Origin of the sequence: Streptomyces mobaraensis NBRC 13819 = DSM 40847, from assembly GCF_017916255.1 — a bacterium.
Lineage (GTDB): Bacteria > Actinomycetota > Actinomycetes > Streptomycetales > Streptomycetaceae > Streptomyces > Streptomyces mobaraensis.
Window position 1 is genome coordinate 7,388,384 of the sequence record NZ_CP072827.1, and the last position, 115,343, is coordinate 7,503,726.

Genomic DNA, 115,343 nt, shown 5'->3' on the forward strand with positions numbered 1-115,343 from the left:
GGCCGTGTGCGCGGCGCGGACCAGGCGGGTCAGGTCGCGGGCGAGCCGCCACGCCGTGCCGGCCGGCAGCCGTCCTCCGTTCCGCGACGCCTCGTCCGTCGACCACCGGTGCAGGTTCTCGCCGTCGACCAGGTCCTCGGCCAGGAACACGTGGTCGCCGGCCGTGAAGAGGCCGCGGGGCGCCGGGGCGATCCCGAGCGGCGCCAGCCGGGCCAGCACCTCGGCCTCGTAGCGCAGCCAGTCGCGGGCGTCCGTCCCGCCGGGGCGGGCGCCGACGTGGGCGCGGGCCTCCTTCAGCAGGACGTCGTCACCGGTCCGCCGGTCCAGGGCGCGGTAGACGCCGCCGCGGTTGGAGTGGCGGACCGCCTCGCGGACGAGGTAGCGGCCGGCGAGGAGCACGGGGTCGCCGCGCCCGCGGGAGCCGGCCGGCCGGGCGGGCGGGTCGAAGGGCGGCCGGGCCCAGGCCGGCGGCGAGAACCACGCGTTGCGTTCGTCGGGGACCAGCGTGCCGTCCGGGGCCCGCAGCCGTCCCCGGTAGAAGCCCTCGTCGTCGAGTTCGCGGGGCGGCGCGAAACAGCCGAACCGGTAGTGCACCAGGCTGCCCGGCCGGTACCGCCGGTCGGACAGGATCGCCGGCCCGGCCAGTCCGAGTGTGGCCCGGTGCAGTTCCTCGGCGAGCGCGCGCGTCCGCCCGTCGTCGTCCGGATAGGCGGTGAGGAACTTGCCGGAGTGCTCGCGCGGCGCCCTGACGGAGGTGAGGTCGGCGGTGATCCGCGGTGACACCGCGAACTTGAACGCGCACCCGTGCGCCACCAGGATGCCCGCCGCCGCCTCCAGGACCCGGGGGGCGGACTCGACGGTCGCCGGCAGGTGCAGCTTCCAGCCCTGCCGCCGCGACCGGTGCCCCACCGGCCGCACCATGCACCACGTCTCACCGTCCCGCAGCGTCCACCCGGACCGTCCGGCCCCGAGGACCCGCAGGACGACCGCCTGATAGCTCGCCTGGAGGCGCACCGTCACACGGCGAGAGTGGCACGGCGGCCCGTCGCGGTCGAGACCCGTGCCGGGACGGTCTTGTGCGGGTGCCTCCGTCCCGCCGGCCACCACCAGCCGCCGCACGTGGGGGAGTTGGCCGAAAGCAGTCGAACGATGGTGTTTCCACGCGCTTTACGCGCACTTAAGGGGATCGGACCTTGTGGCGGAAGTGACGAAAGCGCTTCAATGCGTCCTGGTTGACCGGGAAAGCCGTACTTCGGCCGCTCGGGCAGCCCTCTGACGTCTCATCGGGAACGGAGATCCGCATGCCGCCGCTGTCGCAGCGCACGACGAAGAAGCTCCCCCTCACCGCCCTCGCCGGGATGACCCTGGCCCTGCCGGCGCTCGTCCTCGGCGGGACGGCCACCGCCTCGGCGGCCTCCAGCCCGGCCGCGGCCCCCGCCCCCGCGTCGTCCCTCCGCATACCGGCGGCGTCCGCGGCCGGGCTGGAGGACCCGCACAAGAAGGACATCGCCATGCGGCTGGTCTGCAGCGCGGAGAACTCCTCGCTCGAGTGGCGCCGCTACTTCGACTACATCGAGCCCTACGACGACGGCCGCGGCTACACCGGCGGCATCATCGGGTTCACCTCGGGCACCGGCGACATGCTCCGGCTGGTCGAGGAGTACACCACGAAGAAGCCCGGCAACCCGCTCGCGCCCTTCCTGCCCGCCCTGCGCAAGGCCAACGGGTCCGACACCCACGCCGGCCTGGGCAAGCCCTTCGAGGAGGCGTGGCACAAGGCCGCCCGGGACAAGGCGTTCCAGGACGCGCAGGAGGATCTGCGCGACCGCATGTATTTCGACCCCGCGGTCAGGCAGGCGAAGGAGGACGGGCTGCGCGCCCTCGGGCAGTTCGTCTACTACGACGCGATCGTGATGCACGGCCCCGGCGACGACAAGGACAGCTTCGGCGGTATCCGCAAGGCCGCCCTCAAGAAGGCCAAGCCGCCGGCGCGGGGTGGGGACGAGAAGGCGTACCTCGACGCGTTCCTCGACGCCCGCAAGAAGGTGATGAAGGCCGAGAAGGCGCACAGCGACACCAGCCGGATCGACACGGCCCAGCGCGTCTTCCTGAACGACGGCAACCTCGACCTGGAGCCGCCGCTCAAGTGGAAGGTGTACGGCGACTCGTACCGCATCGACGAGTAGCGCGTCCGCGGGGTTCCGCGCCCGGGCCCCGGGCGCGGAACCCCGCTCCCGCGCGCCGCCGTCGCTCAACGGCGGTAGTACAGGTGCCAGTAGTAGTCGTAGTCGTCGTGGTGCCGCTTCTCCTTCTTGCAGCGGTAATCGTGCCATTTGTGCTGTTGCTTCCCCTTCTCGCCGGCCTGTTTGCACTCGTGCTCGCTGTCGTACCAGCCGTCCGGCTTCCAGGAGGACGACAACTCCTCCGTGGTCGCCTTGTCGTCGCCCGACGCGCCGCCGGAGTCGCCGCCCGCCGCGCTGCTCGACGCGCTCGGCGGGTCGTCCGGCGGGGCGGCGAAGGCCGCTCCGGCCGTGCCGGCGAACAGCAGCCCCGCGGTGACCACCGCCGCCGGTGCGCGGAGGAATGTCCTCGACTTCACGGGATTCCCCTTCTGCTTCCGCATGTTCGTTCCCAGTTCCCGACCCTCATGGTGGGCCCGGTCCGGGCACCTCAGGAAGCCGCCGCCGCGGGCGTGTTGGGGTGGGGCCTCCCTCGCGTACCGCGCGGGCGGGCGCGAGTCCCACGCGGTGCGAGGAGGGGTGGTCCGCCATGTGGCGCCCTCCGCTTCCGCCGCCCCCGCGCGCGCCGCCGCCCGGCGGTTCACCCGTCGCGGCCGGCCCGCGCTCCGGGGTCCGCGCCGGCCACCGGAGCGGCCCACGGCGTGTGCGCCGCCGCGGCCAGCAGCAGCCGTTCGCGCGGCGGTTCCGGGCCGACCGGGCGCCAGACGAGGTCCGGGTCGCCGAGGGAGCCGGCACGCGTGCGCAGGGCGACCAGGCCGTGGTCGCCGATGAGGCGGTGCCGGAAGAGGGTGTGGCCGCCGTCCGCGTCGATCAGCGTCTCCGGCGTCCATCCGCGCGCGCCCACGTGCGCGAGGACCTCCGCCGCGTAGCCCGGCGCCCGCTCGGAGGGGAACCACAGCAGACGCTGACCCGCCAGGTCGGACCAGGTCAGCTCCGGCCGCTCGGCCAGGGAGTGCCGGGCGTGCAGCAGGACGCCGAGCGGTTCGTCGGCGAGCGTGCGCACGGCCAGGCCGGAGGTGTCGTCGGGCGCGCGCAGGATGCCGAACGCCAGGGAGCCGTCGCGCAGCAGCTCGCCCTGCCGCCCGGAGTCGGCCTGGCGATAGGCGAGCCGCAGCGGCCGGCCGCGCGTCATCACGTCCTCCGCGGCGGCGATGACGGCCTGCGCCACGCCCCGGCACACCCCGACCGCCGCCGTGTCCCGGACGGCGCGCGCGGCGGCGACGGAGGACCGGAGCTCGGCGAAGGCCCGGCCGGCGCCCTCCAGCAGCAGCCGCCCCGCCTCGGTCGGCACCATGCCGTGCGGCAGCCGCCGGAACAGCGGGGTGCCGACGCGGCGTTCCAGCCGCCGGATCTGCTGGCTGAGGCTGGGCTGCGCGATCCGCAGCCGCCGGGCCGCCTCCGTGACGGTCCCGGCCTCGGCGACCGCGGCGACGTACCGCAGGTGCCGCAGCTCGATGCCCGCCAGCCCGTCCCCGTCCGGCTCCTCCACCCCGACACCCCTCCTGATCAGCCGCTATAGGTGCGATCCTATGCCCCACCCCGGGTGATCGGTCTTGGCGCCGGACGGGGCCGGTGGCGCTTACTGGGGACATGTACGTGATCGTGTTTCGCTACCGCGCCCCGCTGGAGAGGATCGACGAACTGAAGGAGGCCCATTACACGAACCCCGACGGCGTCTTCGCCCGGGGCCTGGCACGGCTGGCCGGACCGCTGGAGCCGCGCACGGGCGGGCTGGTCCTGGCCGACGGGGAACGGTCGGAGATCGAGGCCGCCGTGGCCTCCGACCCGTTCGTCACCAGCGGCGCCGCCACCGCCGAGATCCTCCGCTTCCGGCCCGTGTGGACGGCGGAGGGCTGACGCGGAAGGGGGCCCGGCGAACGATCGCCGGACCCCCTCACCCTCGTCTCCGCGCGGGGCGGAGCGCCCGGGTCAGTGACCGCAGAACGGCGGGATGATGTTCTTGTGCGCCACCCAGCCGCGGGTGCCCTTGGCCAGGCCGCCCTTGCTCTTCGACTTCAGCTGCACATAGTCCCAGCCACCGGACTTGCGCAGGATCCGGATCGGGTCCCCGAAGTAGAGCTGGCCCTTGACCGCCCCCGACGTGCTCGCCTTGCTCCGCAGGCGGGTGCCGTCGGTGTAGATCATGGCGTTGTCCTCGTGGCACTCCTTGGCCGCCACGGTGGCGGCCCGCGGAGCGGCGGCCGGGGCGGCGGCCTGCGCCGGGGCGGCCAGGGCCCCGGCGGTGCCGATCAGGGCGGCCGTGGTGAGTGCGAGGGATATACGACGCACGGATCCTCCGGAAGTGGTACTCGTTCGATGCGGCGGACGCCGCGCGAACACCCTAAGAGGCGAGAGGGCCCGTTCCGCTTACGATCTTGTCACGTCCCTGCCACAAGTCGAACGCCCCGCGGCGGGCGGAGGCTACGGCAGGATCTCCAGCTGCACCGCGCTCACCGTGCCCCGCAGGCCGGTGGCCAGGCAGTCCGTGGGGAGTTGGCGGGACGTCGCGGTCACCGTGCGGCGGACCTGACGGCCTGTGCCACGGCCCTCCACCACCCGGCCCGACTGCTCGGTGGTCACGGTGCCCGCGACGCGGGCGACGGTGGCGCTGTCGATGACGATCCGGGAACGGGCGCCGTCGGCGTAGCGGACCGTCTCGGTGCCGCTCGCGAAGGTGACGGAGACACAGGACGCCGAGGGCGAGGACGAGGTGAAGGAGCTCGTGGCGGGAAGGGTGCGGCCGGGGGCGGTGGTGCAGGAGTAACGCACCTTCGCCTCGTTGCGCGTCGGCCGGGGCTGGAGGGTGAGCGGTGGGTCGTAGCGGCTGGTGGCGTCGCCGGTGCAGGTGACGGATCCGTCGCCGGCCGCCTCGCCGGCCCGGCTCGCCGGCGCCACCACGCATGAGGAGACCACCAGCACCAGAGAACCCAGTGCGACCGCCGTACCCCGCCCACCGAACACGCGTCCTCCCAGACGTCCCGTTCCGCTCCAGGTGTTCCACCTACCCGCGGCCGTACCCTCCGCCCCGGGCGCTCCGGTGTGCGGCACCGCGCCCGCCTGCCCCGCCGCGCCGTCGCCCGCGCCCCTCCTCCCGGCGGATGCTTGGCGTCCGGTCCGCGTCGGGTAGGTCGTGCCGGACGGACGACCGGTGTGACAACAGCAAGAGGAGACCCAGTGAGCCCTACGATCACCACCGCCGCGGCGACGGCGCGGGCGCGCGTGTTCGCCATGATGGACGCCGACGACGACCGGGTCGTCACGCGGCACGACTACCTCTCCCGCATCGACCGGACCGTACGCGCCACGGGACGCACGGAAGACGACCCGCTCGTCGTCGCGGCCCGCGCGGAGGGCGCCCGGGCATGGGGCGCGATGGACGCCGACGGCGACGGGCGGCTGACGTACGACGAGTACGAGGCGTGGGTGGACGCCGAGAAGTTCGACACCGTCTGCCGGTTCGCCCTCGGGGCGCTCTTCGACCTCGCCGACGCGGACGCGGACGGCGCCCTGGACGCACGGGAGTTCACTCTCCTGCGCACCGCGCTGAACAATCCCTCCGGCAACGCCGCCGCCGCGTTCGACGCGCTGGACACCGACCGCGACGGCCGCGTGAGCCGCGCGGCGTACCTCGCCGCGATCCGCGCCTACGTCGTCGGCGAGGACTCCCCGATGGGCGAGGTCCTGTACTAGAAATCCTGTAGGGGGCGCCGGGACGGCACGGCGGCCTACGGCCGGACGCCGCCGAACGCCCGCCGGTTGACGTGCGTCAGCGCGTGCCGGACGCGCAGCTCCGCGAGGCGCCGCAGGGCCGGGGCGCCGTAGAAGGCGCGGAGGAGGTCCGCGTCGAAGGCGTGGGCGCCGTAGAGGTACGGCCGTCCTCCCGCGCCCGCGCAGGTCTCCGGCAGCCGCCGCTGGACCCGCCGGGTCTCGGAGAGCGCGAGGCCGTCGGACCGGGGTGCCGACGCGAAGACGCCGATCCCGTGGTGGACGGACGCGGTGGTCCTGGGCGAGGTGCTCGCGGACGCCGCCGATGATGTGCCGGGCCGCCTGGCCCGGTACAACGCCGAATGCCGCGAACGGACCGCCCGCGTCCAGCTACTGGCCCGGCGGATGGGCGAGGAGCTGTACCACCCGCCGGCGAGGAGGCCCGGGCCCGCAACGCGGTGCCGCGGTCGCTCGGCGAGGACGACCTGTACGCGCGGGTGACCCGGCTGCACGGCGCCCGGGACTTCACGCTGCCGCGGGTGGGCTGAGCACGGCGGGGCTCAGCCCGCCTCGGCCGGGCCGTCGCCCGCACCGGCCCCGCCCCGGCCGTCGTCCCCGTCACCGCCACCGGCCAGGCGCAGGGCCAGGGCGCGGTCGCGGGTGTCGAGAGCGTCGACGAGGGCGGTCCGGCGGTCGAGGCGGGCGCGCAGGGTCCCGGGACCGGCGGCGGCGTCGGCGCGTTCGGCGAGCGGCAGCAGGCCCTCGTACAGCGAGCGCAGCAGGGCGCCCGGGCCGAGCGCGGCGAGGCGGGCGCGCAGCCGCCGGTCGGCCCGGGCGAAGGCGGCGGGGTCGGCGGCGACGGCCGCCTCGGCCAGCGGGACCAGCAGACGCCGCAAGTCGGCGACGTCGGCGGGGGAGGCGTGCCACAGGGCGTCCGCGACGAGCAGCGGGTCCAGGGCGTCGCGGACGCGCAGCGCCTCGTCGGGCCGCTGCCCGTCCAGGGCTTCGGTCCAGGCGTCTCGCCGGGGCCCGGCCGGGGGCGGCTGGGCGGCGAAGAGCCCGCCGCCGGGACCCGGGCGCACGGTGACCAGGCCGCGGGTCTGCAGCAGGCGCAGCGCCTCGTTGAAGGTGCCGACGGAGACCCCGCACTCCGCGCGCAGCTCCTCCTTGGTACCGAGCCGGGCGCCCGGCCGGCTGCGGGCGACGCGGTCGGCGACGCGGTCGGCGGCCGTCTCGGCGCGGGAGGGGGCGGACGGGCGTTCCCAGTCGGCGCGGCAGAGGGCGGGGAGGTCGGCGGCGTCCCGCACGGAGTGCTCGGCGGGCCCGTCCGCGGGGTGGTCGGTGGTCTGCACTGGTCTCCTCGACGCCGACTGAAATGATTATGGCGAATAGTCTCGCACCTCTTGACGCCTTTCGTAAGCCGCATGCATGATCACCATAATCATCATGATGATTTAGGAGAGGTGATGGGACAGCAGGACTTCCGTGAGGCGATGGCCGGCGTCTGCGCGCCGGTGACGATCGTGACGGCCGCCGAGCACGGGACCCCCTACGGGGTCACGGTGAGCGCCTTCGCCTCCCTGTCCCTCCGCCCCCCGATGGTGTCGGTGGCGCTGAACCGGTCGTCCGACGTGCTCCGGCGCATCCTCGCGACCGGGCGGTTCGGCGTGAACGTGCTGAGCGGCGAGCAGGACGGGCCGGCCAGGACCTTCGCCCGCCGGCTGCCCGACCGCTTCGCCGCGTCCGGCGCGCCCTGGACCTACGACCACGGCCTGCCGCGGCTCACCGACGCGCCGGGCTGGCTGGTGTGCGACCTCCGCTCGGCGGTCGAGGGCGGCGACCACCTGCTGCTCCTCGGCGACGTCACCCACGTCCGCACGTCCAAGGCCGCACCCCTCGTCTACGGCCACCGCACCTTCGGCACCCACTCCGCGTTCGCGCGCTGAATCCAGCCAGGAGACCCCTTATGACCACCACGCCTTCCCGGTCCGTACCGTCGGCCGCTTCCCCCGCCCCGACCGGCGCCGAACTCGTCGAACGGGCGGAGGCGCTGCGGCCCCTGCTGCGGGAGCACGCCCCCCGGATCGACGCGGACCGGCGGCTGACCGACGCTGTGGTCGACGAGCTCACCGAGGCCGGGCTGTTCCGGCTGACCGTGCCCCGGCGCTTCGGCGGATACGAGACCGACGTCCGCACCCTGATCGACGTGACGGCCGCGCTGGCCGAGGGCGACGGCTCCACCGGCTGGGTGGTCGCCGTCGTCAACACCTGCAACTGGCTCGCCGCCCTCTTCCCCGAGCAGGCGCAGGAGGACGTCTTCGGCGCCGACCCCGACGCCCGGGTCACCGGCGTCTTCAGCCCCACCGCCACCAGCGACAGGATCGAGGGCGGCTGGCGGGTGTCCGGCCGCTGGTACTACAACTCCGGCGCCCCGCACTCCTCCTGGGCCGTCGTCGGCATACCGCTCACCGACGCCGACGGTGCCGTCACCGACCAGGCCATGGCCCTGGTCCCGCGGTCCGAGCTGCGCTGCGAGGACACCTGGTTCGTCGCCGGGATGCGCGGCACCGCCAGCAACTGCCTGGTCGCCGAGGACGTGTTCGTGCCCGAGCACCGGGTGATGTCCGTGCCGGGCGCCATCGAGGGCGACGTCCCCGCCGACCACGGCCCCACCGGGCTCTTCCGCGTCGCGTTCGCCCCCTTCCTGGCCGTCGGCCTGACGGGCCCGCAGCTCGGCCTCGGCCGGGCCGCGCTGAAGCTGGTCACCGAGAAGGCCGCGACCAAACCGATCGCCTACACCTACTACGGCACCCAGGCGGAGTCGGTCGGCGTGCAGACCCGGGTCGCCGAGGCCGCCATGAGGATCGACACCGCCCACCTGCACGCCCACCGGGCCGCCGCGGACCTCGACACGGCCGCGGCCCGCGGCGCGCAGCTCGACCTCCTGACCAGGGCCCGGGTCCGCGCCGACTCCGGACACGCCGTCGACAACCTGATGTCCGCCCTCAACACCCTGGTCGACGTGCACGGCGCGGGATCCTTCGCGGACGCCAACGCGCTGCAGCGGATCTGGCGGGACGCGAGTGTGGCCGCCCGGCACGCGGCCTCCACCCCGGCGGTGGGCATGGAGATCTACGGCAAGCTGCTGCTCGGCGTCGAGGAGCGGATCACCCCGTTCATCTGAGTTCACCTGAATTCATCCGAGTTCATTCGATCCCGCCCGCACCCGGAGCGCCGCGCGTAGGCCACGCGGACCAGCGCGCGGCGCCCGGGCGCCGCCGTGGGGTAGCCGTGACGAGGTGAGAGCACTCATCGTCAACTGCACTCTGAAGAAATCCCCCGAGCCGTCCAACACCGAGGCGCTGGCCCAGGTCGTCGCCGGGCGGCTCACCGAACTCGGCGTCCGGACCGACCACGTGCGCGCGGTCGACCTCGACATCCGGCCCGGCGTCGGCTCCGACATGGGCGACGGCGACGCCTGGCCCGCCGTCCGGGAGAAGATCCTCGCCGCCGAGATCCTCGTCATGGCCTCCCCGACCTGGCTCGGACGTCCCTCGTCCGTCGCCCAGCGGGTCCTCGAACGGATGGACGCCATGCTGAGCGAGACCGACGACGAGGGGCGCCCGGTGGCGTACAACCGCGTCGCCGGCGTCGTCGTCACCGGCAACGAGGACGGCGCCCACCATGTCATCAGCGAGATCAGTGGCGCCCTCGTCGACATCGGGTACACCGTCCCGGGGCAGTCCTGGACGTACTGGCACCTGGGCCCCGGGCCCGGGCCCGACTACCTGGACGAGTCCAAGGGGCACGAGTGGTCGCACAAGACCGCCCGGGCCATGGCCGCCAACCTGCAGGGCGTCGCCGCGGCGCTGGCCGCCCGGCCGCTCGGCGCGCCGGGCTGAATCCGCGACCGGCCCCCCGCCCTCGGGCTCAGCCCGTCACCCCGCCCTCCGCGAACAGCAGCGCCACGTCCACCCCCGCCACCAGCACCGCCGCCGCGAACGGCGCGCCCGGGCGGCGGGCGGCGAGCGCGGACCCGGCGAGGGCGGCCGTCGCCGCCCCGGCCAGGGCCGCCGCGCCCGTGGCCGAGGGCGGGCCCGGCGGGCCCAGCACCAGGGCGGCGGTGGCCGCCACGAGGACCGCCGGCAGGATCCGCCGGACGGCGGCCCCGCCCAGCCGGTGCGGCAGCCCGCGCACACCGGTCGCGAGGTCGCCGGCGATGTCCGGGAGCGTGTCGGCCAGATGGGCGCCCGCCCCCAGCAGCGCCGCCGCCAGGACGACCCACCAGGCGGGCCACGGCCGCCCGGGCAGGCCCAGGGCGACGAACGCGGGCAGGGAGGCGAAGCCCAGGGCGTACGGGAGCCAGGACCAGACCGTCGCCTTCCACCCGAGGTCGTAGGCCCATGCCGCCGCCACCCCGGCCAGGTGCACGGCCCCGGCGAGCGGACCGACGGCCAGCGACAGCGGTACGCACAGCGCGAGCGCGGTCCACGCCGCCGCCCACACCGTGCGCGGGCGGACCGCCCCCGCCGCGACGGGCTTGCCGCGGCGGCCCAGGGCGGCGTCCCGGGCGGCGTCGAACGCGTCGTTGCACCAGCCGACGGACAGCTGACCGGCCAGCACCGCGCCCGCCACCAGGGCGGATCCGGCCGGGGAGTACCCGGCGGCCACGGCGAGCGCCGTCACCAGCACCGTGACCGCCGCCGTCGGGCCCGGGTGGCAGGACGCCGCCAGGCCCGCGACCGGCCCGCTCCCGCGCGCCCGGTCCGGGGCCCGCACCTCCGTCGCGTCCACCCCGCGATCGTAGAGCGGACCGTCCGCCCGTACGCCGGTCCCACACTCGTCCGGACGGGCGGTCCGCGCCGCCGGAAGCACGCCGGGGAAGGTACCGGGGAACACACGGGGAAGCGGACGAACGGGCGTTCCCGGGCGTCCGCCTCCGCCCCTGAACACCCGTGACACCCGTGACGCCCCCGCCCCAGGAGACGTATGACGACCCGGATCGCCGCCGTCCACGGCCTGCACGCCCCGCACCGCTACCCCCAGCAGGCCATCACCGACATGATCGCCGCAGGGTTCCAGCGCAACGGCGGCGACCGGCGGCTGCTCGAGACCCTGCACCGCAGCACCCGGGTGCGGACCCGCCACCTGGTGCTCCCCCTGGAGAGATACCCGGATCTGACCGGGTTTCAGGAGACCAACGACGTCTTCATCCGGCAGGCCACGGCGCTGGGGGCCCGGGCGGTCGACGGCGCCCTGCGCGCCGCCGGACTGCGGCCCGCCGACGTGGACCTGCTGATGTTCACCTCCGTCACCGGGCTCGCCACCCCCTCCGTCGACGCCCGCCTCGTCCAGCGGCTCGGCCTGCGCCCCGACGTCAGACGCCTCCCGGTCTTCGGCCTGGGCTGCGTCGCCGGCGCCGCGGGCATCGCCCGCCTCCACGACTACCTGCGCGGCCGGCCCGAGGACGTCGCCGTGCTGCTCTCCGTCGAACTCTGCTCGCTCACCTTCCAGGCGACCGACGCCTCGCCCGCCAACATGATCGCGAGCGGACTGTTCGGCGACGGCGCCGCCGCCGTCGTCGCCTGCGGGGGACAGCGCGTCCCGGCGGCCGAGGGCCCGGCGGTCGTCGCCACGCGCAGCCGGATGTACCCCGACACCGAGCACGCCATGGGCTGGGAGATCGGCGACTTCGGGCTCCGCGTGGTGCTCGACCCCTCCGTCCCCGACATCGTCCGCCACCACCTGGCCGACGACGTCCGCGCCTTCCTCCGCGATCACGGGCTCAAACCGGACGACGTGACGGCGTGGGTCTGCCACCCCGGCGGCCCCAAGATCCTGAACACGGTGACCGAGGTCCTCGGCCTCGCCCCCGACGCCCTCGACCTCACCTGGCGCCACCTGGCCGAGGCCGGCAACCTCTCCTCGTCCTCCGTCCTGCACGTGCTCCGCGACACCCTCGCCGAACGCCGCCCGCCGCCCGGCTCGCCGGGCCTGCTGCTGGCCATGGGCCCCGGCTTCTGCTGCGAACTCGTCCTCCTGCGCTGGTAGGCCACCGTGACCGTGCCCTGGTACGCCCTCCTCCTCGCCGCCGTCGCCGCCGAACGCGGCGCCGAACTCGTCCTCGCCCGCCGCAACGCCCGGTGGAGCCGGGAGCGCGGCGGACTGCCCGTCGACGGCGGCCACTACCCGTGGATGGTCGCCCTGCACACCGCCCTGCTGCCGGCCTGCCTCCTCGAAGTGCTCGCCGCCGGGCGGCCGTTCCGGCCCGTCCTCGGCTGGGCGATGCTCGTCGTCGTCGCCGCCGCGCAAGGGCTGCGCTGGTGGTGCGTCCGCACCCTGGGACGGCGGTGGAACACCCGCGTGATCGTCGTCCCCGGCCTCCCGGCGGTGACCGCCGGCCCCTACCGGCTGCTGCGCCACCCCAACTACGCGGCCGTCGCCGCCGAGGGCGCGGCGCTGCCCCTGGTGCACGGCGCCTGGGTCACGGCCGCCGGCTTCACACTGCTGAACGCCTGGCTGCTCGCCGTCCGCGTCCGGTGCGAGGAGGCGGCGCTCGCGCCCTCCCGCGCCCCCTCCACCGCGTGATCGACGTCCTGGTGGCGGGCGGCGGACCGGCCGGACTGGCGGCGGCCGTCCACGCGGCGCTCGCCGGCCTGGAGACGGTGGTCGTCGAACCGCGCGCCACGCCCGTGGACAAGGCGTGCGGCGAAGGCGTCATGCCCAGCGGCGTGGCCGCGCTCCGCGCGCTCGGCGTCGAGGTGGCCGGGCATCCGCTGCGCGGCATCCGGTACGTCGACGGGCCGCGCCGCGTCGAGGCGGACTTCCGCGGCGGCACCGGGCTGGGCGTCCGGCGGACCGCGCTGCACGCCGCCCTGCACCGGCGGGCCGCCGAAGCCGGCGTGCGGTTCGCGCCCGGCCGGGTGGGCGCGGTCGTCCAGGACGCGGACGGGGTGACGGCGGGGGAGTGGCGGGCGCGCTGGCTGATCGCCGCGGACGGCCTGCACTCCCCGCTCCGCCGCGCCCTGGGCCTCGACCTGCCCGCGCGTCCCGCCGCCCGCTACGGCCTCCGCCGGCACTTCCGCGTCAGGCCGTGGAGCGACCACGTCGAGGTGCACTGGTCCCGGCACGGCGAGGCGTATGTGACGCCGGTGGGGGAGGAGCTGGTGGGCGTCGCCGTCCTCAGCCGCGAACGCCGGGGCTACGACGCCCACCTGACGGCCCATCCGGCGCTGGCGTTCCTGTCGGGCGCCGCGCCCGCGAGCGCCGTGCGCGGCGCGGGTCCCCTGCTCCAGCGCACCCGCGCCCGGACGGCCGGGCGCGTCCTGCTCGTCGGCGACGCGGCCGGGTACGTCGACGCCCTGACGGGCGAGGGCGTCGCCCTGGCCCTGGCGACGGCGGAGGCCGCGGTGCGCTGCCTGGCGGCCGGCCGGCCGTCGGCGTACGAGGCGGCCTGGCGCCGGCTGACCCGGCGGCATCGCGTCCTCACCCACGCCCTGGTCCGGGCCTGCCGGCATCCGGCCGGCAGCGGCCTCGTCGTCCCCGCGGCGCGCGCCCTGCCGCGGGTGTTCGCGGGCGTGGTGCGCGCGCTCCAGTAGGGCCGGCGGACCGGCGCCGGGCCGGGCTTGGCGTTGTCGATCAAAAGAGGCATGATGGATGGATGCCTCAGGCAATTAATGGCCTGGGAACCTACCCGGAGGAGCAGAAATGTCGCACGCCGCGCCGAAGTTACCGATGTACGTGGAGGACATCCTCGACGGCATGGGTGACGACCCCGGGCGCGAGGCGCTGGTCCACGAGGGACGGCGCGTCACCGTGGGCGAGTTCCGCGCCCTCGTGCACCGCATGGCGCGGGCCCTGCGCGCCGAGGGGCTCGGCCGCGGGCACACCGTCACCCTCCTCAGCGGGAACCTGCCCGAGATCATCGCCGCCCGGTACGCGGCCAACCTGCTCGGCTGCCGGGTCAACCACCTCTACAACAAGCTCTCGGCCGAGGTGCAGGCCGGCATCGTCGCCGACGTCGAGACGCGCGCGCTCATCGTCGACCCGCGGCTGGCGGAGCGCGCCGAGGAGGTGACGCGGCTCGCCCCCGTCGAGAGCGTGCTGGCCCTCGGCCCCGCCAAGACCGGCAAGGACCTCCTGGAACTCGCCGCCGCCCAGTCCGGCGAGCCGTTCCCGAGCCAGGCCGAACCCGAGGACATCGCCTCCATCCGGCACACCGGCGGCACCACGGGCCACCCCAAGGGCATCTGCACCACCTTCGCGCAGGCCGGACGCGGCTACCGCGAGGACGAGGACCACACCCCCCGGCAGTTGGTCTGCACGACCATCGCCCACGCCGCCGGACACCTCGCGGACGGCACCCTGCGCCGGGGCGGCGTCCTCGTCCTGCTGGAGGACTTCGACCCGGCCGCCGTGCTCGCCGCGGTCGAACGCGAGCGGATCACCGACGTGTTCCTCCTCCCGCCGCTGCTCTACGCGCTCCTGGACCACCCGGACCTCGCCCGCACCGACACCTCCGGCCTGCGGTGCGTGCTGTACGGCGGCTGCCCGGCGTCGCCCGTGCGGATCGCCGACGCGGTACGCCGCCTCGGGCCCGTCCTCGTCCAGTTCTACGGACAGAGCGAGGCCGGCGGCATCAGCTTCCTGGAGCCCGAGGACCACGACCCCGCGCGGTCCGAACGGCTGCGCAGCGTCGGCAAGGTGCTGCCCGGCGTCGAGGTCGCCGTCCGCGATCCCGCGACCGGCCGGGACCTGCCGCGCGGCGCGCACGGCGAGATATGCGTGCGCTCACGGCAGGTCATGCGGGGCTACTGGAAGCGGCCGGACCTCACGGCCGAGGTGCTGAAGGACGGCTGGCTGCACACCGGTGACATCGGGTTCCTGGACGACGAGGACTTCCTGACCGTCGTCGACCGCATCAAGGACATGATCATCGTGGTGGGCGGGCACGTCTACACGACCGAGCTCGAGGACGTGCTCAACGCGCACCCCGGCGTACGGCAGAGCGCCGTCTTCGGGGTGCGGGACGCCGACGACATGGAGCGGGTGCACGCCGCCGTGGTCCCGGTCCCCGGCGCGGACGTCGGGGCGGACGCGCTGCGGGCGTTCGTCCGCGAGCGGTGCGGCGCGATGTACGAGCCGCACCGGATCGACTTCATGGCGGAACTGCCGCTGACGGACGCCGGGAAGCCGGACAAGAAGGCCCTGCGGCGGGTGGCCGAACGCCAGGCCGGCTGACGGGAGCCGGTTGCTCGGCCGGACGTGGCCGTCATCGAACACGGGGGCTCCCGTGCGGTGACGGCCACGTCGTGCCCGGCGCCGCGGCCGGATCGGGCCGGTCGGCGCCGGGCCAGGACACCCTGCCGGCCCGCGCGCGGTCGGCGAGGACGTCGCTCTCCGTCTGTCGGCCCGTCGGCTCTTCAGCGACCTCTCAGCCCGTCAGCGACGCGATGTGCTCCCGGATCACCCCGATGACCTCCGGCGCGCGGGAGTTGAGGTAGAAGTGGCCGCCGGGGAAGGTGCGGAGGGTGAACGCCGCGGACGTGCACCCGGCCCACGCCTGGGTCTCCTCGACCGTGGCCATCGGGTCGCCGTCCCCCAGCAGGGCCAGCACCGGGCAGGGCAGCGGCGGGCCGGGCCGGTGGCGGTAGGTCTCCACCGCCTCGTAGTCGGCGCGGATCACCGGCAGGAACAGGGCCCGCAGCTCCGGGTCGTGGAACATCCGCAGGTCGCTGCCGCCGAGCCGTTCCATCTCGGCCACGATGCCGTCGTCGTCGCGCAGGTGGACGTCCTCCTGCCGGACGGTCGTGGGCGCGCGCCGGCCGGAGACGACGACGGACAGCGGCGCCGCGCCCTTGTCCGTGAGCCGCCGTGCCACCTCGTAGGCGACCATGGCGCCCATGCTGTGGCCGAACAGCGTCACCGGGCGGTCGCACCACGGCAGCAACTCCTCGGCGGCCCGGTCCGCCAGCTCCTCGACGGAGCGCAGGGGCGGCACCGACCGGTGGTCCTGGCGGCCCGGGTACTGCACCGCCAGCACGTCGAGGGCGGGGGACAGGGCGGCGGAGACGCCGTGGAAGTAGCTCGCCGAGCCGCCCGCGTAGGGGAAGCACACCAGCCGGTTCGCGGCGTCCGGGGCCGGATGGAAGCGCTGGATCCACTTGCTCTTCTCGCGCACGCCGCCGACGGCCCTGCTCGACTCGCTCACGTCACTCGCTCCTCGCCTGTCCGCGTCAGGCGCCCGCTGTGGCCGCCCCGGTCCGTCCCGCGCATGATCCCATCGCGCCCGCGCCGCGGCCAACCCCTAACCGCCCGGCCGCCGTTCGCGATAGGGGGTCCACCCGACCCCTATCGCGCACGCCGGGCGGACAAAGCAAGGGGTCCCACCGCTCCGCAGAGCGGTGGGACCCGGGCCGGAAGTGCGACGGGGGATGGACTACCGGCCCCACATGGTGGTCTGTGCCGCCGCGGCCGTACACCCGGCCGCGGCGCCGTCGTCAGGCGGCGGAGGCGGCGGCCTCCACCGGCCGGAACCGGGTGGCCCGCCAGGTCGGCAGGAGCGTCGCGGCGAAGGTCACCACCGCCGCCCCGGCCACCACCGCCCAGTAGATCCACACCGGCACGGACGGCACGACGCGGTCCAACTTGGCGACGCTGTACGGGAAGAGGGTGATCGCGGCGGCGACGGAGCCGAGGACGATCCCGGTCACGGCGGTCAGCACGCTCTCCGCCGCCATCATCGTCATGACCTGCCGCCGGGTGAAGCCGGTGAGCCGCTGGAGGCCGAACTCCCGGCGGCGCCGCCCGGTGGCGGAGACCAGGGTGTTGACCACCGAGATCACCGTGTAGCCGACGATCATGCCGACCACCAGGTAGTTGATGGTGGCGAGCTGCTGCTGTCCGGCGGTCCGGCCGGCGGTGAGCGCCTCGCTGCCGGCCACCTCGACGCCCGGCTGGTCCTTGACCGCCGCGCCCAGCGCCGCGGTCACCGCGCCCGGGTCGGCCCCGGCGGCCCGCCGCACCACGATCTGCGCGGGCGTCCCGTCCGTGGTGTGCGCCGCCAGCAGCCCGGCGGGCAGCAGCAGCGAGGTCGTCAGGCCCTCCGGCCGGTAGGTGGCGACCACCTTCACCTTCACCGGGGTGCCGTCGCCGAGCCGCAGGGTGATCGTGTCGCCGACCCCGCGCCCCAGCGACTTGGCGTGCTCCACCGGCAGGGCCACGCTGTCGCCGCGCAGCGCGGCGAGCGAACCGGCGGCGGCGTTCACGGAGAGGTTCCCGTCGCCGGTGACGCCCTGGAGCGTCCACCCGTCGTCCGTCTGCTCGGAGTCCTTGGGCTCCTGGACGAAGCCGGTGCTCGTGACGTACTCCGAGGCCGCGGCGACGCCCGGGACGCCGCGGACCTTCTCCAGCGTGCCGGGGGCGAGGCCGCCGGTGCGCGAGGTCAGGACGTCGTCCGCCCGCAGGACGCCGGTGTGCGCGGCGCGGTTGGAGGCGTCCTCGATCTGCTGCATGTACAGCGTGCCGGTGGCGATGCCGGTCAGCAGGACGATGGGGGTGATGGTGGCGGCCATCCGCTGCGCGTGCGTCCGCGAGTTGAGGACCGCGAGCATGCCCGACAGCCCCGACACCGCCCGCAGCGGCACCTTCAGGACCGCGACGACGCCCTTGGCGAAGCCGGGGGCCAGCAGGGCCAGGCCGATCGCCCAGAAGATGCAGGCGGGGGCCGCGACGCCGGCCGTGGTGTCGTCCACCGGCATCGTCATCGTCGTCGCGGCCATCGCGACACCGCCGACGAGGAAGACGACCGACCAGACGATCCGGGCGCGGGTCAGCCAGCGGCCCTCCATCGCGCTCTCGGCCAGCGCCTCGGTGGCCCGGGTCCTGGCGATCTTACGGGCGGTGAGGTACGCGGCGCCCACCCCGGCCAGCAGCGAGGCGGCCACCGCCACCGCGCCCGGCAGCACGCCGAGCCGGAACTCGACGGCCCCGGAGACGATCCCGGCCGAGACCAGCTTGTCGAAGAGGAGCCGGCCGAACAGCGCGCCGGGCAGGCAGCCGAGCACGGACGCCACCAGGGAGACGGCCAGCGTCTCGCCCAGGATCATGCGGCGCAGCTGCGCCGGGGTGGTGCCGATCGCCTTCATCAGCGCCATCTCGCGGTGCCGCTGGCGGATCGTCAGCCCCAGGGTGGACGACGCCCCGAACATGGCCACCAGGACCGCCCAGCCGCCGAAGATGGAGGCCAGCATCAGCAGATTGCGTTGGCTGGCGGCGGCCTTGGGGAACTCCGCCAGGCCCCGCTGGTCACCGGTCAGCGCGACGGCCTTGCCGCCGAGCTGCTTCTCGATCCGCTCGCCGAGCGCGACCGCGTCGGTGCCGGCCGCGGGCAGGACGCCGATCGCGTCCACCGCCCGCGGGTGGCCGCTGAGCGCGCGGGCCTGGGCGTCGGTGAAGAACACGGCGGGCTGGAACGCGTCCCGGCCGCCGTCCTGCCGGACCACACCGGTGAGCCGGAACTCCCGCGGCTCGCCCTGGACCGTGACGAGGACCCGGTCGCCGAGGGAGGCACCGGCCTCCGCGGCCAGCCCGGCGTCCAGCACCACGTCGCCCGGGGCGGCCGGCGCGGCCCCCTTGGCGAGGCGGTAGGGCGCCAGCCGGGCCGACGCCCAGCCGTGGCCCAGCGGACGGTGGTCGGCGCGGGTGACGTCGTCCGACAGATCGGTCACCGGTCGGCCGTCGCGCACGACGGCGACGGGGAAGGAAATGTCGGGAACCGCCTCGCGGACCCCCGGGACGCCGGCGACCTCGCGGACCGTCCCGGCGTCCAGCCGGACCCGCTCCGCCAGGCGCGACGATGCGTACGACTGGTCACCGGCCACCACCACGGGCGCCGCGGCCAGCCGCTGGGCGGGAACCGCGTCGCGGACACCGCTCTCCATCAGCCCGCCGCAGGCCATGATGAGCGCCGCGCCGAAGAACATGGCCACGAAAGTGGCGACGAAACCACCCTTGCGGTAGCGCAGGGTGCTCAGGGCGAGGGACAGCATCAGTACGCGCCCCCCGTCGCGGTGCGCGCCTGCGGGTCGTACACGGACTCCTCGTCCGCCCAGGCACCCAGGCGCGTCATCCGCTCGGCGACCACCTCGGCGGTCGGGTTGTACAGGTCGCCCACGAACCGGCCGTCGGCCAGGAACACCACCCGGTCCGCGTACGAGGCCGCCACCGGGTCGTGCGTGACCATCACGATGGTCTGCCCGAGGGTCCGCACCGACTCGCGCATCAGCCGCAGCACCTCGCGGGCGGTACGGGTGTCCAGCGCGCCGGTCGGCTCGTCGGCGAACACCACGGCCGGACCCGTGACCAGGGCCCGCGCGATCGCCACCCGCTGCTGCTGGCCACCGGACAGCTCGGCGGGACGGTGCCCGGTCCGGGAGTCCAGGCCCACCCGGTGCACCACCTCGTCGATCTGCGCCCGGTTCGCCTTCCGGCCCGCCAGCTTCAGCGGCAGCGTGATGTTCTGCATCACCGTCAGCGCCGGCAGCAGGTTGAACGACTGGAAGATGAACCCGATCCGCTCGCGCCGCATCTTCGTCAGCGCCGTCTCGTCGTACCCGCCGAGGTCCTCACCGTCCAGCAGGACCGTGCCCGAGGTGGGCCGGTCCAGCCCCGCCGCGCAGTGCAGGAAGGTGCTCTTGCCCGAACCCGACGGCCCCATCACGGCGGTGAAGCTGCCGCGCTGGAAGGACAGGCTCACGCCGTCGAGTGCGGTCACCGCGTTGGCGCCCTCGCCGTAGACCTTGCGAACCGCGTTCAGCCGGACTGCGTCGGCGACTGCGATGGTGTCCATTCAAAGCTCCCTGTACCTGTCGCGTGGGGGACGCGATCACACCGTCAACGCTACGGACGGGCCGCCGCGCGGCCGATGGGTCTACGACCACAAAGGGGGTGGAGAAAACTCCACCCCGCCCGAAGGCCCTCCTCCCCTGACCCCGGCCCGGCCGGCGGCGATGCTGGGAGGCGCGGGCGGGCGGACCGGCCGATCGGACCGCCCGCGCGTACTGCATGATGAGGCTCGTGGGGCGGAGGGCCCCCGGGTCAGGGGAGGACGGAGCCAGGTGTGCGAGGCGTGGACCTCAAGGCCGGCGGGCGGGTTACGCGGCCCGGTGCGGACCGGGACGACGGGAGCGGTCCGGCGGCGGGCGGGGGTGGCCCGGTGGTGAGCGGTGACGGCCCTGTGGTGACGGAAGCCGTACGGACCGGGGAGGGCGGCGGCGCCGGGCGGCTGCGCTGGTGCGCGCGCGGCCTGGTGGTCGCGGTGCTCTCCCAGCTCGGCAGCGTCGCCCTGTTCACCGTCACCGTGCTGACCCTGCTCTCCCTGGTCGTCGGCGTGGGCGTGCTCGTCCTGCCGGTCGTCCTGGCCGCGGTCCGCGGGCTGGCCGGCTACCACCGGCGGACGCTCGGCGAGTGGACCGGCACCCCCATCGACACCCCCTACCGCCACCCCGTCGAAGCGGCACCCCACGACGTGGCCGCGTCCTTCCGGCAGTGCCGGCGGCTGCTGGCCGACCCGGCCACCTGGCGCGACGTGCTGTGGCTCCTCCTCGACGGGCCCGTCGGCCTGGTCCTCGGCCTGCTGCCCGCCTCCCTCGTCGCCTACGGCCTCAACGGCCTCTTCGTCACCCCGTTCCTCTGGGAACACATGGGCCCGCACTGGGGGTTCGGGGTGATCTGGCCCATCGCCGACCAGACCGACGCCTACCTCGCCATGCCCCAGGGCGCCCTGCTCGTGGCCCTCGGGCTGCTGACCGCCCGGCCGCTGGTACGGGCACACGGCGCCTTCAGCCGGCTGCTGCTCGCCCCCACCCGCGGCGCCCGCCTCGCCCTGCGCGTCGAGCGGCTCACCGAGACCCGCTCCGAGACCGTGGAATCCCAGGCGGCCGAACTCCGCCGCATCGAACGGGACCTGCACGACGGCGCCCAGGCCCGCCTGGTCTCCCTCGGCATGAAACTCGGCCTCGCCGACACCCTGCTGGACGACAACCCCGAAATGGTCCGCCAACTCCTCGCCGACGCCATGGAGTCCAGCAGCCAGGCCCTCACCGAGCTGCGCGACCTCGTCCGCGGCATCCACCCGCCCGTCCTCGCCGAACGCGGACTCGACGGCGCCGTACGGGCGTTGGCGGTCGGCATGCCGCTCCCCGTCGAGCTGGCCATCGACCTGCCCGGCCGCCCGCAGCCGCCCGTCGAGTCCGCCGCCTACTTCGTGATCGCCGAGACGCTCGCCAACGTCACCAAGCACAGCGGCGCCACCCGCGTCGACGTCCGCCTCTGGTACGCCGACGGCGCGCTCCGGGCCCGGGTCACCGACGACGGCCGCGGCGGCGCCGACCCCGAGGGCGGCAGCGGCCTGCGCGGGCTGCAACGCCGGCTCGCCGCCTTCGACGGAGTACTGGACGTCCACAGTCCGCAGGGCGGACCGACCGTGGTGACGATGGAGCTGCCGTGCGCGTTGTGATCGCCGAAGACCTGGCCCTGCTGCGGGAGGGCCTGGTACAAATACTCACCGCCCACCGATTCGAAGTGATCGAGGCGGTGGACAACGGGCCCGCCATGCTGCGCGCCCTGCTCACCCACCGCCCCGACGTGGCCATCGTCGACGTACGGCTGCCCCCGACCTTCACCGACGAGGGCCTCCAGGCCGCGGTCGAGGCCCGCAGGCAGGTCCCGGGACTGCCCATCCTGGTGCTGTCCCAGCACGTGGAACAGATGTACGCGCGCGAGCTGCTGTCCGACCAGAACGGCGGCGTCGGCTACCTCCTCAAGGACCGCGTCTTCGACGTCCGCCGCTTCATCGACATGCTCCGGCAGGTCGCGGACGGCGGCACGGTCATGGACCCCAAGGTGGTGTCGGAACTCATGGTCAAACACGAGAAGGCGACCAGCCCCGTGCAGTCCCTCACCGAACGGGAACGCGAGGTGCTCGCCCTGATGGCCGAGGGCCGCTCCAACGCGGCCGTCGCCGCCAAGCTGTTCGTGTCCGAGAAGGCCGTCAGCAAACACACCAACAGCATCTTCACCAAACTGGGACTCGCGGCCTCCGGAGACGACAACCGGCGCGTCCTGGCAGTACTCGCCTACCTCAACGCGTAGGCGCCGACCAGCGGAGCGGGAGCGACGACGTCATGCACGACACCGGAGCGGTACCGATACGAACGTCGAGGGAGACCGGGAAACCCGGGACACCGGGGAAGGCCGGACGGAAGGAGTGGACCGGACTGGCCGTCCTCATCCTCCCCGTCCTGCTGGTCTCCCTCGACATGCAGGTGCTCTCCTACGCCCTGCCCTTCATCAGCGCCGAGCTGGCGCCCAGCGGCTCCCAGCTCCTCTGGATCGTCGACATCTACCCCTTCGTCCTCGCCGGACTCCTGCTCACCATGGGCTCACTCGGCGACCGGATCGGCCGGCGGCGGCTGCTGACGCTCGGCGCCGTCGTCTTCGGACTGGCCTCGGTGACCGCCTCCCTCGCCACCGACCCCGTCCTGCTCATCGCCACGCGCGCCCTCCTCGGCCTCGGCGGCGCCACCCTGATGCCGTCCACCCTCTCCCTCATCCGCACCATGTTCACCGACGACGGGCAGCGCCGCGCCGCCATCGCCGTGTGGACCGGCGCGTTCGCCGCCGGCGCCGTCCTCGGACCGCTGCTCGGCGGCGTCCTGCTGGAACACTTCTGGTGGGGCTCCGTCTTCCTCGTCAACCTGCCCGTCATGGCGCTGCTGCTCCTTCTCGCCCCGGCGCTGCTGCCGGAGTCCCGGGCGACCGGGCCCGGCCGGTTCGACCTGCTCAGCGCCGCGCTGTCGCTGGCCGCCGTGCTGCCCGCCGTCTACGGCATCCAGAAGACCGCCGAGGACGGCCTCCACCCCGTACCGGCCGCCGCCTTCGCCGCCGGCCTGGCCGTCGGCTGGTACTTCCTGCGGCGCCAGCGGCGGCTTGACGAACCCATGCTGGACGTCCGGCTGTTCCGCGACCGGGCGTTCAGCGCCTCCGTCGCCACCAGCGTGCTCGCCATCTTCTCCCTCGTCGGTTCCGGGCTGTTCACCACCCAGTACCTCCAACTGGTGCTCGGCTACGGGCCGTTGCGTGCGGGCCTGTGGGCGCTGCCCGCGGCCGGCGCCGCCCTGGCCAGTTCGGCCCTGGCGCCCCTCCTGGCGCGGGCCGTCCGGCCCGTGGCCGTCGTCGCGGGCGGCCTGGTCGTCGCGGCCGGCGGGTACGGGGTGCTCACCCGCCTCGACGCGGATTCCGGCGTCGCGGTGATCGTCACCGGCACCGTCGTCATGGCGGCCGGCATCACCCTCGTCATGACCACCACCTCCGACCTGGTCATCGCCACCGCCCCCGCCGACCGGGCGGGTTCGGTCTCCGGGCTCTCGCAGACCGCCACGGAGTTCGGCGGCGCCTTCGGCATCGCCGTCCTCGGCAGCATCGGCACCGCCGTCTACCGGCACGACATGGCCCGCCACCTCCCGGACGGCCTCCCGCCCGGCGCGGCGACCACGGCCCGGGACACCCTCGGCGGCGCCGTCGACACGGCCGGCCGCCTCCCGGCGGACACCGGCGCCGACCTCCTGGCCGCCGCCCGCGACGCCTTCGCACACGGCCTGCGGATCGCCTCGTGGACGACGGTGGGGCTGCTGCTGGCGATGGCGGTGGTCTCGGGGTTCCTGCTGCGGCACACGGTACGGAGCGGGGGCGGCGGAGCGCCGGGGGAGGGGGCGGCTGACGAGAGGGCCGGGCAGGCCGAGGAACCGGCCGCCGCGGAGGCGGGCGGACCGGGCGGTCGGGCCGGAGACGGGCGGTGAGGCCGCGGCCGGACGGGGTCGCACCCGACGTCCCGTCCCGCGTCCGTCGGCCGGGCGGCCGTCGGCACCCGGCTTCTTGCCGGAACGGCATGATTTCTTGTCCGCCGGGAGGCGCCGGGCGAAGGTGCCGGTATGACGGAGAACGCGAAGAACCCCAGTGATGTGGATGTGGTGGTCGTCGGCGGCGGAGCCGCCGGCCTGTCCGGTGCGGTGACGCTCGCCCGGTCCCGGCGGTCCGTGGTGGTCGTCGATTCCGGCGAACCCCGCAACGGCCCCGCCTCCGGTGTGCACGGCCTGCTGTCCCGGGACGGTATCGCCCCCGGCGAACTGCTCCGGACGGGCCGGGAGGAGATCACCTCGTACGGCGGCCGGGTGATCGACGACCGGGCGGTGTCCGCCGCACGCGACGGCGACGGATTCGTGGTGGTGACGGCGGGCGGGCGCCGCTTCCGGGCCCGCCGGCTGCTGGTGGCCACCGGGCTCGTCGACCGGCTCCCCGAAATCGACGGGCTGCGGGAGCGGTGGGGGCGGGACGTGCTGCACTGCCCGTACTGCCACGGGTGGGAGGTGCGCGACCGGCCGGTCGGGGTGCTGGCCACCGGCCCGGCCGCGGTCCACCAGGCGCTGCTCTTCCGGCAGTTGTCCGACCGGGTCACCCTGTTCCGGCACACGGGCGGCGACCTGGCCGAGGACGACTGGGAGCGGCTGGCGGCCCGCGGGATCGCCGTGGTGGACGGGGAAGTCGCCGCACTGGAGGTCGAGAACGACCGCCTGGTGGGCGTACGGCTGACGTCGGGAACGCGGGTTCCGCTCGCCGCGCTGGCCGTGACCCCCCGGCTGGAGGCCCGGGACGACGTGCTCGCGGGTCTCGGACTCACGGCTGCGGAACACCCGTCGGCCATCGGGGACCAGGTAGGTGCGGATGTCACCGGACGCACCGCCGTGCCGGGGGTGTGGGTCGCGGGAAACGTGGCGGACGTGACGGACGGGGTGGTCGGGGCGGCCGCCGCAGGGGTACGGGCCGCGGCCGCCCTCAACGCCGACCTGGTCGCCGCCGACACCGACGCCGCGCTCGCCCGCCGCCGCGCCGGGCGGCCCACGGCGGCCTTCACGCCGGAGGCGGAGGCGGCCCTCTGCGGGCGGGTGCTGGGCGACCGCCGCCACGGCCTCGACGGCACGGTACCGTCCGGCGCACCCCGGCAGGGCTGACGCGCGGGCGTCGCGCGACGCCCGCGGCGCGCCGTCAGGTCGTGCGGGCCCGGAGATGGGCGCGCTCGCCCTGGCTGCCGAACAGCACCAGCAGTTCGACCGGCCGGTCGTCAGCCGGTCCCATCCAGTGCGGCACATGGGTGTCGAACTCGGCCGCCTCGCCGGGGGTGAGCACGAGGTCCCGATCACCGAGGATCAGACGCAGCCGGCCCTCCAGGACGTACAGCCACTCGTAGCCCTCGTGCGTCCGCGTCTCCGGCTCGGTCCCGGCCGGTCGTGGCGGGATGACCAGCTTGTGGGCCTGCATCCCACCGGCCCGGCGGGTCAGCGGAACGTACGTCAGGCCGGGGCGGCGGACCGGCCGCAGGTGGATGCGGGGATCCCCGGTCTGCGGGGCACCCACCAGTTCGTCCAGCGGGACGCCGTACGCGCGGGCCAGCGGGAGGACCAGTTCGAGCGTCGGCTTGCGCTCACCGCCCTCCAGACGCGACAGCGTGCTCTCCGAGATCCCCGTCGTCCGCGACAGTGCCGCCAGCGTGACCCCGCGCCGCCGCCGCAGCTCCCGCAGCCGGGGGCCGACGGCGGCGAGGGTCTCCTTCAGTTCGTCCCGTTCGTCCATGCGCACCACCTTGCCGAAACGGCATGAACGCGTGCAACCGATCGCCCGGCCGTCCGCCGGGGTTCGAAAACTTCGACAACTTCGACAACTTCGACGACTTAGAGAACTTCGACAACAGGGAGCACCTCCATGACGGACAGGAACGCCGACACCGACCGGGCCCCCGAAGAGGCCGCACGCTTCTGGGAGCGCGTCTACGCCGACCGGGCAGAGCCCGTCTGGTCGGGCCGCCCCAACCCGCTGCTCGCCGAGACCGCGCGGGCCATCGCCCCCGGAACCGCACTCGACCTGGGCAGCGGCGAGGGCGGGGACGCGGTGTGGCTGGCCTCCCGGGGCTGGACGGTCACCGCCGTCGACATCGCGCCGACCGCCCTGGCCCGTACCACCGCGCGGGCCGTCGCCGCCGGCACCGCCGTCGCACAGCGGCTGACCGTCGAACAGCACGACCTTGCCCGCACCTTCCCCGCCGGTACCTTCGACCTGATCAACGCCCAGTACCTGCAGACCCCGTTCGACCTGCCCCGGGCCCGGGTCTTCCAGCGTGCCGCGCGGGCGCTGGCCGCCGGAGGGCTTCTCCTCGTCGTCGACCACGGCTCCGTCCGGCCCTGGTCCTGGGACCCCGACCCCGACACCCGCTTCCCCGCGCCGGAAGAGATCTACGACGCGCTCGACCTGGACCCCGCCGTGTGGCGGCCCGAACGCCTCGACCGCCCCCGGCGCGAGGCCACCGGGCCGGGCGGGCAGACGGCCATGGTCACGGACACGGTGGTCGCGATCCGTCGGTTGACGGGTTGACGAATCGGAACGGAGTGCGGGGTGCCGACGACGTGTCGCGTTCCGGGCCATGGGCCACCGCGCGGGCTTGAGCGGGTGGTCCGGAGGAAGGGCTGACGCGGCCGCGGGCGGAGCCCGGGGCGGGCCTCAGTTCGACGTGTACGGGATGTACCACTTCATCCATTGGTTGGAGTCCGAGAAGGGGCTGGTGTAGACGTTGCCCTTCATATTGGAGTCCAGGGCGCGCTTGTTCTGCTTGTTGAGCAACCAGTACACGTCCTTCATCACATAGTGCTGCTCCCACCACTGCCGGGGGTCTGTCGAGTCGCAGGGTTTGGCCGTCACGAGGTCGCTTCCCGGTCCCCCGCCGGTGAGGCAGAGGTGGGTCTTGGTGCTCTCCAGCATCAGACCGCTGCCGGTGGCGTGGAAGATCCAGCGCTGGTAGGGGTTGTTCGCACCGCAGCCGTTGCTGTTTCCCCTGGTGTAGACGGCCCCCTCTTTGTCGCCGTCGAGGCAGTATCCCGTCTGCCAGTTGGCGAGCCCGCTGCTCATGCTCTGGGCGGATGCCGGGGCCTGCGTGGCCATGACGGTCACGCAGGCCGCGGCGATCAGAACGCCGACCGTTCCGGTCTTCTTTTTCACAGAGATCTTCACTGGTCACCTTTCGTGGAGAATGCACTGCCCCGCCGGGGCGGGGCCCGGCCCTGCCGGTACGGTCCGGCAGGGGCCGGTTGTTCATGGAAAGCTGGTGCTGCCTGTCCTGGCAGGCCGCGCAGGAGCGTCGTGCGGCGCGGCCGGCCGGCGGAACTCCCTACCGTCAGGGCTTGTGGAAGCGGAGGGCGAGGAAGGGGACGAGGGGCGGGACGCCGCCGGTGCCGAGACGGATCTGCGAGATGTTGGAGTACGCGCGTCCGTCGACGTACACGGGATTGCTGGTCCCGCCTCCAGTGGTTCGATGGGCGACGCGGGACAGGGCCGACCACTGGGTCTGCAGTCCGACCCCGAAGTCGCCGAGGCTGTCCGGGTAGCTACCGTCGCTTGAGTCGTATCCGTGGTTGAGGACAGCGGCGATGCGGTTTCGGATCCAGCCGAAGCGCGCGGCCTCGGCAGTGGCACCGATGATGTAGGCCAATTGGCGCCGGTAGTTGTAGCGCGAGTCGTAAGTGAAGTTGCCCAGTTCCCGCAATCTGTCCCGCATGGCGCGCGCGGTGTAGGGCATGCGACCGCGAGTCGTTTGGCCGTCCAGCTCGTTGTAGTTTCCTTCGTAGATCTGGTGGAAGAGCGGCGCAGTCGGCAGGTTTCTGGCTCTCCGAACCTGATCCGCCAGAGGAAACGCATAGGAGTCGTCTCTGAACTGGTAGTTCACACTGTTGATGGTGAAGCCGCGCAGGTACATGTCGTCCAGGCTGAAGTACAGGATGTGATGGATCCCGCGCTCGCCCCGGCCGTTGATGGTCCAGATGCTGACTTCGACGACGCGGTTCGTGCGCGTCCCTCTCGGCGTGTCAAACATGTCCTCGGTGTCAACCCCGGCCATGGGGCTGGCCGCGGCTTCACGGAGCTGATTGACGAACCGTCGGTACCGGTCCTCACGCTCTTGGCCCGCGCCTTCGGCGTCCAGGTTCGTCAGGTCCCAGGTGAGCCTGAGGTACTGCTCGGTGGTCTCGGCGTGGGCCGGCCTGGTGCCCACGGTCACCAGGGTGCAGGTGGCCAGAAGGGCCAGGAGCAATGTGCCCAGCCGTCTGCCCACGTGCCGTACGGCGCCTATCGGATGCATCGGGGTGGCCTTTCCTGAGGCGGTCGGCGCGGGCCGGCCGCTGAGGCGGGGGCTCCGCGAAGAGGAAGGTGGCGGTTCGGGAGGCGCCGGTGTTCCGGGCCTTGTCCGCGCCGCAAGCCAACCCGAGGCACCGGTGGCAGACCAGGCATTTCCACCGGCAGAAGTAGCGTCAGGCATACTTCTGCCGGATGGCTTCGCCACTTCTGCCGGTCACGTCGATCAGGGGATGCACACGGATGGACACCGGGACACCGGCCGGCGGCGACTTCGGCGCGCACCTGCACGCGCTGCGCACCGGCGCGGGCCTCAGCCAGGCGGAGCTGGCGCAGAGTGCCGGAGTCAGTGTGCGCGGGCTCTCGGACATGGAGCGAGGCCGCTCCCGCGGCCCGCAGCGCCGGACCGTGCAGGCCCTGGCCGCCGCCCTGCGCCTGGATGCCGCGGCTGCCCGGGAACTGGAGCGCCTGGCGAGCCTGGGCCGCCCCCGCCCCGCCGATGTCAAGGCCGCCCGCCCGGCCGCCGGACCCACCGGCACCGGCGATACCACCACCTCGCGGACGCCACCCGCGCGGACGGCCGCCCACCACACGCTCACCCTGCCCCGCGACCTGAGCGACTTCACCGCCCGCGGCCCGGCCCTCGACCGGCTCCGCGCCCTGGTGGAAGACCTCGATCCGGCCCGGCCGCCCATCGCGGTGGTCTGCGGACAGCCGGGCCTGGGCAAGACCGCCTTCGCCGTGCACGCCGCCCATACCCTGGCCCCGCACTTCCCCGACGGGCAGTTCGCCCTCGACCTGCGCGGCATGGACCCTCGTCCCCTCGCTCCCCGCGACGCACTCGCCCGGCTCCTGCGCGCCCTGGGAATCCCCGCGGACGCGATCCCCGCCGACACCGAGGACCGCTCCGGCCTGCTGCGCTCCGTCCTGCGCGAGCGGCGCGTCCTGCTCCTGCTCGACAACGCCGCCGGCGAGGACCAGGTCCGCCCCCTGCTGCCCGGCCAGGGCCCCACCCTCACCCTGGTCACCAGCCGCCACGCCCTGGCCGGCCTCGAAGCCGTCCACCGCACCGAACTCACCCTGCTGCGCCGCGAAGAAGCCGTCGAACTGATCGTCCGCGTCATCGGACCCGAGCGGGTCCGGCGCGAGGCCCAGGCCGCCCGCGACCTCGCGGAGTTGTGCGGGCACCTGCCGCTGGCCGTGCGCATCGCCGCCCAACGCCTCGCCGCCCGCCCCGGCGAGCGCCTGGCCAAACTCGCCGGCCGGCTCGCCGCCCACGAAGACCGCCTCGATGCCCTGCGCACCGGCTCCCTCCAGGTACGCGCCGCCTTCGCCCTGTCCTACCGGCAACTGGACGAGGCCACCCGCACCGTCTTCCGCCGCGCCGCCCTCGCCGACGGCCCCGACGTCAGCCCCGAGACCGCCGCCCTCCTGGCCGGTCTGCCCCCGCGCCGGACCGCCCGCTGCGCCCAGGACCTCACCGACGCCGGCCTCCTGCAGCCCCACCCCACCAGCGACCGCTACCGCTTCCACGACCTGCTGCACCTGTTCGCCATCGAACAGACCGCCGAAGAGGACACCCCGGCCGACATCACCGCCGCCCGCACCCGCACCGACGCCTGGATGCTGCGCCGCGCCGCCGCCGCAGCGCAGCTCTTCAACCCCGACCACCAGCCCGACACCCCCGGCGGAGACCCCGACCCGGCCACCGCGCCCGCCGGCCAGGAGCAAGCCCACGCCTGGCTGGAGGCCGAACGGGCCCAGTGGCTCGCCGCTTTCCACCGGGCCCAGGCGGCCGGCCGGCACCAGCAGGTTCTCGACACCGCCGAGGCGATGCACTGGTTCTCCGACCGCGTCCTGCACTGGGAACTGTGGGCGGAGGTCTTCGGGCGGGCCGTCGACTCGGCCCGCGCCCTGGGCAGCCGACGCGACGAAACCGTCCACCTCAACTACCTCGCCTGGGCCCACACCACCTGCCGCCACGACCACACCACCGCGCTGAGCACCGCACAGGCCGCCCTGGCCCTGGCGCGCGAGAGCGACGACCGGCTCCAGGCCGGCTGGGCCCTCAACTACGCGGCACGCGCACTCAACGGACTCGGACGGACCGACCAAGCCATCGCCCACCTCCACCAAGCCGCCGACTGCCTCAGCCACCGGAGCGACGCGCAAAGCCGCCTCGCCGAACTCTCCACGCTCAACCTCCTGGGCCAGCACTTGCGCCAGGTCGGCCGCCCGGACGAGGCCCTTGCCATCCACCGGCGCAGCGAGGCTCTGTGCCGGGCCGGCATCCCGGGGAAGCCGCACGAACTGATCAGCCTGTACCGGGCGTCGGTCCAGCGGCACATCGGCAACGACCTCGCGACGCTGCACCGCTGGGAGGAGGCCGAAGCGCCGCTGCGGCACGCGGTCGCCCGCTTCGAGGCGGCACGCATGCCCGCCTGGAGCGAACCGGTCCGCCTGGACCTCGGCATCGTCCTGCGCCACCTCCACCGCACCGGAGAGGCCCGCCGCACGCTGACCGCCGCCCACGATGCCCTCGTCGGACTCAACCACCCCCGTCAACTCGAAGCCGCCGCCCAGCTGCTCCTGCTCGACGAAGCCGGCAGAGCCGATGGCGACAGTCCGACCGCCGGGCACACAGGATCCATGAGCCGTCCCGACCTGAACGGCGACTGAGAAAGTGCGCTGAGAACAACGAAGCGGCGGCGGAAAGCGACTGGGAAGACACCTCCGCGTCACACTGAACCGCGCTGCGCGCCGCGTTCCATGAGACGTTCCATGAGACACAGCCGAGTCCGTGGCTCACGGGGTTCCTGCTTGCGCTCGTCTTGTCCTTCACGAAGGGGCCCTCGCGCGAGACGCACACGCCCGTGCCACGGCAACGCCGCCATGGTCAGGTGAGGGTGCGCGCGAGCCGGCGGACCCTGGCCCGCGAACGCCGGTGCGGGCGCCCGGCGGCCGGGAGTCCGGCAGGCACGTGCTGTCGCGAGCCGCAACGGTAAGGGCCGGCCGCCACAGGGGTGTGGCGCCCGGCCCTCGCCGCTCCCGGCTGCCCCGATCGAGCAGCCCGGACGCGTGTCAGCTCACGTCCAACTCGCCGTCCAGGATGTCGAACAACTCGTCGGCGGTGGCCGACTCCAGTTCCGCCCGGTCGTCCTCCGGCGTCTGCTCGCCGGCCGGGTGGAGGGCCGCGCCCCAGCGGGCCGCCAGCGAGCGCAGCCGTGCCGCGATCCGGGCGTGCTCGTCCGGGTCCGGCGCGGCACCGGCCATGGCCGCTTCCAGGGCGGCGAGTTCGGCCTCCAGCGACGGGCCCGCCGGGACCGTCGCGCCGACCAGCTCGGCGCGCAGGTGGCGGGCGGCGGCCAGCGGCGTCGGGTGGTCGTAGATCAGCGTGGACGGCAGCCGGACCCCGCTGGCACCGCCCAGCCGGTTGCGCAGCTCCAGGGCCGTCAGGGAGTCGAAGCCCGACTCGACGAAACCGCGCAGCGGATCGACGTCCTGGGCGCGGGCGTAGCCGAGCACCTCGGCGGTGTGGCTGCGCACCAGGTGCAGCAGGGTGCGTTCCTGCTCCTCCTCCGACAGGGCCGCCAGCCGTTCGGCGAGGGCCGTGCCCGGAGCCTCCGCCCCGGCGCCCGCGGCGGCGGGCCGTCGGGCCGGTGCGCGGACCAGCGAACGCAGCATCGCCGGCACCTCGTCGGTGCCGCCCCCGGACCGGACGCGGGCGGTGTCCAGCGCCATCGGCAGCACGGCCGCGGGACCGGCCGACAGCGCGGCGTCGAACAGGGCCAGGCCCTCGTCGGGCGACAGCGCCCGCACGCCCGAGCGCGCCATGCGCCGCAGGTCGGCCTCGGAGAGCCGGTCGCCCATGCCCGAACCCGCCTCCCACAGGCCCCAGGCCAGCGACAGCCCGGGAAGCCCCTGGGCCCGGCGGTGCAGGGCGAGCGCGTCCAGGAAGGCGTTCGCCGCCGCGTAGTTGCCCTGACCCGCCGCACCCAGCGTGCCCGCGGCCGACGAGAACAGCACGAACGCCGACAGCCCGGCGTCCGCCGTCAACCGGTGCAGGGTGAGCGCCGCGTCCACCTTCGGACGCAGCACGCTCTCGAACCGCTCGGGCGTCAGGGAGGCCAGTGTCGCGTCGTCCAGCACACCGGCGGCGTGGACGACGCCGGACAGCGGACGGTCCGCCGGAATCCGGGCGAGGACGGCCGCCAGCTCGTCCGGGTCCGCCGCGTCACAGGCCACGACATCGGCGGTCGCACCCGACTCGGCGAGTTCGGCGATCAGTTCGCCGACTCCCTCGGCCGCCGGACCCCGGCGGCTGAGCAGCAGCAGGTGGCGCACCCCGTGGGACGCCGCCAGATGCCGGGCGAGCACACGGCCCAGCCCGCCCGTGCCGCCGGTCACCAACACCGTGCCGGTGCCGTCGCCGAACGGAGCGCTCGACGCGTCCGCCTCCGTACCCCTCGCGGACACCCGGACGAGCCGGGGGAGGAGGACCGTCCCGCCGCGCACGGCGGCCTCGGGCTCACCGCTCGCCAGGACGGCCGGCAGGACGTCCTCCGACTCCGGGGCGCCGTCCACGTCCACCAGCCCCACCCGGCCCGGGTGCTCCTCGCGTACCGCGCGCACCAGACCCCAGACGGCCGAGCCCGCCAGGTCCGGCACGTCCCCGGCCGCCTCGCCGGGCCGGCCGGCCGCGACGGCACGCCGGGTGACCAGCGTGACCCGGGACCCGGCGAACCGCTCGTCCGCCAGCCAGCGCCGCAGCAGTGCCACGACCCGCCCGGCGCCGGCCCGCACGGCGGCGGACAGCCCGTCGGGAGCCTCTGGCGACGAGGTGGGATCCGCGTCGCAGCGGACGACCACATGGGCCGGGAGGACGTCCGGCAGCAGCGCCTCGGCGTCGGCCACCCACGCGTCCGCATCAGGCGTGCCGCCGCCGGGACGGACGGTCAGCACGTCCGCCGGGCCGCTACCGGGCCCGGGCCGGTCGGCGGGCGTCCAGGTGACGGTGAACAGCGGGCGCTGCCCGGCCGCCCGCAACCGCTCGCCGCTGAGCGCCCGCAGGACGAGGGACCGGATGGTGACCACCGGCGCCCCCCGCTCGTCGGTCGCGACGACGGACAGTGCGTGCTCCGCCGTCCGCCTGATCCGCACGCGCAGGCGCGTCGCACCCGTCGCGTGCAGCGACACCCCTTGCCACGCGAAGGGCAGCAGCGTGCCGGAACCGTCCTCGGACGTTTCCCCGGCACGGCCCGCGTCGATGGCGTGCAGGGCGGCATCGAGGAGCGCGGGGTGGATACCGAACGCGCCGGCGTCGCCGTGGGCTTCCTCGGGGAGCGCGACCTCGGCGCAGACGTCGTCCCCGAGCCGCCAGGCGGCCTGGAGCCCCTGGAAGACGGGACCGTAGTGGTAGCCCTGGGAAGCGAGTTCCGCGTAAGCGTCGTCCACCGGGATCGGCCGGGACCCGGCGGGCGGCCAGGTCTCCGTCTCCGCCGCCTCGGGGGCCTCGCCCGCGGGGAGCCGCCCGACGAGCGTGCCCTGGGCGTGCTGCGTCCACGACTCGTCCGTCAGGGCATCGGCGGAGTGAGGGCGCGAGTGGACGGTGACGGGCCGGGCCCCGGAACCGTCGGGCGCGCCCACCACCACCTGGAGGTCCAGCGACTGCTCCGGGAGCAGCACCAGCGGCTCCTGGAGCGTCAGTTCCTCGACGTGCGGTGTGCCGGCGTGCTCGCCGGCGCGCAGGGCCAGTTCGGTGAGCGCGGTGCCGGGTACGAGCACGGTGTCACCGATGGCGTGGTCCGCCAGCCACGGGTGCGTCCGCAGGGAGACGCGGCCGGTGAGGATGGTCTCGTCGGAACCCGCACGCTGCACGACGGCACCCAGCAGCGGGTGACCCGCCGCGGCCTGCCCCACGGCCGTCACGTCGCCCGCCTCGGGCGCGGGGTCGATCCAGTAGCGGCGGCGTTGGAAGGGGTAGGTGGGGAGGTCGACTTGGCTGGTGGGGGTCGCGGGGTGGAGGGTTTGCCAGTCGATGGGGTGGCCGTGGGTCCACAGGTGGGCGAGGGCGGTGAGGGCCTCGCGGTCCTCGGGGCGGTTGCGGCGTTGGAGGGGCACGCAGGTGGCCGTGGTGTGGTCGGCCGCCATCGCTGTGAGGACGGCGTCGGGGCCGATTTCCAGGAAGGTGGTGATGCCGTCGGTGGTGAGGGTGGTGATGGCGTCGGCGAAGCGGACGGGGCGTCGGACGTGCTCCACCCAGTACTCGACGCTCGTCAACTCCTCGGCTGTTGCTGCTAGTCCGGTGACGGTGGAGACGATGGGGATGCGGGGCTCGGTGAAGGACAGGCCCGCGACGACCGTGCGGAAGTCCTCCAGCATCGGCTCCATCAGGGGTGAGTGGAAGGCGTGCGACACCTTCAGCAGCGAGGTCTTGCGGCCCTGCTCGCGCAGCTTCTCCACGATCGCGGTGACCGTGGCCTCGGCGCCCGATACGACAACCGCGCGGGGGCCGTTGACGGCGGCGATGGCCGCGTCCTGGGCGTCACCCAGCAGGGTGAGGGCTTCGGTCTCGGTGGCCTGGAGAGCAGCCATCACACCGCCCTCGGGGAGGGCTTGCATCAGCCGGCCGCGTGCGGCCACCAGCGCGCACGCGTCCGCCAACGACAGCACCCCGGCGACATGCGCTGCCGCGATCTCTCCGATGGAGTGCCCGGCCAGCATCTCCGGCCGCACACCCCAGGACTCCACCAGGCGGAACAACGCCGTCTCAACAGCGAACAGGGCAGGCTGGGCGTACTCGGTGCGGTTCAGCAGTTCGCCGTCCTGACCGAAGAGGACGTCCTTCAACGGCTGGTCGAGATGGGCGCACACCTCGTCGAGTGCCTTGGCGAACACCGGGAACGTCTCGTACAGTTCCCGGCCCATCCCGAGCCGTTGTGCGCCCTGCCCGGTGAACAGGAAGGCGGTTCTGCCGGTGGTGCGGGCCGTGCCCTGGGTGAGGCCGGGGGCGGACGTGCCGTCGGTGAGGGCGGTCAGGGCGGTGACGAGTTCGGTGCGGGTGCGGCCGGTGACGACGGCGCGGTGGTCGAAGTGGGCCCGGGTGGTGGCCAGGGCGAGGCCGATCGGCGCAAGGCCGTCGTCGTCCGGGAGTACGTCCAGCAGCCGACGGGCCTGGGCGCGCAGGGCCTGCGCGCTGGTGGCGGAGAGCGGCCAGAGCACCGGTCGCGTGGACGACGGCTCCGGGGCGGGGGCGGCCGGCTCCCGCGGGGCTTCCTCCAGGATCACGTGGGCGTTCGTCCCGCTGATCCCGAAGGACGAGACTCCCGCCCGCCGGGGAGCGGTCTCGTCATCCCATGGCGTCGCCTCGGTGAGCAGCCGTACGTGTCCGGCCGTCCAGTCGACGTGCGGTGTCGGTTCGTCGACGTGCAGGGTCTTGGGGAGGACGCCGTTGCGCATCGCCATGACCATCTTGATGACACCGGCGACGCCCGCCGCCGCCTGCGTGTGGCCCAGGTTGGACTTCACCGACCCGAGCCACAGCGGCCGTTCCGCCGCGCGGTCCTTGCCGTAGGTCGCCAGGAGCGCCTGCGCCTCGATCGGGTCGCCCAGCTTCGTCCCCGTGCCGTGGGCCTCGACGGCCTGGACGTCGATGGGGGTGAGGCCGGCGTTGTCGAGAGCCTGGCGGATGACCCGTTGCTGGGAGGGGCCGTTGGGGGCGGTCAGTCCGTTGCTGGCGCCGTCCTGGTTGACCGCCGAGCCTCGCACGACCGCCAGAACGCGGTGACCGTTGCGGCGCGCGTCGGACAGCCGTTCCACGAGCAGCATGCCCACGCCCTCGGAGAGGCTGGTGCCGTTCGCCGCTCCGGCGAACGCCTTCGTCCGCCCGTCCGGGGCAAGATTGCGCTGCCTGCTGAAGTCGACGAACGTCTCGGGGGTGAACATCACCGACACACCGCCCGCGAGAGCCAGCGAGCATTCGCCGTTGCGGAGGGCCTGGATGGCGAGGTGGAGTGCGACGAGTGAGGAGGAGCAGGCGGTGTCGATGCTGACGGCGGGGCCTTCGAGGCCGAGGGTGTAGGAGATGCGGCCTGAGGCGACGCTGCCGAGGCTGCCGTTGCCGAGGTAGGTGTCGACGCCTTCGGGGAGGGGGGTGTGGGTGAGGCGTGAGGCGTAGTCGTGGTACATGATGCCGGTGAAGACGCCGGTGGTGGTGCCGCGGAGGGTGTGGGGGTTGATTCCGGCGCGTTCGAGGGCTTCCCAGGAGGCTTCCAGCAGCAGGCGTTGCTGGGGGTCGGTGCCGAGGGCCTCGCGGGGGGAGATGCCGAAGAACTCGGCGTCGAACTCCGCCGCGTCGTAGAGGAAACCGCCCGTGTCGGCGTGGCTGGTGTTCGGCCGCAGACCGCTTGTGTCGCAGAGGGTCTCCAGGTCCCAGCCTCGGTCCTCGGGGAACGGGGTGATCCCGTCCCGGCCCTCCGCCAGCAGCCGCCAGAGCTCCTCGGGCGTGGTGACGCCGCCGGGGAAGCGGCAGCTCATGCCGACGATGGCGATCGGCTCGTCCGCCGCCCGCGCTCCGGTGGCCGGTGACGCGCCCTGCGGTTCCGCTTCCCCGCCGGTCAGTTCGGACCCGAGGTACGCCGCCAGTGCGGCCGGCGTGGGGTGGTCGAAGACCAGCGTGACGGGCAGGCGGACGCCCGCCGCCGCGCCGAGCCGGTTGCGCAGGGCCACGGACGTGAGGGAGTCGAAGCCCAGGTCCTTGAAGGCACGGTCCGGTTCGACGGCGTCACCGCTCTCGTGCCCCAGGATCCCGGCGACCTGAGTACGCACCAGGTCCAGGAGGAGGCGCTCGCGCTCGGGGGCCGCCATCCGGAGCACCTGGTGGGCCAGCGTGCCGCCGTCACCGGTGGCGGCGGACGCGGTGGCGCGCCGCGCCGCCGGCCGCACCAGGCGGCTGAGCAGCGGCGGAAGGCCGCCGGGGCGCTCGCGCAGCGCGGCCGGGTCCAGCCGGACCGGCAGCAGGACGGGCGTCCCGTCGGCCACGGCCGTGTCGAACAGCGCCAGCCCTTCCGCCGCCGACAGCCCCCGCACGCCGGACCGTGCCATCTGGTCGACGTCCGCCGAGGACAGGTGGGAGGTCATCCCGGTGTCCTGGGTCCAGAGTCCCCAGGCGAGGGATTGTGCGGGGAGGTGGTGGGTGTGGCGGTGGTGGGCGAGGGCGTCGAGGAAGGCGTTGGCGGCGGCGTAGTTGGCTTGTCCTGCGCCGTCGAGGGTGGCGGCTGCGCTGGAGTAGAGGATGAAGTGGGTGAGGGGGAGGTTGAGGTGTTGGGTGGTGTGGTGGAGGTGCCAGGCGGCGTCGGCTTTGGGGGTGAGGGTGGTGTGGAGGTGGTGGGGGGTTTGGTTGGTGAGGGTGGCGTCGTTGAGGACGCCTGCGGTGTGGATGATCGCCTTGAGGTGGGGGATACCGGTGAGGAGGTCGGTGACCTGGGTGGGGTCGCTGACGTCGCAGGCGGTGAGGGTGATGTTGCCGCCGAGTTCGGTGAGGCGGTTCACCAGCTCGGTGGCCCCAGGGTGATTCGGGCCTTGGCGGCTGGCGAGGGTGATGTTGGTGATGTGGTGGTGGGTGATGAGGTGTTCGGCGAGGAGGGTGGCGAGGCCGCCCGTGCCGCCGGTGATCAGAGCGCTGTCCTGCGGGCCCCAGTCCTCGAATCCGGTCAACGCCGGTTCGTCCGAAGCGGGTCGGGGCGTGGTGCGGACGAGGCGGGGGACGTGCATCTCGCCCTCGCGCAAGGCCAGTTCCGGCTCTCCGCTCGTCAGGGCGGCCACCGCGAGGCGCCGCGCCGACTCCGGTGTGCCGTCCGTGTCGACCAGGACGAAGCAGTCGGGCGTCTCGGCCTGCGCGGCGCGCACCAGACCCCACACCGCCGCGCCGATCGGATCGACCGATGATCCCGCCGATGACGCCTGACCCGCAGGCCCGGCGGCGCCCCGGGTGACCACCGCCAGTCGGGAGGAGTCCGGGCGGCCCTCCGCCGACCAGCGCTGCAGCGCCTCCAGTACCGTCCCCAGGACCTCGCGCAGCCGCCGCGGCACGGCTTCGACGTCGTCGGCGTCCATGACGCCCCCGCCGGGAGGGCACGGGAGGAGCAGCAGGTCCGGCTCCGGCCCGTCCACCGGTCCGCCGGACGGCAGCAGATCGGCGTACGCGTCGGACCCGGCGCCCTCGTCCAGCAGCGCCCACGGCACCGGCCCGGCCGCCTCCGCACCGGCCGCGGTCTGCCACTCGACCCGGAACAGCGCGTCCCGGTGCGGTGCCGCCGCGGCCGACAGCGCGCCCGCCGCGACAGGGCGCAGCAGCAGCGCGTCCACCGACGCGACCGGTGCCCCCGCCATGTCGGCGAGCCGCAGCGCCACCGCGTCGTCCCCGGCGGGCGAGACCCGCACCCGCAGCGCCTGCGCGCCGACGGCCCGCAGGCTCACGCCCGTCCAGCTGAACGGCAGACGGACGCCGCCGTCCGCCCCGTCGGACGCGGCGGTGTCGAACGGGCCGAGCCCGGCGGCGTGCAGGGCCGCGTCCAGCAGCGCCGGATGCAGGCCGAACCGTGCCGCGTCGGCGCGGGCGTCCTCGGGCAGGGCGACCTCGGCGAACACCTCGTCACCGCGCCGCCAGGCGGCGCGCAGCCCCTGGAAGGCCGGGCCGTAGCCGTACCCCTGGCCGGCGAGCCTCTCGTACAGGTCCGACACGTCCAGCGCGGTGGCACCGGCCGGCGGCCACACGTCCGGCGCGTCCGACGCCCAGGCGGCCTCGGGCGCCGGGGCGGGCTCGGCGACGAGGAAGCCCTCCGCGTGGGCCGTCCACTCCGGGTCGGCGCCGTCCGCCGCGGCTCCCGTCAGCGGACGCGCGTGCACGCTCACCGGCCGCCGGCCGTCCGCGCCGGGCACACCGACCCGGACCTGCACCTGGACGCCGCCCTTCGCGGGCAGCAACAGCGGCTCCGTCAGGGTGAGTTCGTCGATCCGGCCGCAGCCGACCTGGTCGCCCGCGCGCACGGCGAGCTCCACCAGCGCCGTACCCGGCAGCAGCACCGCGCCGCCGGCCGCGTGGTCCGCCAGCCAGGGGTGGGTGTCGAGGCCGATGCGGCCGGTCAGCAGCGCCCCGTCCGCGCCGGCCAGGGCCACCACGGCGCCCAGCAGCGGATGGTCGGCGGAGTCCAGCCCGGCCGACACGACGTCCGCGCCGGACGCGTCGGGGCGCGGCCAGTAGAACCGGCGCTGGAACGGGTAGGTGGGCAGCTCCACCCACGACGGCGCGTACGGGGCGAGCGGCACCGACCAGTCCACCGCCACGCCCTGCGCCCAGACCTCGCCCAGGGAGAGCAGGAAGCGGCGCGCGCCGCCGTCCTGACGGCGCAGCGAGCCCACCGCCGCCACCGTCCGGCCCGCCGCGTCCGCGGTCTCCTGGACGCCCATGGACAGCACGGGGTGCGGGCTGGACTCGACGAAGACACCGTGGCCGTCGGCCAGCAGGGCCCGGGTGGTCTCCTCGAAGCGCACGGTCTGCCGCAGGTTGCGGTACCAGTACGCCGCGTCGAGGCCGCTGGTGTCGATCCGCGACGCGGTCACGGTCGAGTAGAACGGGATCCGGGACGCCCGCGGCCTGATGTCCGCCAGCGCCTCCAGCAACTCGGCCTCGATGGACTCCACATGGGCGGAGTGCGAGGCGTAGTCGACCGGGATCCGGCGCGCCCAGACGTCCTCGGCCCGCAGTTCGGTGAGGAGTTCGTCCAGCGCGTCCGAGTCGCCGGACACCGCCACCGAGCCCGGCCCGTTGACCGCGGCGACGGACAGCCGGCCGTCCCAGCGCAGCAGCCGCTCCGCGACCCGGTCGGCGGGCGACGACACCGACATCATGCCGCCGGGGCCCGCCAGCCGACGGGCGATGGCCTGGCTGCGCAGCGTCACCACGCGGGCCGCGTCCTCCAGGGACAGCGCGCCCGCCACACAGGCGGCGGCGATCTCGCCCTGGGAATGGCCGACCACCGCGGCGGGCTTCACCCCGTGCGCCCGCCACAGTTCGGCGAGGGAGACGAGCACGGCGAACAGCGCCGGCTGGACGACGTCCACCCGCTCCAGGTCCGGCGTGCCCGGTTCGCCGCGCAGGACGGCGAGCAGGTCCCAGTCGACGAACCGGCCGACGGCCGCCGCGCACTGCCGGATCCGCTCGGCGAACGCGGGGGAGGAGTCGAGGAGTTCACGGGCCATGCCGGCCCACTGGGAACCCTGCCCGGGGAAGACGAAGACGACCTTCGACCGGCCGCCGGCGACGGTACCGCGCACCAGGTCGTCCGGCGCCTCCCCGGCCGCCGCCGCCCGCAGTCCGGCCAGCAGCTCCTCCGTGCCGTCGGCGACCAGCACGGCCCGGTGCTCCAGCGCGGCGCGGGTCGTCAGCAGCGAGTGCGCGACGTCCGCCGGGCGGAGGGCGGGGTCGGCCGCGAGGCGGTCGGCCAGCCGGCCCGCCTGGGCGCGCAGCGCCGCGTCGCCGCGGGCCGAGAGGAGGAAGGGGAGCGGCGCGGCGGCTTCCCGGGCGCCGGTTTGCTCAGCGTCGGTTTCCTTGACGCCGGCTTTCCCGTCCTCGACTGCCCCGGTACCCGCCTGCCCGGTACCGGCCGCTTCGGCCGCGGCCGGATCCGCCGGCGGGGCCTCCTCCAGGATCACATGGGCGTTGGTGCCGCTGAGGCCGAAGGACGACACGGCCGCGCGGCGGGGGCCGCCGCCCTCCCACGGCACCGGCTCGGTGAGCAGCGCCACCGTCCCGTCCTCCCAGTCCACCTTGGACGACGGGGCGTCCACGTGCAGCGTCCTGGGCAGCACACCGTGCCGCATCGCCATCACGGCCTTGATCACCCCGGCCACCCCCGCGGCGGCCTGGGTGTGCCCGATGTTCGACTTCACCGAACCCAGCCACAGCGGCCGTCCCTCCGGCCGCTCCTTCCCGTACGTGGCCATCAGCGCCTGGGCCTCGATCGGGTCACCGAGGACGGTGCCCGTGCCATGGGCCTCCACGACGTCCACGTCCGCCGGGCCGAGCCGCGCGTCGGCCAGCGCCTGGCGGATGACGCGCTGCTGGGAGGGGCCGTTGGGGGCGGTGAGGCCGTTGCTGGCGCCGTCCTGGTTCAGCGCGGAACCCCGCACCACGGCCAGGATCCGGCGGCCGTTGCGGCGCGCGTCCGACAGCCGCTCCAGGACGAGCATCCCGGCGCCCTCGCCCCAGCCCGTACCCGCGGCGGCGTCGGCGAAGGCGCGGCAGCGGCCGTCCAGGGCCAGCCCGCGCTGCCGGCTGAACTCGACGAACGTCCGCGGGGTGGACATCACGGTGACGCCGCCGGCCAGAGCGAGTGTGCACTCGCCCTTGCGGAGCGCCTGCACCGCCAGGTGCAGCGCCACGAGGGAGGAGGAGCAGGCGGTGTCGATGGAGACGGCGGGGCCTTCGAGGCCGAGGGTGTAGGAGATCCGGCCGGACACGATGCTGCCGTCCGTGCCGGTGACCATGAAGCCCTCGGCGCCGTCGGGGACCGTGCCCACCCGCACCGGGTAGTCGGTGGCCATCACCCCTGCGTACACACCCGTCCGGCTGCCGGCGAGGCTCTGCGGGTCGATGCCGGAGCGCTCGAACGCCTCCCAGGCGACCTCCAGGAGCAGGCGCTGCTGCGGATCGGTCGCCGTCGCCTCGTGCGGGCTCATCCCGAAGAACGCCGCGTCGAACTCCGGCGCGCGGTGCAGGAATCCGCCCTGCCCGGTGTAGCTGGTGTGCGGACGCTGCCCCTCCGGGTCGTACACCGCGTCCAGGTCCCAGTTGCGGTCGCCGGGGAACGCGGTGATCGCGTCGGTGCCCGCGTCGACGAGCCGCCACAGGTCCTCCGGGGACTCCACGTCCCCGGGGAAACGGCAGCTCATGCCCACGATCGCCACGGGCTCCACGGCGGCGGCGCTCGCCGCCGCGGCCTCGTCGTATCGCCGGCGCAGCCGCTCGTTCTCCAGCAGCGACGCGCGCAGGGCCTCGGCGATCTTCTGGACAGGTGTATCCACGGTCGTCACTCGCATTCCTCGGTCACTCATGTCACTGGGCTCGCTCCGCCCGGCCGGGTGCCGGTCCGCGCCGCGCGGGACCGGCACCCGGCCGGAACGGTCACTCGGGCTGCTCGGAGTCGCTGCGCTCGAACGCCTCGCGGACGAGGGCGTCGATGTCCATGGCCAGGATCGCGTCGCTCTGGTCCACGGCGCTCGCCTCGGCCTCAGCGTCGGGGGCGGGGGCGGGGGCGGGCAGGGAGGACGCGGGGGACGCGGCCGGGGCCAGCGCCAACAGGGCGTCCAACAGGCCGGCTTCCCGGATCCGGGCGAGGGGTACGGACTCCAGCAGCCTGCGCACCTCGTCGTCGTCCGCCTCGGGGACCCGCAGCCGCGCCGCGCACTCCTCGACCTCCGGCAGCAGCTCCTCCAGCAGGTGCTTGGCCATGGTCTGCGGGGTCGGGTAGTCGAAGACCAGGGTGGCCGACAACCGCTGACCGGTCGCCGTCTTCAGCCGGTTGCGCAGTTCCACCGCCGTGAGCGAGTCGAAACCGGCGTCCTGGAACGAGCGCGCCGGGTCGAGCGCCGACCCGTCCGCGTGCCCGAGCACCCTGGCCACCTCGGCGCAGATCACGTCCTCCAGGAGCCGGAGCCGCTCTTCGGTGTCGAGCGGCGCGAGCCGTTCGGCGAGGGGCGTGTCGTCCTGGACGGCCGCGGTGGCGGTCGTGGTGGTGTGCGCGGTGGGGCGGGTGGTTGTGGGCGGGTGGAGGGTGTGGAGCAGCGGGTGGGTGGGTGTGTGGTGGGGGTTGAGGCGGATGGGGAGGAGGGCGGGGTCGGGGGTGGTGAGGGCGGCGTCGAACAGGGCGAGGTTCTGGTGGGTGGTGAGGGGGAGGAGGGGCCCGTTGTTCATGCGCTGGAGGTCGGCGGTGCTGAGCTGGCCGGCCATGCCGTGTTCGGTGTCCCACAGTCCCCAGGCGAGGGATTGTGCGGGGAGGTGGTGGGTGTGGCGGTGGTGGGCGAGGGCGTCGAGGAAGGCGTTGGCGGCGGCGTAGTTGGCTTGTCCTGCGCCGTCGAGGGTGGCGGCTGCGCTGGAGTAGAGGATGAAGTGGGTGAGGGGGAGGTTGAGGTGTTGGGTGGTGTGGTGGAGGTGCCAGGCGGCGTCGGCTTTGGGGGTGAGGGTGGTGTGGAGGTGGTGGGGGGTTTGGTTGGTGAGGGTGGCGTCGTTGAGGACGCCTGCGGTGTGGATGATCGCCTTGAGGTGGGGGATACCGGTGAGGAGGTCGGTGACCTGGGTGGGGTCGCTGACGTCGCAGGCGGTGAGGGTGATGTTGCCGCCGAGTTCGGTGAGGCGGTTCACCAGCTCGGTGGCCCCAGGGTGATTCGGGCCTTGGCGGCTGGCCAGGGTGATGTTGGTGACGTGGTGGTGGGTGATGAGGTGTTCGGCGAGCAGGGTGGCGAGGCCACCGGTGCCGCCGGTGATCAGGGCGCTGTCCTGCGGGCCCCAGTCCTCGAAACCACTCGGCCGAGCGGTTTGCTCCTCGCGTGCGACACGACCCAGCCGGGCCACGTGCACCCCGTCCGCCCGGACCCACACCTGCGGCTCGGCGGCGGCCAGAGCCGCCGGGAAGAACCGCACCGAGGAGTCGTCCCCGTCCCAGCGCGCCAGGACGAAGCTCTCCGGGTGCTCGGCCTGGGCCGAGCGGACCAGCCCCTCCACCGCGGCGTTGACCAGCCCGCCGGGACCGTCCGTGTCCCGGGTGACAACCACCAGCCGGGAGGACGCCAGGCGTTCGTTCGCCACCCACTGCTGCAGCGTGCCGAGCACCTCGCCCAGCACCTCACGCAGCCGCGCGGGCAGGGCGTCGGCGTCATCGCCGTCCGTCAACTCCGGTACCGGGCACGGGAGAAGCGTCACGCTGGGCGCCGCTTCCTCCAGCGCCGCGAGGTCGGGGTACGCCGACACTCCGGTCCACGCCCAGTCCGCGGGCCGCGCGCCGAGCACCGCCCAGCCCTCGGGGCCGGCCGGGACCCGCACCGCCGCGTCGCCGTCCGGCAGCGGGACCCATTCGACCCGGTGGAGCGGAACCGCGCCGTCACCCGCCTTCGCGATCTGCTCGGCCGACACCGGCCGGGCGACCAGCGAACGCACCGAGGCCACCGGTGAACCGGCCGCGTCGGCCAGCTCCAGCGACGTCGCGTCCGCGACGCCCTCGACCGCCGCGACCCTGACCCGCAGCGAGGTCGCGCCCGAGGCGTGCAGGGACACGTCGTTCCACGCGAACGGAAGCGCGGCACCCTGCCCGGGCCGCCGGCCGCCGTCCCCGAGCAACTCGGTGGCGTGCAGCGCCGCGTCGAAGAGCGCGGGATGGAGACCGTAGGCGCCGGCGTCGCCGTGGGCCTCCTCGGGGAGGGCCACCTCGGCGAAGACCTCGCCGTCGCGGCGCCACGCGGCCCGCAGGCCCCGGAAGACCGGGCCGTACTCCAGACCGTCCGCGGCCAGCGCCGGGTAGAGCGTGTCCACGTCCACGGGCTCGGCGCCCTCCGGCGGCCAGACGCCCAGACCGGCGCCCGGACGCACCTCGGACGCGCCCTCCACCAGGAAGCCGCCCGCGTGCCGGACCCACGGCTCGTCAGCGGGAGCGTCCTGCGCCCGCGAGTACACGCCGACCGGCCGGCGGCCGGACCCGTCCGGCTCGCCTACGGACACCCGGAGGTCCCGTGCGCCACGCGACGGCAGGACCAGCGGCACCTCCAGGGTCAGCTCCTCCAGGACCCGGCATCCCACCTGGTCACCGGCCCGCAGGGCCAGTTCCACACACGCGGTGCCGGGCAGCAGTGTGCTCCCCATGACCGTGTGATCGGCCAGCCAGGCGTGGGACCGCAGACCGATGCGGCCCGTCAGCACCACCGTGCTCGACTCCGGCACGGTGAGCGCGGCACCGAGCAGCGGATGCCGCGCGGGGTCCAGACCGGCGGACGCCACGTCCGCTTGCTCGGCCACCGCGTCGATCCAGTAGCGGCGGCGTTGGAAGGGGTAGGTGGGCAGGTCGACCCGGCTGGTCGCGGGGTGGAGGGTTTGCCAGTCGATGGGGTGGCCGTGGGTCCAGAGGTGGGCGAGGGCGGTGAGGGCCTCGCGGTCCTCGGGGCGGTTGCGGCGTTGGAGGGGGAGGCAGGTGGCGGTGGTGTGGTCGGTGGCCATGGCGGTGAGGACGGCGTCGGGGCCGATCTCCAGGAAGGTGGTGATGCCGTCGGTGGTGAGGGTGGTGATGGCGTCGGCGAAGCGGACCGGGCGTCGGACGTGCTCCACCCAGTAGTCGGCGCTCGTCAACTCCTCCGCCGTAGCCGCCAGACCAGTGACCGTGGAGACGATCGGGATCCGCGGCTCGGCGAACGTCAGAGCCGCCACTACCGTGCGGAAGTCCTCCAGCATCGGCTCCATCAGCGGCGAGTGGAAGGCGTGCGACACCTTCAGCATCGAGGTCTTGCGGCCCTGCTCGCGCAGCGCGTCCACGATCGCGGTGACCGTGGCCTCGGCGCCCGATACGACAACCGCGCGAGGGCCATTGATCGCGGCGATGGCCGCCTCCCGGGCGTCACCGAGCAGGGCGAGGGCTTCCTCCTCGGTGCACTGGAGAGCAGCCATCACACCACCCTCGGGCAGGGCCTGCATCAGCCGGCCCCGTGCGGCCACCAGCGCGCACGCGTCCGCCAACGACAGCACCCCAGCGACATGCGCTGCCGCGATCTCTCCGATGGAGTGCCCGGCCAGCACCTCCGGCCGCACACCCCAGGACTCCACCAGGCGGAACAACGCCGTCTCAACAGCGAACAGCGCCGGCTGCGCGTACTCCGTACGGTTCAGCAGTTCCGCGTCCTGACCGAAGAGGACGTCCTTCAACGGCTGGTCGAGATGAGCGCACACCTCGTCCAGTGCCTCCGCGAACACCGGGAAGGCTTCATACAGCTCCCGGCCCATCCCAAGCCGTTGTGCGCCTTGTCCGGTGAACAGGAACGCCAGCCGCCCCTCGGCGGCCGTCCCGCGCACCAGACCCGCCTCGTCCTGCCCAGCGGCCAGCGCGGCGAGCCCGGCGATGACATCCGCCCGGTTGACGCCCGTGAGGACCGCGCGGTGTTCGAGCTGCGCCCGCGTCGTCGCCAGCGCCGCCGCGATCTCCCCCAGCTCGGGTGCGTTCTCACGCTCGATGACGCCCAGCAGTTGTGCGGCCTGAGCGCGCAGGGCGTCGGCGGAACGAGCACTGAGCAGCCACGGCAGAGCCGGCCCAGCGGCCACCTCCTGCCCTTCCGCCTCCACCGGCGGGGCCTCTTCCACGATGACGTGGGCGTTGGTGCCGCTGATGCCGAACGAGGAGACGCCCGCCCTGCGCGGCCCCTCGCTCTCCCACGCCCGTGCCTCGGTGAGCAGTTCCACCGCGCCCGCCGTCCAGTCCACCTTCGACGACGGCGCGTCCACATGCAGCGTCTTCGGCAGCACACCATGGCGCATCGCCATGACCATCTTGATGATCCCCGCGACACCCGCCGCCGCCTGGGTGTGGCCCAGGTTGGACTTGATGGAGCCGAGCCAGAGGGGCTGGTCGGCAGGGCGGTGTTGGCCGTAAGTGGCCAGCAGTGCCTGTGCCTCGATCGGGTCACCCAGGGTCGTCCCCGTGCCGTGGGCCTCGACGGCGTCCACGTCGGACGGCCGGAGGCCGGCCTCGGCCAGGGCCTGGCGGATGACGCGCTGCTGGGAGGGGCCGTTGGGGGCGGTCAGTCCGTTGCTGGCGCCGTCCTGGTTGACCGCCGAGCCCCGCACGACCGCCAGCACCTTGTGGCCGTTGCGTCGCGCGTCCGACAGCCGTTCCACGAGCAGCATGCCCACGCCCTCGCCCCAGCCGGTGCCGTCGGCGGAGTCGGCGAACGACCTGATGCGGCCGTCCTTGGCTAGCCCCCGCTGCCTGCTGAAGTCGATGAAGGTGTCAGGCGTCGACATCACCGTCGCACCACCGGCCAGGGCCAGAGCGCATTCGCCGTTGCGGAGGGCCTGGATGGCGAGGTGGAGTGCGACGAGTGAGGAGGAGCAGGCGGTGTCGATGCTGACGGCGGGGCCTTCGAGGCCGAGGGTGTAGGAGATGCGGCCTGAGGCGACGCTGCCGAGGCTGCCGTTGCCGAGGTAGGTGTCGACGCCTTCGGGGAGGGGTGTGTGGGTGAGGCGTGAGGCGTAGTCGTGGTACATGATGCCGGTGAAGACGCCGGTGGTGGTGCCGCGGAGGGTGTGGGGGTTGATTCCGGCGCGTTCGAGGGCTTCCCAGGAGGCTTCCAGCAGCAGGCGTTGCTGGGGGTCGGTGCCCAGGGCCTCGCGGGGGGAGATGCCGAAGAACTCGGCGTCGAACTCCGCCGCGTCGTAAAGGAAGCCGCCCTCGCGTGAGTACGTCTTGCCCGGTGCACCCGGTTCCGGGTCGTAGATGTCGTCGACGTTCCAGCCGCGGTCCTCGGGGAACAGGCTGACGCCGTCGCGCCCTTCGGCGAGGAGCTCCCACAGTTCCTCGGGCGTGGTGACGCCGCCGGGGAAGCGGCAGCTCATGCCGACGATGGCGATCGGCTCGTCCGCCGCCGCGCCCGAAGCCGTGCCCGAGGCGGCGGCCGGGGCGGGGGCGTCGGCCGCCGGTCCGGCGGCGAACAGCCGCTCGCCCAGGTGTTCCGCCAGCGTCGCCGGGGTCGGGTAGTCGAAGACCAGGGTGGCGGGCAGCCGCAGGGCGGTCGCCTTGTTCAGCCGGTTGCGCAGCTCCACTGCCGAGAGCGAGTCGAAACCGATCTCGGTGAACGCCCGCCGGCCGTCGATGGCGCTCGCGCCGTCGTGGTGCAGCACCTCCGCGACATGGGTGCGCACCAGGTCCAGCAGCGCCCGCTCGCGCTCCACCGTGTCCAGCTTGCCCAGCCGGGCCACCGCCTCGGGATGCGTGCTCACGGCCGCCGTGGTGGCGGTGTGTGCGGTGGGGCGGGTGGGCGTGGGCGGGTGGAGGGTGTGGAGCAGCGGCGGAGCCGGAGTGTGGTGGGGGTTGAGGCGGACGGGCAGGAGGGCGGGACGGGGAGTGGTGAGGGCGGCGTCGAACAGGGCGAGGTTCTGCTCGGTGGTGAGGGAGAGCAGGGGCCCGTTGTTCATGCGCTGCACGTCGGCGGTGCTGAGCTGGCCGGCCATGCCGTGCTCGGTGTCCCACAGTCCCCAGGCGAGGGATTGTGCGGGGAGGTGGTGGGTGTGGCGGTGGTGGGCGAGGGCGTCGAGGAAGGCGTTGGCGGCGGCGTAGTTGGCTTGTCCTGCGCCGTCGAGGGTGGCGGCTGCGCTGGAGTAGAGGATGAAGTGGGTGAGGGGGAGGTTGAGGTGTTGGGTGGTGTGGTGGAGGTGCCAGGCGGCGTCGGCCTTGGGGGTGAGGGTGGTGTGCAGGTGGTGAGGCGTCTGGTTGGTGAGGATGGCATCGTTCAGGGCCCCCGCGGTGTGGATGATCGCCTTGAGGTGCCGGATACCGGTGAGGAGTTCGGTGACCTGGGTGGCGTCGCTGACGTCACACGCGACGAGGTCGATATTGCCGCCGAGTTCCGTGAGGCGGTCCACCAGCTCGGTGGCCCCAGGGTGATCAGGTCCCTGGCGGCTGGCCAGGGTGATGTTGGTGACGTGGTGACGGGTGATCAGGTGCTCCGCGAGGAGGCTGCCCAGCCCGCCCGTGCCGCCGGTGATCAGAACGCCGTCCTGCGGGTCCCAGCCCTCGAAGCCGCTCGACGGCCCATCCGTCGCGGGGCGTTGACCCGCCACCCGAGCCAGCCGGGGAACGGTGAACTCGCCGCCCCGCAGCGCCAGTTCCGGCTCGCCGCTCGCCAGGGCGGCGGTCAGCCGGGGGAGCGGGACGGGCGTACCGTCCCAGTCCAGCAGCGTGAAGCGGTCCGGGTGCTCGGCCTGCGCGGCCCGCACCAGGCCCCACACCGCCGCGCCCGCCAGGTCCGCGTCCTCGTCGTTCCGCTCACCGCGCGGCCCGACCGCCCCGCGCGTCACGACGACCAGTCGCGATTCGGCGTACCGCTCGTCGTCCAGCCAGTCCTGGAGCGTGCCGAGCGCGGAGCGGGTGGCCTCGCGCACCCTTCGCGGCACGTCCGCGCCATTGATATCGCTGCCGTCGCCGTCCCGGCCCTCCGCGCAGGTGAGGACGATGACACCGGGCATGTCGCCGATCAGTTCCTCCAGCTCCGCGTACGCCGTGGCGCCGGTCCACTCCCACTGCCCGGCTTGCGGGCCGAGCGCCGCCCAGGCGGGGGCGGTGCCGGTGTCCGCCGCCTGCTCGGCGACCGGCAGGGCGGTCCACTCCACGACGTGCAGGGAGGTGTCGGCGCCGTCGCGGGCCGCCGCCACCTGATCGGCCGTCACCGGGCGCATGGCCAGCTCGGTCACCGTGGCGACCGGCCGGCCCGCCGGGTCGGCGAGCCGGAGCCGCAGGCCGTCGTTGGCGGTGGTGGTGACGGCGACGCGCAGTGACGTCGCCCCCGTCGCGTGCACGGTGACGCCGGTCCACGCGAACGGGAGGGCGGTCTGCCCCCCGTCGCTGTCGGCGTCGTCGTCCCGGCCGAGGTCGGTGGCGTGCAGGGCCGCGTCGAGGAGGGCGGGGTGCACGAGGTAGGCGGCGGCGTCCTGGTGGGCGTCCTCCGGCAGGGCGACCTCGGCGAACACCTCGTCGCCACGCCGCCAGGCGGCCCGCAGCCCCTGGAACGCGGGCCCGTAGAGGTAGCCGTCGGCCGCGAGCCGTTCGTACACGCCGTCCAGGGGGATCGGCCGGGCGCCGGGCGGCGGCCATGTGCCGAGATCCGTCTCAGCGGCCGGCGTGTCCGGCGTGAGCGTCGCGGTGGCGTGCAGGGTCCACGGCACGGTGTGCGCCGCGCCGTGCGGACGGCTGTGGACGGTGAGGGCGCGGTGGCCCGCGGCGTCCGGGGCGTTGACCTCCACCCGGAGGTCGGTGTGCGCGTCCGGCGAGAGGGCCAGCGGCGCCTGGAGGGTCAGTTCCTCGACGTGTGGCGTGCCGGTGTGGTCGCCGGCGTGCAGGGCGAGTTCCAGCAGCGCGGTGCCGGGGAGGAGGGTGGTGCCGAGGACGACGTGGTCGGCCAGCCAGGCGTGCGTCCGGGGGCTGATGCGTCCGGTGAGCACGGTGGCGTCGCTGCCGGGGACGGTGACGGCCGCGCCGAGCAGCGGGTGGCCCGCCGGGGCCTGGCCGAGCGTCGTGACGTCGCCGCTGTCGGGGGCGGCCTCCAGCCAGAACCGGCGGCGCTGGAACGGGTACGTCGGCAGGTCGACGTGGCGGCCGGGGGCGCCGGTGTGGAGCGCGGTCCAGTCGACGGCGTGCCCCCGGGCCCACAGGCGGGCGAGCGCGGTACGGGTCTCGGGCCGCTCGGGACGGTCGCGGCGCAGCAGCGGTACGCAGACGGCGGCGGTGTCGTCGGGGAGCGCGGCGCCGGCCATGGCGGTGAGGACGGCGTCCGGGCCGATCTCCAGGAAGGCGGTCACCCCGTCGTCGGCGAGGGCGCGGACGCCGTCGGCGAAGCGGACCGCCTCGCGGACGTGGGTCACCCAGTACTCGGGTGCGGTGAGTTCGCCCGGTTCCGCGGTGCGGCCGGTGACGGTGGAGACGAGCGGGACGCGCGGTTCGGCGTAGTCGAGGATCTCGGCGAGCTGCCGGAACTCGGCCAGCATCGGCTCCATCAGCGGGGAGTGGAAGGCGTGCGAGACCTTGAGCAGCGAGGTCTTGCGGCCCTGCTCGCGCAGCTTCTCGACGATCGGGAGGACCGTGGCCTTGGCGCCGGAGACGACGACCGCGCGCGGGCCGTTGACGGCGGCGACGGCGGCGTCCTGGGCGTCACCGAGCAGGGCGAGGGCCTCCTCCTCGGTGCACTGGAGGGCGGCCATCACCCCGCCCTCCGGCAGTTCCTGCATCAGCCGGCCGCGCGCCGCGACCAGGGCGCAGGCGTCCTCCAGCGTGAACACCCCGGCGGCGTGCGCCGCCGCGATCTCCCCGATCGAGTGCCCGGCCAGCACGTCCGGGCGCACCCCCCAGGACTCCACCAGCCGGAACAGCGCCGTCTCGACGGCGAACAGGGCGGGCTGCGCGTACTCGGTGCGGTCGAGCAGCGCGGCCGCCTCCGAGCCCGCCGGGGCGAACAGCACGTCCAGCAACGGGCGTTCGAGCTGGAGGTCCAGGTAGCCGCAGGCGTCGTCCAGCGCCCGCGCGAACACCGGGAACGCCTCGTACAGCTCCCGGCCCATGCCGGCCCGCTGTGCGCCCTGCCCGGTGAACAGGAAGGCCAGTCGCCCGCCGGCGACCGTGTCGAGGACGACGCCGGCCGCCTCGCCGGCGCCTTCGGCGACGGCCCGCAGCCCGGCGGCCGGTCCGGCCGTGCCGTTCCCCGTCAGCACGGCGCGGTGCTCCAGCTCCGCGCGGGTGGTGGCCAGGGCGTACGCCACGTCCGCCGGCTCCGGGGCGTCCTCGCCGCCCAGCAGCGCGAGCACCCCGGCGGCCTGGGCGGCGAGCGCCTCCGGCGTCCGGGCGCTGAGAAGCAGCGGGAGTTCCTCGGCCTGCCGCCCGGCGGTCCCGGGATCCGGCGACTCTTCGCCCGCGGCCGGATCGTCCGACGGCGGCTCCTCGATGATCACGTGTGCGTTGGTGCCGCTGATCCCGAACGCCGAGATCCCGGCGCGCCGCGGCCGGCCGTCCGGGGTGTCCCACGGCAGCGCCTCGGTGAGCAGCTCCACGTCACCGGCCGTCCAGTCGACGTGCGAGGACGGCGCGTCCACGTGCAGTGTCCGCGGCAGGACGCCGTGCCGCATCGCCAGCACCATCTTGATGACGCTGGCGGCGCCGCCGGCGGCCTGGGTGTGCCCGAGGTTGGACTTGGCCGAGCCCAGGCGCAGCGGCCGGCCCTCCGGACGCTCCTGCCCGTAGGTGGCGAGGATCGCCTGCGCCTCGATGGGGTCGCCGAGCTTGGTGCCGGTGCCGTGCGCGTCCACGGCGTCCACGTCGCCCGGGCGCAGCCCCGCGTTGGCCAGGGCCTGGAGGATAAGCCGCTGCTGGGAGGGGCCGTTGGGGGCGGTGAGGCCGTTGCTGGCGCCGTCCTGGTTGATCGCGGAACCCCGGACGACCGCCAGGACGCGGTGCCCGTTGCGGCGCGCGTCGGACAGCCGCTCGACGACGAACACGCCGACGCCCTCGGAGAACCCGGTGCCGTCCGCCGCCTCGGCGAACGCCTTGCAGCGGCCGTCGGGCGCCAGGCCGCGCTGCCGGCTGAAGGCGGTGAACATGCCGGGGCTGCCCATCACGGCGACGCCGCCGACGAGCGCCAGTGAGCACTCGCCGTCCCGCAGCGACTGCGCGGCCAGGTGCAGGGAGACCAGCGAGCCGGAGCACGCGGTGTCCACGGTGACGGCCGGGCCCTCCAGGCCCAGCGTGTAGGAGACGCGGCCGGAGGCGACGCTGGGGGCGTTGCCGGTCATCAGGTAGCCGTCGAGGCCCAGCGGCGCCTGGTGGACGCGGGTGCCGTACTCGTGCACCTCGGCGCCGAAGAAGACGCCGGTGCGACTGCCGCGCAGCGAGGCCGGGTTGACGCCGGAGCGCTCCAGCGCCTCCCAGGAGGTCTCCAGGATCAGCCGCTGCTGCGGGTCCATGGCCAGCGCCTCACGCGGGCTGATCTTGAAGAAGTCGGCGTCGAACTCGGCGGCCCGGTCCAGGAAGCCGCCCTTGTCGACATAGGACTTGCCGGGCCGGTCGGGGTCCGGGTCGAACATGCCGGGGACGTCCCAGCCGCGGTCGGTGGGGAAGTCGGAGAGCACCTCGCGGCCCTCGGCCAGCAGGGTCCAGAACTCCTCGGGGGAGTCCACCCCGCCGGGGTAGTGGCAGGCCATGCCGATGATGGCCACCGGATCGTCGTCGTCGCCCGCGGCCTCCCGGGCGGGCACGGCGACCGGCTCGGGCGCCAGGCCCAGCGCCCGGCCCCGGATGAGGCGGCCGAGCGCCGCCGGCGTGGGGTGGTCGTAGACCGCGGTGACGGGCAGCTCCAGGCCGGTGGCCGCGGTCAGCCGGGCGTGCAGGTCCACGGCGGCCAGCGAGTCGAACCCCAGCTCCAGGAAGGGGCGTTCGGTGTCCACCGGACCCTTGGTGTCCGGGCGGGCGCGGCGCAGCGCGGCGACGGTGTGCTCGTGCACCAGCTCCAGCACCACGCGCTCCTGCTCGGCGGCGGTCCGACCGGTGAGCCGCTCCACCAGGAGGGCCCGCGCCCGCGGCCCGGTCTCCGGGGCGCCCCCGGGCTCGCCCGCGGTCCCGGCCGACACGGCACCGGACGGGGTGGGAACGTTCTCGGACTCAGTCATTCGGTGCTCTCCAAAAGAATTCCGCGGGCGGAACGGGGCGGGCGGGGTGGTTCGGGGCGTACGCGAAACGGGACGTGCTGCGGGCGGGCCGCCGCTCAGGGCGCCGGCCGGCCGTCCTCGAGCGGGCCGGCGGGCTCGGCCGCGACGGGCCGGGGCTCGTCCGGCCAGAACGGCGCGTCGTAGCTGCGCTGCACGTACGACAGCGCCTCCAGCAGGTCGGACGAGGTGACGGGACGCGACCGCCGGCCGTCCACCAGGCCCGCGATGGGCAGCGAGCCGGTGTCGGCCCAGCGCAGCCAGCCGCGGTCGTCGATGTAGCTGCGGCTGCGCCCGGCGTTGTCCGGGTGCACGCAGTACGGGACGTCCAGGTAGCCGCGCTTGAAGGCGACCAGCAGCGCGTGCCCGACGTCCGGGTGGCTGTTGAGGACGGCGTCCACGAGCGTGCGCGCCTCGGCGTACGTCTGGGAGTCCCCGGGATCGGGGTCTCCCGCCGGTGGCCCGGGGGCGGTCCGCGCCACCCGGGCGGCGTGCTCCAGGGCCGCGACGTTCTCCGCCACGGTGGGGATCCGCCGGGACTCGGCGACGGTCTTGACGATCAGGCGCTCCGAGCCCGTGCCGACCGCGAGTTCGGCCGCCTCCCCGAGCAGCCGGTAGCAGCCCTCGGGGGTGTACGGGTACACCCCCATGTAGGCGTAGATCACCACGTGCCAGTCGGCGTCCGGCAGCAGCTCCGCGCAGAGCCGGCGCAGCGCGGCGACCGCCTCGCGGTCCTGCTCGCGGTTGGTCTGCTGGGCGTAGCTGACGGAGAGGTCGCGGATGCCCAGCCGGTGGAAGAACACCGCCTCCAGGACGCTGACCGCCACCAGCATGCTCGGCGGACACAACTGCCCCAGCAGACAGCCGCCGAACGTCTCGATGTGCGGACTGGCCCCCCACTCGCGGAGCTGCGCGAACAGCGAGCTGCCGCGCTCCCAGTTGCGCATCGACTCGTCGAGCGGGGTACGGCCGTAGGGCAGGCAGTACGAGACCGGGCCGCCCTCGGTGGCGCTGAGCCCGGCCCGCGTCAGCGCGACGAAGATGTCGAACGGCGCCGCCGAGCCGTGCCGGACCTGCACCGGGAAGTCGTCGCCGTGCAGCCCGCGCAGGACCGCCCGGGTCGTCTCCACCGGGTAGCTGACGATGGGGAAGCCGTTGAGGGCCGACCCCTCGCGCAGCGCCGTCTCGATCGCGGCGAGGTCCCCGACCCGGGTGTAGCTGTCCAGGGTGAGGGTGCCGACGGTGGTGGCGTCCGCGCGCCGGGTGGCGTGCAGGCCCGCGCGCATGGCGGCCGGGTCGCCGAATCCCATGCGCGGCTGCACCACCAGGCGCCCGGCCCGGTGCGCCCGGCGGACGAACGCGCCGAAGTCGCCTACGGGGCGCGGCGCGGGCATGTCACCGGGGACGGGGACGGGAGCGGTCCCCGGCACGGGAGCCGTATCCGATCCGGGAGCGGTTCCCGCTACGGGGACGGCGTCCGGCCGCGCGGGCCCCGCCGGTACGCGGGCGGAGGCGGCGTCCGCCCGCCCGGACCCTCCGGGCACCGGCGGGACGGCGTCCGGCCGCCCGTGCCGCGGGTCGCCCTCGGGCGCCTCGCCGAAGCGTCCGTTCACGACAGCGCGGCCCGTCGCGGTATGCCGCCGATGAAGCGCCGGAACGAGGCGATCTCCTGCGCGCCGTCCTCGAAGACGCTGTCGAAACCCGCCTCCATCAGCTCCGCCACATGGTCGGTGCCCTCGCCGCCGGTGATGCCCAGCTTGCCGCCGATGACCGCGGGCAGCTCCGCCAGTCCCGGCTCGGCGCGCAGCTTCCTGATGACCCGCACCCCGTCCTGGTGGCCGTGCCCGTTGACGCTGCTCACCACGAGCAGCGCCGGGGTGCGCTCCCGGCACTCGCGCACCAGGAGTTCGTCCGGGACGCACGGTCCCAGGTTCACCACGTCGTACCCCAGCTCCTCGATCAGCAACTGGAGGAACACCAGGTTCCAGGTGTGCGAGTCGGAGGCGAGGCCGCTGACCAGGACCGTCGGCCGGCGCCCGGCCGGTTCGCGGCCTACGCGCACCGGCAGGATGCCCGCCGGCGCCGGTACCGCCGGTGCCCCCCTTGTCACGGACGCCCCGGGCCCGGCCGGGTCGCGCGGCGGCGGGGTCATGCCGCCCCTCCGCCGCCCGGTACCGCGTCCACGGCGCCCTCCGGAACCGGCGCCAGCGGGGTGCGGCGGTGCTCCAGCCGGGACGCCGAGACGACCTCGCCGCCGCGCACCAGCACCTCGGCGGGGGCCGGCCGGCCCAGGAACATCAGCAGGCTCGCCGTCGGGCCGTACGCCCCGGCGTTGGGGATCGCCAGCACGTCCCCGACCTCCACCCGGGGCAGCTCGACCCGGCGGCCGAGGACGTCGCCGGGCGTGCACAGCGGGCCGACCAGGCTGGCGCTCAGCCCCTCGCCGTGCGCGAGTTCCGCGGCCTGCCCGGCGTCCGCCGGCTGCACGGCCACCGGCAGCAGCCGGCCCAGGCCCGACATCCCGCCGAAGGTGTTGATCCCGGCGTCCAGGATGACGAACGTCCGGCCCCGGCTCTCCTTGATGTTGACCACTCGGGTCAGCAGGACGCCGCTGTCGCCCACCAGGTAGCGGCCCGACTCGCAGGCCAGGTGCGGGGTGCCCCGCCGCCAGTCCGGGAACAGCTCGTCGAGCGCGTCCTCCAGCCGCTCGCGCAGCTTCTCGTACACCGGGCGCTCGCCCGGCACCGCGTAGGGCGCGGCGAAACCGCCGCCGATGTCCAGGAACCGCAGCGGCAGCCCGTGTTCCCGCCCCAGCTCGGCGGCCAGGGCGAGGGTGTGCCGGAACTCCCCGACGAGGCTGTCCTCGTCCTTGGCGTTGCTCAACGGGAAGAAGTGCGCCCCCACCACCTCCGTGCCGGGCACCGCGCGCAGCTTCGGCAGGACCTCGCCCAGCGTCTCCGCGTCGACGCCGAACTGCGAGGGCGTCCCCGTCATCCGGATGCTGGTGGTGGCGCTCGCCGAGGCGCTGTTGATCCGCACCAGGCACTCGGCCACCACACCCTGCGCCCGGGCGGCGGCGCCCACGTGCTCCAGGTCCGTCAGGGACTCCACGGAGAACAGCCGCACCCCGGCGGCCAGCGCCGCGGCCAGCTCGCCGGCGGTCTTCCCCGGCCCGGTGTACAGGCACTCCGCCGGGTCGAAGCCCGCCTCCAGGGCGGCGGCCAGCTCGCCCGTCGAGCTGATCTCGGCCCGGCACACCCGGTCGCCGCCGGTCGCCAGGGCCCGCAGCACCTCCGGGTGCGGGTTCGCCTTGACGGCGCTGAACAGGCTGAACGGCTCGGGGAGCGCGTCCAGCAGATCCGCGCGCGCGGCCTCCACCCGGTCCAGGTCGTACACGTACAGCGGTGTGCCGTACCGCTCGGCCAGTTCGTCGTACCGGCTCACTGGTCGCTCCCGTCGAGCAGCTCCGCGAGCCGCCGCTTCTCGTTCTTGCCGTGCAGGGTCAGGGGCCACTCCGCGAGCACCCGGCAGACCGCCGGGACCTTCTGCTGCTCCAGCCGGCCCGCGAGTTCGCGCAGGACGGTGTGCGGGGCCAGGTCGGACTCGACGAACAGTGCCAGGTCGTGCCGGTCCGACGGGGGCAGCACCGCCGCCGCCCGCACCCCCGGGACGTCCATGGCCGCCGCCTCGATCTCCAGCGTGCTCATCCGGATGCCCTTGCGCTTGAACATGTCGTCCCGGCGCCCCTGGAAGTACAGGTAGCCGTCCGCGTCCAGCGAGCCGTAGTCCCCGGTGTGCAGCCGGAGTTCACCGGTCGGTCCGTGCCGGCGGAAGGTCCGCGCGGTCACCTCCGGGTTCCGCCAGTAGCCGGGCATCACGTGCGGGCCCACGGCCACGATCTCGCCCGTCTCGCCGACGGGCACGGGCGCGCCGTCCTCGTCCACGATCAGGACGCGCGTACCGGGCAGCGGACGGCCCACCGAGTCGGGCCGCTCCCGGTCCTCCTCCGGCGGCATGATGGAGACCCGCTTGCACTCCGTCTGCCCGAACTGCCGCACCACCCGGGCCCCCGGGAACGCCGCGCGCAGCGTCTCGATCACCGGCTGCGGCAGCGCCGCGCCCGTGTTGGTGAACATCCGCACCCGCGGCGCCGGGTCCTCCTCCCGGCGCGCCAGCGTGGCGATCATCGCGGCCAGCGACGGGACGATCGGCACCACCGTCGCCCCGCTCTCCCGGACGGCCGTCAGCAGCCGCAGGTCCGACTCGCCGTCCGCCAGCACGATCTCGCTCCGCCCGGCGGCGCACATCAGGACCTTGTACAGGCCGTAGTCCCACGACATCGGGAACCGGCAGAACACCACGTCGTCCGGGCGGTAGCCGAGCACCTGCACCATCGACCGGGTGGCGAACACCATCTGCGCGTGCGGGCAGACCACCGCCTTGGGCGCGGCCGTGCTGCCCGAGGTGTAGACGAGGACGGCCGGGTCCTCCGGCGCGACGTCCACCGCCGCCTCCGGACGCGGGCCGCGGTCGGCGGTCTTCTCGACCTCGCTCCACACCCCGCCGAACTCGTGCACGGGCGCCCCGGTGACCGTCTCGAAGGTCGCCCGGTCGCCCTCCGCGCAGACCACCAGCGCCGGCTCGGCGTTCTCCAGGACCGACCGCAGGTGGTACGGCTTCATGTGCGGGTTCAGCGGGACGAAGACCGCGCCGCGCCGCGACGCGCCGTAGAACAGGGCGGTCAGCTCCCTGTTGGTGGGCAGCTGGACGACCAGCCGGTCACCCGGGCCGACGCCCCGCTCCGCCAGCCAGTCGGTGAAGGCGCGGCTGTACGCGTCGAGGCGGGCGTAGTCCCACCGCCCCTCGGCGTCGGCGACCGCCGCGGCCGAGGGCGAGGACGCCACGGCCTCGTCCAGCAGGGTGTGGACCAGGCTGTCGGGACGGTGCTCGCGCAGGGGGACACCCCGCGCCGCACCGGTGGTGCCGTCCAAGCCGGGAGTGCTGTCCAACGCTGTTCTCCTGTCAGGTCGTCGGCGTGCTGGTGGTACGGGAGCCGGTGGTGCCGGTGGCACGGACGTCGGCGGTACGGGGCCCGGGGCTCGCGCTCAGCAGCTCGCGCGCGCGGGCCCGCAGCGCGCCGCGGTCGGTCTTGCGGTTGGAGTTGAGCGGGAACTCCTCCAGCCGCCAGAAGTGGCGGGGCGTCATGCCCTGCGGCAGCACCGGGCGCAGCCGCCGGGCGAACACCGAGAGCGGTACGGCGGAACCGGTGTAGAAGACGGCCAGCTCGGTGCCCGCCTCCGTGGCCACGTCGACCGTGACGGCCTCGGTGACGCCCTCGCAGCCACGCAGCGCGTGGTCCACCTCGGGCAGCTCGACCCGCCAGCCGGCGACCTGCACCTGGGCGTCCAGCCGTCCGAGGTAGGCGAGTTCACCGTCGGAGGCTTCGGAAGCGTCGGAGGCGTCCCCGCCGATCCGGCGCACCCGGTCGCCCGTGCGGTACCAGACGCGGCCGTCGTGGTCGAGGAAGCGGCCCGCGTCGTCGCCCGGGTCCAGGTAGCCGGCCGTCCGCTGCGGACCGGACACGCACAGCTCGCCCTCCCGCTCGGCGGGCTTCCCGTCCTCGTCGAGGAGCAGGTGTTCGTGGCCGCCGTTGATCCGGCCGATCGGCACCACCCCGTTCACCGCGATCCGTTCCGAACGCTCCGGATCCCAGCGGTGCGCCGCGATGGTGATCGTCAACTCGGTGGGGCCGTAGAGGTTCTCCAGCGTCGAACCCGGTGCCGCCGCCTGCCAGTCCGCCGCGTCCCGGCAGGTCAGCGCCTCACCGGCGAAGAAGCTCCAGCGCAGCCCGGGCAGCGCCCCCGGCGCCAGCCCGCCGAGCCGGCGCACCAGCCCGATCGCGCTCGGCGTCGAGAACCACACCGTCATCCGGTGCTCCGCCAGGAACGCCGGCAACTCCCGGTACGCACCCGGCGGCACCCACAGCGCGGTCGCCCCCGACCCCCAGGCGCAGAACAGGTCGAACATCGCGCAGTCGAAGTTCAGGTCGAACGTCTGCGAGAAGACGTCGTCCGGAGTGAAGTCGTAGCGCTCGTCCTGGAGGCGGAAGTAGTGCGCGGCGCTGCCATGACTGATCGGCACGCCCTTGGGGCGGCCCGTCGAACCGGACGTGAACAGCATGTACGCGGCGTCGTCCGGCCGCACCGGCCGCGGCGCCGCCAGCGCGCCGGCCGGCCGCGGCTCGATCCGTACGACACCCGGAAGCGTCCCCGCCGGACAACCCGGCGCGAGCACCGGCAGCCCCGCGCCCCGGCCCTCCGGGGTGAACGCCGGTCCGCCGTCCGGGTCCGGCGCCAGCAGCTCGGGCAACTGCGCCCAGCCGGCCTCGTCCACGACGACGGCCGACACCCCGGCCGCCCGCATCATCCGGCGCGTGCGCGCGACCGGGAACCCCGGCTGGAGGGGGACGACCGTGGCCCCCGCGTACAGCGCGGCCAGGACGCCGACGTACGCGCGGACGCCCTTGGCCGCCAGCACCGCCACCGCGCCCGGCGGTCCCGCCACCGCGCCCGACAGCGCGCCCGCCCACTCCAGGGCCCGCTCGTGCGCCTCCTCGTAGCGGATCGCGTCGGCGCCGACCCGCACCGCGTCGTTGCGCGGCGCGAGCTGCACTCCGCGCAGGAAACGCCCGTGCAGCGCCGTGTCCGAAGTGGCGTCCACCGCTGCTCCTCTGCTGCTCACTGGGTTCGCTCCGGGACGTGCGGCGGCGCCGCTCAGGCGGCCTGGTCCGCGACGAGCCGGGACAGCGCCTTCCACAGCACGCCGGGCGTCGCGAACGTCTCCGGGCTGAGCGCGTCGTCGTGGAAGCGCACCTGGTACGCGTCCTCCAGCGCGGCGAGCAGCTCGACGATGCCCAGCGAGTCCAGGCCCAGGTCACGCAGCCCGGTGTCCTGCGTGAGCTGCTCGTCGGCGCCCAGGAACGGCAGGAACCCGCGCAGCAGGTCCTCGAACTTCTGGTCCCACATGGTGATGGCCTCTCGGTGAGTCGGAGTACGGAAAAAACGAGGGGATTTCGGGGGAGGGGTCAGGCGCTCGCGGGACGCGGGCGCGGGCGCAGGGCCAGCCGCGGCGTGGCCGGGACCACCTCGAAGGCGTCCGTCGTGCGCCGGACCCGGCCGAAGAGGCTGTCCTGCCCGGCCACGCACACCGTGCCGACGCCGGCCTCGCGCAGGGCGTCCACGACCGCCGGCCACCGCAACGGGCGCACACAGCTGTCCAGCATCATGGCGCGCACCCCCTCGCCCGTGGTGACCAGTGCGCCGTCCTGGTCGGCGATCACCGGGACGGTCGGGTCGGCGAAGTCCAGCGGGCCGAAGACCTCCTCCTCGGCCCGGTCGCGCAGCCCCTTGAACAGCGAGCAGTGCATCGGCGGACGCATCGTGTACAGCGACATGCCGCCCAGCGCGCGCAGCCGGGCCGGCAGCCACTCCAGGTTGCGCTCGCGCAGCGTCAGCATGGTGAAGTCGTCGTCGATGTAGCAGGAGATCTCGTACGTCTCCCCGCGCTCGTCCAGCTCCCCGAGCAGCTCGCGCAGCGTGTCCTGCGGCACCCGGACGAACGAGTGCGTGACCAGGTCCGTGTACTCCGTCGCGAAGTAGTCCTCCAGCAGCCGCGCGAACGCGGCGGTGGCCCGGACGGCGTCGGGGAAGTCCAGCGCCCCGGAGAACGCGGCGGCCGGCTTCTCGCCGAAGCTGGGACCCGTGCACAGCCCGGGCTCCACGCCCAGCGTGTGCCGCGCCCACTGGGCCAGCGCCAGCGAGTTGACCATGAACGCGACCTGGGCGTACTCGCTGTAGTCGCCCTCGGTGGTGCGGTAGCGGTCGACGAGCGAGTAGCCGAGCACCCGGTCGGCGGTGGCGACCAGCTTCCGGGCGAACGGGTTGAGGACCATGAACTTCCCGACCTCCGCGAAGGGGGTGGGCCCCATACCGGGGAAGATCATCGCGGTACCGGTCCGGGACGCGGTGGTCATGTGCGCGGTCCTTCCGAGACAAGGGACGTGCGAGGACGTACGGAGAGGGCTCCCCGTCGGCCGGCCGCGCGGGCGCGCGGGGCGGCGGTCGAGCGGCGGGGGCGGCGGGTGATGAACGGCACGCGGCGTCCGGTGAACGGCGCGCGGCCTGGGGGCTGGGGCGCGCGCGTGGCGCGCGGCCCGTGGTTCCGGCGGCCTGGGGGACAAGCCGCCGGAACCGGGGTGACGGCCTGGGGGAGACCGCCGATCCGGGGAGGGCTGCTCCCCGGGCTGGGGGAGGGTTACTCCTCGGACTGGGGGAGGGCTACTCCTCGGGCGCCAGCAGGGCGCCGCTGTCGGCGTCGCGCACCGCCAGCGCGGCCACCGGGCAGGTCTCCGCGGCGTCGAGCACCGCGTCGTCCGGGTCGATCACGGCCGCCAGCGGCCGGGACTTGCCGTCCGCCAGCTCGAAGTGCCCGGGCGCGTAGTTGGCGCACACCGAGGCGCCGATGCAGACACCGCGGTCGACCTCGACCGACCAACGGGTCACCACGTCACCCGCAGCAGCTTCGGACCGCGCACCAGCATGCCCTGCTTCCACACCACCCCGTCCGCGCCGTCGGCGAAGTCCAGGGTCGGGAAGCGGGTCACCAGGGTCGTCAGCACCGTCTGCAGTTCCATCCGGGCCAGTTGGGCGCCCAGGCAGTGGTGCGGACCGTGACCGAAGCCGATGTGCGGGTTGTGCTCGCGGGTGACGTCCAGCCGGTCCGGGTTCTCGAAGATCTCCGGGTCCCGGTTGGCCGAGGCCACCGAACCCACCACCGGCTCGCCGGCCTTGACGGTCACATCGCCGAACTCGATGTCCTCCAGGGCGTACCGGGCGAACATCGCCGAGTAGTTCAGCGGGATCCAGCGCACCAGCTCCTCGACCGCGCGCGGCACCAGCGACGGGTCGGCGCACAGCAGCTCCCACTGGTCGCGGTGGCTGAGCAGCGCGTACAGGAAGTTGGGCATCTGCGAGGCGGTCGTCTCGGTGCCGGTGATGAGCAGGCCGCCGGTCACGTGCATGACCAGCTCCTCCTCGCTCAGCCGGTCGCCGTCCTCGTCCCGCGTCTTCACCAGCGCCCCGAGCAGGTCCTCGGTGGGGTTGCGGCGGCGCTCGGCGACCAGCGTCCCGATGTACGCGAACAGTTCCTTGGCGTTGCGCTCCATCTCCTCCCACGGCAGCGCCGTGGTGGAGACCATCGCCTCGGACCAGCCGCGCAGCCGCGGGCGGTCGGCCTCCGGCACCCCGAGCATCTCGGAGATCACGGTGACCGGCAGCGGGATGGCGAAGTTCTCCACCATGTCGAAGGGGGCGCCCTGTTCGAGCATGTTGTCGACGAGCCCGTCCACGATCCGCTGGGTGTCGTCGCGCATCAGCTCCACCCGGCGTCCGGTGAACGCCCGGGCGACCAGCTTCCGCAGCCGCGCGTGGTCCGGCGCGTCCATGCCGACCAGCCCGTCGTCCAGGTGCTCGTCGGGGTGGGTGCGCGGCTGGTCCCGGGTCTTGGCGACGGCCCGGCTGAACCGCGGGTCGGCCAGCACCGTGCGGACGTCGTGGTAGCGGGTGGCCAGCCAGGCCGGCTCGCCGAGCGGGAACTGCACCCGGCTCAGCGGCTCCTCCGCGCGCAGTCTGGCGTACATCGGATCGAGTTCGAGCCGGTCCGGTTCGCTGAACGGATAAGCGCGAACCTCATGAGCGGTGGTCACCCGCGCGCTCCTTCCTTGGGTTCCGTGGATTCCCCGGGCAGGGACGGAATCGCCGCCGCCGCGCCCGGTATTGCCGTTCCTCCGGTTCCGTCGAGTTCCGCGAGGAACGCGGTGAGAACGGAGGTGAAACGCTCGGGTTCCTCGAGGTGCGGCACATGGCTCGATTCCTCGAGGATTTCCCAGCGGACATCCGGTATCAGGTCGTAGAAAGGCTGCACGGTCGCCGGGGTCGCCTCGTCGTGCCGCCCGCTGATCAGCAGCGTGGGGACGTCGATGTACGGAATCCGGTCCTCGACCGACCAGTCCTTGAGGCTGCCGATGACGTGGAACTCGTTCGGCCCGTTCATGGCGTGGTAGACGGTCGGATCGTCGTTGATCTCCATGAACGTCGCCAGGTAGTCCCGCGGCCACGGCTGGACCCGGCACACGTGCCGGTCGTAGAACACCCGCATGGCCGCGAAGTACTCGGCGGTGTCCGTGGTCCCCGCCGCCTCGTGCCGCAGCAGCGTCTCCTGCACCTCGGGCGGCAGCCGCTCCCGCAGCACCTTCATCTCCCGCAGCCACAGGGGCATCGACGCCGGCGAGTTGGCGATCACCAGGCCGCGCAGGCCGGCGGGCCGGTCGGCGGCGTGGTCCGCGGCCAGCATCCCGCCCCACGACTGCCCGAACAGCACGTAGTCGTCGGCCACCCCGAGGTGCCGCAGCAGGTTGTCCAGCTCGTCGCGGAACAGGCGCACGGTCCAGAAGTCCGTGCCGCGGTCCGGCAGCCGGGTGGACCCGCCGTTTCCGAGCTGGTCGTAGTGGATCACCGGGCGGCCGGCCTCCGCCAGGGACGCCAGGCTCAACAGGTAATCGTGCGTGCTTCCCGGGCCGCCGTGCAGGACGACGACGGGCGTGCGCCCGCTTTCCAGGTCACCGGTGACGCGGTACCAGGTCTTGTGGTCGCCGAAAGGGGCGGTTCCTTTGGCGATCGGTGTCGCGGGCATCTTCCTACCCCGAATCGATGGTTCGCGGCTTGCTTGACGTGGCTTCCGGCCTTCGGGCCTTACGAGCTTTTCGGCCTTTCGGGCCTTCCGGCTGTCCGGGATCGAGCGGCGTCCGAAGAAATCGCGCCGCCGGACGTTTCACTGCGTCCGATGCCGAGAACGCTATAGCAGCACGGTGGCGGGACGGACCCCTATCAACCCCTAGGGGCCCTTAGCCGAGCAGTGACCGCCACCCCCGGAGAACCCCTCCCGGGACCCGCGCCGACTCCCGTCGGCAACACGGAATTTACCCGGATGTTTCCATTCCGCTAGCCCTGATAGGGGTGCCTAGGGGCAGGTAAGGGTGGCTGCCCCCGAGAATCCGCCCGTAGCGTTCCGGAAGACCGCCCGTCCCGGTACGCGCAGTTCGCGGACGGCCCGTCGCAGAAGGCGAAGCAGTCGGCGAAGCGGCCGGCGAAGGCCCGGCACGCCACGGCCGGGCACGGGAGCACGGGGCGGAACGGCCGTACCAGCGGAGGCGGTACGGCCGCACCGCGGAACCACCGGGCCCGGCCCGGGCGGTGCGGGCGGCGACCAATCAGACCGGGTACCGGGCGCGTTCCGGGTTCAGGGGGTTCTTGGGTGGAAGGCGAGAAGAAACTTCTCGATTACCTCAAGCGGGCGACGGCCGACCTTCGGGAGGCCCGCCGCCGGCTGCGCGACGCCGAGCGCAGGGAGCACGAACCCATCGCCGTCATCGGGATGAGCTGCCGCTACCCGGGCGGCGTCACCTCCCCCGAGGAGCTCTGGCGGCTGCTGGACGAGGGCCGCGACGGCATCACCCCGTTCCCCGAGGACCGCGGCTGGGACACCGCCGCCCTCTACGACCCCGACCCCGAGCGGCCCGGCACCACCTACGTCCGCGAGGGCGGCTTCCTGCACGACGCCGCCGACTTCGACGCCGACTTCTTCGGCGTCGGCCCGCGCGAGGCCCTGGCCATGGACCCCCAGCAGCGACTGCTCCTCGAAGCGTCCTGGGAAGCCCTCGAACGCGCCGGCCTCGACCCGCACGCCCTGCGCGGCAGCCGGACCGGCGTCTTCGCCGGAGTGATGTACCACGACTACGCCGCCCGCCTCACTCACGTCCCCGACGAGGTCGACGGGTACGTCGGCAACGGCAACTCGGGCAGCGTCGTCTCCGGCCGCGTCTCGTACAGCCTCGGCCTGGAAGGTCCGGCGGTCACCGTGGACACCGCCTGCTCCTCCTCCCTCGTCGCCCTGCACTGGGCCGTCCGCGCGCTGCGCGCCGGCGAGTGCTCGCTGGCCCTGGCCGGCGGCGTCACCGTGATGGCGGCACCCGACACCTTCACCGAGTTCAGCCGGCAGCGCGGCCTGGCCGCCGACGGCCGCTGCAAGGCGTTCGCCGAGGCGGCGGACGGCACCGGCTGGGGCGAGGGCGTCGGCGTACTGGTGGTCGAGCGGCTGTCGGACGCGCGGCGCAACGGGCACAAGGTGCTGGCGGTCGTGCGGGGTTCGGCCGTCAACCAGGACGGCGCCAGCAGCAGCCTCACGGCCCCCAACGGTCCGTCCCAGCAGCGCGTCATCCTCCAGGCCCTGGCCGAGGCCGGCCTCCGGCCGTCCGACGTGGACGCCGTCGAGGCCCACGGCACGGGGACGACCCTGGGTGACCCGATCGAGGCCCAGGCGCTCCTGGCGACGTACGGGAAGGAGCGGCCGGAGGACGGGCGGCCGTTGTGGCTGGGGTCGGTGAAGTCGAACCTGGGGCATACGCAGGCGGCGGCGGGTGTCGCGGGGATCATCAAGATGGTCATGGCGATGCGCCATGGTGTGCTGCCGAAGACGCTGCATGTGGACGCGCCGTCGTCGAAGGTGGACTGGACGGCCGGCGCGGTGGAACTGCTCACCGAGGCACGGGCGTGGGAGAGCGAGGGGCCGCGCAGGGCGGGCGTCTCCTCGTTCGGCATCAGCGGCACCAACGCCCACGTCATCGTGGAAGAGGCCCCGCCGGTGGAGGCGGAAGGGCAGGAGGTGGCTGCTGGGCCGGCTCTGCCGTGGCTGCTCAGTGCTCGTTCCGCCGACGCCCTGCGCGCTCAGGCCGCACAACTGCTGGGCGTCATCGAGCGTGAGGACGCACCGGAGCCGGGGGAGGTGGCGGCGGCGCTGGCGACGACGCGGGCGCAGCTCGAACACCGCGCGGTCCTCACGGGCGTCAACCGGGCGGATGTCATCGCCGGGCTCGCCGCGCTGGCCGCTGGGCAGGACGTGGCGGGTCTGGTGCGCGGGACGGCCGCCGAGGGGCGGCTGGCGTTCCTGTTCACCGGACAAGGCGCACAGCGCATTGGGATGGGCCGGGAACTGTACGAGACGTACCCGGTGTTCGCGAAAGCACTCGACGAGGTATGCGCTCACCTCGACCAGCCGCTGAAGGACGTCCTCTTCGGCGAGGACGCGGAACTGCTGAACCGCACCGAGTACGCCCAGCCCGCCCTGTTCGCTGTTGAGACGGCACTGTTCCGCCTGGTGGAGTCCTGGGGTGTGCGGCCGGAGGTGCTGGCCGGGCACTCCATCGGGGAGATCGCGGCGGCCCATGTCGCTGGGGTGCTGTCGTTGGCGGACGCGTGCGCGCTGGTGGCCGCACGGGGCCGGCTGATGCAGGCCCTGCCCGAGGGTGGTGTGATGGCTGCTCTCCAGTGCACCGAGGAGGAAGCCCTCGCCCTGCTCGGTGACGCCCGGGAGGCGGCCATCGCCGCGATCAATGGCCCTCGCGCGGTTGTCGTATCGGGCGCCGAGGCCACGGTCACCGCGATCGTGGACGCGCTGCGCGAGCAGGGCCGCAAGACCTCGATGCTGAAGGTGTCGCACGCCTTCCACTCGCCGCTGATGGAGCCGATGCTGGAGGACTTCCGCGCGGTCGTCGCGGGCCTGTCCTTCGCCGAGCCCCGCATCCCCATCGTCTCCACCGTCACCGGACTGCTTGCGTCGGCGGAGGAGTTGATGAGCGTGGAGTACTGGGTGGAGCACGTCCGCCGCCCGGTCCGCTTCGCCGACGCCATCACCACCCTCACCACCGACGGCATCACCACTTTCCTGGAGATCGGCCCCGATGCCGTCCTCACCGCCATGGCCGCCGACCACACCACCGCCACCTGCGTGCCCCTCCAACGCCGCAACCGCCCCGAAGACCGCGAAGCCCTCACCGCCCTCGCCCACCTCTGGACCCACGGCCACCCCATCAACTGGCAAACCCTCCACCCCGCGACCAGCCGGGTCGACCTCCCCACCTACCCCTTCCAACGCCGCCGCTACTGGCTGGAGGACGGCGTGGGAGCCGGCGACCCCGAGGCCCTGGGACAGGCGCCGGCGCGGCACCCGCTGCTCGGCGCGGCCGTCGCCGTGCCGGACGCGGACACCGTCGTCCTGACCGGGCGGATCGGCACCCGTACCCACCCCTGGCTGGCCGATCACACCATCCTGGGGACCACCCTGCTCCCCGGCACCGGTCTGCTCGAACTCGCGCTGCACGCCGGTGACCAGGCAGGCACCCCGTACCTCGACGAACTGACGCTCCAGGCGCCGCTCGTCGTCCCCGCCGATCGGGCCGTCGATCTGCGGATCACGGTCGGGCCGGCCGATGAGACGGACCGCCGTACCGTCACCGTCCACTCACGACCGGCGGGTTCGCCGGATGGCGCGGAGTGGATGCTGCACGCCACCGGCGGACTCACGGCCGAGGAGCCGGAGGCCGACGGCGACGAACTCGCCGCGTGGCCGCCCGTCGAAGCCGACCCCATCCCGCTCGACGCCGCCTACGAGCGGCTCGCCGACCAGGGGTACGACTACGGTCCGGTCTTCCAGGGGCTCCAGGCCGCCTGGCGGCAGGGTGACACCACCTACGCCGAGGTCGCCCTCCCGCCGGAGGCGCAGCACGACGCCGCCTCCTACCTGCTCCACCCCGCCCTCCTCGACTCGGCCCTGCACGCGAACCTCTTCCATGAGGCCGACGGGCAGGCCGGTGCGGAAGGTCCGCGGCTGCCGTTCGCGTGGAGCGGTGTCGCGGTGCACGCGACGGGGGCCGCCGCGCTGCGCGTACGCGTCGCGTCGCACGGTCCGGACGAGGCGTCGGTGCTGGTGGCGGATGGGACCGGGGCGCCCGTGCTGACGATCCGGTCGCTCGCCGCGCGGGCCGTGGACGCCGTGCGGCCGGCGGGGGAGGAGGCGGACGGGGCCGCGCTGCTGCGCCCGGTTTGGGCGGAGCGGACCGTTCCGCCGTCGGTGGAGGAGGAGGGCGGCTGGGCGCTCGTCGGCGCCGGTCCGGACCCACTGCTCACCGCCGCGCTGGGACCCGGGACACGCGTGTTCCCCGATCTCGCCTCGCTCGCCGCGGCGCCCGGCGCCGTGCCCGGCACGGTGGTGCTGCCGTGCGACGCACCTGGGCCGGACGGCGGCGCCGACCTGCCGGACCAGGTGCGTACCGTGGTCACCGGCGTCCTCGCGGCCGTACGGGAATGGCTGGCCGAACCCGCGTTCGCCGCCTCCCGCCTCGTGCTCCTCACCCGCGGCGCCGCGGGCCCCGACGCCGCGTCCGGTCCCTCCGCCGACCTGGTGTGCGCTCCCGTGTGGGGCCTGGTGCGCGCCGCGCAGGCCGAGCACCCGGGCAGGCTGCTGCTCCTCGACTGGGACGGCACCCCCGCGTCGGGACGCCGGCTGTGCGCCACCGCCACCGCCACGGAAGACGCCGAACTCGCCCTGCGCGACGGCACGGTGTGGGCACCGCGACTCGTCCGGGAACCGCGGCCCGCCGCCCCGTCCGCCGACGCCGCCTTCGGCGCCGGATGGGACCCCGACGGCACCGTCCTGATCACCGGAGGGACCGGCGGCCTCGGCGCCGCTGTCGCCCGGCACCTGGTGACCCGGTACGGCGCCCGCCGGCTGCTCCTGGTCAGCCGGCGCGGCGAGGAGGCGCCCGGCGCTCGCGAGCTGTGCCGCGAACTGGCGGAGGCGGGCGCCGAGGCGCGGGTGGCGGCGTGCGACGTCGCGGACCGCGCCGCGCTTGAGAAGCTGCTCGCCGACACCCCGGCCGGCCATCCGCTGACCGCCGTCGTCCACACGGCCGGACTCGCCGAGAACGGCTTGATCGAGACCCAGACGGCGCACCACGTCGACACGGCGCTGCGCCCCAAGGCGGACGCCGCCTGGCACCTCCACGAACTGACGACCCATCAATCGCTGACCGCCTTCGTGCTGTTCTCGTCCACCGCCGGGCTCTTCGTCGGTGCCGGGCAGGCCGGTTACGCCGCCGCCAACGTGTTCCTCGACGCCCTCGCCCGCCACCGCGCGGAACAGGGCCTGCCCGCCCTCTCCCTCGCCTGGGGCCTGTGGGGCGGCGAGCAGGGCATGGGCGGCCAGTTGGCCGACGCGGACCTGGAGCGGCTGCGCCGCATGGGCATGCGCCCGCTGCCGACCGGCCGGGCACTCGACCTGCTCGACGCGGCCCTGGCGGCGGACGGCCCGGTGCTGGTGCCCGTCGGCCTGGAGACCGAGGCCCTGAAAGCCCCGGGCGCGACGGTGCCCGCGCTGCTGCGCACCCTCGTCCGCGGCCGGCCGCGCCGCGCCGCGCGTCCGGCGGCCGGAGCCGCCTCCGCCGGCGCCGACGTGCTCGCGCACCGGCTGGCCGGCCTCCCGGAGACCGAGCGCGACCTCGTCCTGCTGGATCTGGTCCGCAGCAACACGGCCGCCGTACTCGGTCACGGCAGCGGCGAACTCGTCGATCCTGAGCGGGCGTTCAAGGACGTCGGCTTCGACTCGATGGCGGCCGTCGACCTGCGCAACCTGCTGAACACGGCCACCGGGCTGCGGCTCCCCGCCACCCTCGTCTTCGACTTCCCCACCCCGGCCGTCCTCGCCGCGCACCTCGCCGCCGAGCTGGTGCCGGACCAGGGGCCCGGACGGTCGCTGACCGACCGGATCGACGACCTGGAGGCCGCGCTGCTGGCCGCGGCAGGCGGCGACGGCGTCCCCGACCGCGAGCACGCCGACGTCGCGGCCCGGCTCGACTCGCTGCTGCGCCGGTGGCGGGACGAGCGCGGCGAGGAGCCGCGGGCCGACGCCCACACGGCGTTCGAGTCCGCCACCGACGACGAACTGTTCGCCGCGCTGGACGGCGAGCTCGGCATGCCGTAGCGGCCACCGCCGCCCTACCACCGTCCGGTGGCGCACCCGTGCCCCGGGCGGTGCGCTGCCCCACGGAGTCACCCACCCGCCGCCACCCGGCGGCCCACCACCGACGCCCCGGAAACCACCGTCCGAGATTGGCTCACACTTCGATGGCGAACGACCAGAAACTGCGCGACTACCTTCGGCGCGCGACGGCCGACCTCCACGAGACCCGGCGCCGGCTGCGCGAGGTCGAGGGCGGCCGGCACGAGCCGATCGCGATCGTCGGCATGGGCTGCCGCTACCCGGGCGGCGTCGCCGGCCCCGAGGACCTGTGGCGGGTGGTGGACACGGGAGCCGACGTCGTCGGGCAGTTCCCCACCGACCGCGGCTGGGACATGGACACGCTGTACGACCCGGCCCCCGGCCGGCCCGGGCGCAGCTACGTGCGCGAGGGCGGGTTCCTCTACGACGCGGCCGACTTCGACCCGGTGTTCTTCGGGCTCAGCCCCCGGGAGGCACCCGAGACCGACCCCCAGCAGCGGCTGCTGCTGGAGGTCACTTGGGAGGCGTTCGAGCGGGCCGGGATCGACCCCGGCACCCTCAAGGGCAGCCGCACCGGCGTGTTCGCCGGCCTGATGTACCACGACTACGCGGGCGGCAGCACGGCCGGCAGCCTGGTGTCCGGCCGCGTCGCCTACACCTTCGGCTTCGAGGGCCCGGCGCTCACGGTGGACACCGCCTGCTCGTCGTCGCTGGTCGCGCTGCACCTGGCCGCGCAGTCCCTGCGCAACGGCGAGTGCTCGCTGGCCCTGGCCGGCGGTGTCACCGTGATGGCCGGGCCGGAGATGTTCGTCGAGTTCAGCCGCCAGCGCGGCCTCGCCAAGGACGGCCGCTGCAAGTCGTTCGCGGGCGCGGCGGACGGCGCCGGCTGGTCGGAGGGCGCGGGGGTGCTGCTCGTGGAGCGGCTGTCCGACGCGCGGCGCAACGGCCACCCGGTCCTCGCCGTCGTCCGGGGGTCGGCGGTCAACCAGGACGGCGCCAGCAACGGACTGACCGCCCCGAACGGGCCCTCCCAGCAGCGCGTCATCCGCCAGGCCCTCGACAACGCCGGACTCACCCCCGCCGACGTCCAGGCCGTCGAGGCGCACGGCACCGGCACCGTCCTCGGCGACCCCATCGAGGCCCAGGCCCTCCTCGCCACCTACGGCCGCAACCGCCCCGCCGACCAGCCCCTCTGGCTCGGCTCCGTCAAGTCCAACATGGGGCACGCCCAGGCCGCCGCCGGCGTCGGCGGCATCATCAAGATGGTCGAGGCGATCCGGCACCGGACCCTGCCCCGCACCCTGCACGTGGACGAGCCGACGCCGAAGGTCGACTGGTCGGCCGGGAACGTCCGGCTGCTGACCGAGCCGGTGGAGTGGGACGGCGACGTCCCGCGCCGCGCGGGCGTCTCCTCCTTCGGCCTCAGCGGCACCAACGCCCACGTCATCATCGAGGAGGCACCGGCCGCCGACGCTCCGGAGGCCACCGATGTCCCGGGTGCCACCGATGCCCCGCAGGCCACCGACGTCCCGAGTGCCACTGACGCCCCGCAGGCCGCCGACGTCCCGGAGACCGCCGAGACCCCCTCCCGGCCGCTGCCCTGGCTGCTGTCGGCCCGCGACGACCGGGCCCTGCGCGACGCGGCGGCCCGGCTGCGCGCCCACGTCACCGCACCCGGCCCCCGCGGCGCCCCCGCGGACGCCGCGGACGTAGCCTTCTCCCTCGCCACCACCCGTGCCCTCTTCGACCACCGGGCCGCCGTCGTCGCCGACGACCGCGACGGGCTGCTGCGCCGCCTCGACGCGCTGGCCGCCGGCGACGACACCCCCGGGCTGGTCCGCGGCACCCCCCGGGGCACCGGAGTCCGGACGGCGTTCATGTTCACCGGCCAGGGAGCCCAACGCCTCGGCATGGCCCAGGAGTTGTACGCCGCCGAACCCGCCTTCGCGGCGGCCCTCGACACCGTCTGCGACGCCCTGGACCGGCGGCTCGACACGCCGGTGCGGGAGACGATGTGGAGCCACGGCGACGGGGACGACCCGGTTCGGGCCGAGCGGCTCGACCGCACCGGCCACGCCCAGGCCGCCCTCTTCGCCGTCGAAGTGGCCCTGTTCCGGCTGCTGGAGGAGTGGGGCATCCGCCCCGACCTGCTGATCGGCCACTCCATCGGCGAGATCGCCGCCGCCCACACCGCCGGCGTCTTCACCCTGGACGACGCGTGCACCCTGGTCGCCGCCCGGGCCCGGCTGATGGAAGCGCTGCCCCCGGGCGGCGCGATGGTCGCCGTCGAGGCGTCCGAGGACGACGTACGGCCGCTCCTCGGCGACCGGCTCGCGGTCGCCGCCGTCAACGGGCCGGAGGCCGTGGTCCTCTCCGGCGACGAGGACGCCGTCCTCGGCGCCGCCGACCGGCTCCGGGAGCAGGGGCGCAAGACGTCGCGGCTGCGCGTCAGCCACGCCTTCCACTCGCATCGCATGGACCCCATGCTCGCGGACTTCCGGAAGGCCGTCGACGGCCTCCCGGCGGCCCCGCCCCGCATCCCCCTCGTCTCCAACCTCACCGGACGGCTGTGCGGGGATGACGAACTGGGGTCCGCCGAGTACTGGGTGCGGCACGTCCGCGAGACCGTCCGCTTCGCCGACGGCGTCGCCACGCTCCGCGAGCACGGCGCCGGCACCTTCGTCGAACTGGGCCCCGGCACCACCCTCACCGCCCTCGCCCGCCGCTGCGTCCCCGACGGCACCGGACCCGACGCCCCGGCCTTCGTCCCGCTGCTCCGTGCCGACCGCCCCGAGCCGCGGACCCTGACCACCGCGCTGGCCGAACTCCACGTACGCGGCACCGCCGTCGACTGGCCCGTCGTCGCCCGGAGTTGGGGCGGCCGGCGGGTGGAACTGCCCACCTACCCGTTCCAGCGGCAGCGCTACTGGTGGGAGGGCGACACCGCGGCCACCCCGGGCCCGGCCGCCCGCCCGGGAACCGGCGCCGCCGACACCGCCTTCTGGGACGCGGTGCGCCGCACCGACACCGGCGCCCTCGCCGGAGCCCTGGGCGCCGGGACCGCCGCCCAGCGGGACGCCCTGGACACGGTGCTGCCCCTGCTCGCCTCCTGGCGCGGCCGGCGGGTCACCGAGGAGACGGCCGACGCCTGGAGCTACCGGATCGACTGGCAGCCCCTCACCCCGCCCGCCCCCGACGCCGGCGCGCTGGTCGGCACCTGGCTCGTCGTCTCCCCGGACGGCCCGGCCGCCCGGCCGTGGGCCGAGCGGCTCGGCGCGGCCCTGGCCGGGCACGGCGCCGACGTCCGGTACGTCACCCCGGACGCGACGGGGCCGTCCGGACCGGCCGCCGCCCCCGCCCTCACCGCCCGGCTGCGGGCCGCCCTCGACGGGGTCGACGACGTACGCGGTGTGGTCTCCCTCCTCGCGCTCGACGAACACGACGGCACCGGCGGCGGCCTGAACGCCACGGTCGCCCTCGCCCAGGCCCTGGGCGCGACGGCCGCCGACGCCCCCCTGTGGTGCCTGACCAGCGGCGCCGTCGCGGTCGGCGGAGCCGAGGAACTGCCGCACCCGGAGCAGGCGCAGGTGTGGGGCCTCGGCCGCGTCGCCGCCCTGGAGCAGCCCCGCCGCTGGGGCGGACTCGTCGACCTCCCGCCGGCACCCGACGACCGCGCCGCCGAACGGCTCGTCGCCGTCCTGGCGGGCACGGCCGCCACCCCGGACGCCGGCACCGGAACGGAGGACCAGGTCGCCGTCCGCGCCTCGGGAACCTTCGGCCGCCGGCTGATCCGGACACCGGCCGACACGGGCCTCGGCACGCCGGCCGGTGCCACGGCTGACGCGAAGACGGGCCCCACGGCTGACGCGACCGGCGCCACGGCCGACGGAGCTGCGGTCACCGCGGCCGCGGCAGGTGGCACCACGGTCTCGACGCACAGCACCGAGACCGGCGACTCCGCGGCAGCCGGCGCGCCGCCGGCCGGCACCGGCACCAAGGCCACCGGCACCGCCGCCCCCGTCACGACGACGGTGGGCACCGACACCGCCGCGGCAGCCGGCCCGGCAGCCGGCCGAGCCGGCGCGGCAACGGACGCCGCGGGGACGGACACCGTCGGTACGGGCGGCGCGGACGCCGAGCGTACGGCCGGCGCCCCCGAGGAACCCCGCCACCCCTGGCCCCCGCGCGGCACCGTCCTCATCACCGGCGGCACCGGCGCGCTCGGCGCGCACGTCGCACGCTCCCTCGCCCGGGACGGCGCCGAGCACCTCGTCCTCACCAGCCGCCGCGGCCCGGACGCCCCGGGGGCGGCCGACCTCGCGGCCGAACTCACCGAGCTGGGCGCCCGGGTCACCGTGGCCGCCTGCGACGCCGCCGACCGCACGGCCCTCGCCGCGCTCCTCGACGGGCTCCCGGAGGACCGGCCGCTGACGGCGGTCGTGCACACCGCCGGCGTCCTGGACGACGGCGTCCTGGACTCCCTCACACCCGACCGGCTCGCCGGCGTCCTGCGCCCCAAGGTGACGGCCGCCCGCAACCTCCACGAGCTCACCCGCGACCGCGACCTGACGGCGTTCGTCACCTTCTCCTCGATCGCCGGACTGCTCGGCAGCGCGGGACAGGGCGCCTACGCCGCGGCCAACGCCTACCTGGACGCCCTGGCCGAGCACCGCAGGGCGCTCGGCCTCGCCGCGACCTCCGTCGCCTGGGGCCCGTGGGACGGCGGCGGCATGGCGGGCGAGGAAGCCTCGCAGGACCGCTCCTGGTGGCGCGGCCTGGCCCCGATGGACGCCGACGTGTGCCTGACCGCCCTCCGGCGGGCCCTGGACCGCCCGGCGGCCTGCGTCGGCGTCTTCGACGCCGACTGGTCCCTGCTCGCGCCGTCGTTCACCGCGACCCGCCCCAGCCCGCTGCTGTCCGCGCTGCCCGAGGTACGGGCCGCCGCCACCGCCCCCGCGGGCGACCCGGCCGCCACCGCCGAGGCCCCGTCCGACCTGGTCGGCCGGCTCGCCGCGCTCCCCGAGAGCGAGCAGCGCCGCGAGGTGCTGAACCTCGTCCGCGACCAGGTGGCGCTCGTCCTCGCCTACGAGAACAGCGCCGCCGTGCAGTCCGGACGGGCCTTCAACGAACTCGGCTTCGACTCGCTCACCGCCGTCGAGTTCCGCAACCGCCTGAGCACCGTCACCGGCCTGACCCTGCCGGCCACCCTCCTCTTCGACTACGCCAACCCCGACGCCCTCGCCACGCACCTGCACGGCGAACTGTGCGCGGGCGGCGCGGCACCCGCCGTACCGGTCCTGGCCGAACTCGAACGCATCGAGTCCGCGGCCGACTCCCTCTCGGCGGAGGAGATCGAACGCACCCGGATCGGCCACCGCCTCCGGGAACTCGCCGACCGCCTCACCGCCCGGCTCACCGAGCACGACGGCGCGAGCGGCACGGCCGGCGCGACCGGCGCGGTCCCGGCCGACGGACCCTCCGTCGCCGACCGCCTCGACTCCGCGACGGCCGAGGACGTCTTCGACTTCCTCGACAAGGAACTCGGGCTCTCCTGACCCGTCGACCCGTCCCCGTCCCCCTACCTTCCACCCCACTTCCCGACCCTCCCGCACACGCAGTCCACGGGAAACGAGACACGGCGAGGCCCTGATGGCGAACGTGAACGAAGCGAAGCTGCTCGACTACCTCAAGCGGACCACCGCGGACCTGCATGCCACCAAGCAGCGGCTCCGGGACATCGAGAACGCCGGACAGGAGCCCATCGCGATCGTCGCGATGAGCTGCCGCCTCCCGGGCGGCGTGCGCTCTCCCGAGGGCCTGTGGCGGCTCGTCGCCGACGGCACCGACGCCATCGGCGGCTTCCCCGAGGACCGCGGCTGGGACACCGGGGAGGCCCCCGACGCGCCGCCCGCCGGGACCGCCGAGGACGGGGACGGTACGGACTACCCGCGCAAGGGCGGCTTCCTCTACGACGCGGCCGAGTTCGACCCCGCGTTCTTCGGCATCTCGCCGCGCGAGGCCCTCGCCATGGACCCGCAGCAGCGGCTGCTGCTGGAGACGTCCTGGGAGGCGTTCGAACGCGGCGGCATCGCCCCCGACACCCTGCGCGGCGAATGCGTCGGCGTCTTCGTCGGCACCAACGGCCAGACGTACTTCGACCTGAAGCTGCCGGAGGAGTCCGAGGCCTACATGGCCACCGGCAGCAACGCGGCCGTCCTGTCCGGTCGCATCTCCTACGTCCTGGGCCTGGAGGGCCCGGCGGTGACGGTGGACACCGCCTGCTCGTCCTCGCTGGTGGCGCTGCACCTCGCCGTACAGGCCCTGCGCAAGGGCGAGTGCACCCTCGCCCTCGCGGGCGGCGCGACCGTCATGGCCACACCCGGCCCCTTCGTCGCCTTCAGCCGCCAGCGCGGCCTGGCGGCCGACGGCCGCTGCAAGGCGTTCTCCGAGGCGGCGGACGGCACCGGCTGGTCCGAGGGCGTCGGCGTGCTGCTCGTGGAACGCCTGGCGGACGCCCGCCGCAACGGGCACAAGGTCCTCGCCGTCGTCCGGGGCTCGGCCGTCAACCAGGACGGCGCCAGCAACGGACTGACCGCCCCCAACGGCCCGTCCCAGCAGCGCGTCATCTGGGACGCCCTGGCCGACGCCCGCCTCTCCTCCGACCAGGTCGACGCGGTCGAGGCGCACGGCACGGGCACGAAGCTCGGCGACCCGATCGAGGCCCAGGCGCTCCTCGCGACGTACGGCCGCGACCGCGCGGCGGAACGGCCGCTGTGGCTCGGGTCGGTGAAGTCCAACCTGGGCCACACCCAGGCGGCGGCGGGCGTCGCGGGGATCATCAAGATGGTCATGGCGATGCGCAACGGCGTCCTGCCGAGGACGCTGCACGTCGACGCGCCGTCGTCCAAGGTCGACTGGTCGGCCGGGCTGGTGCGGCTGCTGACCGAGGAGGTGCGGTGGGACGGCACCACGCCGCGCCGAGCCGGTGTCTCCGCGTTCGGCATCAGCGGCACCAACGCCCACATCATCCTCGAAGAGGCCCCGGCCGCCGACCCCGCCGAGCAGCCGGCCCCCGCGGCCGACGCCGCCGCCCGGGGCCCGCTCCTCTGGCCCGTGTCCGGCGCCACCGCCGAGGCACTCCGCGCCCAGGCCGCGGGCCTCCTCGGCGTCCTGGAGCGCGAGGACGCCCCGGAACCCCGGGACGTGGCGGCGACGCTGGCGACGGCACGGGCGCAGCTCGAACACCGCGCGGTGGTCCTGGGCGCCGAGCCCGATCAACTGACCGCCGGGCTGGGCGCGGTGGCCGCCGGCGAGGGCGCCACCGGCGTGGTCACGGGGACGGCCGCGGACGGGCGGTTGGCGTTCCTGTTCACGGGGCAGGGCGCACAGCGGGCCGGGATGGGACGAGAGCTGTACGAGACGTTCCCGGTGTTCGCGCGGGCGCTCGACGAGGTGTGCACGCATCTCGGCGGTCTGCTGGAACGGCCGTTGAAGGACGTGTTGTTCGGCGAGGACGGGGAGCTGCTGAAGCGTACGGAGTACGCGCAGCCGGCGCTGTTCGCCATCGAGACGGCGTTGTTCCGGCTGGTGGAGTCCTGGGGTGTGCGGCCGGAGGTGCTGGCCGGGCACTCCATCGGAGAGATCGCGGCAGCGCACGTGGCCGGGGTGCTGTCGTTGGCGGACGCGTGCGCGCTGGTGGCCGCACGGGGCCGGCTGATGCAGGCCCTGCCCGAGGGCGGTGTGATGGCTGCTCTCCAGTCCACCGAGGAGGAAGCCCTCGCCCTGCTCGGTGACGCCCGGGACGCGGCCATCGCCGCGGTCAACGGTCCGCGCGCGGTTGTCGTATCGGGCGCCGAGGCCACGGTCACAGCGATCGTGGAGAAGCTGCGCGAGGAGGGCCGCAAGACCTCGCTGCTGAAGGTGTCGCACGCCTTCCACTCGCCGCTGATGGAGCCGATGCTGGAGGACTTCCGCGCGGTGGTCGCGGGCCTGTCCTTCGCCGAGCCGCGGATCCCGATCGTCTCCACGGTCACTGGACTGGCAGCAACAGCCGAGGAGTTGACGAGCGTCGAGTACTGGGTGGAGCACGTCCGCCGCCCGGTCCGCTTCGCCGACGCCGTCGCCACCCTCACCGCCGACGAGGTGAGCGCATTCCTGGAGATCGGCCCGGACGCCGTCCTCACCGCCATGGCCGCCGACCACACCACCGCCACCTGCCTCCCCCTCCAACGCCGCAACCGCCCGGAAGCCACTGAAACCCTCACCGCCCTCGCCCGCCTGTGGGTCCAGGGCCACCGGGTCGACTGGTCGGCGCTCCACCCCGTGGGCCGGGCCGGCCTCGTGGACCTGCCCACCTACCCGTTCCAGCGCGAGCACTACTGGATCAAGAACACGGCGGCCGTCGGGAACATCGCCTCGATCGGCCTGGACGCGGCCGACCACCCACTGCTGGGCGCCGCCATGATGCTCGCCGATTCCGACGGCGCGCTGTTCACCGGCCGACTCTCCGTGGGCGGCCACGCCTGGCTCGCCGACCGCGCCGCCGCCGGCTCCGTCGTGTTCCCGGAGACCGGCTTCGTCGAACTGGCGATCCGGGCGGGCGACCAGGTCGGCTGCGGCGTGCTGGAGGACCTGACGCTGGAGGCGCCGCTGGTCCTGCCGCCACGCGGCGGTGTGCAGGTGCAGGTGGCGGTGGGCGCCCCCGACGCGTCCGGCGCGCGGTCGGTGCGGGTGTTCACGCGCGCCGAGGGCGCGGTCGGCGACGCGTCCTGGACGCGGCACGCCACGGGCCTGCTCGGCTCGGCGGCACGGGCCGCGACGGACGACGCCGGCCTCGCCGCCTGGCCTCCGGCGGGAGCGGTACCGGTGCCGGTCGAGGGACTCTACGAGCGCTTCGCCGAGGCCGGCCTGGCCTACGGGCCCGCCTTCCGGGCGCTGCGCGCCGTCTGGCGCGACGGCGACACGCTGTACGCCGAGGTCGCCCTCTCCGGGCAGGCCGCCAAGGACGCCGAGCGCTTCGGTCTGCACCCGGCGGCCCTGGACGCCGCCGTCCAGGCGCTCGCGCTGCCGCGCGCCGATGGTGAGCAGGCCGCGGAACTGCGGTGGAACGCGGAGTGGCGCGGTGTCGCGCTGCACGCCACCGGCGCGTCCGCCCTCCGCGTGCGCCTCTCGCCGCTGGGCGCGGACAGCGTGGCCGTGCACCTCGCCGACGCCGTCGGGGAGCCGGTCGCCTCGGTCGAGACCCTGACCGTCCGTCCCGTCCGGGCCACCGAACTGGCCGGCGGCGGCGAGACGGCGTACCCCGAGTCGCTGTACCGCGTGGACTGGGTGCCGGCGCCGGCGGTGGCCGCGTCCGGGTCGCCTGGCGTCGTCGTGGACTTCGCGGAGTTGGCGGGTGTGGCCGGTGAGCCGGATGTGGTCGTGCTGCGGGCGTTCGGCGGCGGGCTGCCGGATATGCCCGGCGACGTGAGCACGACCCTGGAGCGCGTCCTGCTCGCCGTACAGGAGTGGTTGGCGGGGGAGCGGTACGCCGATTCGAAGCTCGTGGTGGTGACCCGGGGCGCGGTGTCGGCGGACGGAGCCGAGGTCACGGACCTCGCGGGCGCCGCCGTGAGCGGCCTGGTGCGGTCGGCGCAGGCGGAGCACCCGGACCGGATCGTGCTCCTGGACCTGGACGGCGACGGGGACGATGCCGCCGTGCCGTCGGAGGTGCTGCGCCGCGCCCTCGCGACGGGCGAGCCCCAAGTAGCGGTTCGTGACGCGTCGTTGTTCGTTCCGCGCCTGGTCCGGGCGGGTGTGCCCACCGCCACCGAGGGCCTTGAGACTCTGCGATCCACCGACGGCACGGTGTTGGTGACGGGTGGTTTGAGTGGTCTGGGTGCGGTGGTGGCCCGGTGGTTGGTGGTGGTGTGTGGGGTGCGGCGTCTGGTGTTGACGTCGCGTCGTGGTGGCGAGGCCGAGGGCGCCCGAGAGCTGGTGGCCGGGCTGCTCGACGCCGGTGCGGTGTCGGTGGAGGCCGTGGCTTGTGATGTGGCGGATCGTGAGGCGCTGGCGGGGGCGTTGGCGGGGATCGGTGAGGAGTTCCCGCTGTGTGCGGTGGTGCATGCGGCGGGTGTGCTGGACGACGGCCTGGTGGGTTCGCTGTCGGTGGAGCGGCTGGCGGCTGTGCTGCGTCCGAAGGTGTTGGGCGGCTGGAATCTGCATGAGTTGACGGCCGGGTTGTCGTTGGATGCGTTTGTGGTGTTCTCGTCGGCGGCGGGTGTGCTGGGTGCGCCGGGGCAGGGCAACTACGCGGCCGCCAACGCTTTCCTCGACGGCTTGGTGGAGTCGCGGGTGGCCTCCGGCCTGCCCGGTGCCGCGCTGGCGTGGGGCTTGTGGGGCGACGCGGGCGGTATGGGGGGTGGTCTGTCGGAGGGTGATCGTGCGCGTATGGCGCGTGGTGGTGTGCTGCCGCTGGCCACCGACGAGGGACTGCGGCTGCTCGGAGTCGGAGCGCGCGCGGATGCCGCGCTGGTGCCGGTACGCCTCGACGTGGAGGCGCTGCGGGCACAGGGCCCGTCCCTCCCCACCCTCTACCACCACCTCACCGGCCGCCCGGCCCGCCGGCAGGCCGCCGCGCGGTCCTCGGCCGCGAGCGTCGGCACGCTCGGCGAACGGCTCGCCGCGCTCCCCGAGTCCGAGCGCCTTGAGGCCGTCCTGGACCTGGTACGCGGGCAGGTCGCCGCGGTGCTCGGGCACGCCACCCCGGCGGCCATCGCGCCGGACCGGGCCTTCAGCGACCTGGGCTTCGACTCGCTCACCGCCGTCGAACTGCGCAACAGCCTCGACGCCACCACCGGCCTGCGGCTCCCGGCCACCCTCGTCTTCGACTACCCGACCGCCGGCGACCTCGCGGACCACCTGCTGTCCGAGGTCTCCGGCGAAGTGGCGGCGGCCACCGTCCTGCCGGCCTCCGCCCTCCGCACCGACGACCCGATCGTCATCGTCGGCATGGCCTGCCGCTTCCCCGGCGGCATCGCGTCCCCCGAGGACCTGTGGCGCCTCGTCGCCGACGGCGGCGACGCGATCACCGACTTCCCCGAGAACCGCGGCTGGAACACCGACCGCCTCTACGACCCCACCGGAAACCGCCCGGACACCACGTACGTCAACCAGGGCGGCTTCCTGCACGACGCCGCCGACTTCGACGCCGACTTCTTCGGCATCAGCCCCAACGAGGCGCTGATCACCGACCCGCAGCAGCGGCTGCTGCTGGAGACGTCCTGGGAGGCCCTCGAACGCGCGGGCATCGACCCCGGCACTCTCAAGGGCAGCCCCACCGGCGTCTTCGCCGGCGTCGTCTACCACGACTACACCGGCAGTGCCAGCTCCGGCAGCATCGTCTCCGGGCGCATCGCCTACACCTACGGCCTGGAGGGCCCGGCGGTGACGGTGGACACCGCGTGCTCGTCCTCCCTCGTCGCCCTGCACCTGGCCGGCCAGGCGCTGCGCAACGGCGAGTGCGACCTCGCCCTCGCGGGCGGTGTGACGGTCATGGCCTCGCCCGCCGCCTTCGTCGAGTTCAGCCGCCAGCGCGGACTCTCCCGGGACGGCCGCTGCAAGGCGTTCGCGGCCGGCGCCGACGGCACGGGCTGGGGTGAGGGCGTCGGCATCCTGGTCGTCGAGCGGCTCTCCGACGCGCTGCGCAACGGACACCGGGTGCTCGCCCACGTCCGCGGGTCCGCGGTCAACCAGGACGGCGCCAGCAACGGCCTCACCGCCCCCAACGGCCCCTCCCAGCAGCGCGTCATCCGCCAGGCCCTGGCCAACGCCGGCCTGGCGCCCGCCGACGTGGACGCCGTCGAGGCCCACGGCACCGGCACCGTCCTCGGCGACCCGATCGAGGCCCAGGCCCTCCTCGCCACCTACGGGCAGGACCGCCCGGACGACAGCCCGCTGTGGCTGGGATCGGTCAAGTCCAACATCGGGCACACCCAGGGCGCCGCCGGTGTCGCCGGGATCATCAAGATGGTCATGGCGATGCGCAACGGCGTCCTGCCCAGGACCCTGCACGTCGACGCCCCCTCGGCACACATCGACTGGACGGCCGGCGCCATGCGCCTGCTCACCGAAGAGGTCGCCTGGGACGCCGGCCGGCCGCGCCGCGCCGGTATCTCCTCCTTCGGCATCAGCGGCACCAACGCCCACGTGATCATCGAGCAGGCGGAACCCGTCGAGCAGACGGAATCCGCGGACCCGGCCCCGGCGGCGGCCGGTGCCCTCGTGCCGTGGGTGCTCTCCGGCCGCGACGAGGAGGGCCTCCGCGCCCAGGCGGCCCGCCTCGCCGCGTACGTCGAGAAGTACGGTGAGGAGCACGGCGAGGAGGGTGAACTCCGCCCCCAGGACGTCGGCTGGTCCCTGGCGACGACCCGCCCCGCCCTGGACCGGCGCGCGGCCGTCCTCGGCACCGACACCGCCGAGCTGCTGACCGGCCTGCGCGCGCTGGCGGACGGCGGCACCGCGCCCGACGCCGCGCGCACCGGCGGGAAGACCGCCTTCCTGTTCACCGGCCAGGGCGCGCAGCGCGCCGGCATGGGACGCGAGCTGTACGCGGCGTACCCCGCCTTCGCCCGCGCGCTGGACGAGGTCGGCGACCGCCTCGACGGCCTGCTGCCCCGGCCCCTGAAGGACGTGCTGTTCGCGGCCGAAGGGACGGCCGAAGCGGAACTGCTGGACCGCACCGAGTACGCTCAGCCCGCCCTGTTCGCGGTCGAGGTGGCCCTCTACCGCCTCCTGGAGACCTGGGGCGTGCGCCCGGACGTGGTGATGGGCCACTCCATCGGGGAGATCGCCGCCGCGCACGCCGCCGGGGTGCTCTCCCTCCCGGACGCCTGCGAACTGGTCGCCGCCCGCGGGCGGTTGATGCAGGAGCTCCCGGCGGGCGGCGCCATGATCGCGGTCGAGGCCACGGAGGACGAGGTCCTGCCGCTGCTCGCCGCGGCCGACCGGACCGGCCTGGCCGCCGTCAACGGCCCCCGGTCCGTCGTCCTCTCCGGCCCCGAGGCCGAGGTGGAGCGCATCGCGGAGCGACTGCGGGGACAGGGGCGCAAGACGTCCCGGCTGAAGGTGTCGCACGCCTTCCACTCGCCGTTGATGGAGCCGATGCTGGACGGCTTCCGGGAGGTCCTGGAGAAGCTGACGTTCGCCGAGCCCCGCCTGGCCGTCGTGTCCAACGTCACCGGCGACCCGGCCGGCCCGCAGGAGCTGTGCTCCGCCGCGTACTGGCTGCGGCACGTCAGCGAGGCCGTGCGGTTCGACGCCGGCGTCCGCGGCGCGGCCGACCGCGGGGCGACGCGCTTCGTCGAGATCGGCCCCGACGGCGTCCTGACCGGCCTCGCGCAGACGAGCCTCGCGGCGGACGACGCGGAGCGGACCGAACGCGCGGTGCACTGCGTGCCGCTGCTGCGCAAGGGACGGCCCGAGGCGCGGTCGCTGCTGACCGGCCTCGGCCGGCTGTACGCGGCCGGCGGCGATGTCGACTGGGCAGCACTTTTCGAGGGCAGCGGCGCCCGGCGCGTCGACCTGCCCACCTACGCCTTCCGGCGCCGCCGCTTCTGGTCCCAGGCCCCGGCCGACCAGGGCGACCCGGCGGCCATCGGCCTCGGCGCCACCGACCACCCGCTGCTCGGCGCGGCCGTGGCGCTCGCCGACTCGGCGGGCTTCCTCTTCACCGGACGCCTCTCCGTCCACACCCACCCCTGGCTGGCCGACCACGTCGTCGGCGGCTCCGTCTTCTTCCCCGGCACCGGCTTCGTCGAACTGGCCATCCGGGCAGGCGACCAGGTCGGCTGCCGGACCCTGGAGGACCTGACGCTGGAGGCGCCGCTGGTCCTGCCGGCACGCGGCGGCGTCCAGGTGCAGGTGGTGGTGGGCGCGCCCGAGAGCACGGGGGACCGCTCGGTGCGCGTGTACTCGCGTGGCGAGGACGGGGCCGCCGACGGCGTCTGGGTGCGGCACGCGAGCGGTGTCCTGGGCGCGGCGGGCCGCGGCGAGGGTTCCGTTCTCGGCGTGTGGCCGCCCGAGGGCGCGGAGCCGGTGTCGCTGGACGGCGTGTACGAGAGGTACGCCGAGGGCGGTCTCGTCTACGGGCCGGTGTTCCAGGGGCTGCGGGCCGCCTGGCGGTCGGGTGACGAGGTGTTCGCCGAGGTGGCGCTGCCGGACGGCGTGAGCGTCGAGGGGTTCGGAGTGCACCCGGCTGTACTGGACGCGGCGTTGCACGCGGTGGGTCTGACGGGCGTGGGGGAGCGGGCCGGACTGCCGTTCGCCTGGTCCGGTGTCGAGCTGTACGCGACGGGCGCCTCGGCGCTGCGGGTGCGGGTGTCGCCGCGGGGCGAGGGCGCGGTGGCGCTGGAGGTGGCGGACGCCACCGGCCGGCCGGTGGCGTCGGTGGAACGGCTGGACGTCCGGCCGATCTCCGAGGAGCAACTGGCCCAGGCCCGCGCCGAGTACCACGAGTCGCTGTACCGCGTGGACTGGGTGCCGGCGGTGACGTCGGCGGCGGTGTCCGAGTCGGCCGGCGTCGTCGTGGACTTCGCGGAGTTGGCGGGTGTGTCCGGTGAGCCGGATGTGGTGGTGCTGCGGGCGTTCGGCGGGGGAGTGCCGGATGTACCCGGCGACGTGAGCGCGGTGCTGGAGCGTGTGCTGTCGGCCGTGCAGGCGTGGCTGGAGGACGAGCGGTGCGCGCGGTCGCGGCTGGTGGTGGTGACGCGTGGCGCGGTGCCGGCGGACGGCGCGGAGGTCACGGACCTCGCGGGCGCGGCGGTGGGCGGCCTGGTGCGGTCGGCGCAGGCGGAGCACCCGGACCGGATCGTGCTCCTGGACCTGGACGTCGATGGGGCTTCCGTGCCGTCGGAGGCGCTGCACCGCGCCCTCGCGACGCGCGAGCCGCAACTCGCCCTGCGCGACGGCGCGTTGTACACACCGCGCCTCGTGCGAGCGGCCGTCCCCGCTGCCGCCGAGACCTTGGGGTCGACCGACGGCACGGTGTTGGTGACGGGTGGTCTGAGTGGTCTGGGTGCGGTGGTGGCCCGGTGGCTGGTGGTGGAGTGTGGGGTGCGGCGTCTGGTGTTGACGTCGCGTCGTGGTGGTGAGGCCGAGGGCGCTCAGGAGCTGGTGGCTTCGCTGCTGGAGGCGGGCGCGGCGTCGGTCGATGTGGCGGCTTGTGATGTGGCGGATCGTGAGGCGTTGGCCGGGGTGCTGGCGGGGATCGGTGAGGAGTTCCCGCTGTGTGCGGTGGTGCATGCGGCGGGTGTGCTGGACGACGGTCTGGTGGGTTCGCTGTCGGTGGAGCGGCTGGCGGCTGTGCTGCGTCCGAAGGTGCTGGGCGGCTGGAATCTGCATGAGTTGACGGCCGGCTTGTCGTTGGATGCGTTCGTGGTGTTCTCGTCGGCGGCGGGTGTGCTGGGTGCGCCGGGGCAGGGCAACTACGCGGCCGCCAACGCATTCCTCGACGGCTTGGTGGAGTCGCGGGTGGCCTCCGGCCTGCCCGGTGCCGCGCTGGCGTGGGGCTTGTGGGGCGAAGTGGGGGGTATGGGCGGTGGTCTGTCGGAGGGTGACCGTGCCCGGATGGCTCGTGGCGGTGTGCTGCCGTTGTCGACGGACGAGGGCTTGCGGCTGCTCGGGGTCGGAGCTCGTGCGGATGCCGCTCTGGTGCCGGTGCGTCTGGACGTGGAGGCGCTGCGGGCACAGGGTCCGTCCCTCCCCACCCTCTACCACCACCTCGTCCCCGCCGTCCGCCGCACCGCGGCCGTCAGCGACGGCGGCACCGCAGACACCCTGCACCGGCAGCTGTCCGCGCTGCCGCCGGCCGAGCGGGAACGCGCCCTCCTCGCCGTCGTGCGCGGAGAGGTGGCCGCCGTCCTGGGACACGCCAACCCCGCGGCCATCGCGCCGGACCGGGCCTTCAACGACCTGGGCTTCGACTCGCTGACCGCCGTCGAACTGCGCAACAGCCTCAACACCGCGACCGGCCTGCGGCTCCCGGCCACGCTGGTCTTCGACTACCCGACCGCCGGCGACCTCGCGCGCCACCTCCACGACGAACTCCTCGGCACGCTCGACACGCCCACCGGCACGCCGGCCGTCCAGGAGAGCGCCCACGGCGACGACCCGATCGTCATCGTCGGCATGGCCTGCCGCTACCCGGGCGGCATCGCGTCCCCCGAGGACCTGTGGCGCTTGGTCGCCGACGGCCGCGACTCCGTCTCCGCGTTCCCCGACGACCGCGGCTGGGACATCGACGCGCTCTTCGACCCGGACGCCGAACGCCCGGACACCACCTACGTCGACAAGGGCGGCTTCCTGCACGACGCCGCCGACTTCGACGCGGACTTCTTCCGGATCAGCCCGAACGAGGCGCTGAGCACCGACCCGCAGCAGCGGCTGCTGCTGGAGGTCTCCTGGGAGGCGTTCGAGCGGGCCGGGATCGACCCCGCGACCGTCAAGGGCAGCAGGACCGGCGTCTTCGCCGGCGTCATGTACCACGACTACCCCACCAGCCACAGCGCGGGCAGTATCGTCTCCGGGCGCATCGCCTACACCTACGGCCTGGAGGGCCCGGCGGTGACGGTGGACACCGCCTGCTCGTCCTCCCTCGTCGCCCTGCACCTGGCCGGCCAGGCGCTGCGCAACGGCGACTGCTCGCTCGCCCTGGTCGGCGGCGTGACCGTGATGGCCACCCCGGCCACCTTCATCGAGTTCAGCCGCCAGCGCGGCCTGGCGCGCGACGGCCGGTGCAAGTCCTTCGCCGACGCGGCGGACGGCACCGGCTGGTCCGAAGGCGTGGGCGTGCTCGTGGTGGAGCGGCTGTCGGACGCGCGCCGCAACGGGCACACGGTGCTGGCGGTCGTACGGGGCTCGGCCGTCAACCAGGACGGCGCCAGCAACGGACTGACCGCCCCCAACGGCCCCTCCCAGCAGCGCGTCATCCGCGCGGCGCTCGCCAACGCGCGGCTGTCGGCGGACGACGTGGACGCGGTGGAGGCGCACGGCACCGGCACGGTGCTGGGCGACCCGATCGAGGCCCAGGCGCTCCTCGCGACGTACGGCCGCGACCGCGCTCCGGAACAGCCGCTCTGGCTCGGCTCCATCAAGTCCAACCTGGGCCACACCCAGGCGGCGGCGGGCGTCGCCGGGATCATCAAGATGGTCATGGCGATGCGCAACGGCGTCCTGCCGAAAACGCTGCACGTGGACGCGCCGTCGTCGAAGGTGGACTGGACGGCCGGCGCGGTGGAACTCCTCACCGAAGCCCGGCCGTGGGAGTCCCGGGGCGTCAGGCGCGCGGCGGTGTCGTCCTTCGGCATCAGCGGCACCAACGCCCACGTCATCATCGAACAAGCCGCCCCCGAGCCCGTCCCCGCGGACCGGGAAGAGGACAACCTCCCGACGCCACTCTGGCCCGTGTCCGCCGCGACCGCCGACGCCCTGAAGGCCCAGGCGGCAGGGCTGCTGGACCTGCTGGAGCGTGAGGACGCACCGGAGCCGGGGGAGGTGGCGGCGGCGCTGGCGACGACGCGGGCGCAGCTCGAACACCGCGCGGTCCTCACGGGTGTCAACCGGGCGGATGTCATCGCCGGGCTCGCCGCGCTGGCCGCTGGGCAGGACGCGGCGGGTCTGGTGCGCGGGACGGCCGCCGAGGGGCGGCTGGCGTTCCTGTTCACCGGACAAGGCGCACAACGGCTTGGGATGGGCCGGGAGCTGTATGAAGCCTTCCCGGTGTTCGCGGAGGCACTGGACGAGGTGTGCGCGCATCTCGACGAGCCGTTGAAGGACGTCCTCTTCGGGGAGGACGTCGATCTGCTGAATCGTACGGAGTACGCGCAGCCCGCGCTGTTCGCCATCGAGACGGCGTTGTTCCGGCTGGTGGAGTCCTGGGGTGTGCGGCCGGAGGTGCTGGCCGGGCACTCCATCGGGGAGATCGCGGCAGCGCACGTCGCTGGGGTGCTGTCGTTGGCGGACGCGTGCGCGCTGGTGGCCGCACGCGGCCGGCTGATGCAAGCCCTGCCCGACGGCGGTGTCATGGCTGCTCTCCAGGCCACCGAAGCCGAAGCTCTCACCCTGCTCGGTGACGCCAAGGACGCGGCCATCGCCGCGATCAACGGTCCGCGCGCGGTCGTCGTATCGGGCGCCGGAGCAACGGTCACAGCGATCGTGGAGAAGCTGCGGGAGCAGGGCCGCAAGACCTCGATGCTGAAGGTGTCGCACGCCTTCCACTCGCCGCTGATGGAGCCGATGCTGGAGGACTTCCGCGCGGTCGTCGCGGGCCTGTCTTTCACCGAGCCCCGCATCCCCATCGTCTCCACCGTCACCGGACTGCTTGCGTTGGCTGAGGAGTTGACGAGCGTGGAGTACTGGGTGGAGCACGTCCGCCGCCCGGTCCGCTTCGCCGACGCCATCACCACCCTCACCACCGACGGCATCACCACTTTCCTGGAGATCGGCCCGGACGCCGTCCTCACCGCCATGGCCGCCGACCACACCACCGCCACCTGCGTGCCCCTCCAACGCCGCAACCGCCCCGAGGAGTCGGAGGCCCTCACCGCCCTCGCCCACCTGTGGACCCACGGCCACCCCATCGACTGGCAAACCCTCCACCCCGCGACCTCCACCAGCCGGGTCGACCTGCCCACCTACCCCTTCCAACGCCGCCGCTACTGGATCGACGGCTACTCCCCGTTCGGCGCGGCGTCCGGTGCCGCCGGTCATCCGCTGCTGGGGAAGCCGGTGTCGCTGGCGGGTTCGGACGGGCTGCTGTTCTCCGGCCGGTTCTCCCTCCGTACGCACCCCTGGCTCGCCGACCACGCGATCGGCGACACCGTCCTGTTCCCCGGCACGGGCTTCGTGGACCTGGCGGTCGCGGCCGGTGACCAGGTGGGATGCGCGGTCCTGTCGGACCTGACCCTGGAGGCGCCACTGGTTCTCCCCGAGCAGGGGGACGTGCACGTGCAACTCGTGGTCGAGGCTCCCGACGCCTCGGGAGACCGCACCTTCAGCATTCACTCCCGTTCCGAGGACACGCTGGGCGACGGCGTCTGGGTGCGGCACGCGAGCGGTGTCCTGGGCGCGGCGGGCCGCGGTGAGGGTTCCGTTCTCGGCACCTGGCCGCCGGCGGGCGCGGAGCCGGTGGCGGTCGAGGGTCTGTACGAGCGGTACGCCGAGGGCGGTCTCGTCTACGGGCCGGTGTTCCAGGGGCTGCGGGCCGCCTGGCGGTCGGGTGACGAGGTGTTCGCCGAGGTGGCGCTGGAGGACGGCGTGAGCGTCGACGGGTTCGGCCTGCATCCGGCCGTGCTGGACGCCGCCCTGCACGCGGTGGGTCTGACGGGCGTGGGGGAGCGGGCCGGACTGCCCTTCGCCTGGTCCGGTGTGGAACTGCACGCGACAGGGGCGACGGCCCTGCGCGTACGGGTGTCTCCGCGGGGCGAGGGCGCGGTGGCGTTGGAGGCGGCCGACGGCACTGGCCGGCCGGTGGTGTCCGTGGAACGGCTGGACATACGGCCGATCTCCGCGGAGCAACTGGCCCAGGCCCGCGCCGAGTACCACGACTCCCTCTATCGCGTCGACTGGACCCCGGTCCCGTCACCGGCCCGCGTCCCCGCCGGGACGTGGACGGTGGTCGGCCCGGAGGCGTCCGCCTGGACACGGGTGCTGGCCGCGGCCGACGGGGTCGCGAGCGTCGAGGCGGCCCCCGTGCTCCCGGACGCCGGCGCGGCGGACGTCGTCGTGCTGCCGGCCGGGACCGAGGACGCCGGCGGCGACGCGGCCGGTGCGGCACGCGAGCGTACCCACCGGGTGCTCGCCGACCTCCAGTCCTGGCTCGCGGACGAGCGGTTCGCCGGCTCGACGCTCGTCGTCGTCACCCGGGGTGCTGCACCGGCGGGCACCACCGAGGTCACCGACCTCGCGGGCGCCGCGGTGGGCGGGCTGGTGCGGTCGGCCCAGGCGGAGAACCCCGGCCGGATCGTGCTCGTCGACACCGACGGTACCGACGCGTCCCTCGCGTCGCTGCCCCGCGCGCTGGCGGCCGGCGAGGAGTATCTCGCCGTCCGAGAAGGCGAGTTGTCCGTCCCCCGGCTGGCCCGGGTGCCCGCGACCGTACGGACCGCCGACGCCGACGAGGTCCGTGAGACCCGCGACGGCCACGGCACGATCCTCGTCACGGGTGCCACCGGCGCCCTGGGCGCGCTGGTCGCCCGCCACCTGGTGGCCGAGCACGGGGCACGACACCTCCTGCTGGCCAGCCGCCGGGGCCCCGACGCCCCGGGCGCCCAGGAACTGGGGGCGGAACTGGCGGAGTCGGGCGCTGAGGTGACGTTCGCCGCCTGCGACATCGCCGACCGCGACCGGCTGGCGGCGCTCCTGGACTCCGTACCCGCCGAGCACCCGCTGACCGCGGTGGTGCACGTCGCCGGCGCGCTGGACGACGGCGTCATCGGCTCGCTGACACCCGACCGCATGGACACCGTCCTCCGGCCCAAGGCCGACGCGGCCTGGAACCTGCACGAGCTGACGCGCGGCCTCGACCTGTCCGCGTTCGTCCTCTTCTCCTCCGTCGCCGGCGCCCTGGGCGTACCGGGACAGGGCAACTACGCGGCAGCCAACGCCTTCCTGGACGCCCTGGCACACCACCGCCGGGCGGCGGGACTGCCGGCGACCTCGCTGGCGTGGGGCATGTGGGCGGACGACAGCGGCATGGCCGGCGGGCTGAGCGACGCGGACGTACGGCGCATGGCGCGCTCGGGCGCCGGCGCGCTCTCCGCCAAGGAGGGACTGGCGCTGTTCGACGCGGCGTTCACCGGCAGCGGGCGGTTCGCGGCCCCGGACGAGGCACTGCTCGTCCCGGTCGCGCTGGACCTCCGTCTCCTGGCGCAGGGCGATCCCGGAGAGCTGCCGCCCCTCTTCCGCGGCCTGGTCCGGACGACCGCACGGCGCACCGCGCGGTCGGCCCAGGAGCCGTCCGCCGGCACCGGGGACCTGCTCGCCCGCCTGGCGGCGACGCCCGCGGCGGAACGCCGCGACCTGCTGACGGAGGTGGTCCGGGCGCAGGTCGTGGCGGTGCTCGGGCACACCGACGCGGACGGCGTCGACGCCGACCGGTCGTTCAACGCCCTGGGCTTCGACTCGTTGACCGCCGTCGAGTTCCGCAACCGCCTCAACGCCGCCACCGGCCTGCGGCTCCCCGCCGCGCTCACCTTCGACCACCCCAGCAGCCGGGCCGTCGCCGACCACCTGTGGGACGAGCTCGCGCCCCGGCTGGAGGAGGAACCCGCGGCGGACGGGAGCGGTCCGGGTTCGGCCGAGGACCGCGTCCGCGCGGCGCTCGCCGCCATCCCGCTCTCCCGGCTGCGGGAAGCCGGCCTGATGGACAGCCTCCTGGAGCTCGCCGGGCTCGACGCCGACGTCCTCACCGCCGGCCAGGAGGCGGACGGAGCCGCGCACTCCATCGACGCGATGGACACCGACGCCCTGATCAGCATGGCCCTCGCCGACACGGGCGCGGCGCGGGACGGCGGCGCGGTGGACGGGGCCGAGGACGACCACGAGTACGACGCCTACGACGTCTTCGGGGACCACCCGGAGGGGGACGCGGGCACGGGCCACCAGGACGTCGACGCCTTCGACGACGTCACGGACATGACGCGGGAGAAGTGACCACCATGACCCAGCCCAGTCAGCCGAACCGGGCCGGCCGGCCGGACCCCGCACCCCGGCAGGCCGCCGCCTCGGAGACGAAGCTCGTCGACGCCCTCCGCACCTCGCTCAAGGAGACCGAGCGGCTGCGCGAACAGAACCGCAGACTGTCCGGCGCCCTGCGCGAACCGCTGGCCATCGTCGGCATGGCCTGCCGCTACCCCGGCGGCGTCCGCTCCCCGGAGGACCTGTGGCGGCTGGTCAGCGAGGAGACCGACGCCATAGCGGAGTTCCCCGAGGACCGGGGCTGGAACGTCGACGCCCTGTACGCCCCCGACCCGGACTCCGACGCCGACTCCGACCCCGGGAACGACGGCACCTCCACCACCCGCCACGGCGGATTCCTCTACGACGCCGCCCACTTCGACGCCGCCTTCTTCGGCGTGGCACCGCGCGACGCCCCCGCCCTCGACCCGCAGCAGCGGCTGCTGCTGGAGACGTCGTGGGAGGCGCTCGAACACGCCCGGATGGACCCGCGCGCCCTCCGGGGCAGCAGGACGGGTGTGTTCGCCGGCGTCATGTACCACGACTACGTCAACAGCTACGGCAGCGGCAGCGTCGTGTCGGGCCGCGTCGCCTACGCGCTCGGGCTGGAGGGCCCGGCGGTCTCGGTGGACACGGCGTGCTCGTCCTCGCTCGTCGCCCTGCACCTGGCCGGCCAGGCGCTGCGCAACGGCGAGTGCTCGCTCGCCCTGGCGGCCGGCGTCACGGTGATGGCCACCCCGGGCACGTACGTCGACTTCAGCCGCCAGCGCGGACTGTCCCCCGACGGCCGGTGCAAGTCCTTCGCCGAGGCGGCGGACGGCACCGGGTTCTCGGAGGGCGTGGGCGTGCTGGTGCTGGAACGGCTGTCGGACGCGCGGCGGAACGGGCACCGGGTTCTGGCGGTCGTGCGGGGCTCGGCCGTCAACCAGGACGGCGCCAGCAACGGACTGACGGCGCCGAACGGTCCCGCGCAGCAGCGCGTGATCCGTGCGGCCCTGGCGAACGCGCGGCTGTCGGCGGAACAGGTGGACGCGGTGGAGGCGCACGGCACCGGCACGGTGCTGGGCGACCCGATCGAGGCCCAGGCGCTCCTGGCGACCTACGGCAAGGACCGTCCGGCGGAACGGCCGCTGTGGCTCGGGTCGGTGAAGTCCAACCTGGGCCACACGCAGGCGGCGGCGGGTGTCGCGGGGATCATCAAGATGGTCATGGCGATGCGCAACGGCGTCCTGCCCAAAACCCTGCACGTCGATGCGCCGTCGTCGAAGGTGGACTGGACGGCGGGCGCGGTGGAACTCCTCACCGAAGCCCGGCCGTGGACGTCGGACAGGGCCCGCCGCGCGGCGGTGTCGTCCTTCGGGATCAGCGGGACGAACGCCCACGTGATCCTGGAGGAAGCCCCGCGGGAGCCCGCCGCCCCCGCCCCGGAGCCGTCCACAGGGCCGGTGCTCTGGCCGCTCTCCGCCACCAGCGCGCAGGCCCTGCGCGCCCAGGCCCGCCTCCTGCTGGAGGCGCTCCCGGACGACGACGGCCTCGCGTCGATCGGCTTCTCCCTGGCCACCACGCGCACCCACTTCGACCACCGCGCCGTCGTCACCGGCCGCACCCGCACCGAACTCGTCACGGCCCTGACCGCCCTCACCGACGGCACGTCCGCCCCCGGCCTCACCCAGGGCACGGCCCGCACCACCGGCAGAACCGCCTTCCTGTTCACCGGGCAGGGCGCACAACGGCTTGGGATGGGTCGGGAGCTGTACGAGACGTTCCCGGTGTTCGCGAAGGCACTGGACGAGGTGTGCGTGCATCTCGACGAGCCGTTGAAGGACGTCCTCTTCGGGGAGGACGTCGATCTGCTGAATCGTACGGAGTACGCGCAGCCGGCGCTGTTCGCTGTTGAGACGGCACTGTTCCGGCTGGTGGAGTCCTGGGGTGTGCGGCCGGACGTGCTGGCCGGGCACTCCATCGGAGAGATCGCGGCAGCACACGTCGCCGGAGTGCTGTCGTTGGCGGACGCGTGCACGCTGGTGGCCGCACGCGGCCGGCTGATGCAAGCCCTCCCCGACGGCGGTGTCATGGCCGCCCTTCAGGCCACCGAGACCGAAGCCCTCACCCTCCTCGGTAACGCCCAGGACGCGGCCATCGCCGCCATCAACGGCCCCCGCGCGGTCGTCATCTCCGGCGCGCAAGCAACGGTCACAGCGATCGTGGACACCCTGCGCGAGCAAGGCCGCAAGACCTCGATGCTCAAGGTCTCCCACGCCTTCCACTCACCCCTCATGGAGCCGATGCTGGAGGACTTCCGCACGGTCGTCGCGGGCCTGTCCTTCACCGAGCCCCGCATCCCCATCGTCTCCACCGTCACCGGAGTGGCAGCAACAGCCGAGGAGTTGACGAGCGTCGAGTACTGGGTGGAGCACGTCCGCCGCCCCGTCCGCTTCGCCGACGCCGTGCGGGCCGCGGTGGCGCGTGGTGCCGTCCGGTTCGTGGAGATCGGTCCCGACGCGGTGCTGGCGGGCATGGTGGAGGCGTGCCTGCAACCGGACGAGGCCGAGCGGGCGGTGATCGTGCCGTTGCTGCGCAAGGGGCGGGACGAAGCCCCGGCGGTGGTCGCGGGCGTGGGTCGGCTGCACACCGCCGGTGTCCCGGTGGACTGGGCGGCGTTCCACGAGGGCAGCGGTGCGCGGGTTGTGGACCTGCCGACCTACGCGTTCCAGCACCGCCGCTACTGGATCGACTCGCCCGCCCTCTTCGGACTCGGACTCGGCCTCGGCGGCGGCTCCGGATCCGGCCCCGCCGGACAGGACACCGCGGCCATCCTCGAACCCCGGCACGACCCGGCCGCCCCCGAGCGGCTGCGCGCCCGGCTGGCCGAACTCCCCGACGTGGAGCGGGAGAAGGTGCTCACCGAGGTGGTCGTGGAACACGTCGCCCTCGTGCTGGGGCATGGTTCGGTGGCCGAGGTGGACCCGGAGCGAGGGTTCCTGGAGGCGGGTGTCGACTCGTTGTCCGCCGCCGAACTGCGCCGGGCACTGAGCCGGGCGACCGGCCTGGACATCGACCCCGCCGCGGTGTTCGACCTCGGCACCCCGGCCCGGCTCGCCGCACACCTGCGGACCGCGCTGGACGCCGACCCCGCGCTCCCCGACGGCGCGCTGCGCCCCGGCCAGGACGTGCCCGCCGCGGCCGGCCCGGCGGAGACGCTGAGCGGGCTGTTCCGGGCGGCGGTCCGGGAAGGGAAGATGGCGGCGGGCACCGCCCTGCTGAACGCCGCGGCCGACCTGCGCCCCTCCTTCCGTACCGCCGCCGAGGCGCGGGGGGTGCGCGAACCGGTGACCCTGGCCCGCGGCTCCCGGGGCCCGGCCCTGGTCTGCTTCCCGTCGCCGATGGCCCTCGCCGGGCCCCAGCAGTACGCGCGGCTCGCCGCGCGCTTCCGCGGTGTGCGGGACGTGCACGTGGTGAACTCGCCGGGCTTCGCGGCCGGCGAGCCGCTGCCCGCTTCCGTGGACGCCGCCGTCGACCATTTCGCGTACAGCGTGCGGGAGTTGGCGGGCGACGAGCCGTTCGTCCTGGTGGGCTACTCGTCGGGCGGGCAGTTCGCGCACGCCACGGCGGGCCGGCTGGAGGCCGAGGGCCTCCGGCCCGCCGGGATCGTGCTGCTGGACACCTACCTGCCCACCGACGACGGGGGAAGCGGCGCCGACGGCGGCGACGCGCTGTGGGCCGGAATGCTGGACGGCATGCTGGAACGCGAGGACGCCTTCGGGACGTTCACCGCCGACCGGCTCTCGGCGATGGGCCGCTACAGCCTCTTCATCACCCGGTGCGCTCCCGGGCCCGTGGCGGCTCCCGTGCTGTTCGTCCGGCCGACGGAGCCCTTCCCCGGCCGGGCGGAGGCCGGCGGAGGGGAGCCGGCACCCGCCGCCGGCGCGTCCGACTGGCGTTCCTCCTGGCCCGCCGCGCACACCCTGCGCGAGGTCCCCGGCAACCACTTCACCGTCCTCGAAGGCGCGGCGGCGACGACGGCCGAGGCCGTCGAGGCGTGGGTGGCGGCGCTGGAGGGGAACGACGGCGGGCGCTGAGCGGCACGGCGCCCCCGTCTCGTCGGCGGGTCCCGGCCCCGGCGCTGCCCGACGGGCACGCCGGGGCCTCTCGGCGTACGTCTCCCCACCTTTCCTGATACTTCGTCACCTCCCGCCCCCTTTTGTGACCAATGCCACGATTGCCGGACCCTGTCACCGGAAAAGCAATCATGGGGGGCGTATACACAGACACTTTCGCGCAACGGTTACGAGAGCCGGACGCGGGTCTTTTCCCCTGTACCAGCGATATTCGTCGCGCATTCGACCGCCACCGGAATGGCCGGGAATGCCCGGTCGCCCGGTGGCGGGCCGTCGGATGCGTCCGCACCGCGCCGGACGCGTGCTACGCTCCGGCGCCAGGCCAAGGATGCGATCTCATCAACGAGTTGATATCGGGGCATGTGACCCCCGTGAGAATTCGTCCGGGTACCGCGCGGGCCGGTGGGAGGGACCTCGGACACGTGCCGCGAGGGGGCGTCGCGCTCATGGAGAAGGAGCCCCCCAAGCCCCGCTACACCATCGCCGTGATCAGCGCTCCGGACGAGGCCCACACCCGGCCGATGCTGCCCATCGTGCGCGAACTGCGCCGCCGGGAGCACCGGATCACCTATGTCACCACCATGGAGTTCGCCGAGCGGGCCGCCACCGCCGGCGTGCACGTCCTGGTGCCCGAGTCCCGGCCCGAGTACGGGCCCTACGGCGAGGCGCGGGACCCGGCCACGGCGCTCGACCTCTCCAGCGTCGAGGAGACCCTCGACTGCGCGGAGGAGATCCACGCCGAACTCGCCGACGACGTCCCCGACCTCGTGCTGTACGAGTCCTCCACCCGCGTCGTCGCCCGCCTGCTCACCTGCCGCTGGAACCGGCCCGGCGTACAGGTCTACCCCTCGTTCGCCTGGGACGACGGGCGGGGTCCCGACGCGCCGGTGCCCGAGGGGCGGTCGTCCGAGGAGTGCCTGGCGCGGCTGCCCGACGGGCTGCGAAGACGGCTGGCCCGGTTCCTGGCCTACGCCGAGCACGCCGGGGCGCCGCCGCAGGACTTCTACACCCGGGCCGAGCCGCTGTCCATCGCCCTGATGCCGCGGGCGTTCCAGAGCGGCGGCGACCTCTTCGACGGCCGGGTGGCGTTCGTCGGGCCGTGCATCCCCGAACGCCGGATCGACGAGCGCTGGATGCCCGCGGCGAACGGGCTGCCCGTGGTGTTCCTCGCCCTGGACCCGGCGTTACTCCACCGGGAGCCGGACTACCTCCGGGAGTGCGTGACGGCGCTGGGGCGCCGGCCGCTGCACCTGGTCGTCACCACCGGCGGCGCGGACGAACCCGCTTGGGCGCGGGGCGCGTTACCGCCGAACGTGGAGGTGCACGCCCGGGTGCCGCGCTCGGTGGTGCTGCGCCGGGCCGCCGCGTACGTCTGCCACCCGGACGCCGGCAACGTCATGGAAGCCCTGTACTTCAACACCCCGCTGGTCGCCGTGCCGACGACCGCGTCGGAACGGGCGGTGGCGGACCGCGTGGCGGAACTCGGCCTCGGCGTACGGCTGCCGCCGGAGGCCGCCGGTCCCGAACGGCTCGTGGAGGCCGTTCGGACCCTCCTCGACGACGCCGGCACCCGGCACCGGGTACGCGGGCTCCAGCGCGAGGCGCGCCGGGCGGGCGGCGCACGCCGGGCCGCGGACGAGATCGAACGCTATCTGGAGTGGATCTACGAGCCGTAGCGGCGGACCGACCGGCCGGTGCGGTCCGCGGGGACGCGGTCGGGGCCGGCGCACCGGAGCCGGGCCGCTCAGGCGGACTCGGCGTCCGGTGCGCGCAGGCCCAGCCGGGCGGCCAGGTCTCTCCGCCGGCTGACGTCCAGCTTGCGGTAGACCCGGGTGAGGTGCTGCTCGACGGTGCTGACGGTGATGAACAGCTTCCGGCCGATCGCCCGGTTGGTCACGCCCGCCGCGGCGAGTTCGGCGACGCGCCGCTCGGCGTCGCTCAGCACCTCCGCGGCGGGAGGTCTCCGCTCCTCGGGCGCACCGGCCGGCCGCCCGGCCGCGTCCGACGGTGCGTCCGACGGTGCGTCCGGCACCGCGTCCGACGGTGCGTCCGACGGTGCGACCGGCGCCACGGCCGCCGGCGCGGCCGGTGCCGGCCGGACGACGCCGCCGGGGCGCGCCCACTCCGCGGGCACCTGGCAGGACGCCATCATCTCGGCGGCCCGCCGTCCCGCGTCCGCGGCCTCCTCGCGGGCGCCCAGCGCCTCGTGGGCGTCCCGGAGATCGGCCAGCGCCCGGGCGAGTTCGAAGCGGCCGGTGTCCGGCCGCAGCAGGTCCACGGCCTGGCGCAGCAGCCCCGGCCGGTCCTCCGGCGCCCCGGTGGCGGCCAGCAGCCGCAGGGTCGCCCCCCGGGTGCGGGGCTGCCCGGTGCCCGGCCGGGTCAGCTGCTCCTCGACGAGGGCCCGGGCCCTGGTCTTGAGCCCCAGGGCCAGCGCGGCCTCGGCGGCCCCGGCGCGCCAGGGGATCAGCGCGGGCAGGTCGAGCCTCCAGGCGGTCGCCAGCCGGCCGCAGCTCTCGAAGTCGGTGAGCGCCGCCGCCGGCCGGCCCGTCGCCAGGTGGAAGTGGCCGCGCGCGTTGAGGTAGTGCAGGCCGTAGCGGGCCTCGAACATGGTGTCCGGCACGGGCTGCCGGATGTACCGCACCGCCTCGTCGTACCGTCCCATCATGGTCGTGGCGAGGATCAGCACGGCGAGCGGGCTGCCGATGGCGACGCCCCAGGCCGACGCCGGGAGCCGGGCCAGCGCGGCCTCGCCGTGCCGCACGGCCGTGGCCATGTCGCCCTGCCGGAACGCCGCGTCCGCGCGCATCGTGGCGAACACCACCTGCCACATCGGCGCCTCGTGCTGCTCGGCCTCCTTGAGCAGCTCGTCGCTCCACGCGGCGGCCTTGTCCGGATGGTCGGCGCAGAGCAGGGTCAGCAGCGCGGCGTGCAGCGACTCCAGGGTGGCGCCGCCCAGGACGACGCTGTGCAGAATGGCCTCCGCACGGGCCGCGGCCGCCTCGCCGGCGCCGTCCGCGAGCAGCCGGTAGAGCACGCTGACGGCGTGCCGGCCGAACGGGCGCGCCGCGTCCGGGCCGGTCGGCGGCGCGGTGGCCAGGGCGCCGCCGGAGGACGTCATCAGCGACGGGTGCGAGTACGCCATCCAGGTCGTGAGGGCCGCCAGTTCCTCCGATTCCTCGGGGTCGGCCGCGGCGCCGTACGCCTTCCACAGCGCCAGCGCCTCCCGGGCCTCCCGATACCTGCCGTGCCAGAGCAGACCGCGGGTCAGCAGCCCCGCGTCATGGCCGTTCAGATGCCCGGCCCGCAGTGCCTCCCACAGCAGTTCCACGTGCCGCATGGCCTTGAGGGGCGACTTCTGCCACTCGATGCGCATCCGGTCCGCGGTGAGGGCGGCGAGCTGGCGGCGGTCCGCGCAGTCCTTCAGCGCCAGGTCGAGGTAGGCGCAGGCCGTCCCCCTCCGGCCGGCGGCGAGGGCGCCGCGGGCGGCCTCCCGCAGGATGTTGATCATCCATGCCTCGGGGGCCCGCTCCGCCGCGCGCAGCTGCTCGGCGACGGGACCCGGCGGCGCCCCGGCGTGGTGCAGCGCGGCCGCCACCCGCAGGTGCAGGTCGTGCCGGGCGTCCGGCGGCGTCTCCGCCAGGACGGCCGTGCGGGCCGCCGGATGCCGGAAGTCCTCCGGGCCGAGCAGCCCGGTGGCGGCCAGCGAGGCGATGGCGTGCTCCACCGTGGACGTGTTCATCCCGAGGGCGTGGCCGATCAGGGCCGGCGAACCGGCCGTGCCCAGCGCCGCCACCGCCCGCGCCACCGCGAGCGCCGACGGCTCCGCGAGGTAGAGGCAGTCGGTCAGCGCGGTGCGGAAGGCCGCCTCCGAGGCCGTCGGCGTCGTCGACGGCTCGGCGGCCGGTTCGCCGCCCGGGCGGTGGGCGGCCTCGTGGTCGTCCAGCAGGGCGGTCAGGAACAGCGGGCTGCCGCCGGAGGCCGCGTGGTACGCCTCGGTGAGCTCCCGCGCCTTCGCCGGACCGAGCCGGCCCTCGATCAGGGAGTGGACCCCCGAGCGGGTGAGCAGGTCCAGCCGTATCTTGCGGCAGTTCGGCTGGCGGAACAGCTCGGCGTGGAAGACGGGATGGGGCGAGCGCACCGTGGACAGCTCCGCGAGCAGGAGCAGCACGCGCGAGGTCTTCATCCGGCGCTGGAGGAACAGCAGCATCTGCAGGGACGGACCGTCGGCGTACTGGAGGTCGTCGATGCCCACCACGACCGGGCCGCGGTCGCTCAGCTCCAGCAGGATCGACCGCAGCCCGTTGGCCACTTCGACGTTCGGCTGGTTCATCGTCCCCGGGCCGGCGTCCGGCCCCCGGGAGCCGGCCGGTTCGCCGGCCAGCAGCGCGGTCGCCCGGCGCCGGAGCTCCGCCGGCAGCGTCTCGCACCGGAACAGCTGGTCCATCACGCCCAGCGGCAGTCCGGACTCGGCGCGGGACGCCACGGCGGTCAACAGGAGGGCACCGGACCTCTCCGCCTCTTTACAGAACGTTTGCAGGAGATGGGTCTTTCCGCTGCCCGCCGGACCGCTCACCAGAGCGACGCTTCCGCGCCCCGCTCCCGCTTCCGTGAGTAACCCCCCGAGCGCCGCCAACTCCGTCTTGCGTTCGGCGTAATCCGGACTGCGCAGCACATCCATATTCCCCCCAGCGCGCGACCATACCTGGGCCATGAGCCGTAAACATAGCAACCCAGTTCGGTTGATTGCGGTCACCCTGGGCGTGGCGTGACGGAACCTGCGATTCCGCCCCCTGTTCGCGCAACAACCTTATAGAAGTGTTCAGTTGACGAATATTCGATTGGCTGAAATCGAGCGTCGAGAAGTGAAGCAACCCTTTGCCCGTGCGGCCGGACGGCGTCGATTCTCCGGTGAGGGACGTTGTGCGCGTTGTGCTCATCACAGGGCAGGTCGCCCATGCGATGATTTCCGGCCATTTCGATCATCTCTCTGTCACTCTTCCGTCACTCCTCCCTCACCCCTCCGCGCGCGCCGAACCGCACACCCCCGGGACACGAGGAGCCTCGTGGGACCGGAGGGAATGACGAAGCGTCACCTAAGGTTGAGTGATCATTCGCCCGCATCTCGTCGGGACGCCCCGGACAGTCGGACAGGGAGAGCACGTGCCAGCGGATCACGACGCCGCAGCGGACACCGCCGCCGTCGAGGCGGCCGTGCAGGAGGGCAGGCTCCGGCGGGACCTCGGCTTCTGGGCCCTCACCGCCATCGGTTTCTCCAACATCGTCGGCTCCGGCTGGCTCTTCGCGGCGATGTACGCGGCCCGCACCGCCGGACCCGCCTCGCTGCTCACCTGGGTGGGCGCCGGTGTGCTGTGCGGACTCGTCGCCCTGGTGATGATCGAGCTCGGCGCGTCGCGGCCCGAGGGCGGCGGTACGGTCCGCTGGCCGCTGTACGCCGGCGGGCGCCTCGTCGGGACGCTGATCGGCTGGTCCGTCCTGCTGTCGGTGGGCGGCACCGCCGCCGAGATCAGCGCCATCATGCAGTACGCCGACCACTACCTGCCCGACCTCTACCACGGCCATGTGCTCACCCCCACCGGCCTCGCGCTCGCCGTCGGCCTGAGCGTGCTGCTGACGGCGCTGAACTGGTTCGCGGTCCGCCTGTTCGCACGGCTGAACAACCTCGTCTCCCTCTTCAAGATCGCCGTGCCGGTCGTCACCGTCGTCGCCCTGTTCGCCTCCGGCTGGCACTCCGGACGCCTCACCGACCACGGCGGTTTCGCCCCCTACGGCTACGCCGCCTGCCTCTCCGCCCTCGCCGGCGGCGGCATCGTCTACTCGGTCAACGGCTTCCAGGCGGCCCTCGACTTCTCCGGCGAGGCCCGCGACCCCCGCCGCACCATCCCGGCCTCCGTCCTCACCGGCATCGGCCTGGCGCTGCTGATGTACCTGGCGCTCCAGTTCGCCTTCCTCTTCACCGTCCCCGAGAGCCTCCTGGGCCACGGCTGGCAGGGAGTCGACCTGGAATCGCCGTTCGGCCAGCTCGCCCTGATCCTCAACCTGCACTGGCTGTCCAGCCTGCTCTACGCCGACGCGGTGCTCTCGCCCGGTGGCTCGGCGTACGTCGGCGTGGCCCTCAACGCCCGCCACACCTACGCCCTCGCCAAGAACCGCACCCTGCCCCGGACTTTCATGCGGGTGGACCGCCGGTCCGGCATCCCGCACCGGGCGCTGGCCCTGAACCTCGTGGTGATCGTCGTCTTCCTGCTGCCCTTCGGGGAGTGGCAGCGGATCGTCAGCATCATGGGCGACATGTACCTGCTGATCTACGCGGCCTCGGCCGTGGCGGTCGCCGTCTTCCGCGCCGACCCCGGCACCCCCATGGCGGGCTGGGTGCCGGGTCTGCGCTGGATCGCTCCCGTCAGCTTCGTCGTGGCCACCGAGTTCGTGTACTGGTCGGGCTGGCACGACCTGCGGCTGGCGCTGCCCGTCGTGCTGGCCGGACTGCTGATCTTCCTCGGGATGCGGCGCTCCGCCGCCGACGGACCGCTCGCCGCCGAACTGCGCGAGGGCGCCTGGCTGGTGTGCTACCTGACGGTGCTGACCCTGCTGTCCTGGCTGGGCACCTTCAAGGGCACGGGCCGCCTGCCCGCCCCCTACGACTCCCTCGCCGTCGCCCTCTTCGCGTTCGGCGTCTTCCACTGGGCCGTACGCTCGGGTGTCCGGTACCGGGCGACGGCGCGGGTAGAGGCTCCGTGACGGACCCGGGCGCCCGTCGGCCCGCCGGCGCCCGGTCGACGTGACGAGGGCGGCCCCTCCGCGAGCCGAGGCGGCGCGCCCGTGCGGCGCCGTCACCGGCCCCGGCCGGCCCGCGCCCTCACCGCGGCCCACCGCGCCCCGCCCGCGGCCCGGCCCGGGCCCGCGACCGGCAGGCGATGTACGGCCGCACCGGACGCACTGGCGATCTCGCCCCGGCGGCCGGAATCGTCCGCCGCAGGCCGCGGTGATCACGGCAGAGACTCCGTCGTGGCAAATCCGACATTTGCTGCGGTAATACCCTGACGAGTCGTCAGGCGCCGCCCCCGCCTGCCGATGTGAACCTCTGAGGGGATGGAAAAATGGACGTTCATTCATTATGTTCGGGCCATGCAGAACCAGGCGAGCCGCACGGCCGAGCATGTAGCGCTATTCCGGGCATTGGAGTCGTCCAGGCGAAGGAACCGGCTCTTCGTCGACTCATACGCGATGAAGTTCCTTCCTGCCGGATACCGGTGGCTTGTCCGACTCGCCAGACTTCCACCCGTGGGCCACTACATCGAGGGCCGCATCGACAAGCACTGGCCCGCAGGTCCACGCGCCTCTGCGGTCGTCCGCACAAGACTCATCGACGACCTGCTGACCGAAGCCCTGAACCAGGGCGCGCACCAGGTGGTACTGCTGGGGGCCGGATACGACAGCCGGGCCTACCGGATCCCCGGCATGGCGAACGTGAAGGTGTTCGAGGTCGACCACCCCGCGACGCAGGCCACCAAACAGCGATTGATCTGCGCGCATGTCCGTCCCGATCGGCGCACCCATGTGCGCTTCGTGCCCGTCGACCTGGTGCACGACGATCTTGATGCGGCACTACAGCAAGCGGGCTTCGTGCCCATGGAGCGCACCGTGGTCATCTGGGAGGGAGTGACGAACTACCTCACCGCCCAGGCCGTGGACACCACACTGCGCTACCTGTCGGCGACGACCGGCCGCGGCAGCCGGATCATTTTCACCTACGTCGACCGCGCCGCTCTGGACGGCAGCGGCACCTACAGCGGAGTCGAGGAATGGCACGCCGTGGTCCGCGAGGCAGACGAACCATGGACGTTCGGCTTCCACCCCTCCGAACTGCCCGAATACCTCGCCGAACGCAGGCTGGAACTGACGGTGGACCTGTCCGCGCATGACGCTGCCACCCGCTACCTCAACCCGCTGGGCCGGGACGAACCGGCCGCCTTCTTCTACCGCATCGCGCAAGCGGAGGTGCTCTAGATGCCCAAGGTCAGCGACGCCCACCTGCAAGCCCGCAGACGCGAAATCCTTGACGCCGCCGCGACCTGCTTCGCCCGCGACGGCTTCCACCGCACTTCCATGCAGGACATCGTCCGCGAATCCGGAATCAGCGCCGGCCTGATCTACCGGTACTTCGCCGGCAAGGACGACATGATCGCAGCGATCGTCACCGAGTGGCACGAACATCGGGCGACACTCATCGACGCCGCCCGCGGAGCCGAACAGGCGCCGGATGCCGACCGACTGTTTTCCGTCTACCTGGATCTGCTGCGATCCGTCGGCCGACCCGAAACGGCCCAAGACCTCCACCTGGGCCTGCAGGTCTGGGCCGAAACGATCCGCACGCCCCGCATCCGCGAGCTGGCCCGCCACGGTGTGGACGGCCCCCGTGCCGCCGCTGCCGAGACAATCCGCTCGGCGGCACAGCACGGCAAACTGCCCACCCATCTCGACGCTGACGCGTTCGCCCGCATCCTCATCGCGGTCTACCAAGGACTCATGCTGCAAACCGCGTGGGACGACACCGTCGACAACGAGGCATTCGTACGCGCCGTCGAAACGACACTCACCGCCCTCACACGCCGCTGACGCGGTCCGATTCGAGGACCGGACCCGAGCAACCAAGCGTCGTGGGCCCAGGGCAGGGGCCCACACGCCTGCGGGCGGCGCGGGTCGTACACCCCGCGGGCGCGGGCCCGGCCGATCACCTCCGGGAGGAACGCGCGGTCGCCGCGGCCGTGCACGGTCGGGGGCAGGCGGACGACGGCCGAGCGGACGCCGCGCCCGGCCAGGGCGAGCACCGCGTTCTCCGCCGACGTCCGGTGGGTGCCCGGAGCGGCCGGGTTCTCTTCCGTCGCGAGCGGCCCCGACGCCGCGTGTGCGGGGGAGCTGCAGGCGGGGGCGGGTGCGGGTGTGGGGTGAAAGCCGGGGGCGGGTCAGGGGCGGTGCCTGGTCCTGTGCCGGGCGTGGTGCCGGGTCTCGTGCCGTGTGCGCTGCCCGCTTCCTTGCCGGGCGTCGTGTCGGGCTCCCTATAAGGCGTGGGGTCCGATCGGACGCGGGCGGGGTCGCGTGGGCATGGGTTCGGTTCCCGGGCTTGTGGGTGAGTGAGGGGCCGCCCCCGCGCCGGGCGCGGAACACGGAACCCGGACGAGTCGCGGTCCGCCCCCGGCGCACCGCCCGGAATCCGGCTCCGCCAAGTAGCGCTCGGGGGACACCGCGTGAGCCGGAGGGGCCGCGGATGTGAGCCCGCCCATGAGACCCGCGTCACCTACGGTGCCGGGCCGTATCCGGCCGCCGCGCCGCCGCCCGCCAATGCCCCGGAGCGCTTGCGTCCGGAGGGGCTCCGACCTGCGAAAGAGGGCCGTAGAAGCGGTCTTTGCCAGGGGATTCCACCGCCGCTAAGAATGGGTGGACCGCACGGCGCCGTCCGACCGAGAACGGCGCTTTTCTCTGCGCCGGTCCAGGCCCGTGCGGTTTCCCGATGCGAAAGGTTCATTCCTTCTCATGCGTTCCACCCACTCCGGCTATACCCGTCTGACCAAGGCCCACAAGTTCTCCGCCGCGGCGCTGACCGCCGCCGGTGCCGCCGCTGTCGCGTTCGGTGCGGCCTCGCACGCGGTGGCCGCCCCGGCGCCGGTGAAGCCGGTCGCCTGGAGCGCGGAGGCTTTCGGTCAGGCGCAGGACGCCGAGCGGAAGGACGCCGCCGACAAGGCGGCCGAGCAGGCCCGGGCCGAGGCCGCCGCGGCCAAGCACACCGCCAAGACCAAGGCCGAGGCGGACGCGAAGGCGAAGGCCGACGCGAAGGCGAAGGCGGATGCCAAGGCCAAGGCCGACAAGGACCGCGCCGAGAAGCAGGCCGCGAACCGTTCCACCACCCGCAAGCCGCTGAGCAAGCCCGCCGCTCCGGCCGCTCCGGCGCCGAAGGCGTACGGCAATGACCTGGAGGGCTGGATCGCCCAGGCGCTGGACATCATGAAGGCCAAGGGCATCCCGGCTTCCTATGACGGTGTGAAGCGGAACATCATGCGGGAGTCGACCGGTAACCCGCACGCGATCAACGACTGGGACGTCAACGCCGTCAATGGTGTGCCGTCGAAGGGTCTGCTGCAGATCATCGACCCGACGTTCAAGGCGTACCACGTCGAGGGCACGTCCTGGGACATCTACGACCCGGTGGCCAACATCGTCGCGTCCTGCAATTACGCGGCCGACAAGTACGGCTCGATGGACAACGTGAACTCCGCCTACTGACCGGCGGAACCACACGACAGCCGTGGGCGGCGTCCCCTCCGGACGCCGCCCACGGCTGCTGTCGTCGTCAGTCCCGGAGGGCGGCGAACACGCCGGGCTCGTACGAGCCGCCCGGCCTGCGCAGGATCACCCCGAACCGGTTGGCCGCGTTGATCATGGCGACGAGCCCGACCAGCGCCGCGACCTGGTCGTCGGCGTAGTGCTCGCGCACCCGCGCCCAGGTCTCGTCGGACACGCCCTGACGGGCGTCGGCGAGCCGGGTGCCCTCCTCCGCGAGCGCCAGCGCGGCCCGCTCGGCGTCCGTGAACACGGTGGACTCGCGCCAGGCGGCGACCAGACCGAGCCGGAGCGCGGACTCGCCCGAGGCCGCCGCCTCCTTGGCATGGGCGTCGACGCAGAAGCCGCAGCCGTTGATCTGGCTGGCCCGCAGGCAGACCAGTTCCCGGAGGGACTTGGGCAGCGCCGGCTCGATCGCCGCGGTGACCGCGGCGGTCCGCTTACCGATCCTCGTGCCGGTCTCGGTGGCGAACAGGTCGAAACGGGGTTCCATCAGAGCGTCCTCCTCGTGAGTCGGGGGCACCGCGCACAGCGTCGACGCGGTGTCCTTGCGCCCACCGGACGCCGCCCGCCGGGGGCCGACGCCGAGGACGTCGTGCAGGAGACCTGGCTGCGCTGGGCGGACGTCGACCTCGACACGGTGCGCGAGCGGCGCGCGTACCTCGTGCGGATCACCACCCGCCAGGCGCTGACGCGGCTGCGGACCCTGCGCCGGCGCCGGAAGTCCTACGTTGGCCCCTGGCTACCGGAACCGCTGCTCACCACGCCGGACGTGGCCGAGGACGCCGAACTCGCCGACAGCGTCTCGATGGCGATGCTGCTGGTCCTGGAGACGCTCACCCCCACGGAACGGGCGGTGTTCGTGCTGCGCGAGGTGTTCGACGTCGCGTACGACGAGATCGCCGAGGCCGTCGGCAGGAGCCCGGCCGCGGTCCGCCAGACCGCGCACCGGGCCCGCGCGCACGTCGCGGCGCGCCGCCCGCGCGGCGCCGTCTCCCCGGCCGAGACCCGGGACGCCCTCGCGGCGTTCCGGCGGGCCGTCGCGACCGGCGACCTGAACGCGCTGCTCGGCGTCCTCGCCCCGGACGTCGTCCTGCTGACGGCCGGCGGCGGTGTCGTACGGGCCGCGACGGCCCCCGTCGTCGGGGCCGGGGCGGTGGCCCGGGTGCTGGCCCGGATCCCCGCCGCGGCGTCCCTGCGCCCGGTGTGGGCCAACGGCTTCCCCGCCCTGGTGGTGCGGCTCGACGGCGCGGTCGACACCGTGCTGGCGGCGCGGTGCGACGACGGCCTCGTCACCGGCCTCTACGCCGTGCGCAACCCCGGCAAACTGACCCGCCTCGAACAGGAGACCGTCGTGACCCGCTGATCCCGGCCGCCGGTTTCCGGTCGCCGCCCCGGGCGCAGTAATCGAGAAGGGGAGCCGAGGAGCAGCGGAGGGGGCGGACGGCATGACGGTGATCGCCGGGCTCGTACACAACGGGCGGGTGCACTTGGGCGGGGATTCGGCCGGGGTCGCCGGCCTCCGGATCACCGTCCGCCGGGATCCGAAGATCTTCCGGAACGGCCCTTACGTCATGGGCTTCACCACCAGTTTCCGCATGGGCCAATTGCTGCACCACGCGTTCCGCGCCCCCAAACCGGCCGGCGACCTGGACCGCTTCATGACGACCGTCTTCGTCGACAAGCTGCGCAAATGCCTGAAGGACGGCGGCTGGGCGCGCAAGGACGCGGAACAGGAATCCGCCGGCACGTTCCTCGTCGGCATAAACGGCCGCCTGTTCGCCGTCTACGGCGACTACCAGATAGCCGAACCGGCCGACGGGTACGCCGCCGTGGGCTGCGGCGAGGGATTCGCGCTGGGCGCCCTGCACGCCACGGCGGACCTCGACCTGAAGCCGCGCAAACGCCTGGAACTGGCCCTGTCGGCCGCCGACCACCACAGCGCCGGCGTCTCGGCCCCCTTCACCTACGTGGCCACCCGCAGGCAACCCACCTGATCGGAGGCGACCCGGCCGCACTAGGCTGACGGAAAGCGACGACAACGCCGCGTTCCCCGCCCCTCCCGCCGAGGCCGAACAGGAATTCCCGAGTGCCGAGCATGTACTGGATCACCGAAGAGGAAGAGTACGTCTACTGGAATTCCCGGGAGAGCTCGAGCCTTTGGGCGCTCCTCGCTGACTGGTCGGAAAGCGAGGACGAGGAGGAATGGGAGCGGCACGTCCCACTGTTCTCCGACATCGTCTCCCGGTGGTGCCGGAAGGGGTACATCGACGTGTACGAGGGGCCGGAGCCGCCCGCCTGGATGGACGGCCGGCGGATTACCGGTGCCGAACTCGACCGGCTGCTCGCGGACCCGGCCGCGTGGAGGTACCGGGAGCACCCGGACTCCGTCTTCGGCCTCGCCCTCGGCGAGAACGTCCGGGAGATCGCGGAGCCGCCGGAGGAACCGGAGGCACTGGCGGCGCCCGCGCGCTGACCTGCCCCGCACACCCGTCCGTACCGCCGTCCCCGGCCACGCCCTCTGTTCACCGCCCGCCCGCGACGGCAGATTGGGGACGGCCGGCAAACGATCAGCACCCAAGGTGAGGTGAGCGGAGTGCAGCGACACGACGAGGCGACGCGGCGCTACTACGAGACCCGTGACGTGGACGCCTTCTACGACGCCGTCTGGGGCGGCGAGGACATCCACACCGGCAGTTACGAACGGGAGGGGGAGCCCGTCGCCGACGCGTCGCGGCGGACCGTGGAGCGGCTTGCGGTGTACCTCGCCGACCGGCTGGGGCCCGGGCGGCGGGCGCTGGACCTCGGGTCCGGGTACGGGGGCACCGCCCGCTACCTGGCCCGGCGGTTCGGGTGCCGGGTCGTCGCCCTCAACCTCAGCGAGGCGCAGAACGCGCGGCACCGCGAGACCAACACCGAGCGCGGCCTGGACGGTCTCGTCGACGTCGTCACCGGCTCGTTCCACGACGTGCCCTACGGCGACGGCGAGTTCGACGCCGTCTGCTCGCTGGAGGCGCTCTGCCACAGCGACGACCGCGCCCGCGCGCTGGCCGAGGCGGCGCGCGTCCTGGCGCCCGGCGGCGCCCTGGCCTTCACCGACGTCATGGCCGCCGACGGCACCCCCGACGACGCCCTGCGGCCCGTCGTCGCCCGGCTCGGCGTCGACGCGCTGGCCACGCCGTCGTTCTACCGGGAGCGGCTGACGGCACTCGGCCTGGAGGACGTCGGTTTCGACGACCACAGCGAACAACTGGTGCGCCACTACGTCCGGCTGACCGAGGAGACCGAATCCCGGAAGGACACCCTCCGGGACCTCATCAGCCCCGACTACCTCCAGGGTCTCCTCCGCAACCTGCCGCTGTGGGTGGACGCGGCCCGGAGCGGCCGTCTGCGCTGGGGCATCTTCCACGCGCGGCGCTCGACGGCGTGACCGATTCCGCCGCCCCGGCTCACTGGACGGCCCCGGCACGCCTCCGCCAGGATGCCGCCGGGGGCCGGACACCACCGCGGCGCCCCGGACACGCGCGAAGGGGTTCGATCCGATGCGAAGAGTTCTCCGCGGCCTGGTCGCCGGGGCCGCCGCCACCCTCGCGGTGACGGCCGTGCCCGCCACCACCACGGCACAGGAGCGCCACGAGCCCAAGGCGCCACCGCAGTTCGTCGCCCTTCGGGACGTCGATCCGACCATCCTGCAGGAGATGCGCTACCGCACCCGCCACAACTTCACCGGCGAGCGGATCGACGGCTACCGGCAGCCCCTGTGCGTCGTGACACGCGACACGGCCGCCGCGCTGCGCCGGGCACAGCGGACGTTCCTCCGGCAGGGGTACTCCCTCAAGGTCTACGACTGCTACCGGCCGCAGCGCGCCGTCGACCACTTCGTCCGCTGGGCCAAGGACCTCGACGACCAGCGGATGAAGGCGGAGTTCTATCCGCGCGTCGACAAGACGCGGCTCTTCGACGACGGCTACATCGCGGCCAAGTCCGGCCACAGCAGGGGCAGTACGGTCGACCTGACCCTCGTCCGGCTGCCCGCGCTCCCCACCCGCCCGTACCACCCCGGCGAACCGCTGAAGCCCTGCTACGGCCCGCAGCGCGACCGCTTCCCCGACAACTCCCTGGACATGGGCACCGGGTTCGACTGCTTCGACACCCTGTCGCACACCCTCGACCCGCGCGTCGTCGGCGCACAGCGCGCCAACCGGCTGCTGCTCAAGAACGGCCTGGAGAAGGCCGGTTTCCGCAACCTTCCGGAAGAGTGGTGGCACTACACGTACCAGCCGGAGACGTTCCCGGACACGTACTTCGACTTCCCGGTCACCCGACGCTCACTCCGGCCGGGCCGCTAGCCGCTCCGGTACGGCAGCCGGCCCCGGGACCGGGGCGACCCGCGGCTTCGCCGCCTTCGTGGGCCGGACGGAACAGCGGCCTCCTACCGAGCGGACACCGGCTCCCCCCAGCAGGTACAGCGCCGTCCGCCCGGCGTGGGGCCCCTGGCACCGTACGACGTGCCCGTCACCCGGTCGCGCCCGGGCCCTGACGCCCCGTCGGCCCGGCGCCCGGGTGGGGGAGGCCCCACCCGCCGTCCGGGGGCCTCCACCAGTGAGCCGGACCGCGCGGGTGCTTAGCGTGAGAGGCGGCGCGGCCGTCGAGACCGGCCGGTGCCGGAACGCCCGACGTTCATGCCCGAACGCCCAACGTTCATGGCGGAACGCCCGCGCAGGGCGCAACGCCCCGCTCATGGTGAAGGAGACGCGATGACACCCTTGCGCAGAGCCGCCGCCGCGCTGACGGCCGCCGCCTGCCTGGCCGCCCTGCCCGCCGTCGCGGAGGCCGGCACCGGTACGGGTGCCGGCGACGACGCCGGTACGTCCGCCGGGCTCGCCCGCTACCAGCACCAGCGGCCGGACTGGAAAAGCTGCCTCCAGGGTCCCGACGACGAGACGGGCCGGGCACTGGAACGGGCCGGCGCCCGCTGCGCCACGATCTCCGTACCCCTGGACTACTCCGACCCCGGCGGGCGCACCATCACCCTCGCCGTCTCCCGCATCAAGGCCACCGACACCGCCCACCGGGTCGGAGCGCTCCTCGTCAACAACGGCGGCCCCGGCGGCCCGTCGCTCGGCCTCGCCGCCGGCATCCGCCAGGTCATGAAGGACGTCGGGGAACGCTACGACGTCGTCGGCATGGACCCCCGCTTCGTCGGCCGCAGCACCCCGCTGGACTGCCACTGGCCCACCGGCACCTGGCTCCGCTCCGCCGGCTCGGACCGCCGGAGCTTCGACCGGCAGGCCGCGTTCCAGCGCGACCTGGCCGAGCGCTGCGGCCGGGCGGCCGGCGACGTCCTGCCGTACGTCACCACCCGCGACACCGCCCGCGACATGGACGTCGTCCGCGCCGTCCTCGGCGAACGCCGGATCTCCTACCTGGGCTACTCCTACGGCACCTACCTCGGCACCGTCTACACCCAGCTGTTCCCCGGCCGCACCGACCGGGTCGTCCTCGACGGCGCCATCGACCCGCGCGCCTACAGCCCCCGGCTGCTGGCCACGGCGATCGACGCCAACGAGCGCGCCCTGGAACACTGGGCCGACTGGACGGCCCGCCGCGACGCCCGGTACGGGCTCGGCCGCACCCGCGCCCAGGTCCTCGCCACGATCGACGGCATCGTCCGCACGGCCGCCCACCGCCCGCTCGCCCTGCGCGCCGAGGCGCGGACGTACCGGGTGGACGACACCGTCGTCCCGTCCCTCCTCTTCGGCGCCCTGGCCGACGACCGCGACCCCAACCGCGCCGACCTCGCCGACGCGGTCGCCACGCTCCACCGGGCCGCCCGCGGCGGCACCGTCGAGGCGTCCGGGCAGCTGGCCGACATCCTCGCCGCCACCCTGAGCGACGCCGCCTCCGCGTCGGGCAGCGTCCAGGCGGCGATCCTGTGCGGCGACGTCGCCGCGCCGCGCGACCCCGAGACGTACCGCCGCGCCGTCGAGGACTCCCGCGCCGCACACCCCCTCTTCGGCCCGCTCGCCCACAACACCAACCCCTGCGCCTTCTGGCCGCGGGCGCCGCGTGAACGTCCCACCGAGGTCCACGCCGACGCCCCCGCCCTGATCGTCGCCGCCACCGGCGACCCGCGCACCCCGTACGCCGGCGGCCAGGCCCTGCACGGCCTGCTGCCGTCCTCCCGCCTCGTGACCGTCGAGGGGGCGGACCACCACGGCCTCTACGGCGAGTACGGCAACGCGTGCGTCGACGGGCGGGTGAACGCCTACCTCGCCACCGGCCGCCTCCCGGCGACGGACGCGACCTGCCCGAAGTAGCACCGGCCGCCGCACTCGCCGCACCATTGCGGGCCACCCGCTCCGCACGGCACCCTGAGGGACCCATGGAGACAGGTACGCTCACCGTTCCCGGCGCCGAGATCCACTACGAGGTACGCGGAGCGGGCCCGCCCCTCCTCCTGCTCAACGGCGGCGACGGCGACGCCGCCATGTTCGGCCCGCTGGCCCGCCTGATGGCCGAACACCACACCGTCGTCACCTTCGACCCGCGCGGCAACTCCCGCAGCCGCCTCACGGCCCCGCCCCGGGAGCAGACGATCGAGGAGCGCGGCCGCGACGCCCACCTGCTGCTGGACGCGGTCGCCCCCGGGCAGGCGGCGTACGTCTTCGGCACCAGCTACGGCGGCATGACGGGCATGGACCTGCTGGCCCGCCATCCGGGCCGGGTACGGGCACTGGTCGCCCACGACCCGTTCGTCGTCGACCTGCTGCCCGACGCCGACCGCTGGCACGCCCTCTTCCGCGAGCTCCACGCCCTCCACCGGCGTGAGGGGCCGCGCCCGGCGCTGCGGCGGCTCTGCGAGGAGATCGGCCTTGAGGACGTACCCGAGCCGGACGAGGCGCTGCCCCCGCCCGCGCGGGAGATGCTGAGCCGTGTCGAGGCCAACGGCGCGGTCTGCCTGGAGTACGAACTCCGCTCCTTCACCCGCTTCCGCCCGGACCTCGAGGCGCTGCGCGCGGGCCGGTGCACCCTGGTGACGGGGGAGGAGCGGCCCGGCGCGCTCACCCACCGCACGACGGCGACCCTGGCCGAGCGACTGGGCACCCGGGTCACGGAGTTCCCGGGCGGACACGTGGGCTACCTGACGCACCCGGCGGAGTTCGCCGCGGCGCTGCGGGAAGCCTTCGCCGACTGACGCCGGATCAGGCGGCGGGGCGGGGGACCTCCCTACAGGCCGGCTCCCCGCGCCTTGCCGCCTCCCCGGCGATGCGGCACCCTGGCGGCCCACGCCCCGCCCCCGACACCGGGACCGCCCCGGGGAAGGACGCCCGGCATGGCCCCCCACGCCCAGGACGCACCCCTGTCCGCCGACCCCGTGCCCCTGCACCGGCTCGCCGTCCCGGCCGCCTGCCCGCCGCCCTTCGCGATGGGCTCCTTCGACGCCCTCGGCCCGGAATCCCGTGCCGGGTACCCCCACCGGCACACCTTCTACGAGATCGCCTACGTCACCGCCGGGACCGGCACCCACGTCGTCGACGTCGTACGCCACCCGCTGCGCCCTCCCCACCTGTGCGTCATCCTCCCCGGCCAGGTGCACTACTGGGACCGCGCCGTCGGCCTCAGCGGCGTCCTCCTGCTGTTCACCGAGGACTTCCTGCTGTCCCGACCCGACGACCGGCGCCTGCTGCGCGCCCTGGGGGAGCGGCGGGTGCCGCGCCTGCCCACCGGGCCGGACGGCGGCGACACGGCCGGGATCGGTTCCCTGGTGCGGGCCATGGAACGGGAGTTCACGGCCCGCGCCGACGGCTACGCCTCCGTCCTGGAGGCGTACCTGCACATCCTGCTCGTCCGTGCCCTGCGGCTGCCGGGGGAGCGAAGACCCGAGGCGGACGCGGGCCGGTCCGCCGAGGTCGCCAGGGAGTTCGGCGCGCTGGTCACCGAGACCGCGGGGGCCGAGGGCGCGGTCCGCGCCTACGCCGACCGGCTCGGCGTCTCCGTCGGCTACCTCATCGAGTCCGTCAAACAGGCCACCGGCCGGACACCCGGCGAACTCGTCCGGGCCGCCCGCGCCCTGGAGGCGAAACGGTTGCTCACCGGCTCCGGCCTGACCGTCGCCCAGATCGCCCGGCGCGTGGGATTCGGCGATCCCGCCTACTTCTGCCGCTTCTTCCGGCGGGAGACCGGCGTCAGCCCCGGCGACTTCCGCCGGTCCGCGGGCGGGTGCCCGCCGGACAGGGCGCGGGAGAGGACACCGGACAGGACACCGGAGAGGACACCGGAGAGGACACCGGAGTAAACACCACGTTCGCCGAACGGAGTGCATCGATCCGCCCCGCCCACCGCCCTAGGTTCCTCAGCGCACAGGCGAACTCCTGCGGCGCACGCCCCCATTCCCACCCCGAGGAGGCGGAACCATGGCGGACGACACCCTGCCCACCGGCGGGACGACCGGCGCGAACGGCCACGACCCCCACGTCCCCGGACACGGCGACGACACGACGGAACGGCGGCACATCAGCCGCAAGACCGTGCTCAAGGCGGCCCTCC

61 protein-coding genes and 1 pseudogene (2 of these 62 running past the window's edge) are annotated in these 115,343 nt (G+C 74.3%); 34 read left to right on the forward strand and 28 right to left on the reverse strand.

Going from position 1 to position 115,343, the window contains the following annotated elements:
* On the reverse strand, positions 1–1,020 hold the start of the coding sequence (gene lanL / locus J7W19_RS31935; protein ID WP_004943399.1) for a class IV lanthionine synthetase LanL. Its footprint begins 1,764 nt before the window's first position; only the first 1,020 of its 2,784 coding nucleotides appear in the window; its start codon is at positions 1,018–1,020; its stop codon lies beyond the left edge, outside the window.
* Positions 1,021–1,301: 281 nt separating this feature from the next.
* On the opposite strand from lanL, the gene J7W19_RS31940 reads away from it, so the two are divergent.
* Positions 1,302–2,186, forward strand: a complete 885-nt coding sequence (locus tag J7W19_RS31940) for a chitosanase (RefSeq protein WP_004943396.1) — start codon at positions 1,302–1,304, stop codon at positions 2,184–2,186.
* A 65-nt stretch (positions 2,187–2,251) separates the two neighbouring features.
* Here J7W19_RS31940 and J7W19_RS31945 read toward each other — a convergent pair whose 3' ends face one another.
* The gene (locus J7W19_RS31945) at positions 2,252–2,599 is read right to left on the reverse strand and encodes a hypothetical protein (protein ID WP_152264701.1); all 348 of its coding nucleotides are present in this window, start codon (positions 2,597–2,599) and stop codon (positions 2,252–2,254) included.
* A gap of 221 nt (positions 2,600–2,820) precedes the next feature.
* On the reverse strand, positions 2,821–3,729 hold the full coding sequence (locus J7W19_RS31950) for a LysR family transcriptional regulator (RefSeq protein ID WP_004943388.1): 909 nt from the start codon (positions 3,727–3,729) through the stop codon (positions 2,821–2,823).
* A gap of 101 nt (positions 3,730–3,830) precedes the next feature.
* Between J7W19_RS31950 and J7W19_RS31955 the strand changes: the two genes are divergently transcribed.
* Positions 3,831–4,097: a YciI family protein gene (locus J7W19_RS31955; RefSeq protein WP_040889382.1), complete on the forward strand. Its 267-nt coding sequence runs from the start codon at positions 3,831–3,833 to the stop codon at positions 4,095–4,097.
* A 72-nt stretch (positions 4,098–4,169) separates the two neighbouring features.
* On the opposite strand, the gene J7W19_RS31960 is transcribed toward J7W19_RS31955, so the two are convergent.
* On the reverse strand, positions 4,170–4,529 hold the full coding sequence (locus J7W19_RS31960) for an SH3 domain-containing protein (RefSeq protein ID WP_004943382.1): 360 nt from the start codon (positions 4,527–4,529) through the stop codon (positions 4,170–4,172).
* A gap of 132 nt (positions 4,530–4,661) precedes the next feature.
* On the reverse strand, positions 4,662–5,201 hold the full coding sequence (locus J7W19_RS31965) for a hypothetical protein (protein WP_004943378.1): 540 nt from the start codon (positions 5,199–5,201) through the stop codon (positions 4,662–4,664).
* A 213-nt stretch (positions 5,202–5,414) separates the two neighbouring features.
* Between J7W19_RS31965 and J7W19_RS31970 the strand changes: the two genes are divergently transcribed.
* Positions 5,415–5,930, forward strand: a complete 516-nt coding sequence (locus tag J7W19_RS31970; RefSeq protein WP_004943375.1) for an EF-hand domain-containing protein — start codon at positions 5,415–5,417, stop codon at positions 5,928–5,930.
* A gap of 35 nt (positions 5,931–5,965) precedes the next feature.
* Here the strand turns inward: J7W19_RS31970 and J7W19_RS31975 are convergent, their stop codons facing one another.
* Entirely contained in the window at positions 5,966–6,301 is a 336-nt protein-coding gene (locus tag J7W19_RS31975) for a hypothetical protein (RefSeq protein ID WP_004943371.1), read from the reverse strand.
* Between the two features lie 204 nt (positions 6,302–6,505).
* Positions 6,506–7,297, reverse strand: a complete 792-nt coding sequence (locus tag J7W19_RS31980) for a FadR/GntR family transcriptional regulator (RefSeq protein ID WP_004948536.1) — start codon at positions 7,295–7,297, stop codon at positions 6,506–6,508.
* A 114-nt stretch (positions 7,298–7,411) separates the two neighbouring features.
* Here J7W19_RS31980 and J7W19_RS31985 point away from each other — a divergent pair, with 114 nt between their 5' ends.
* The 3 genes from J7W19_RS31985 to J7W19_RS31995 all read left to right on the forward strand — a co-directional run bounded on the left by J7W19_RS31985 (position 7,412) and on the right by J7W19_RS31995 (position 9,847).
* A complete protein-coding gene (locus tag J7W19_RS31985; RefSeq protein WP_004948538.1) occupies positions 7,412–7,891 on the forward strand; it encodes a flavin reductase family protein in 480 nt (159 codons plus the stop codon).
* 20 nt (positions 7,892–7,911) lie between these two features.
* Positions 7,912–9,129, forward strand: a complete 1,218-nt coding sequence (locus J7W19_RS31990; RefSeq protein WP_004948542.1) for an acyl-CoA dehydrogenase family protein — start codon at positions 7,912–7,914, stop codon at positions 9,127–9,129.
* Positions 9,130–9,244: 115 nt separating this feature from the next.
* A complete protein-coding gene (locus tag J7W19_RS31995; protein ID WP_004948544.1) occupies positions 9,245–9,847 on the forward strand; it encodes a flavodoxin family protein in 603 nt (200 codons plus the stop codon).
* Between the two features lie 28 nt (positions 9,848–9,875).
* On the opposite strand, the gene J7W19_RS32000 is transcribed toward J7W19_RS31995, so the two are convergent.
* On the reverse strand, positions 9,876–10,739 hold the full coding sequence (locus J7W19_RS32000; protein WP_040890887.1) for a UbiA family prenyltransferase: 864 nt from the start codon (positions 10,737–10,739) through the stop codon (positions 9,876–9,878).
* Between the two features lie 195 nt (positions 10,740–10,934).
* On the opposite strand from J7W19_RS32000, the gene J7W19_RS32005 reads away from it, so the two are divergent.
* From J7W19_RS32005 to J7W19_RS32020, 4 genes are all read left to right on the forward strand, one after another.
* Positions 10,935–11,996, forward strand: a complete 1,062-nt coding sequence (locus J7W19_RS32005) for a type III polyketide synthase (protein ID WP_004948551.1) — start codon at positions 10,935–10,937, stop codon at positions 11,994–11,996.
* Between the two features lie 12 nt (positions 11,997–12,008).
* Entirely contained in the window at positions 12,009–12,533 is a 525-nt protein-coding gene (locus J7W19_RS32010) for an isoprenylcysteine carboxyl methyltransferase family protein (RefSeq protein WP_040890890.1), read from the forward strand.
* On the forward strand, positions 12,530–13,543 hold the full coding sequence (locus J7W19_RS32015) for an NAD(P)/FAD-dependent oxidoreductase (RefSeq protein WP_040890892.1): 1,014 nt from the start codon (positions 12,530–12,532) through the stop codon (positions 13,541–13,543). Before J7W19_RS32010 ends, J7W19_RS32015 begins: the two co-directional genes overlap by 4 nt.
* Positions 13,544–13,652: 109 nt before the next feature.
* A complete protein-coding gene (locus J7W19_RS32020; RefSeq protein WP_004948561.1) occupies positions 13,653–15,185 on the forward strand; it encodes an AMP-binding protein in 1,533 nt (510 codons plus the stop codon).
* Positions 15,186–15,378: 193 nt separating this feature from the next.
* Here the strand turns inward: J7W19_RS32020 and J7W19_RS32025 are convergent, their stop codons facing one another.
* The 3 genes from J7W19_RS32025 to J7W19_RS32035 all read right to left on the reverse strand — a co-directional run bounded on the left by J7W19_RS32025 (position 15,379) and on the right by J7W19_RS32035 (position 19,794).
* Positions 15,379–16,155: a thioesterase II family protein gene (locus J7W19_RS32025; protein ID WP_004948564.1), complete on the reverse strand. Its 777-nt coding sequence runs from the start codon at positions 16,153–16,155 to the stop codon at positions 15,379–15,381.
* Positions 16,156–16,444: 289 nt separating this feature from the next.
* The gene (locus J7W19_RS32030; RefSeq protein WP_004948567.1) at positions 16,445–18,994 is read right to left on the reverse strand and encodes an ABC transporter permease; all 2,550 of its coding nucleotides are present in this window, start codon (positions 18,992–18,994) and stop codon (positions 16,445–16,447) included.
* Entirely contained in the window at positions 18,994–19,794 is an 801-nt protein-coding gene (locus tag J7W19_RS32035; RefSeq protein ID WP_004948569.1) for an ABC transporter ATP-binding protein, read from the reverse strand. Before J7W19_RS32035 ends, J7W19_RS32030 begins: the two co-directional genes overlap by 1 nt.
* Positions 19,795–20,073: 279 nt before the next feature.
* On the opposite strand from J7W19_RS32035, the gene J7W19_RS32040 reads away from it, so the two are divergent.
* The 4 genes from J7W19_RS32040 (at position 20,074) to J7W19_RS32055 (ending at position 25,012) form a co-directional block, all read left to right on the forward strand.
* Positions 20,074–21,462, forward strand: a complete 1,389-nt coding sequence (locus J7W19_RS32040) for a sensor histidine kinase (protein WP_004948572.1) — start codon at positions 20,074–20,076, stop codon at positions 21,460–21,462.
* A complete protein-coding gene (locus J7W19_RS32045; protein WP_004948576.1) occupies positions 21,450–22,097 on the forward strand; it encodes a response regulator in 648 nt (215 codons plus the stop codon). The genes J7W19_RS32040 and J7W19_RS32045 overlap by 13 nt, the downstream gene beginning before the upstream one ends.
* A gap of 32 nt (positions 22,098–22,129) precedes the next feature.
* Positions 22,130–23,803 (forward strand): MFS transporter, encoded by a 1,674-nt coding sequence (locus J7W19_RS32050; protein ID WP_004948581.1) that lies wholly within the window; start codon positions 22,130–22,132, stop codon positions 23,801–23,803.
* 132 nt (positions 23,804–23,935) lie between these two features.
* A complete protein-coding gene (locus tag J7W19_RS32055; protein WP_004948583.1) occupies positions 23,936–25,012 on the forward strand; it encodes an NAD(P)/FAD-dependent oxidoreductase in 1,077 nt (358 codons plus the stop codon).
* A 34-nt stretch (positions 25,013–25,046) separates the two neighbouring features.
* Here J7W19_RS32055 and J7W19_RS32060 read toward each other — a convergent pair whose 3' ends face one another.
* Positions 25,047–25,631 (reverse strand): helix-turn-helix domain-containing protein, encoded by a 585-nt coding sequence (locus tag J7W19_RS32060; protein WP_004948586.1) that lies wholly within the window; start codon positions 25,629–25,631, stop codon positions 25,047–25,049.
* Between the two features lie 129 nt (positions 25,632–25,760).
* Between J7W19_RS32060 and J7W19_RS32065 the strand changes: the two genes are divergently transcribed.
* Positions 25,761–26,426, forward strand: a complete 666-nt coding sequence (locus tag J7W19_RS32065; RefSeq protein ID WP_004948589.1) for a class I SAM-dependent methyltransferase — start codon at positions 25,761–25,763, stop codon at positions 26,424–26,426.
* A gap of 126 nt (positions 26,427–26,552) precedes the next feature.
* Here J7W19_RS32065 and J7W19_RS32070 read toward each other — a convergent pair whose 3' ends face one another.
* The gene (locus tag J7W19_RS32070; protein ID WP_004948591.1) at positions 26,553–27,059 is read right to left on the reverse strand and encodes an RICIN domain-containing protein; all 507 of its coding nucleotides are present in this window, start codon (positions 27,057–27,059) and stop codon (positions 26,553–26,555) included.
* Positions 27,060–27,222: 163 nt separating this feature from the next.
* Positions 27,223–28,155, reverse strand: a complete 933-nt coding sequence (locus J7W19_RS32075) for a ribosome-inactivating family protein (protein ID WP_233478203.1) — start codon at positions 28,153–28,155, stop codon at positions 27,223–27,225.
* Positions 28,156–28,418: 263 nt separating this feature from the next.
* Between J7W19_RS32075 and J7W19_RS32080 the strand changes: the two genes are divergently transcribed.
* A complete protein-coding gene (locus tag J7W19_RS32080; protein ID WP_004948596.1) occupies positions 28,419–30,854 on the forward strand; it encodes a helix-turn-helix domain-containing protein in 2,436 nt (811 codons plus the stop codon).
* A 402-nt stretch (positions 30,855–31,256) separates the two neighbouring features.
* On the opposite strand, the gene J7W19_RS32085 is transcribed toward J7W19_RS32080, so the two are convergent.
* From J7W19_RS32085 to J7W19_RS32140, 12 genes are all read right to left on the reverse strand, one after another.
* The gene (locus tag J7W19_RS32085) at positions 31,257–42,344 is read right to left on the reverse strand and encodes a type I polyketide synthase (RefSeq protein ID WP_459214087.1); all 11,088 of its coding nucleotides are present in this window, start codon (positions 42,342–42,344) and stop codon (positions 31,257–31,259) included.
* Between the two features lie 13 nt (positions 42,345–42,357).
* Complete coding sequence (locus J7W19_RS32090) at positions 42,358–53,628, reverse strand: type I polyketide synthase (RefSeq protein ID WP_210455420.1); 11,271 nt, start codon at positions 53,626–53,628, stop codon at positions 42,358–42,360.
* Between the two features lie 95 nt (positions 53,629–53,723).
* Positions 53,724–55,058, reverse strand: coding sequence for a methylaspartate mutase (locus tag J7W19_RS32095; protein WP_051072722.1), 1,335 nt, complete (start codon positions 55,056–55,058; stop codon positions 53,724–53,726).
* 215 nt (positions 55,059–55,273) lie between these two features.
* On the reverse strand, positions 55,274–55,816 hold the full coding sequence (locus tag J7W19_RS32100; protein ID WP_004951743.1) for a cobalamin B12-binding domain-containing protein: 543 nt from the start codon (positions 55,814–55,816) through the stop codon (positions 55,274–55,276).
* Entirely contained in the window at positions 55,813–57,108 is a 1,296-nt protein-coding gene (locus J7W19_RS32105; RefSeq protein ID WP_004951741.1) for a type III PLP-dependent enzyme domain-containing protein, read from the reverse strand. Before J7W19_RS32105 ends, J7W19_RS32100 begins: the two co-directional genes overlap by 4 nt.
* Entirely contained in the window at positions 57,105–58,619 is a 1,515-nt protein-coding gene (locus tag J7W19_RS32110) for an AMP-binding protein (protein ID WP_040891852.1), read from the reverse strand. Before J7W19_RS32110 ends, J7W19_RS32105 begins: the two co-directional genes overlap by 4 nt.
* A 67-nt stretch (positions 58,620–58,686) precedes the next feature.
* The gene (locus J7W19_RS32115) at positions 58,687–60,384 is read right to left on the reverse strand and encodes an AMP-binding protein (RefSeq protein WP_004951737.1); all 1,698 of its coding nucleotides are present in this window, start codon (positions 60,382–60,384) and stop codon (positions 58,687–58,689) included.
* 53 nt (positions 60,385–60,437) lie between these two features.
* Positions 60,438–60,689 (reverse strand): acyl carrier protein, encoded by a 252-nt coding sequence (locus J7W19_RS32120; protein ID WP_004951735.1) that lies wholly within the window; start codon positions 60,687–60,689, stop codon positions 60,438–60,440.
* Between the two features lie 59 nt (positions 60,690–60,748).
* The gene (locus tag J7W19_RS32125) at positions 60,749–61,696 is read right to left on the reverse strand and encodes an ACP S-malonyltransferase (protein WP_004951732.1); all 948 of its coding nucleotides are present in this window, start codon (positions 61,694–61,696) and stop codon (positions 60,749–60,751) included.
* A gap of 304 nt (positions 61,697–62,000) precedes the next feature.
* Positions 62,001–62,225, reverse strand: coding sequence for a ferredoxin (locus J7W19_RS32130; protein WP_233478205.1), 225 nt, complete (start codon positions 62,223–62,225; stop codon positions 62,001–62,003).
* On the reverse strand, positions 62,222–63,427 hold the full coding sequence (locus J7W19_RS32135; protein ID WP_004951727.1) for a cytochrome P450: 1,206 nt from the start codon (positions 63,425–63,427) through the stop codon (positions 62,222–62,224). The genes J7W19_RS32130 and J7W19_RS32135 overlap by 4 nt, the downstream gene beginning before the upstream one ends.
* On the reverse strand, positions 63,424–64,413 hold the full coding sequence (locus J7W19_RS32140) for a proline iminopeptidase-family hydrolase (protein ID WP_004951724.1): 990 nt from the start codon (positions 64,411–64,413) through the stop codon (positions 63,424–63,426). The genes J7W19_RS32135 and J7W19_RS32140 overlap by 4 nt, the downstream gene beginning before the upstream one ends.
* A 621-nt stretch (positions 64,414–65,034) precedes the next feature.
* On the opposite strand from J7W19_RS32140, the gene J7W19_RS32145 reads away from it, so the two are divergent.
* From J7W19_RS32145 to J7W19_RS32165, 5 genes are all read left to right on the forward strand, one after another.
* Complete coding sequence (locus J7W19_RS32145) at positions 65,035–70,593, forward strand: type I polyketide synthase (protein WP_210455421.1); 5,559 nt, start codon at positions 65,035–65,037, stop codon at positions 70,591–70,593.
* 128 nt (positions 70,594–70,721) lie between these two features.
* Positions 70,722–76,166: an SDR family NAD(P)-dependent oxidoreductase gene (locus J7W19_RS32150; RefSeq protein ID WP_411848850.1), complete on the forward strand. Its 5,445-nt coding sequence runs from the start codon at positions 70,722–70,724 to the stop codon at positions 76,164–76,166.
* Between the two features lie 94 nt (positions 76,167–76,260).
* Entirely contained in the window at positions 76,261–92,298 is a 16,038-nt protein-coding gene (locus J7W19_RS32155; RefSeq protein ID WP_210455422.1) for a type I polyketide synthase, read from the forward strand.
* Between the two features lie 5 nt (positions 92,299–92,303).
* Entirely contained in the window at positions 92,304–96,401 is a 4,098-nt protein-coding gene (locus J7W19_RS32160; protein ID WP_004952219.1) for a type I polyketide synthase, read from the forward strand.
* A gap of 485 nt (positions 96,402–96,886) precedes the next feature.
* Positions 96,887–98,116 (forward strand): macrolide family glycosyltransferase, encoded by a 1,230-nt coding sequence (locus tag J7W19_RS32165; RefSeq protein ID WP_004952221.1) that lies wholly within the window; start codon positions 96,887–96,889, stop codon positions 98,114–98,116.
* Positions 98,117–98,184: 68 nt separating this feature from the next.
* Here the strand turns inward: J7W19_RS32165 and J7W19_RS32170 are convergent, their stop codons facing one another.
* Positions 98,185–101,151, reverse strand: coding sequence for a helix-turn-helix transcriptional regulator (locus J7W19_RS32170; RefSeq protein WP_078588220.1), 2,967 nt, complete (start codon positions 101,149–101,151; stop codon positions 98,185–98,187).
* A 449-nt stretch (positions 101,152–101,600) separates the two neighbouring features.
* Here J7W19_RS32170 and J7W19_RS32175 point away from each other — a divergent pair, with 449 nt between their 5' ends.
* The 4 genes from J7W19_RS32175 (at position 101,601) to J7W19_RS32190 (ending at position 106,736) form a co-directional block, all read left to right on the forward strand.
* On the forward strand, positions 101,601–103,196 hold the full coding sequence (locus tag J7W19_RS32175; protein WP_004952227.1) for an APC family permease: 1,596 nt from the start codon (positions 101,601–101,603) through the stop codon (positions 103,194–103,196).
* Between the two features lie 387 nt (positions 103,197–103,583).
* On the forward strand, positions 103,584–104,465 hold the full coding sequence (locus J7W19_RS32180; RefSeq protein ID WP_040892021.1) for a class I SAM-dependent methyltransferase: 882 nt from the start codon (positions 103,584–103,586) through the stop codon (positions 104,463–104,465).
* Positions 104,466–105,074, forward strand: a complete 609-nt coding sequence (locus tag J7W19_RS32185) for a TetR/AcrR family transcriptional regulator (RefSeq protein ID WP_004952231.1) — start codon at positions 104,466–104,468, stop codon at positions 105,072–105,074. It abuts the gene before it with no gap.
* A gap of 915 nt (positions 105,075–105,989) precedes the next feature.
* A complete protein-coding gene (locus tag J7W19_RS32190; RefSeq protein ID WP_210455423.1) occupies positions 105,990–106,736 on the forward strand; it encodes a transglycosylase SLT domain-containing protein in 747 nt (248 codons plus the stop codon).
* Positions 106,737–106,803: 67 nt separating this feature from the next.
* Here J7W19_RS32190 and J7W19_RS33315 read toward each other — a convergent pair whose 3' ends face one another.
* Complete coding sequence (locus J7W19_RS33315; protein ID WP_004955090.1) at positions 106,804–107,286, reverse strand: carboxymuconolactone decarboxylase family protein; 483 nt, start codon at positions 107,284–107,286, stop codon at positions 106,804–106,806.
* 84 nt (positions 107,287–107,370) lie between these two features.
* Here J7W19_RS33315 and J7W19_RS32195 point away from each other — a divergent pair.
* The 9 genes and pseudogenes from J7W19_RS32195 to J7W19_RS32235 all read left to right on the forward strand — a co-directional run.
* Positions 107,371–108,159: pseudogene (locus J7W19_RS32195) on the forward strand (sigma-70 family RNA polymerase sigma factor); the annotation flags it as partial.
* An 82-nt stretch (positions 108,160–108,241) separates the two neighbouring features.
* A complete protein-coding gene (locus tag J7W19_RS32200; RefSeq protein WP_004955097.1) occupies positions 108,242–108,790 on the forward strand; it encodes a hypothetical protein in 549 nt (182 codons plus the stop codon).
* Between the two features lie 92 nt (positions 108,791–108,882).
* On the forward strand, positions 108,883–109,269 hold the full coding sequence (locus J7W19_RS32205) for a hypothetical protein (protein WP_004955100.1): 387 nt from the start codon (positions 108,883–108,885) through the stop codon (positions 109,267–109,269).
* 120 nt (positions 109,270–109,389) lie between these two features.
* Positions 109,390–110,223, forward strand: a complete 834-nt coding sequence (locus J7W19_RS32210) for an SAM-dependent methyltransferase (RefSeq protein WP_004955102.1) — start codon at positions 109,390–109,392, stop codon at positions 110,221–110,223.
* Positions 110,224–110,335: 112 nt separating this feature from the next.
* Positions 110,336–111,142 (forward strand): M15 family metallopeptidase, encoded by an 807-nt coding sequence (locus J7W19_RS32215; protein ID WP_004955107.1) that lies wholly within the window; start codon positions 110,336–110,338, stop codon positions 111,140–111,142.
* Positions 111,143–111,550: 408 nt separating this feature from the next.
* Positions 111,551–113,113, forward strand: coding sequence for an alpha/beta hydrolase (locus tag J7W19_RS32220; protein WP_004955113.1), 1,563 nt, complete (start codon positions 111,551–111,553; stop codon positions 113,111–113,113).
* A gap of 65 nt (positions 113,114–113,178) precedes the next feature.
* On the forward strand, positions 113,179–113,991 hold the full coding sequence (locus J7W19_RS32225; RefSeq protein ID WP_004955117.1) for an alpha/beta fold hydrolase: 813 nt from the start codon (positions 113,179–113,181) through the stop codon (positions 113,989–113,991).
* A 138-nt stretch (positions 113,992–114,129) separates the two neighbouring features.
* Positions 114,130–115,092, forward strand: coding sequence for a helix-turn-helix domain-containing protein (locus tag J7W19_RS32230; RefSeq protein ID WP_004955121.1), 963 nt, complete (start codon positions 114,130–114,132; stop codon positions 115,090–115,092).
* A gap of 118 nt (positions 115,093–115,210) precedes the next feature.
* Positions 115,211–115,343 carry the 5' portion of a dioxygenase family protein gene (locus J7W19_RS32235; protein WP_004955123.1) on the forward strand. Its footprint extends 596 nt past the window's final position, so only the first 133 of its 729 coding nucleotides appear in the window; its start codon is at positions 115,211–115,213; the stop codon falls past the right edge of the window.

Bases quoted from the DNA above. Each gene is read 5' to 3' on its own strand.
- J7W19_RS32095 (WP_051072722.1), bottom strand. From the start codon at position 55,058: ATGCCCGCGCCGCGCCCCGTAGGCGACTTCGGCGCGTTCGTCCGCCGG.
- J7W19_RS33315 (WP_004955090.1), bottom strand. From the start codon at position 107,286: ATGGAACCCCGTTTCGACCTGTTCGCCACCGAGACCGGCACGAGGATC.
- J7W19_RS32080 (WP_004948596.1), top strand. From the start codon at position 28,419: ATGGACACCGGGACACCGGCCGGCGGCGACTTCGGCGCGCACCTGCAC.
- J7W19_RS32050 (WP_004948581.1), top strand. From the start codon at position 22,130: ATGCACGACACCGGAGCGGTACCGATACGAACGTCGAGGGAGACCGGG.
- J7W19_RS32020 (WP_004948561.1), top strand. From the start codon at position 13,653: ATGTCGCACGCCGCGCCGAAGTTACCGATGTACGTGGAGGACATCCTC.
- J7W19_RS32125 (WP_004951732.1), bottom strand. From the start codon at position 61,696: ATGACCACCGCGTCCCGGACCGGTACCGCGATGATCTTCCCCGGTATG.
- J7W19_RS32065 (WP_004948589.1), top strand. From the start codon at position 25,761: ATGACGGACAGGAACGCCGACACCGACCGGGCCCCCGAAGAGGCCGCA.
- J7W19_RS32140 (WP_004951724.1), bottom strand. From the start codon at position 64,413: ATGCCCGCGACACCGATCGCCAAAGGAACCGCCCCTTTCGGCGACCAC.
- J7W19_RS32180 (WP_040892021.1), top strand. From the start codon at position 103,584: ATGCAGAACCAGGCGAGCCGCACGGCCGAGCATGTAGCGCTATTCCGG.
- J7W19_RS32165 (WP_004952221.1), top strand. From the start codon at position 96,887: ATGGAGAAGGAGCCCCCCAAGCCCCGCTACACCATCGCCGTGATCAGC.
- J7W19_RS32060 (WP_004948586.1), bottom strand. From the start codon at position 25,631: ATGGACGAACGGGACGAACTGAAGGAGACCCTCGCCGCCGTCGGCCCC.
- J7W19_RS31990 (WP_004948542.1), top strand. From the start codon at position 7,912: ATGACCACCACGCCTTCCCGGTCCGTACCGTCGGCCGCTTCCCCCGCC.
- J7W19_RS32035 (WP_004948569.1), bottom strand. From the start codon at position 19,794: ATGGACACCATCGCAGTCGCCGACGCAGTCCGGCTGAACGCGGTTCGC.
- J7W19_RS32120 (WP_004951735.1), bottom strand. From the start codon at position 60,689: ATGTGGGACCAGAAGTTCGAGGACCTGCTGCGCGGGTTCCTGCCGTTC.
- J7W19_RS32090 (WP_210455420.1), bottom strand. From the start codon at position 53,628: ATGACTGAGTCCGAGAACGTTCCCACCCCGTCCGGTGCCGTGTCGGCC.
- J7W19_RS32005 (WP_004948551.1), top strand. From the start codon at position 10,935: ATGACGACCCGGATCGCCGCCGTCCACGGCCTGCACGCCCCGCACCGC.
- J7W19_RS32100 (WP_004951743.1), bottom strand. From the start codon at position 55,816: ATGACCCCGCCGCCGCGCGACCCGGCCGGGCCCGGGGCGTCCGTGACA.
- J7W19_RS31955 (WP_040889382.1), top strand. From the start codon at position 3,831: ATGTACGTGATCGTGTTTCGCTACCGCGCCCCGCTGGAGAGGATCGAC.
- J7W19_RS32185 (WP_004952231.1), top strand. From the start codon at position 104,466: ATGCCCAAGGTCAGCGACGCCCACCTGCAAGCCCGCAGACGCGAAATC.
- J7W19_RS32055 (WP_004948583.1), top strand. From the start codon at position 23,936: ATGACGGAGAACGCGAAGAACCCCAGTGATGTGGATGTGGTGGTCGTC.
- J7W19_RS32030 (WP_004948567.1), bottom strand. From the start codon at position 18,994: ATGCTGTCCCTCGCCCTGAGCACCCTGCGCTACCGCAAGGGTGGTTTC.
- J7W19_RS32215 (WP_004955107.1), top strand. From the start codon at position 110,336: ATGCGAAGAGTTCTCCGCGGCCTGGTCGCCGGGGCCGCCGCCACCCTC.
- J7W19_RS32225 (WP_004955117.1), top strand. From the start codon at position 113,179: ATGGAGACAGGTACGCTCACCGTTCCCGGCGCCGAGATCCACTACGAG.
- J7W19_RS32170 (WP_078588220.1), bottom strand. From the start codon at position 101,151: ATGGCCCAGGTATGGTCGCGCGCTGGGGGGAATATGGATGTGCTGCGC.
- J7W19_RS32160 (WP_004952219.1), top strand. From the start codon at position 92,304: ATGACCCAGCCCAGTCAGCCGAACCGGGCCGGCCGGCCGGACCCCGCA.
- J7W19_RS31985 (WP_004948538.1), top strand. From the start codon at position 7,412: ATGGGACAGCAGGACTTCCGTGAGGCGATGGCCGGCGTCTGCGCGCCG.
- J7W19_RS31940 (WP_004943396.1), top strand. From the start codon at position 1,302: ATGCCGCCGCTGTCGCAGCGCACGACGAAGAAGCTCCCCCTCACCGCC.
- J7W19_RS32190 (WP_210455423.1), top strand. From the start codon at position 105,990: ATGCGTTCCACCCACTCCGGCTATACCCGTCTGACCAAGGCCCACAAG.
- J7W19_RS32155 (WP_210455422.1), top strand. From the start codon at position 76,261: ATGGCGAACGTGAACGAAGCGAAGCTGCTCGACTACCTCAAGCGGACC.
- J7W19_RS32220 (WP_004955113.1), top strand. From the start codon at position 111,551: ATGACACCCTTGCGCAGAGCCGCCGCCGCGCTGACGGCCGCCGCCTGC.
- J7W19_RS32200 (WP_004955097.1), top strand. From the start codon at position 108,242: ATGACGGTGATCGCCGGGCTCGTACACAACGGGCGGGTGCACTTGGGC.
- J7W19_RS32230 (WP_004955121.1), top strand. From the start codon at position 114,130: ATGGCCCCCCACGCCCAGGACGCACCCCTGTCCGCCGACCCCGTGCCC.